Below are 115,343 nucleotides of genomic sequence, written 5' to 3'. Positions count from 1 at the left end.
GGAGTATGCAGACCAAAAAAAGTATTGTTCCTACATTAATGAAAAGCTTTGACTTGAACAAGCTTAAGGCTGAAGATGCTAAGAATGATAAAAATAAGTCACTTCCCTGGAGATTTGGATATGAGCTCAAAGTAGATCTGAATCTTAAGAATTCTGGAGTTTGGGATAAATTAGAAAACGGAGATAGAATTTGGAGACTTAATATTATATCTAAAGAAGCAAAATCAATAAGCTGTATTTTTGATACTTATAAAATACCAAGAGGTGCGACTTTATATATTTATAATAATGATAGAACAGATCTGTTAGGAGCTTATACTAATATTTTTAACAGGCCTGACCAAAAATTAGGTACTTGGCCTGTAATGGGAAGTAATGTTTGGTTAGAGTATTATGAGCCTTCTTCAGTTGTGGGACAAGGTGAATTGAGTATTTCCAAAATTATACATGGATATCGTACTATTGGCGATGCTAAAATTACACAAAAGTTAAATACATCGGGAGATTGTAATCAGGACGTTGATTGTACAGTCGGTAGTGATTTTGATCCGATAAAAGAAAGATTAAAACATTCTGTAGCATTTATCGTTATGCAAGGGTTTGTGTGTACAGGAACCTTAATCAACAATACTAGTAATGATAAAGCTCCATATTTTTTAACAGCGAATCATTGTAATGCAGGAGATGAGGCTACATGGGCGTTTCGTTTTAATTGGATTAGCCCGGATCCTTCTTGTGGGACTACTTTAAATAGTCCTGATGCTACTGTAGAACAAACAACTAGTGGGGCTACTCGAAGAGCGTCTAATCCAGAGTCAGATTTTAAATTATTAAGCTTGGACGGTGGTTTGGATCCATCCTGGGATTTAGAATGGGCTGGTTGGGATAGAAGAAATATAGCTTCAAGTTTTGCAGTAGGTATTCATCACCCTTCTGGGGATATTATGAAGGTGTGTAGAGAAGATAAAGTACTTACTGATATTAAGACAGATATTGGAGGTATCCCGGATCCGGTGGATTCTTGGAGAGTAGAGGATTGGGATATAGGTGTTACAGAAGGAGGGTCTTCTGGGTCAGCTCTTTTTAATCCAGAAGGAAGAATTGTAGGACAGCTTGCCGGTGGTGGAGCTGCTTGTGCAGGTACAGATGATAATGGTCTTTCAGATTTTTATGGTAGATTCAATATCTCTTGGGATTTTGGAAACTCTGATTCAAATAGACTTTCTAATTGGTTGGATCCAACAAATACAGGTAGAGAAACCCTGGATATGCTCTCGGTAGAAGGAGAGGGTACAGTTACTCCACCAGTTGTTACACCTCCGGAAGAGGGAGAAGAGGTAGTTGTCTTTTTTGATACAGAAAAAGCTGTAATTACAATTGCTAATGGTCCAGAAGACGTTTTAGAGTATATCATTTATAATATTTCTGGACAGCGTATCGGTTCAGGTCAATTATCTTTAGAAAAAGAAGATATTGATATGAATGATAGGTCATCTGGATTGTATTTTGTTTATGTTAAAAACGCAACGAATGGGACTTCATTTACAAGAAAAGTAATTGTAAGTCAGCGATTATAAACTCCAGGTGTTAATTCATCATATTATTTTTTAGGCTTTTTTATCCCAGAGAATAATATCTTTTTCGTTTCATCTTTTAAGAATAAAGAATCTTCAGTAATGATTCTAACCTTAGATTGAATTAATGTTTTGAAAAATTCTTGTTCTAATTTAGCATTTTCTTCGCAATACATCTTTGTGGCAATAGGATAGCCAAAGGAGATATTTTCTTTATCTATGGTGTATTTGGATGAAAAAGTATTGCATCCAGAATTTCCAGTAGCAGAATTACGTTTTTCATCAAACGTAATATATAATTTTTTGTTGGAAATATTATTTCCGTTAAGCGTGGCAATCAAAAAAGTGATTTCCTGATCAGTTTGGCTCTCTTCTTCTTCTTGATGATTAGCTATTTTCTTTTTTTCATTACAAGTGTTAGTGTTAGAAAATAGTAGAGAGAATAAAATAATTACTAGATATTTCATGAGAATCAGGTTTTTATGATTTCTATGACCAAAATTATGCCATTTAAAGCAGTAAATTAATGATAATCTTGGTTTTTAATCGTAAAAAGATATGTTATATGAGATTAAAATTTATTTTTGACAGGGAAAAATGTAAATATCTTCTAATGAAATGAATGTGATTTTCATCTATAGATAAAATAAATAAAAACAAATGAAACCCGAAAGTAGAAAGCAAGAAATTATTAATGCTGCATCAATCCTCTTTACAGAGAAAGGATATAGCGCTGTTACCATGAGAGATCTGGCAAAAGCTATGGGTATTAAAGCAGCAAGTTTGTATAACCATATACAATCAAAACAAGAGATTTTATCTACTATTATCATAGATCTTGCAGAAGAATTTACGACAGGAATGAATCAAATCATAAACTCTGATGTAGGCTCAATTCAAAAGTTAGAAAATATTATCAGTTTGCACGTAGATGTTACTTTGCGTAATGCAGATGGACTAGGTTCTCTTAATAGTGATTGGATGCATCTCGAAGAAGAAAATCTTATATATTTCGAGAAAATGCGACATGATTATGAAGAGAATTTTAGGAATATAGTCAAAAAGGGAGTTGAAAAAGGAGAGATTAAACCGTATAATATCGAGATTATGGTGTTTTCTACACTGTCTACTTTAAGAACATTGTATTTGTGGTATCCAAATCAAAAAAATATCGATTCTGATATATTAAAACGTGATATGATATCAGTACTCCTTAAAGGAGTTGTATAGTTTTTTTTTAGGATTTAAAATTAACATATAATTATTTGTGATTCAAACTAACAATCGTTAGTTTTGTTTAACTATAACGATATAGTTAAATTAGAGTATGACTGATTTTTATCCCATAAAAGTTTCTGAATTGAATAAAGAAACTAAGGACTGTACTTCGATAACTTTTGATGTACCAGAAGCGCTCAAAGATAAATTCGTTTATAAACAAGGACAACATCTTACGCTCAAGACAACCATAAATGGAGACGAGGTTAGACGTTCCTATTCTTTATGTTCTAGTCCAGTTGAAAATAAGTGGCAAGTGGCTGTTAAAAGGATTAATGGAGGTCTGTTTTCAAATTTTGCAAATAATGTTTTAAAAGTAGGAGATGTCATAGAGATTATGCCTCCTGTTGGAAATTTTTATGTAGAGGTTAACCCTTCTAGACCTAAAAATTATATTGTTTTTGCAGCAGGAAGTGGTATTACTCCAATATTGTCGATTATAAAGACGCATTTGATATCAGAACCAAATAGTACTTTCAAGCTGTTTTATTTGAATCAAAACGTTAAATCAATTATCTTTAAAGAAGAGATTGAAGCACTTAGAAATACATATTTTGGTCGGCTAGAGATATTTTACTTTTTGACCAAAGAGCAACGAGATATTCCGTTACTCAATGGACGGTTTACAGCAGAAAAAATACAAGAACTTGCAGATAAGATAATTGATATTTCTAGTGTTGATGAATGTTTTGTTTGTGGACCTGAGGAAATGATATTCTTGATTAGAGATGAATTGGTGGACGCAGGACTAAGTAAAGAAAAAATTCATTATGAGTTGTTCTTTTCTGGAGCTACTGATGAGGATAAGAAAAAAGTAGCAGAAGTGCTGGATCATAAGTTTGATGGAACCGAAGTTACAATCATAGATGGAGGAAAGGAATTTCACTTTGCTATGGATGATGATCACGATAATATTTTGGATGGAGCTTTGGCTTCTGGAGCAGATCTTCCTTTTGCTTGTAAAGGAGGTGTATGTAGTACATGTAAATGTAAAGTTATTGAAGGAGAGGTACAAATGAAAGTAAATTATGCATTAGAAGAAGACGAAGTCGCCAAAGGCTTGGTTTTATCTTGTCAGGCAGTACCTACTACAGAAAAAGTAGTTGTTGATTTTGATGTTTAGAATCCTTGTTTGTAAATAAAAACAAAGATGAAGAGTATAATTTGGAATTGTAATTCTGTTAAAGCAGGAGTCCATTTTTCATAATAAAAATAGAATTGTTATGAGCGAAAAAGAAGTAAAAAACACTGGGGCTGAGCAGAGTCGAAGCCTAGAGGAAATCTTTGATCAAAGAATTGCTAGGGATGAAAAGATTGAACCAAGAGATTGGATGCCAGAAAAGTACCGAAAAACACATATTAGGCAAATCTCTCAACATGCCCATTCAGAAATTGTAGGAATGTTACCAGAAGGAAATTGGATTTCCCGAGCACCTTCTATGCGCAGAAAAGTAGCGTTACTAGCCAAAGTACAGGATGAAGCTGGTCATGGTCTCTATCTTTATAGTGCTTGTGAAACACTTGGGATATCAAGAGATGAGTTATATGAACAATTGCATACAGGTAAAGCAAAATACTCCAGTATCTTTAATTATCCAACAATCACATGGGCAGATATTGGTGCTATTGGCTGGTTAGTAGATGGTGCGGCTATTATTAATCAGGTACCTTTATGTAGCACTTCTTATGGACCATATGCAAGAGCTATGGTACGTGTATGTAAAGAAGAAAGTTTTCATCAACGTCAGGGATATGAGATAATGATGACATTAGCAAAAGGAACACCAGAACAAAAAGAATTAGCGCAAGATGCTTTAAATCGATGGTGGTGGCCTTCATTAATGATGTTAGGGCCTACAGATGCAGAATCTGTGCACACAGAGCAATCTATGAAATGGAAATTAAAACGTAAAACTAATGACGAGCTACGTCAGCAATTTATAGACCAAACTGTTCCACAAGCAGATTTAATAGGACTTGCAATTCCAGATCCAGAATTGAAATGGAATGAAGAAACTGGCCATTATGACTTTGGAGAAATTGATTGGGATGAGTTTTGGCAGGTAGTAAAAGGTCATGGTCCATGTAACAAAGAACGTTTATCGGCTAGAGTAAATGCTTGGGAAGAAGGAGAATGGGTGCGTGATGCAGCAATGGCCTATGCAGAAAAACAAGACACTAAGAAACTTAAAAAAGTGATATAATAGTTTTTGCTTAAACAGTTGGATAAGTGAATTTAGCTAAAAAAATATAAACAGATGAAAAACAATTGGCCACTTTGGGAGGTGTTTGTAAGAAGTAAGAATGGCTTAGAACATCGCCATTTTGGAAGCCTACATGCTGCAGATGCAGAAATGGCTTTAGAAAATGCTAGAGATGTATATACACGTAGGAATGAAGGAGTAAGTATATGGGTTGTAGAATCCAAACATATTACAGCCTCAAACCCCGAAAATAGTGAAGAACTTTTTGATCCTGCTCAGGATAAAGTATACAGACATCCTACCTTTTATACATTACCAGATGAAGTAAAGCATATGTAAGAAGCAAGAATGAAGTCACCCTGATCGAAGTCGAAGGGTAATACATGCTTAACTAAAGCAAACTTAAAAATGAAAAACGAAAATAAAATACAATACATCTATGGGATCGCCGATAATGCTTTAATCCTTGGTCAGCGATTATCAGAATTATGTGGTCATGGACCAAATCTGGAAACTGATATAGCAATGACCAATATGGCATTAGATCTATTAGGGCAGACACGAAGTTATTATCAATATGTAGCACAACTGTCAGGAGATGATAAAACCGAAGATGATATTGCTTTTTTAAGAAGTGAAAGACAATATAAAAATGTACTCTTGGTTGAGCAACCTAATAGGCATTTTGGCTATGTGATTACAAGACAGTTCTTTTATGATGTTTTTCATTTACTTCTTTTACAGGAATTACAGAATAGTAGTGATGAAACCCTTTCAGCTATAGCCAAAAAAGGAATTAAAGAAGTTAGTTATCATCAACGATTTTCATCAGATTGGATAAAAAGATTGGGAGATGGTACAGAAGAAAGTCATCAAAAAGTTCAAGAGGCAATTGATGACCTTTGGAGATTTACAGATGAGTTATTCCATATGACAGATGATGATGATATGGCTTTGCAAGATAATATTGGGGTAAATACTATTGTTCTTAAAGAAAGATATGTACAAATGGTAAAAGAAGTGTTTGACGAAGCAACACTTACAATACCTGAAACAAAATGGTTTCAAAAAGGAGGTAAGCAAGGAGTACATAGCGAACATATGGGGTATTTACTTTCTGATTTGCAATATATGCAACGTGCATATCCAAATATGAAATGGTAATCAACTTGGATAGTATTGTCATCCTTAACTTGTTTTAAGATTAGTATTCGATAAAATAATGACTGTACAATTAGAACAACATATTGATCCAAAGTTAATTCCAATTCTGGAAGGAGTTCATGATCCAGAAATTCCGGTATTGTCCATTATGGATATGGGAGTTGTTCGTTATGCGCAAATGCAAGAGAATATTGCTAAGATTAAAATCACTCCAACATATAGTGGTTGTCCGGCAATGGATGTTATTGGAGATGATATTATTGATGCTTTTACAAAAGTAAATATCAAAGCAGAGGTTTCCTTGGTGTTATCACCAGCATGGACTACAGATTGGATTACGCCAAGAGGTAGAAAAGCATTAGAAGTATACGGAATTGCAGCACCTCTTTCTGAAGAAGCTGATAAAGAAGCATTATTGGGCAATAAGAAGATTGTAAAATGTACTCAATGTGGTTCAATACATACAAAATTAGTAAGTCAATTTGGCTCGACTGCCTGTAAAGCACTTTTTCAGTGTGAGGATTGCCTCGAACCTTTTGATTATTTCAAATGTTTAAAATGACAACTCCATTACCCCGATGATTGAAAGTAGAACAGTAGAGTCTCAAAAGTAAAATTAGAATAATGTTAGGATTAAGGACAACAATATATAAAGTTGATGATTTGGATAAGGCTAAGAAATGGTATTCTGAGGCTTTTAATAAAACACCATATTTTGATGAACCTTTTTATGTTGGATTTAATATCGCAGGATATGAACTAGGATTATTACCAGAACAAACTCTAGAAGACAAAAAAACTGGAGGAGTATTATCATATTGGGGTGTTGAGGATATACATTCAACATATCAAAAATTACTCCAATTGGGAGCTGCCGAACATGAAAAACCAACAAATGTTGGAGGAGAAATAATGGTGGCCTCTGTAAAGTGTCCTTGGAATAATATTATAGGAATTATTTATAACCCAGAATTTAAAATAGAGAATTAAAAATATGTCTTCAATCCAATTGCAAATTGAAAATGGAGTAGCACGGGTAACGTTAAACCGTCCAGAAACATTTAATAGTTTTAATAGAGAAATGGCTTTATTGTTGCAAAAAACATTAGACGAATGCAATACAAATGAAGAAGTAAGAGCAATAGTTCTTACCGGTAATGGAAAAGCATTTTGTGCAGGCCAGGATCTCAATGAAGTTACCTCACCCGAATTAAATCCGGGTTTTAGAAAAATACTTGAAGAACATTATAATCCAATTGTAGAAAAGATAAGAACAATAGAAAAACCAATTGTTGCTGCAGTAAATGGCGTGGCTGCTGGAGCAGGAGCAAATATAGCTTTGGCTTGTGATATTGTTGTCGCTTCTGAAACTGCTAGTTTTATTCAGGCCTTTAGTAAAATTGGATTAATTCCTGATAGTGCAGGAACTTTCTTCCTGCCTAGATTAATTGGCTTTCAAAAAGCATCAGCATTAATGATGTTAGGAGATAAAGTATCTGCAAACCAAGCTGAAGAATTAGGGATGCTGTATAAAGCGTTTTCTATTGAAACTTTTGAAGAAGAAGTGACCAAACTAGTTTCAAAACTGGCAAAAATGCCAACAAAGGCTCTGGGACTAACCAAAAGGTTATTAAATCAATCTATGGTCAATACGCTTAAAGAACAATTGGCAATGGAATCAGATTTACAGATAGAAGCTGCAGAAAGTGAAGATTATACAGAGGGTGTAAATTCATTTATAGAAAAAAGAAAACCAATATTTAAAGGCAAGTAAATTAAAAATATAAAACAGAAAAATGATAAAGGTAAAAGTGATTAGAAATAGAAGGAAACTTTAGACTTTTATATTTTACATTTAAAATTTATGATTTATAAAGTAGGAGTAATAGGATCAGGAACAATGGGAAGTGGTATTGCCCAAGTAGCTGCCACGGCTGATTGTAAGGTAAAAGTATTTGATGCAAAACAAGAAGCTTTAGATAAAAGTAAAGCAGCTCTGGAGAAAGTTCTTTCTCGTTTAATAGAAAAAGGAAGAATAGATGAAACTGAAAAAATTCGTATACAATCCAATATTTCATATGTAAATACTTTAAAAGAGCTTAAAGATGCAGATCTAACCATTGAGGCTATTATTGAAGATCTTGATATTAAAAAGAAAGTGTTTTCAGAATTAGAAAGTTATGTTTCAGAAGATACAATTATTGCTTCAAACACCTCTTCTTTATCCATTGCTTCCATAGCTTCTTCATTGCAAAGACCAGAACGATGTATAGGGATTCATTTTTTTAACCCGGCACCTTTAATGAAATTAGTTGAAGTAATACCAGCGGTACAGACTTCTACTAAAGTTATGGATAAGGTTGTGAGCATAATTAAGGATTGGAAGAAAGTAGTTGCAATAGCAAAAGACACCCCTGGATTTATTGTAAATAGAGTTGCAAGACCTTTTTATGGAGAATCTTTACGAATTTATGAAGAAGGGTTAGCTGATGTAGCGACTATAGATTGGAGTCTAAAAACTTTGGGAGGGTTTAGAATGGGACCTTTCGAATTGATGGATTTTATTGGTAATGATATTAATTATACAGTGACAGAAACCGTTTTTAAGGCCTTTTATTATGATGCTAGATATAAACCCTCTTTTACCCAAAAAAGATTATCTGAAGCAGGATATTTAGGAAGAAAATCAGGCAAAGGGTATTATGATTATGGTACTAATGCCGTAAAACCATTTCCAAAAGAAGATGCAGCACTAGCAAAATATATTTTTGATAGAGTATTAGTAATGTTGATAAATGAAGCTGCAGATGCACTTTTCTGGAATATTGCTTCTGCAGAAGATATTGATAATGCAATGACCAAAGGGGTGAATTATCCAAAAGGATTATTAACCTGGGCAGATGAAAAAGGAATTGACTGGTGTGTTAATACATTAGACAGTTTATACGATGAGTATCATGAGGATAGATATCGATGTAGCCCATTGTTAAGAAGAATGAATAGGGAGAAAAAAACTTTTTTCAGCAAGAAATTAGTTTCAGATAACTAGTATAATAAGAATGATAAAATCAGAAACTATTCCTCATAAGATGCTGTCTCAGGACGCTTTCAGTAAATGGTTAGGAATCGAGGTGCTCGAAGTTGTAAAAGGGAGGTGTAAAGTAGGAATGACGATACGAAAAGAAATGCTTAATAGCATGGGAAAAGCACATGGTGGAATTAGCTATTCATTAGCTGATACTGCTTTTGGCTTTTCGGCTAATACTCATGGAAAATATGCAGTCTCTATAGAGACTTCTATCAATCATATTGAAGCCTTAGAAGAAGGAGATTATTTAACCGCAGAAGCAGTAACAGATATTGCTAAAACCAAGGTTGGTTTCAATATTGTTGAAGTAAAGAGAGGAAATGATATTGTAGCGTTGTTTAAAGGAGTAGTATATAGAACCAGTAAAGACTGGGAAGAATAAATGTAAAACTGAAAAATATAAAACTAAAAAGGTGAAATTGTAAAAATTGAAGATGAAACTTTTGATTTTTCAATTTTACATTTAAAATTTAAAATTTTGAAAGAAGCATATATCATAGATGGAGTGCGAACTCCGATAGGGAGTTATAAAGGAACATTGTCGGCTGTGAGAACAGATGATTTAGGAGCCTTGGTAATTGAAAAATTAATAGAAAAGAATCCAAATATTCCAAAAGAAGCTTATGATGATGTAATTATGGGATGCGCTAATCAGGCAGGTGAAGATAATCGTAATGTTGCAAGAATGTCTGCATTATTAGCAGGTCTTCCTTTTAACGTTCCAGGAGAAACGATAAATCGTTTATGTAGTTCTGGGTTATCTGCAATAGTTCATGCAAATCGTGCAATTAAAACTGGAGACGGAGATCTTTTTATTTCTGGAGGAGTAGAAAATATGACACGTGGACCTTATGTAATAGCTAAGCCATCATCTGCTTTTGGTAATGATTCCAAAATGTATGATTCTAGCTTTGGATGGCGTTTTGTAAACCATAAAATGCATGAACTTTATGGAACAGATGGTATGGGAAATACTGCAGAAAACCTAGTAGAGAAATATAATATTTCTCGTGAAGATCAGGATGCATTTGCATATTGGAGTCAGATGAAAGCTGCCGCAGCACAAAAATCAGGAAGGTTAGCTAAAGAGATAGTGACAGTAGAAATCCCTCAACGTAAAAAAGAACCAATTCTTTTTTCCAATGATGAGTTTATAAAAGCAAACACCACTAAAGAAGTATTAGGTAAGCTTCGTGCAGCCTTCAAAAAAGATGGAAGCGTAACTGCAGGGAACTCCTCAGGACTTAATGATGGTGCAGCAGCAACTATAATTGCATCTGAAGATGCTGTAAAGAAATATGACCTAAACCCCATTGCAAGAATCGTAAGTTCTGCTGTGGTTGGAGTAGAACCAAGAATTATGGGAATAGGCCCCGTTCAAGCATCTAATAAGGCATTAGAAAAAGCAGGGATTACAATGGATGATGTAGATGTTATCGAACTTAATGAAGCTTTTGCTTCTCAGGCGTTAGCGTGTATAAGAGAATGGGGATTAGCAGATAATGACCCAAGAATAAACCCTAATGGCGGATCAATAGCAATAGGACATCCATTAGGAGTAACGGGCGCCAGAATAGCATATTCGGCCGCTTTAGAATTAAAAGAACAAAATAAACGATATGCTTTAATCACAATGTGTGTTGGAGTAGGTCAAGGATATGCTTGTGTAATAGAAAATACAAGTTTGTAAATTAAGTATAACCATAAAGGGAATTAGATTATAATTCCAGCGTAGGCTGAATCCATTTTAAAAAAGAATAAGATGAATCTGAGAAACGCAAGAATGAACTTAAGGAAGGCTAAGATTAACTTAAGTAATGCAAGAATTGATTTGAGGAATGCAAGAACGAATTTTAGAAATGTTAGAATAGACTCAAATAGTACAAAAATGAACTTAAGAAATGCAAGAATAGACCTTAGAAATGCACTTATAGGTCTTAGGAATGCAGGAGTAGAATTAGAAGACGCAAGAATTGGTATGAGGGATGTAAGAATGAAATTATAATATCAAAGTATAATAAAAAAAACACCCACCTAAGAATTCCCCTTTTGGGGTTAAAGGGTTGACTTATGAAAAAACTAGAAAGCTACATAAATGGGAAATGGGTTGCCGGTTCCGGAGACGGAATGGTAATGCACGATGCTGTTACAGGCGAAGTTATTGGTCATTCTACGACTGATGGATTAGATATTCCGGAAGTATTACAATATGGTAGAACTAAAGGAGGAGAAATTCTTAGAAAAATGACATTTCAAGAGCGTGGAAATATGCTTAAAACCTTAGCATTATTTCTTACCAAGCGAAAAGAAGAATTTTATGAATTAAGTTACCGTTCTGGAGCTACCCGAATTGATAGCTGGATAGATATCGAGGGAGGCTTTGGAAACCTGTTTGCCAATGCATCTCTAAGAAAACTTTTTCCAAATCAGTCTTATCATGTAGAAGGGGATCCAATAGATCTCTCCCGAGGAGGAAGGTTTATGGCACATCATATTTTAGTGCCTAAAAGAGGAGTAGCAGTGCATATTAATGCATTTAATTTCCCTATATGGGGAATGTTAGAAAAGTGTGCTACAAACTGGATGGCTGGAGTACCTGCGGTAGTTTTACCAGCACCACAAACCGCATATTTGACCGAAGCAGTAGTACGGGTAATTATAGATTCAGGAATATTACCAGAAGGCGCTTTGCAATTGCTTAGCGGAATGACAAAGTCAATATTGGATACGGTATCTTCTCAAGATGTAGTGACGTTTACAGGTTCTGCACATACAGGAAGAATACTCAAAGCACATCCAAGGTTAATAGAAGAATCCGTTCCTTTTACAATGGAAGCAGATTCTTTAAATGCTTCTGTGCTAGGAAAAGATGCAGTGCCGGGAACACCAGAATTTGACCTGTTTATTAAAGAAGTCAGAAAAGAAATGACAGTAAAATCTGGTCAGAAATGTACTGCTATTCGTAGGATTATTGTACCAGCTACTTTGGTTGAAGATGTACAAATAGCTTTAGGTCAACAGTTAGATAAAGTTACTATAGGAGATCCAAGGTTGAAAGAAGTACGAATGGGAGCCTTAGCTAGTAAAAAGCAGGTAGAAAGTTTTAGAAATAATGTTACAGAAATTGCTAAAACAGCACAGCTGGTATATGGTGATTTGGATAAAATAGAAACCATTGGAGCAGATGCTCAAAAGGGAGCTTTTGTCTCTCCGATTTTACTAAGAGAAGATGAGCCATTTAAAAATACCAATGTTCATGAAATTGAAGCTTTTGGACCAGTATCTACAATCATGCCTTATGATACTTTGGAGGATGCGATTACGTTATCTCAAATGGGTAAAGGATCATTAGTATCTTCTATTTTTACATATGATGATAAGATCGCAAGAGATTATATCGTAGGAGCGGCTTCGCATCATGGACGTATTTTGGTAGGAAACAGAGAAAATGCAAAGCAGAGCACAGGTCATGGATCTCCATTGCCGTTACTAACTCATGGAGGTCCGGGAAGAGCTGGAGGAGGAGAAGAAATGGGAGGAATGCGTGGTATCAAGCATTTTATGCAACGATGTGCTATACAAGGTACACCAACAACGCTAACAGAAGTAACAGGCATTTACCAGGCAAATTCTAAATATAAAGTGTGTGAAAAACATCCATTTTCATATCATTGGGAAGATATAGAGCCAGGAATGTCTATCAAAACTCATAAACGTACAGTAACCGATACTGATATTATTAATTTTGGAAACCTTACATGGGACCACTTCTATGCACATACCGATATTACATCCTTAGAAGGAAGTATCTTTGAAAAACGAACTGCTCATGGATATTTTATCCTTGCCGCTGCAGCTGGTTTATTTGTGTATCCTAATAAAGGCCCGGTAGCTGCGAACTATGGACTAGAAGAATGCAGGTTTCTAAGACCTATTTATCATAATGATACTGTTTACGTAAGATTAACATGTAAACAAAAGGTAGATCGGGATCATAGAGGCAAAGAACTCCCTAGCGGAATTGTAAAATGGTTTGTAGAAGTATTTGATCAGGAAGATGAATTAGCTGCAATAGCTACTATTCTAACGATGGTACAAAAGAAATCTCCATTTATACAAGTTGACAGATCAAATATCGAGGGATATTTAGCAAAATTAGCAGAAGATACTAAACCTAAGTGGGGCATATTATCACCACAGCACATGGTTGAACATATCGAGAAGACGATTAGAATTGGATCTGGCGAAATTCAGGATTTTGAGATTGCTACGCCAGAGAAATATCTCGAGAAAGTACAGGAGATGGTATATAATCATAAACCAATGCCAAAAGGACATCAACATCCTTTGATGAAAGAAGGTGAATTGGAAGAGTTAATGCATCCAGATTTGACCGCTGCAAAGTTAAAGCTGATAGAGGCTCTTAATGAGTTTGAAGTGTATTTTAAAGGAAATCCAAATGCTATAACCAAAAATGCAGTATTTGGAGAGATGAATAAATTTGAATGGGACTTATTAAACGTAAAACATTTGAATCATCACTTTGAACAATTTGGACTTTTTGATTAAATAAAAATAAATGTCATCCTGAGCCTGTCGAAGGAAATGTGATATATAAAGAATGTAAAACCGAAAAATGTAAAATGTTAAATAAAAAAGTAACATATCATTACTTAAGACTTTACACTTTTACATTTAAAATTTGATATTTAAATTGACACAACCATACGTAAATATAAATATAGAAAATCAAGTTGGGATTATAGAATTTTTTCATCCTGCTCATAATTCGTTACCCGGAGATATTCTGGCAAAACTAGCACAAACTATTACAGAAGCTGGAACTAATGATGAGATCAAAGTAATAGTATTAAAAAGTGGCAGAGATAGAACCTTTTGTGCCGGAGCGAGTTTTAAAGAATTGATCAATATTAATGATGCCGAAACTGGAAAAGTATTTTTCTCTGGTTTTGCTAATGTGATTAACGCTATGCGAAAATGCCCAAAATTCATTATTGGACGGGTACAGGGTAAAACTGTAGGTGGGGGAGTAGGACTTGCTTCAGCAACCGATTACTGTATGGCGACAAAATATGCATCAATAAAGCTAAGCGAACTTAATGTTGGGATAGGACCATTTGTTGTAGGACCAGCTGTAGAACGTAAAATAGGGTTATCTGCAATGACACAGATTGCAATTGATGCAAATTCATTTTATGATGCAGAATGGGCCAAAGATAAAGGATTGTTCACCAAGATTTTTGAAGATATAGAAACTTTAGATGCAGAAGTAAAAGTTTTTGCAGAACATTTATGTACATATAATCCAGAAGCAATGGCAGATATGAAAAAAGCATTCTGGACAGGAACAGAAGATTGGGATACACTATTGGCTGATAGAGCTGTAATTAGTGGACGATTAGTACTAAGCGATTTTACCAAAAAAACTTTAAAAAGGTTTAAATAGGGTTGAAAGTGTAAATTATAAAATGGGATGAATCAAAAATATGATTTACAAGAAAGGCTAGTGAAATTTTCAGCAAGTATTATTCTTAATGTAAGTGATTTTAAAATATAAAACCGAAAAATGTAAAATACTAAATGCAAAAGTTATTAAATATGATTACTGCTTACTTTAGACTTTTAGATTTCACATTTATAATTTGATGTTTAACAATGATTTATAGCTTCAAAGGATATATACCTGTAGTACACGAAAGTAGTTTTGTACATCCATTAGCAGCAGTAACGGGGAATGTAATTATAGGAAAAAATTGCTATATCGGTCCTGGAGCTGCAATACGTGGTGATTGGGGTGAAATTATCCTTGAAGATGGAGTTAATGTACAAGAAAACTGTACTGTACATATGTTTCCGGGGAAATCAATTGTACTCAAAGAAAGTGCACATATTGGACACGGAGCAGTGATTCACGGTGCAAATTTAGGCAGAAATTGTTTGATAGGAATGAATACGGTAATTATGGACGATGCAGAGATAGGAGATGAATGTATCGTGGGAGCAATGTCTTTTGTAAAAGCAAATACAATATTTCCAAAACGAAGTTTAATTATAGGAAATCCAGCCAAAGTGATCAAGGAGGTAAGTGATGATATGATCGCTTGGAAAACAAAAGGAACACGACTGTATCAGGAGTTACCTGGAGATTGTTTTGAATCATTACAGGAGGTCGAACCTTTGCGGGAAGTGCCAAAGGATCGACCAATGCAAGATGCGTTTTATAAAACATTAGAAGAATTTAAGAATAAATAGACCATAAAATTTGTCATCCCAGACTTGATCTGGGATCTATAATAACAGAAAATGAAGTGATGGATTCCAGCTTATGCTGGAATGATAAAAAAGTTAATGATAAATAACATAGTATAAACATTAAACTAACAAACATTAGTTAACCAAAATGGCAATAATTGAATTAAAAATGCCCAAAATGGGCGAGAGTATATCAGAAGCTACCATTCTTAATTGGTTAAAGAATGTAGGCGATACAGTAGAAGAAGATGAAACCATTTTAGAAGTAGCTACAGATAAGGTAGATTCTGAAGTTCCTTCTCCTTGTGCAGGAGTAATTACAGAAATATTGTTTCAATCTAACGAAGTAGTTGAAATAGGAAAAGTGATTGCTATTATTAATGAAGATACTATTCAAGGAACTAAGAAGACAATAACCAAAGAAAATGTTTCTGTTACTAAAGAGACTCTTTCGATAAAAAATAAAGAAATATCTGCCTCAAACCCAAAAAGAGAATATACAACTCAAAAACTGGTGTCTAATCCAGATGCATTTTTATCTCCATTAGTACTTAGCATAGCCCAAAAAGAAAACTTAACATTAGAAGAAGTACAAAACATTCAGGGAACAGGAACAGAGGGTCGAATTCGCAAAAGCGATGTGATGCACTATATAAAAAACAGAAAGTATCCTTTGCCAAGCAGACCGCAGTTAGAAGCTCCCAAATCGAGCTATAATGCTCCACCTGTTGCATTTGTAGAGGGTAAAGACCGTATTGTAGAAATGGATCGTATGCGTAAAATGATCGCAGATCATATGGTGTACTCTAAACATACATCTCCTCATGTGACGAGTTATATCGAAGTTGATGTAACCAATATTGTGAATTGGAGAAATAAAGTGAAAATAGCATTTCAGGAAAAACATGGAGAGAAACTAACGTTTACACCAATTTTTGTAGAAGCAGTTGCAAAAGCAATTCAAGAGTATCCAATGATTAATGTTTCTGTGGATGATAAAAATATTGTAGTCCATAGTGATATTAACATTGGTATGGCAACAGCATTACCCAATGGAAACCTCATTGTTCCTGTGGTGAAAAACGCAGACGAGAAGAATCTCCTTGGATTAGCTAAGAGAGTGAATCATCTGGCAAATAATGCAAGGAATAATGATTTAAAACCAGATGAGGTTAAAGGAAGTACGTTTACAATTTCTAATGTAGGAACATTTGGTAGCCTAATGGGAACACCAATTATAAACCAACCAGAAGTGGCAATTCTGGCTTTAGGAATCATAAAGAAAAGGCCTGAAGTAATTACCACAGAAAAAGGAGATGAAATTGCAATACGAAGTATGATGTATTTATCCTTATCCTTTGACCATAGAGTGGTAGATGGATTTCTAGGAGGGTCATTTCTACGTAAAGTTGGTGATGAATTAGAAGCTTTTGATAGTAATAGAGAGATTTAAAAAATTAGAGTTAACAAAATTCCCTTTTATGAAGGGATAGAGGATTGTTGGTATATACCCGAAGTCATTAAAAATATAAAAAAAATGGAAGAACAAATCAAAATTAGAAGGACCTCAAATTCGAAATTAAAGGATATTGATTTTGATAATATTCCTTTGGGAAGAACTTTTACTGATCATATGTTTGTATGTGAATATGAAGACGGAGCTTGGAAAAACCCTCGAATAGAGCCTCTGGAATTGATTCCAACACACCCGGCTGCGATGGCTTTACACTATGGTCAAGCAATTTTTGAAGGCATGAAAGCTACCGTTGGTAACAACAATACACCATTGTTGTTTAGGCCTGAAGAGAACGCAAAACGATTTAATCACAGTGCTGCCAGAATGGGAATGCCTGCTGTTCCTGAAACCCTTTTTGTAGAAGCTGTGAAACAAATTGTCGGTGTTGAGCAAAATTGGATTCCACCGCAAGAAGGTAGTGCATTATATTTACGTCCGTTCATGTATGCAGATGAGCCTTTTATAGGAATGCGTGCAGCGACAAGCTATAAATTCATTGTAATCTGTTCTCCCGCGGGACCATTTTTTACTAAAAAGATAAGACTATATGCAGAAACAGAATATATAAGAGCAGCTGACGGGGGAACAGGAGAAGCAAAAGCAGCAGGAAACTATGCTGCAGCCATCTTACCTACCGAAAAAGCAAAAGCAAAAGGATACGATCAAGTGTTATGGTTAGATGCCAATGAGCATAAATATATTCAGGAAGTGGGAACAATGAATATCTTTTTTAAAGTCGATGGTCGATTTATTACTCCAAGTACAAATGGATCCATTCTAAAAGGAATTACCAGAGATAGTGTAATTACTTTGTTAAATGATAAAGGTTTCGAAGTAGAGGAACGCCCGATTACTATAGATGAAGTGATTGCATTTTCAAAAGAAGGAAAACTAGAGGAAGCTTTTGGTACTGGTACAGCAGTTGCTATAGCAATGGTAGAAGCAATAGGATATATTGATGAAGTAATTACATTGCCAGAAAATAACCCGGTAAGTCAGGATATGAAAAATACTCTTGATGAAATAAAGATGCAGAAGAGAGAAGATAAACATGGCTGGATTATACCAGTAAATGTAGAAGAAAAAGTAGGATAAATGTTTAGATGCTTGAAAAAGCAATCTGTATTTCAAAAATTTGAAAATTATGTTAGCCCAAAAAACAATAGCAAAAGAAGTATTACAAAAAGCATTTTCTACGTTATGCACCGCAAAAAGTATGACCGAACTCTATGAAGAGAATTTTAAAACGGTTTCTAAATATGTACATGCCACGTCCAGAGGACATGAATCTATTCAGATTGCTACTGCGATGCAACTATTACCTCAGGATTATGCGTTTCCATATTATAGAGATGATTCGATGTTGTTAGGTATCGGAATGCGCCCATACGACCTGATGCTACAATTATTGGCTAAAAAAGATGATCCTTTTTCTGGAGGAAGAACTTATTATTCACACCCAAGTTTAAGGGATGATGATAAACCTAAAATACCACATCAATCCTCGGCGACAGGGATGCAGGCAATTCCAGCAACGGGAGTGGCTATGGGGATGCAGTATAAAGAATTAATAGGTATTGATCATAGTACAGAAAACGAGTCAAGTACGAGTGAGATATCCAAGAGACCTCTGGTCGTGTGTTCTTTGGGAGATGCTTCGGTTACTGAAGGAGAAATTGCAGAAGCATTTCAGATGGCTGCCCTAAAGCAATTACCGATTTTATATTTAGTGCAGGATAATGGGTGGGATATTTCGGCTAATGAAGCCGAAACCCGAGCGCAAAACGCTTTTGAATATGCAGCAGGATTTAATGGCCTTGAAGCCATTTCTATTGATGGAGCAAATTTTACAGAAAGCTATCTGGCGATACAAGAGGCGATTAAAACAATACGGGAAGAACGTAGACCAATACTTGTACATGCAAAAGTACCATTATTAAACCACCATACATCTGGAGTAAGAATGGAGTGGTATCGAGATGACTTAGAGGAGGCTCGTTCTCGTGATCCATATCCCGTATTGAGGAATCAATTGTTGGAAAATGGATTTACAGAAAAAGAAGTAGATACAATCGAAGCTGATGCAAAAGTTACTGTATCTAAGGATTTACAGGAAGCTATGAAAGCTGAAGATCCCAAACCAGAGGATCTGTTTACTCACGATTTTGCGCCAACACCTATTACAGAAGAAAAGGGAGAACGATCTCCTTCAGATAAGGAAGAAGTGGTGATGGTAGACTGTGCTTTATTTGCGGTTGAAGAATTAATGAAGGAACACAAAGAATGTTTATTGTATGGACAAGATGTAGGGGGACGATTAGGAGGAGTTTTTAGAGAAGCAGCAACATTAGCTCAAAAATTTGGAGACGAACGTGTATTTAACACACCAATCCAGGAGGCCTTTATCGTTGGATCAACAGTGGGGATGTCTGCCGTAGGTTTAAAACCGATTGTAGAGGTACAATTTGCAGATTATATATGGCCAGGATTAAATCAGTTGTTTACAGAGGTGAGTAGATCTTGTTACTTATCTAACGGAAAATGGCCTGTATCTATGATTTTAAGAGTGCCTATTGGAGCATATGGTAGTGGTGGACCCTATCATTCTTCTTCTGTAGAATCTGTGGTTACTAATATTCGTGGAATCAAGATTGCATATCCAAGTAATGGTGCTGATCTTAAAGGACTTATGAAAGCTGCATATTATGACCCTAATCCAGTAGTGATTTTAGAACATAAAGGATTGTATTGGTCTAAAGTTAAAGGAACGGAAGCAGCAAGAGCTATAGAGCCGTCAGAAGAGTATGTGTTGCCCTTTGGGAAAGCTAATATTGTACAACGTATTTGGCCACAGGATGAAAAAGAAACATTGACTGTGGTTACTTATGGTATGGGAGTTCATTGGGCATTGAATGCTACAAAAAGTATAAAAGATACTGTTGAAATTATTGATTTACGAACACTGTTTCCGTTAGACGAAGAAACGATTATAGAATCGGTTAAAAAGACTAAAAAATGTCTTGTGGTTACTGAAGAGCCGAGTAATAATTCGTTTGCCAGAGCTTTGGCAGGAAAAATTCAGGAAGAATGTTTTAAATCCTTAGATGCACCGGTTATGACAATAGGGTCAGAAAATATGCCTGCTATTCCATTGAATAGTACATTAGAACAAACAATGATTCCTTCTACAGCGAAAGTAAAAGCTAAAATTGATGAATTGTTGAAATATTAGGGCTTTATTTTTTCCTAAAAATACCAAAAAGCTCATTTCCTTGTCGTTCGGGAATAGAGTTATAACATTTTTCGAAAATAATGGTTTCAAAATGTGTTTCCAGGTATGATAAATACTCTTTTTTATCTCCACCAAAAGGGCGCTTTTCCATATCGTCTGTAAGCGGAATATCAAACCATAGGCCTACTAATTTCCCGTCGGGATTAAGAAGGTTTGACATTTGGAGAACATATGTTGATCGGTTTTCTGGAGTAGGAACAAAGGAACAAAAAAAGGTTTGTTCAATAATGAGATCATAACTCCCTTTTAAAGTAAAAAAATCACCTAATATCAACTGCGATTTGGGGAAATCAGGAACCCGTTGGGCAAATGTATCAAGAGGAGTTTGAGAAATATCTAAGACATACACATTATGAAACCCATTTTGAAATAAATACTCTGCTTCATAGGCGTTCCCGGCTCCAGGAATAAGGATGTTAATAGTTTTATCGGTTAATTGATCAATATAATTTTTTAGAGGAGTCGCAACATATCCAATATCCCAACCTGTACGATTTTCGGTATATCGTTGTGTCCAATATGCATTTTCTTGGGATTGATTTTGATTCATAGTAAAGTGCTATTTTCAGAATTAAAGATAGTCTATTTTAAAAATAAGTTATCGTTTTTTTCAACTCTAAAACTAAACTTATTTTGTAGAATATAACTATAAACAACAGTTAAGATTATGGTTATAAATCTGGAAGGAGTTGGATAGAATTTCAAGAAATCAACTAAAAACTTCATAGCACAATAACTAATTAAAATAGCGCCTATTCCAACAATAAGATATCTAAAAAATTGAACTCTACATGGTAAATTTGAATTTTGAAAAGTAATATATCTACTGAGCATGAAACCTGTTAAAAATGTAATGGGGAAAACAAAGAATAAAGATGCTATATGGGGGCTAAAAACAAAAACAATCATGTCTACATTTTGTTTTGAGAAAACAAAGTTGTAAAAAACAAAATATAAAATAGTGTCAAAAACTAAATTACTTCCTCCACAAAAGGCATATCTATATGTTTTCAAAGGGATTAATCTCTGAAATAAAAAATAGAAAGTGTCAATAAATCTAATTATAACTTTTCTCATAGTTAAAAGATGAAGTTACAAAAGAGAAGTAGATACGTTCTCTATGCAATACTTAATAATATGAATTTCTACATTACAATAATAGGGATTTGCAGAGTTACAATACACATCTATAGTACAACAATGAGTGTCTACAATATTGCAGTAGGTATCTACATTATAAAAATGAACATCACAGTACTGCAATATGTGTCTGCATTATAAAAATGAGTATCTACAGTACAATGAGTCATATCTGCAGTACAGTAATATAAACCTGCATTGCAACAATACGTATCTACAATACAACAATTTTAATTATATAGCCCTCTTAAACGAAACGTAAAACTATAATCATCAGTCTGGTAACGATATTTGTCCAAAGGATATGCTCCCCATGAATTAATACCACCAACACCCATTTGTAAATGATCCAGACAAATAGAAATGTCATCTTCTTTTTTTAGATCATATTGATGCATACTTCCTCGTTGTTTCTGTGTTAGTGCTTCAGGACTATAAGGTAAAACACTAAAGCTAAAAGAAGATTCTCCCAAGATTTGTAGCTGAACTTTGTTGATATTTTGTAATATTAATCTCTTTGTATCTTCTCTATTTCCAGTTTCTTGCGGACTGATATATTGATGTGCCATATCTGTTATTTTTTTCTCATATAGCCCGATATGAGCAGCATATTTACGATCTACATAATTTTCAAAAGGACCTCGACCATACCACTGTACATGATCAAAAGCCTGTGGTGCTTTAAAATACAACCCAAGTCGTGGCAATTCTGGTAATTTGAGATCCCTTGTTTTAAAATCACAATGTATTTGAATAGTACCTTCGGAATCTATAGTATATATCATTTCAAAATTACATTGTACATCTTGTAGGTAGAGCTCAGTTTTAATAATTATTTGTGTTGATGATTGATGTTGGATTTCAAGGTGTTTTAATATTGTGTGCATTCCTGCATATCTCCATATTTTAGTTCGTTCTGGCATCTGATTCCCAAAATCATTATCATTAGGAGCTCTCCAGAAATTAGGTCGTATTGCTTCAGTAATACATTCGGTTCCCTTGTAGTTATAAGAATTTATGAACCCCGTAAGAGTGTGTATAGAGGTCTTGAAATTATCTCCTGTGATTACATATTCTTGTTTGTTTTTTAGAACAGAAAGACCACCATAATTTGGTTTTTTCAGATGTTCTATTTTAAGATCATCAAATAATAAAAATTGCTCTTTTGCAATTTCGTGGCCTATGGAGATAGAGCTGTCATTACCATAGTACAATGCTGCTAAGTTTAGAAAACAGGTTGTATTTGTAGAGGCATTAATTGTATTGTACTCTACATGAAATTGTTTTGACTTTCCGGGGGGTATATCTAACTTTTCAAAAACACCAGATTTTAATATTTTGTCCTGAGTCCAAACCTCCCATCGAATTTTAATATCAGAAAGTGAAATAAAATTAAAATCATTACTGATTTGGATATTACCTTTTTCAAGATCAATAGCTTTAAAATTAATGGGTTGGTAACATTTTTTTACTTCCCAAATAGCAGGATGAGGTTGACGATCAGGAAATAGTAACCCATTAATACAAAAATTACCGTCACTCGGTGTATTAGAAGACCCAAAATCACCGCCAAATTTCCAATATTTTTGGCCATCATCAGTATACCCTTCAATTCCTTGATCTACCCAATCCCAGATGAAACCACCTTGTAGGGCTTTATATTTATTGATTAAATCCCAATACTCCTTTAGGTTGCCTACGCTATTTCCCATAGCATGAGCATATTCACACATGATATATGGTCTTTTTGGTTTTTTTTGAGCATATGTTTCGACCTGCTTAATAGATGGATACATCGGACAAACAATATCAGTATTTTCTTCTTCACCAGCCTGTTCGAATTGTGTTGGTCTGGAATCATCCTTTGATTTAAGCCATTGATATGCTGCTTTAAAATTTGAACCATTTCCAGCTTCATTACCCAAAGACCATATAATAATCGAGGGATGGTTTTTGGTACGTTCAAACATTCGACGTACTCTATCCATGTGTGCTGCTTTCCATTCTGGTAAATTGCAAGGATGTATGGATTCGTCATAAGGGGTAGAATAATTAGAACCCATACCATGAGTTTCTATATTAGCTTCATCTACAACATATAGTCCATATTCATCACATAATTCATACCATCGAGCATCATTGGGATAATGACTATTACGCACAGCATTGATGTTATATTGTTTCATTAGTTTGATATCCTGTATCATACTTTCTTCAGAAACGATACGACCAGTTACTTCATCATGCTCATGGCGATTAACTCCTCGTACTGTAATTGCTTTTCCGTTAATGAGTAGTTGTGCATTTTTAATTTCTATTTTTCGAAATCCTACTTTGCATCCTACAATCTCCAGTATTTCATTATCTTGATCTAGCAGGGTCAATGACAATTGATATAGATTAGGAGTTTCTGCAGTCCATTTTTTTGGACAATGAAGAAATTCCTGAATGGTAAAAGATGCGTTTTCTGATACCGAAGTACATGAAATATTTTTGGAAAGTACGATTTCTCTATTTTCAGAATATAACTCACATTGTATGGTTCCATTCCAAAGGTGTTGTGTCAAATTCTGAAGTGAAATCTTAAGATCCAAAACTCCATCATTATAATCTGAAGTAAGGTTTCCGATGGCAAAAAAATCCTGGATATAAACCTGATCTCTTGAAAACAGATATACGTCTCGCTGAATACCACTTAAACGCCAAAAGTCCTGACACTCCAGATATGAGCCATCACACCAACGATATACTTCTACAGCAATGTTATTTTCTCCTGCTTTAAGGTGCTTGGTGATATTAAATTCAATCGGAGTCATAGAATCTTGATTATATCCTAACCATTCTCCATTAATCCAAAAGTGAGCTGCTGATTTTACAGACCCAAAATGAATAAATACTTGTCTATCTTTCCATTCACTAGGTATTATAAATGTCTTTTTATAAGAACCTACAGGATTATTATTATGAGGAATATGAGGAGGGTTTTTAGGAAATGGATAGCGATCGTTAACATAAATAGGAACCCCATATCCTTCTAATTCCCAATTTGCAGGCACTTTAATCTCTGCCCATGCAGAGGTGTCATATGTTTCTTCATAAAAACCTATTGGACGATTATCGGGAGTATCCACATATTTAAATTTCCACGCTCCATTGAGAGATAAATAGCATGAGGATTGTTCTTTTATATTTTGAAATAAAAATTTTGGATCATGATAAGGTATAAAGTTGGTATGAGGTGTTTCCTGACCAATATTAAAAACTTCAGGGTTTTCCCAGAAATGGCTACTATCAAAATTAATTCCTATTTTCATTTTATATTGCAGATAAGGTTATCATTCCAGAAATGGGGACTTTTATTGATGCCATACCTTTTTTAAAAGTATTTGTAGCATTTCCAATAAGGTTTCCTAGACAATCAAAAATTTTAGCATCATATGTGATGTGATCATGAATATGTTGTAGTATAATATCTTCTGAGGTTTTCGCATTAATAATGTCAATCATATTATGTTCACCTGATATTTCTATGATCAAATTGGCATGTACAGTAATAATTTGTTTTTCTTTTGAAGAAGCTTTAATCAATGGATAATTCTCTGAAGGCCCATTTGCTGTGAGATAACTGTCCAGCAATGTATCTCTATTTTTGATCCAATACTCGGTGTAAAAGTTGACCATTTGTTGATGAGTTGCTGAAATTTCATTTAATCTAACAGATATTTGCGGAACTGAAAATAATATATTCAGAAATTGTAAGGCAGCCAGTTCTACAGATTCTTCATAGTTCCACATAAACATATCTGAATGTACGGCTGTATTACCTGATAATAATCGTAAATCAATGACTCGTCGTCTGTTGGTTACGGCATCATTAGGGCAATCATGTGCTCTAAACATGTTACCACATTTTCGTAATACCGGACCAATATAATGTTGTCTGTACTCTATTAAAATATCGGGTTTTATAGCTGTTAAGGCTTTCATTACATCTGTCATCAATCGGTCAACAGCTGGACCAATAGCTGCATAATCTCTTCCGTTTTCGGTAGTTAAAACAGTATCTTTATAGGGAATAAAATGGTCAATAAAGTCTAATTTAAAGCCGTCCAAATCCCAATTTTTAAGTGCTTGTGCATAAGTATTCACCAGATAGTCTCTAATTTCGGGATACCTGGGGTCAAGAATAGCAGCTTGAAATTCTTCAGAGAAATGAAGAAATTTACCTTTAAACTGCTGAAAAGCTGTGGAATGTTTACCGAAAAAAGGTACCGAATACCAAAGCATTATTTTCATATTCAAATCATGAACTTCCTTCACAAAATTGGACATATCGGGAAAACGTTCTGGTAACCAGTCCCCCGTAAATGCGTAACCACGATTACTATCATTAGTTTGCCATCCATCATCTACAATAATTGTTTTATATCCTAATAAAGATGCTGTCCTGCACTCTTCTAATAAACTTTTGGTTGTAATATCCTGATGATAAGAATACCAAGTAGAGTACATAGGTAATTTGGCAATATCTGGCACAAACATGGGGGTGTACTCGGTCATGGAAGCCCACCACGAGCTGACTTTTCTTAGTGAATTTTCATAACGTTGTTTTCTATAATCAAGTAAAATACTTAGTTCGTATATGTTGAAATCAGGAACGGGATCTTTGAATAGAATCACATTACAATATATCCAACCATCTTCTTCTCGAAGTCCAGCACCTAACGATAATGTATGTATAGCATCTGAACAGGCAAACGTGTGTAGGTTTTCGTCATTATGCCCAAAAAGAGAAATAACGGGAGCCTCATATGCTGTGCGAGAAACGAGCATACGCTCGGCATCAAATTCAGCATATATACGTCTGTCACTTTCATAATTAGATAGCCATGTTCCTTTTAAATTAATGGCAGGAATTTTCCAGACTAGTTTTACTGGTTTTGTATTTTTAAGAGTTGAAGCTTGTAATTTTATTGTGACTTTAAATAACCCCTTTTCTAATTTCTGAACTTGATTTGATAATTCAAAAACAAAGGGTGTTGTTTTGGTGTATATAGATATACCATTATATGGAAGTTGATCTTTACCAATGTCCTGGAGAAAATCCCATCCTTTTGTTGTTAAGTTAGCCATATAGGATTGTTATTATAAGTTTATGTATTGAGATTAAGAAGCAACACCTAAAGGGGAAAAGAAAATATACGCTGCGATTACAATCAATACCAAAATAAAAGAAACAATATGTCTGTATTTCCAAGGTCTGATGTCTACTAATTTTTTGTCAATAGGTTGGTATGGTACTTTCATAGGATAGAATTTCCCAAAGAGCAACATAATTATAGTGCTGGTTACAAAGAGAATTGCCATGATATGCAAGAAATGTAAACCAGTATCAAATATTAATTGAGTAAGGGCATAACAGGTAATAAAAAATATCAAAGCTACTTTTGCTCCGATAGGAGGTACTTTTTTAGTTATAAATCCTACAAAAAGAATAGTGAAAATAGGTACACTAAAAAAACCTGCAACTTTCTGGATATAATCGAAAAAACCACCATCAACAAAAGCAATAAAAGGAGCGATAAACATAGCTGTCATTGCTAAAAATACTTGTAAATATTTACTTTTTTTTATTAAACTGACATCGGCAATCTCTTTGTTTTTATGCTTTAAATAAGGTTTGTATATATTAAGCATAAATAATGTACTTGAACTATTAAGTCCAGAATTAAAAGTGGTTAATGCTGCCCCAAAAATAATAGCTGCCATAAATCCGGTTAAATATTCTGGCATAACATCGCCAATTAATCTGGGATATATTTCTGCGGTATTTTCTATGTTAAAATAGATATGTAGAGCGATTAATCCAGGGATATTAAGCAAAATAGGGGAGATTACTTTTAGTACACTGGCTAAGGCAATACCTTTTTGACCTGCAGCGAGGTTTTTTGCTCCCAAGACACGTTGCATGATATATTGTTCGGTACCCCAATAATTAAGGTTTACTAATAGCATTCCTGTAAATAATGTGCTAAAAGGAACAGGAGAATCTGGTTTTCCTATGGCATTAAGATGTTCTGTGTTTTGTGTTAAAATCATATCAAGCCCTACAGAAAAACTACCATCTCCAATATATAGTAAACCAAAAAAAGGTACGAGTAACCCCCCAATTACTAATCCTATTCCATTAATGGCATCTGAGACTGCAATTGCCTTCAATCCCCCAAAAATTGCATAAATACTTCCTACAATCCCAATAGACCATACCAAAATCCATATGGTAGCCCAATTGCTTAAACCAAAAACCCCGGATAGATCAAACATACCATTAAAAGCAACTGCTCCTGCATATAATACAGGAGGCATCATATTTATAACATATCCTACAAGAAATATAATGGATATCCATTTTTTTATACTTGGGTCAAATCGATCTTCTAAAAAATCTGGAGTGGTTACAGACCCATTACGAAGATAAATAGGTAAAATGAATTCAGAAACAATAATAAGTGATAGGATAGAAGTCATTCCCCATGCCATTACTGCTACACTATCAATATATACCTGCTCATTTTCACCAATAAAATTATTGGCACTCATGTTAGTTAGAAAAAGAGACCCCCCAATTACAAACCATCCTAGACTCCTCCCTCCCAGAAAGTATCCATCTGAGGTATTGAGTGCTTCACCTTTTGTTTTTCGATAAGAAACATAAGCAACGAGTAGTGTAAAAAGTATAAAGGTAGTAACAGCGAGCATGAAGATGAACTTATAAATTAGTTAGAATGATCAAAAAGATAATTTCTACTTAAAACAAAAATAGAGTAGAATAGCATAGACTATCAAATTTAACTAAAAAAACTATTAATGTGAAATATACATGTGGTGATTTTTATATGTATTTGACTTTTAGAGAATTGCTTTGGTCTATTTTTTTAACAATTTTCTGAACTCATCGGTCTTTCCTTGAAAAATATCGTAATCTACACTGCCTTTAATACCTTCTATTTTTTCACTATCCGTTCTTTGCCAAAAAGTCCATCCTTTATTTTTCCATGTTTCAGGAACCTTCGGGGATTTTTTAGTGTATTCTGCTACCCACAATTTATATTTGGCAAAATCAGGATGATTAAGATATGCATCTCCAAAAGAAGGGTCACAATATATAATAGGAATAACGCCTAATTTCTCTTCTACAATTGTTAACCATTTCAATGTGTTTTTTTGATACGTTTCTTTGGTTACCGAAGTTTTAATACCACCTTGCTCAAGATCTAAGACAGGAGGTAAGTCACCAGAAACTAGTTTATCGACAGCTGCTATGAAATTTTGAGCTTGCTGCTCTGGGTTAGTGCCAGTTTCATAAAAATGATATGCACCTCTATAGATACAGTTGTTAATTGCAGCAGCGTGATTTTTCTTAAATTTTGGATCTTTAAAGTGTGCGCCTTCAGAAGCTTTAATATACACAAAATTAACTCCATCTTCTTTAATGTCATCCCAATCTATATCATTTTGAAAATGAGAAATATCCATACCCAAAATAGATGGATCTTTTTCAAGCCTTTCATTTTCAGAGTTACAAGGGGTATTTTTATTGGTAGTCGTATAGGAAAAAAAGAATAGTATTAAGATACTGTTTATGATAGAGAGAGTTTTCATATGTGTTAGGTTAAGAGTGGTTTGTATTAAAAGCTATAAGGCAGAGCATCTTTGGTTAAAGTCCATGGTAAGGCTTTAGTAAAGTTGTTATTTTTTTGTGATTTTAAATTTATAAATTTTTTAAAAGAATGCCTATAAGTATCTCCACGTAATTGATACGCACTATAAAGTAATATCTACTCATCTTAATATCAGTATAAATTTTTATATTGGTTACTCAATAAGAACCGATACATTATGGATAGTATATCAACAATTGTTTTAGCATCATCACTGATTATTATAATGCTTGGAATGGGTTTATCTCTAGTGGTTGATGATTTTAAAAGAATTTTTACCTATCCTAAAGCTATTGCAGTAGGGCTAACGAATCAAATTATTCTTCTTCCTATCTTGGGGTTTGCTTTGGCATCTTTATTTCCTTTACAGCCAGAGGTTGCTATAGGAATTATGATTTTGGCAGCTTGTCCTGGCGGTCCTACATCAAATTTAATATCTCACTTAGCCAAAGGAGATATTGCATTATCAGTTACATTAACGGCAATAAGTAGTTTTGTTACTATTTTAACGATACCTTTTATTATAAATTTTGCATTACTACATTTTCTGGATGAAGGACAAATGATTAAACTGGATATTATTAATACTATCATTCAGATTTTGGTCATAACCATTATTCCGGTTAGTATTGGTATGATTATTAGAAAATACAATGAAGGGTTTGCTTTAAGGATGGCAAAACCTGTACGGATTGCTTCTGGCGTTGTATTAGCATTGGTTATTGTTGGAATTACTATTAAAGAAAAAGATAATTTCGTTTCTTATTTTGATCAAGCAGGTACTGTGGCATTATGTTTAAATGTTTTAACCATGGTAGTTGGGTATTATTCTGCCAGGCTATTTAAGATTACAAATAAAAGTGCCATTTCAATTTCAATTGAATCGGGAATTCAAAACGGAACTCTGGCAATTACTATAGCCATAGTTTTATTAGAGAATACTTCATTTGCCATTGCCCCTGCAGTATATAGTTTGTTAATGTTCTTCACAGGAGGTATTGCTGTTTATTTTGGAATTAAAAAAAGTAAAAGACAAGATGTTAATGAGTGAGATTCCTGAAAAAAGTATAAAAAAAAGCGTTCAATTTCTTGAACGCTTTTTTTAAATCTATATCTTATTGAATTGGAATTATTTACTTTTTGATACCTGGTATTCCTTTAGGTTTTTTGGTTTGCCAATGAAAAATTTCTGCTTTTTGTTCTTTTGGCCAAACTTCATCCAGAGTGTCAGCATTGTATACCCTACCATTTTTAATTACATGAGTAAGCGTATTCGTATTGCGTATGTTTTCTAATGGATTCTTTGAAAGAATCAGGATGTCAGCTAGTTTTCCTTTTTCCAGACTTCCTAAATCGGTATCTAATCCTAAAGCTTCGGCACCGAGTGCCGTGGCTACCTTAAGAGCATCATGATTTTTCATTCCTCCGCTCTGGACAGACCACAACTCCCAATGAAAACCTAGACCTTGGAGTTGTCCATGACTCCCTACACCAGCCAATCCACCAGCTTCGACCAGATCTTTCATGAATTCTGCATGTTTTTTAAAAATATGTTCTTCGTCCATGAACCAACCGGGTCTTCTTCTAGACTTTTGCGCTAATTCTTCGTATGGAGTAAAATATTGTATTTTTTGATCTCCCCAAACATTTTCACGAGAGTAATAATAATTTTCTGCCCAAGGTCCACCATAGGATACTAATAATGTTGGTGTGACTGCCATTTTTGAATCTGCAATTGTTTTTACTACATCTTTATAAATCGGATAAATGGGTAATGAGTGTTCATGGCCAGGATATCCATCTAATAATTGAGTCATATTTAACTTAAAGTCTAAACCTCCTTCGGTAGTTGGCATTAACTTTAATTCTTTGGCAGCCATCATAATCCATTGTCTTTGTTTGCGATTACCTACCAGGTACATTTTAATACTTTTGGTATTATAGTATTCACTATATTGTTTTAGTACCTCCTTGGCATGGTCCAAACTTTCTATTTTATATTTCCAATACCCAACACCGGGACCAGTGCTATATACTCGAGGGCCGTGAATCATCCCTGATTCTACCATGTCCGAATACGTGAGTACATCTGTTGTACCTGTCTGAGGGTCCCTTGTTGTAGTTACACCATAGGCTAGATTAGCAGAGTACATCCAGACTTGATTTTTATGTACACCCCAATATGGCCACATATGTGCATGGGTATCTATAAATCCTGGTATTAGTGTTTTGCCAGAAACATCAATGATTTTGGTATCCCCTGATACGGTTAAACTTCCAGACGTGCCAATAGCTTTAATTCTGTTGTTTTCTATAAGAATATCTCCGTTATCAATGACTTCATTTCCGTTCATAGTTATGATACGCCCTCCTTTTAAAAGTAAGGTGCCTTTTGGAATATCCTTCTCATAGTTTACTTTTATTTTAAATTCTTTTGCTTCAAATTTTGGATCCTTCTTTTTGTCTTTATCTTCTTTGCTATCATTTTTATCAGTTTTTGTAGAATCTGATTTTTTTTCGGCTTTTTTAAGTTCTTCTTCCTTTTTTTTGGCAGCCACCAAGCTATCATTGAACTTTTTTCCTGCTTCAACATCATATCTAAAATGACTAGCTCCTAAAGACCAGTGTACTTTTTTACTGTCTGAGGACCAAACAGGAAATTCTCCTCCTATTATTGTTAGTTTCATCGCAGGGAATGCAGCACCATCTGCTTTTGCTAATGAAATTGAAGGTGTTTTCCCATATCGAGGAATAAGCACAGTATAGATGTCGTTATTAATTAGTGCCAGTGCAGTTTTTCCGTCAGGCGAAATTTGTATTTCTGATGGTTTAGAAGCTTTACTTTTATCACGCCATCCTTCTTCTGATGAAGGTAATGCATTTGCACTCATAGCATCGTGATGATCTTTCCCAAAAATATCCTGAGAGCCATATGTGGTGATTCCGGTTAATTTTAAATGTTCTTTTTCATCAGATCCGTCCCAACGAATAGAGATTAACCCTTTTTCATTATGATTTAAATATATGCGGTTATCTATTTTGGTAAAATGAGGATCTTGCCTTCCTTTGGTTTTATCAATAAAATTAATGACACCTCCATTACTATCTATCCATACTAAATCTTCCTGAGCCCGACTTGAAAATGGATTAAATGCATCATCATAAGTTTGTGCTGATCCCCTGTGAAATGCAATTCGGTTTGCAGAATATGACCAGGAGGGGTTGGTATAAATACCAGGCTCTCTTGTCAATTGAGTAGGTTGCGCACGACCATCAACATTAATTTTGAATAAATGACCTCCTCCTTTTTTCCAAGTGGTGAAAACAATGTGTTTCCCGTCTGGAGACCATGTAGGCTGTGCCTCTGTATAATTATTTGTGGTCAAACGTCTGGGAGTACCATTGGGTAAATTCATTACATACAATCTATTTAAAGCAGTAAATGCAAGTCTGGAACCATCTGGAGAAGGCTTAGCGTCACGTATTTGAGTAACTAAGGCACTTTTGTTATCTTTAATAGGATATTTGAAAGCTAACTGAGGCCCTAAGTCAAGTTTGACATCAACTTGAAAAGGAATTTCTTTGGCTGTATTATTAGCCAAAGAGATAGAGTATATTTTTCCGCCATATGAAGTAACGAGATTTTTATTGTCAGGAGTAAAAGACATTGCAGGTAACACTCCTAATGGAGCTATGGATTCTTGTTCATCACGTTGAACGGGGTATGCTAACCAGCGTTCTTCTCCTGTTTTTAAATTGCGTAATACCAATCCAGTTTCCTGCTCAAAACGTGTACCATATACTAACCAATTTCCATCATTAGATAAAGTGGGAGTAAAAGCAGAACCATATCTGGAGGTTACCACCGCCATATCACCATCTTCCATGTCGTAAGTTCCAATTTGATATTGTGGTAACTGGGCATTATAGTTCCAGGAACCTTTACGTCTAGAAAAATAAAGCAATTTTCCATCTGCGCTAAAGGCAGGATCAATAGCTTTTATATCTTTTGGTTTTTCAAACAATTGACTTCCGGAGCCACCTTCTTTATGGTAAATATGAAGTTTAATATTTCTTCGCCCTTTACCGCCTACAATATACTCTCCATCTGGAGTCCATTCTGCAGAAAAGAAATTATGCTTTTCTTCTTTAGTGATCTGTTTATCTTCTTTGGACGTAAGATCTAAAGTCCAAATATTATCAGAACCACTTTTGTCAGAGATGAAAACTAATGATTTACCATCAGGACTATATCTGGGATGCACGTCATAGGACATCCCACTAGTAACTTGGTTTGCTTTACCACCGGTAATGGGAATGGTGTAAATATCACCCATAAGATCAAATACGATAGTTTTTCCATCGGGACTCACATCTAAAGAAATCCATGTTCCCTTGTTTGTGGTAAATGATATGGTACGGGTAGGCTCCAAAGGAAGTTCTTTAGTAGCCTTTTTTATAGTATCCTTTTCTTTTTTTTTGTTTTGAGAAATGCCGATAAAAGTGCTTAAAAATAGAAATAGAGAAGTAACTCTAAGAAAGATGTGCGATTTCATTGATTGAGAATGTTGAATTTATTTGAATAAGTAAATATAGATAATAAACTAATGCGCTGTATTTCTGCTTTAACGTTGACTATCATAAAGTTTTGTTATATATAATATCATGCTTTGTATTTTTCTTTGAGCTAAAATTTTAAAAATATCTAATTTACTGTAACAGTCATTTATGAGATGTGTCTAAACCAAAAAAACAAAGACACTATGTGTAAAACAAGATTAATTCTAACAATGGTCATAGCAATTTCTATGACTATAATTACTAAAGCTCAAAACAAAAATGACATGGAACAAACAAATTTTACTGTAGAACAAAAAAATGTATTAAATGCAATCAAAAACATGACAGCTGCATTTCATAATAAAGATATAGAAGGTGTGATGTCTAGTTATGAATCAGAAGCTCTAATTGTTTTTGAGCCAGAACAGCCTGTTTCGGATCCTTCGGTTATTAGACAGATGTTTCAGGGGGCATTTACATTGAATCCCAAATTTGAATATGATGGACATGAAGTATTTATTAATGGAGATACTGCGATTCATTTTTCTCCCTGGGAGATGAAGGGAAGAACACCTGATGGGAAAGAAGTTGTACAAACTGGTTTATCTGTAGCGGTATTAAGAAAACAACCTAATGGAGATTGGTTAATGGTTTTTGATAATCCTCATGGACAGTTTCTAATGAATAAAAAATAAAGTTTTAATGATTATATTATAGCCTAAGTGATTCATCTTAGGCTATATCCCTTTATTGAAAAACAAATATTATGAATGATAACAAAAAGCATGATCAAGATTACTTCCTTATTGAAAAATCTATCAATGGAGATAAAGTGGCTTTAGAAAAACTCATCAAGAAGCATCAGGATTGGATTTACAATGTTGCTTTGACTTTTATTGGAGATAGAGAAGAAGCTTTAGATATAATGCAGGAAGTTTTGATAAAAGTAATTACAAATCTTTCATCTTTTCAGAGAAAAAGTGCGTTTAGAACTTGGCTTTTTAGAATAACTAAGAATCATTTTCTTAATATAAAAAGAGGAAAACATGAGAGAAATACATTGACTTTTGAACAATTCGGACAAGGGATTGACAATTTACCTGATGAATCATTAAATAATTACTCTTATGCTACAGAAAATAAACTACTAATAAAAGAAGCAAAAATAAGCTGTATGAAAGGCATGCTTCTCTGTCTGGACCGCGAACAACGAATGATTTTTATTATAGGAGAGTTGTTTGAATTTTCAGATAGAGTTGGAAGTGAAATTATGGAAATATCTAAAGTAAATTTTAGAGTGAAGTTACATCGCGCAAAAGAACAATTATATAATTTTATGAATAATAAATGCGGATTGATCAATAAAAATAACCCTTGCCGATGTGCAAGAAAAACAGCAGGGTTTATAAAAATGGGATTTGTTGATCCGGTTAACCTACATTTTCAGAAAAATACAATTAACAGTATCAACAAAATAGTCGAAAAAAAAGTCGAACGTTATAAAGATGAAGTTGTCTCTGAATATCAAAAAATATATCAAGAACACCCTTTTTTGAAAACACCAACAGATGTACTAAGTGTAAAAAAACTATTATCAACTAAAGCGGTTAGGCAAACTTTTAATTTTGAATAAATGTTAAATAAGTGTAACACCTTGATGAATTTATCATCTTTACATCTGTAGATGTAATAAAAAATATTTCTATGAGGTTATTAACAACGATTATTCTAAGTTTTGGTTTTGTATTTATTTCCTATTCACAAAAAGCTAATGTTAAAGAATGGATAGAAGATATTGATTTCTATCAAAAAACATTGCAGGAAAAACATATTGATATATATCATACAATAAGCAAAAAAGATTTTGATATCGAAATACAAAAAATCAAAGATCAAATTTCTGATTTGACACATTTTCAAGTAATTGTTGAACTTATGAAATTGACTCGAAGAATTGGAAATGGTCAAAGTGATGGGCATACGGCTATGCCACTTTGGGATACTAAACGACATAAATACCCTCTAGAATTATTTGACTTTGGAAATGAATTAAGAGTGCTAAAGACAAGCAAAAAATATCAACATTTATTGGGAAAGAAACTCATACGCATAAATAAAACTGATATAGAAGAGGTTGTAAAGAAAACTTCTGCAATAGCTCCATTTGTAGAAAACAAACAATCCTTAATGCAGAGAACCTGTAGTTATATTATGGTTTCAGAAATTCTTCATGCATTTAACGTCACAAAAGATCTTAAAAAAGCATCATTTGTGTTTGCTGATGATATTGATAAACTTGAAACAATAGATATAGAAGCTATTCCTAGTGAAAAGATGACAGAAGCACTTACAGAGGTAATATCTTTTAAGAATCCTAAGGTGAATCGACCTACTTCTGCCAAAATGGAAAATCTTTGGTTTACTCTTTTGGAAGATAAAAAAACAGTGTATATAAAATTCAGAAGATATCCACCTTATGATGAAATGCAGGCATTTTCAGAAAATATATTGGACTTTATAAATAGTAGTTCTGCTGAAAATTTAATTATTGATGTAAGAGAGAATTATGGCGGAAATACTTTTCTTGGATTAAAACTTGCAGAGTATTTAATCATAGCAGAATCTATTAATTGGACATCTGGTGTTTATACTTTGACTGATCGATTTACATATTCTGCAGCAATGGCCAATGCAGTGCAGTTTAGACAAATTCTGAATGCCAAAATTGTAGGAGAACCTACTGGAGGTAACCCATATAGTTATCAGGATTTGGGTCAATTTAAACTTCCTAATTCTAATTTGATAGTTACATATTCAAAGCATCTATTTCGTTTTCAGGAAAAAAATACTGCTGGAGTACAACCAGATGTGTTATTCACTCCTAAATGGAACAACTATAAAAATGGAGTAGATGAGGTTATGGATTGGGTACTTAAGGATATAAATAAAAGAAACACAACCAACAAAAAGTAACAATTAGGAATTTATAATATTTTAAAATAAAGAATACTATGGAATTTGTAAAAAAATAGTCTTGTTGTTTTAGTATGTGAAAAAGCAGCCTAAAAATAATTTCAGACCGTTTTTATATAAGCCATTTGCTTTATTCTTTAAATGAAGATATTAAAGCAGATTTTATAGAGCAGTTTGAGGTTTTTTTCTATAATGTATCATCTTTAGGTATTTAAAAAAACGCGAATTAGGTCGATCTACTACGATTACAAACAATGGAATTAATGCATGAGGTAGCCTGATAATCACTTCCCATGTCCATTGACTAAAAGTATTCCCTAGAAAATCAACATGAAAATGTCCGGTCAAACGAGCTATAGCGGTTAACCCTCCCCATATAAAAGCATACAACAATGAAGGATAGGATAATCTTGGGATGAAAATTGTAATAGCAATTAGAAAGTCAATAATACCAGCAATTTTAAGCATTGCATGAGCACTGGGTTCACTAATAGGTAATGTATTAATTGTCATATCAACAAAACTCCCTGGTCTGGGGTAATATCCTATGGCATACAATCCATGACAACTAAATGTAAGTGCTATTGCGATAAGTGCGATCATACGTATTTTTTTAACCTCTATAGAAGTAAACACTGCCATATAAAGTAATACCGGACTCAAAAATTGAATTGTATATTCAAACAATTGGCCAACATGAAAAAATTTCTCTTTACAATACAATACAGCCAAAATAAAAAGACCTATACTACCTCCTAATAAAAAAAGTTTACCAACTTTTTTCATGCCTGGCTTTATTAGTAGGGTAACGACAGCACATAGGAGGTAAAAGACTCCTATGATCTTTATGGATAAAGAAATAGAACTTGCCGCCGAAAGACTGGTAACATACTCATTCCATGATACTCCAAAAACACTTTCGACAAAGCCTTTTAAGATGGCTTCATCCCACAAAAATGTTCGATAAGGAGGATCCCATACCATATGTTGATATGCTCTTCCTAAGAAAATTAAGAAAGTAGATGCTTTTAAAATCGTAATTATTTTTTGTTGTAGGTTAGATGATTGTGTCATTGGTTTGTGTGCTGGTTAATAAAATTAAATATAAAAAAAATCTGAATATTTTTGCTGGATTTGATATTAACTAATCTTAATTTTAGAAGTGTATCATAGTTAATCTCAAACAAGATTTTTTTAGTTCTTAAATACTATGTTTTAATGTTTAGGAGTTGTAGAAGTGTGTCAATGCGAAGAGGCTATAATTTAGGATGGTTAGTTTGCTCAAAGATATTTACTTATTATGATCTGATATCCTAAATTAATCAATAGACTAGTTGATAAATATCAATTGTTAAATTGATTGTTTTAAAGGGTGATATTAAAGAAAAGTTAATTGTTTAAGTTAATTTATCATAATAATTCCTTAATTTTAAGAGAACATTAAAATTTATTTAAATATAGTACGTTAACGTACAGACATGTTTTAATTGCTTTACCCCATGATCAATATCCTTTTCCCCCATAAGCGATATTCTTTTGTTAATGAATCTTTTTTACAAAATTTTCCAGACGAAGTGATGGCTAAGTTTGAAGAAAGTAAAACTGTTCTTAATCTTAAAAAGGGGCAGGTTTTATTCCACGAGGCCTCAATTCCTACAGGAGTATATATTCTAAAAACAGGTAAAGTAAAAAAATATGCTACAGGATTAAATGGAAAAGAACATATTTTTCATTTGGTTAAAGAAAATGGAATTTTAGGTCATCATAATTTGTTATGTGAAGAGATGTATTCTCATTCTGCAGGTTGTTTGACAGATTGTTCCTTCTTTTTGATTCCTAAAAACATTTTTCTTTCTATCATAAAGGATAATCGTCATATGATGGATTGTTTATTAAAAAATATTAGCCATGAGTTTGGAGTATTTGTAAATAATTCTAAAATTATGGCTCAGTATAATGTTAGAGAAAGAACAGCATTGTCCATTATAAAGTTGGAAGAATTCTTTGATGATAATAATAGCTTTAAATTATCTAGAAGAGATCATAGTAATATTGTAGGAACATCGATCGAATCTTTAGTTAGAGTTTTACATGACTTAAAAGAAGAAGAAGCGATTGAAATTAAGGAAAGTACAATAACGGTTAAAGACATGAAAAAATTAATTGCAATAATTAATGTTATATAAACACAATAAGAGTGTAATAAAAGTTACTCAAAATATTCTTCAAAAAAAGGAAGCGATTTGGATAATTTTCTTTCAAATCCTTTGATTCGTCTTTATCAATGTTTAGCTCCTGACCAAGAATTTTGTTTTTTTATCCTTTCTTCTTTTTTGACTCATTTTTGTATGACTTAAATTCCTGATATTGTTTCCAATTGTGCTCTGTGATTTGTAGATGAAGTTACATAATTGTTCTTCTGATCTTGATCTATAATTCTAGCTTTTATTGTATCATCCAATTGAAACTGAATCATTTTTCTTATTCTTGAATATACATCTTTATCGAGTATTGGTGTTATGACTTCGATTCTGTGATCCAAATTGCGAGTCATCCAATCGGCAGAACCCATATACATTTTCTCATTCCCTTCATTTGCAAATATGCATACTCTTCCATGTTCCAGAAAACGATCTACAATACTGGTAATATATATATGTTCACTTTGTCCTTCAATCCCAGGAACCAGACAGCAAATTCCTCGTACAATAAGTCTTATCCTAACTCCAGCGTTATTAGCTTCATACAATAAGTCTATCATTTTATGATCCTGAAGACTGTTTAGCTTTAATATGATATAAGCTTCTTTCCCTTCCTTTGCATTTTTTATTTCGGTTTCTATTAATTTTTCAAATGTACTTCTTGTTGTAAAAGGAGAAACTAGTAGTTTTTTTGTCTTAGGAATGATAACTTTACCTTCCAATAATTGAAATACCTGATTTAATTCTAAGGTTAAACTTGGATTTGCAGTCATTAACCCAAAATCGGTATATATTTTGGCAGTTTTTTCATTAAAATTACCTGTGCTAATATAGCCATAAGTTTTTTGAACCTTATTTTCTAAGCGTTCTATCAATAGTATTTTTGAATGGACTTTAATTCCCGGATAGCTATACATTACTTTTGCTCCGTGATCTTCTAAAACTTGTCCCCAACGTATGTTATTTTCTTCATCAAACCGCGCTTTTGTTTCTATAAAAACAAAAACATCTTTTCCATTTTTTGCTGCAGTAAGTAAAGCATCAGCGAGTCCGGATTGTTTGGCAATTCTGTATAAAGTCACCTTGATTTTAGTAACATTTTCATCGAGAGAAGCTTGTTGTGCTAAACGTAGAACATCATCAAAAGATTCATAAGGGTAATAAAATACCCTATCTTTTTTTGTGATAGCATCAAATATATTTGGAATTTTTTGAAGCTCATGATTCTGTACCGGAATTAATTCATTTTCTGAAAGATTTTTTTGAGTAGGGTTAGGAAAACCAAAAAAATCTTTGAAATTATGATATCTTCCTCCATATAGAATATCAGTTTCATTAACATCCAAAACATCCTTGATGAGATTTAATAGTTCTATAGGCATGGTATCATCTATTAAAAGTCTAGTGACTTGCCCCGTATCTCTGTTGCCAAGGGAATCTTTAATTTTAGTTAATAAATTTCCAGAGTATTCGTTGTCAATATATAACTCTGCGTCGCGAGAGATTTTTATTAAATGAAAAGCAGAAATTTCTTTTTGGATATAAAATTTGGCAAGACTATACTTTAAAATATCATCCACAAAAGCGATGTAATGAGTATTATTCTGATTTGGAAACGTAACAAATCTTGAAGTGTCTGAAGGAATTTTGACAATGATTAGTTCTTTATTCTCTAATAACGCAGTTAAGTACAGTTGTTCGTTTTCAATAAAAACCTTTTTATCTTCTCGTTCTGTATTGATATTCAGAGTAAGTTTATTCTTAAGATTCTCTTGATAATAGTGCTCAGCAAATTCTTTCTGGGATGATGTGAAATCTTCGTAGCGTATTAATTCAATTCCTTCTTTTTTGAGTTCAGGAAGAATATGATTGGTAAATAGGTTTCCAAATTCTTCTTGCTGAATGTGAACCTGTTTTTTGATTTGCTTTAAAAGTTTATTGGGTTTTGTAATTAGTTTTTTACGTAATGATTTATCGAGTTTTTTTATTTTTCTAATGTCTGAAACTCGTACTTTAAAGAATTCATCCAGGTTTGAAGAAAAAATAGCAAGGAATTTAATACGTTCATATAAAGGATTATTCTTGTCTTCTGCTTCTTGTAATACCCTATGATTAAAACGCAACCAGGAAAGATCCCTATTGTAGTATTTCTTTGATATTAATGACATTTTTTATATTTAAAATTTTAAACCGACCCTACACTTGAAAAAAAGAAGTAATTGAATTCTATTTTCGAAACAATGTAACATCATACTTTCATAAATGATGAAACCCAAAATTAGATTTAAGTTATTTTTAGGTAAAGAAATATGTTTTTTAAGTATAAATTTTCTTAACCAATTTTCCTATACTAAGTCCTTGTATAATTATAGAAAACAAAACAACAACATAGGTAATATACAGAATTACTTCTGAAGATGCATTATCTGTTAGACTTAATGCTAATGCTATAGAAATTCCTCCTCGTAATCCTCCCCAAGTTAATATTGTAACTGTCTTTAATGGGCTACTCTCAACATGCTTTAATAAAGAATAAGGGACAAAAACAGATATAAATCTCGAAATTAGTACAATTAAGATTGCCAGAACACCAAGAATCAAATGATTAGCATCAAATTTTAAAAGATGTATGGCTAGCCCTATTAGTACAAACAAAATACCATTAAAAACATCATCGAGCACCTCCCAAATTTCATTAATCATTTTTCTTGTAGCACCTTTGTTGGTAGCAATATTTAATTTGTTTCCGATGATCATACCGGCAATGACCATTGCCAAAGGTCCAGAAACATGAATTAGGGATGCAAATGCATATCCTCCTAACACAATCGCTAAACTTATCATTACGGCTAGCTGGGGATTTTCTTTTACTGATTTGATGGAATGATATCCAATAAAACCGAGTAATCCTCCATAAAGAATTCCACCTATAGCTTCTTCAAGAAACAATTTCCCAATTTCAAGACCAACCGAACCTTCTTCATGATGTCCTTCCATTCCTGTTAGAATTAAAATCCCTGAGAAAACAACAACTCCGATTCCATCATTAAATAATGATTCTCCTTCAATTTTAATACTTAGGCTTTTGGCAATATTTGCTTTTTTAAGAATCGCCATTACTGCAATTGGATCGGTTGGGGAAATCAATGCTCCAAAAAGTAAAGCATGTAAAAAAGGTAAATCTACGCTAATTAGTTGTGCAATGCCGTACGTTAAGCCTCCAACAATAAAAGTAGATATTAATACTCCAAGTGTAGCAAATAAAAGAATAGGCCATTTTTCTTTAGTTAGTTCATCAATATTAACATGTAGTGCTCCTGCAAAAAGAAGGAAACTCAAAATTCCATCAAGGAGTAATGACCTAAAATCAGAGTTTGTTACAATATCACAAAAGAACATATAAAACCCAGGAACAATACTTTTGCTTAACGTTATAATTACAACTGTTGCCAGACTCATCAACATTAAACCAATTGTAGTTGGTAGTTTAAGCCATTTATAATTCACAAAATTAAAGAAAGCGGCTATGGCAAAAATAATGCTAAAGGATTGTAACATGTTTTCTAAGGTTTTACATTAGTATATTTTTGAATGGATATTTAGATCTTTGATGTTTTTAGTATCAATTCGTAATTGATACCAATCTTCTAATTTGACAATCGTTCTTTTTTTAATAGAATATTTTTTAATGGGTTTTGCTTAGATATAGTTAATTATATTATGGTTATCGGGATATACCAATTTACTTTTTGAATGCGTTAATAGCTTCATCAAAAAATGTAGAAACTGTTATTTCATCAACACCAGTTATGGGTAAGATAGCTCCTTTAAAACCATCATTTCTCCACTCGCCATGGGTTAATGTTTTTAAGCCTAAAGTATTCACTCCATCATGACCTTTGTATGCACTGATATAGAAATAATAGTCATCAATCATTGTGTCAGGAATTGCTAAGCCTATACCTATGGCAAATCCTGTTTTATCTTTTAATGAAGCAAAGGCGCCAATATCAAAATGATGAGGCCAAATCCTAATGTCTGATTGCAATTGCTGATTTTCTAAGAATGTTTCTAAAGTAAGTTGTGCTAATACTCGAAAGCCTGTCAATTCTCTTAGCCTACTTACATTGGTTAATTTGAAAGTAAAATCATTGGTAATAGTGGGGTAGGGTAATTCATAATGGAGATCATACTTAAATGGTTGTTTAATGTTCGCTTCTACAGCTTTTTGTGTAATCCATTGTACAATTTCGTCATGAGTAGTGCCATCTAATTTTAATGAAGTTTTTGAAATATTAGAATTCCAATCCAAACTAAAATTTTGATAACTAAGAGATAAAGAGTCGCCTTCTGAGTTTAAAGGATGTGTAAACATACTCCCTTCTTCTGCAGAAAACCCTAGATTTGTATGGCTATCATCATCTTTCTTTTCTAAAAAACTTATTCCGGCGGCGGCTAAATATTGAGCAGCCAAATGCATTTGAGTAGTCATATCTTGTTTTTTTTAAGTCAGTATTTTGTTTTTGGATTGATTTAAAGAACACCTGCATAATTAATCCCTGTTAACCTGTACATATCGTAATCAAAAGTAGAAAGGTCATCAGGATTAAATTTTGAAATATCATCATATCCGCAAGCTCTAGCAATTACCTTTATAAGGTCATTGGTCGCATCAAAATAATTATGTAATTGTTTAGCAGATGACTCTATGATTAACCTACTTCTCAAAGATTCTTTTTGCGTAGCAATACCTACCGGACAATTATTACTACCACAGGCTCTCATTCCTAAACAACCGATAGCTTGTAAAGCAGAATTAGATACTGCAATTGCATCTGCACCTAACATCATTGCTTTTGCAAAATCTTCTGCAATTCGTAAACCACCTGTTATGATTAGGGTAATATTTGTAGCTCCTACTTTATCTAGATATTTTCTTGCTCTTGCTAAGGCAGGAATGGTGGGAACATTTATATTGTCCCTTAGAATGGTAGGGGCAGAACCTGTTCCACCACCACGACCATCCAGAATAATGTAATCGACACCAACATCTAAAGCAAATTGAATGTCTTTTTCGATATGGCTGGCAGCAATCTTAAAACCAATAGGGATACCACCAGTCCGTTCGCGTACTTCATCTGCAAAAGCTTTAAAATCTTTTACTCCATGAAAATTGGGAAAGGTAGCAGGAGAAATTGCGGTTTCTCCTTGCTGTAATCCTCTAACTTCTGCAATTTCTTTACTTACTTTGTTTCCTGGTAAATGTCCACCTGTTCCGGTTTTTGCTCCTTGTCCCCCTTTAAAATGAAATGCTTGTACTTTATCGAGTTTATCCCATGAAAAACCAAATTGGGCAGAGGCGAGTTCATAGAAGTATTTAGTGTTGTTTTCTTGTTCCTGGGGTAACATTCCACCTTCTCCAGAACAAATGCCTGTACCTGCCATTTCAGCACCTCTGGATAGTGCAATTTTTGCTTCTCGAGAAAGTGCTCCAAAGCTCATATCACTTACAAACAAGGGTATGTCAATAGAAAGTGGTTTTTTAGCATTAGGACCAATCACTACTTTTGTATCAACATCTTCATGGTCTAATAAAGGTCTGCTCGCTAATTGTGCTGGTAAAAATTGAATATCATTCCATTTGGGTAACGTATTTCGGTCTACTCCCATAGATGCCGAAAAACCATGATGTCCTAAGTTTTTTAGACCATTTTTGGCTAATTCTTTAATATAACCTGTATATGGTTCTGTTTCTTCTGGGTGAGTATCAGCATAAGCACCAAGGTATTCATCTCTATTAAAAGGTTGTGGCGCATCTTTAAGATAAGCGTCAATTTCTACTTCATCTACATAAAGTGTATCACCTTCTATTTTAGTATTGAATTTATATAAAACTTCATTATTATTATACTCAGAAACACCAGTATCGTAACGATAATCCCAGCCGTGAACTCCACAGATAAGGTTATGTCCATCCACATGTCCATCTGCCATTAATGCGCCACGGTGTAAGCACCTCCCGTATAATACAGAAATTTCTTTGTCAAATTTCACAATAACTAGATCTAATCCATTTACCAGGGCATGAGCTGGTTTTTTGTTTTCTAAATTGCTTAGTTGTGCAATTGCGACAGGTTTTTTCATAAGTATATTTTTATTGTTTTATGATCATGTTTAAAAAGCGAATCCAAGTGTAAAAACTAACCTGCCTCCATCGGTACTGCCAAAATAACCTAGGTTTGCAGTAAAAGTATCTAGGCCACTTATCCATAAAGTACCACCAACACTATTGTGCCATTTATCTGAGTCATCATCTTCTATCCATACTCTTCCATAATCAAACCCTCCGGAAAGACCATATTTAAGAGGGATAAAACTAGTTTTGAATTTTCCCATTTGTAAACGTAAATCTGTATTGTGATATGCAGCGTATTTACCAATAAAACGTTCATTTCTAAATCCTCTTAAACTATGGTTTCCACCTAATTGTGCCGCATGATAAAATTCGAAATCATCTCCCAAAATAGCCTCTCCGCCAATCTTTGTTGCGAGAACTAGTTTTCCACTTTTAATTAGTTTATGATCTATAGCAATATGTGGCTCTACATAAGCAAAGTTGTTATCACCTCCATCGATATTAGTTTTATATCCGGCAGTTATTCCTATTCTCATACCCAGAGTAGGAAAACCAAGGTCATTCATGTTTTTAAATTGATAGGTAACTTCTGCACCTGCATATGTTTGTTTATCAAAAACAGTACTGTTTGGATCAAAGAATGTATTTACAAAACGATCTTCTGTATTTTCTACTTCAAAAGATTCGATAAGAGGTTTAAACTGAAAATATCCTCCATCCCTTCCTCTCCAAATTAAGGAAACTGCAGTATTCCATTTTCTAATTCTTGTTCTATTAAAATCTAAATCTACTTCATCTTTGTCATATTCAGTTTCATTTCCAGCACCAAAGAAGTTAATAGCAAAATTAGGACTAGTATATAATCCTTCTACACCAAAATTCCAGTTGTGGAAGATATTAGAAAACTCTCCTTTGTATGATATGTCAAAGCCAGAAGATCCAGTATAATAAGATGCGCTTATTGAATGTTTTTGGGTAAAAGGATTACGCTGTAAACCATAATGAGTAAAATGCTCAAGAACACCTATACGTAATCCGTCGTCGGGATTAAAAGCGATTAAAGGTAGTAATTGATTGAAATTGTATTTACGTTTCTTATGATCATAATTATTTATTTTATAGTTATCAACCAACCATTTTTTTGACCGTTTATTTATAATTGTATTGTTTTTGCCTTTATAATCATAAAGTTTAACTTTCTGGGTATTTTGAAAATCGTAAGTGTCATTTTTCTTACCTCCCATGATTTTGATACTAATGGGATTGTCACCATTACCGTATATCTTAAAAGTGTCATTTCCATCAAGGCCATAGATCCAAATTTCTTTAGTTTCCTGTTTAGTATAGATCCTATTAAAAATATCCAGATCTTTTCGTTGGATACTTATTTTTGTTTTTCCGTTAGGTAATCTTGTAATTTCGAAAAGATCGTCTTTTTGAGTACCGGCAAGTACTACGAATTTATTTAGGAATTTATAATATTTGCGAGCGATATCTACTATGTTCTTTCTCCTTCCTTTGAGTTTTGTTTTTATTTCATCAATAGATCTTCCTTTGATTTCATTAGGAATTTTATCAAATGCTTGATCGATAACGAGATCGGTTAATTTTTCTTGAATATATTTTGCTTGTTTATCCCATTCATTCCAATCTGATTGATTGAGAAAAGTCAAATCCATAGAATATGGGGAAAGGGCAAACCATTTAGGACTTTTCAATTCCTCATCAAAAGATTGCATTTTCCGTAAACTAGGTATGGCCCAAGTTAAAAATGAAACAATACTACCATCAAATACAGAAAATGCCTGATCACGATCCCTGGGGATGGGTTTACAAACTTCGGAGCCATCTTCATTTTGAAATACGGCCCATCTCCATTGATCTTCATGTCGGTCCCAATCACCAATTAGCATATCAAACAATCGGGCCCTTATATAAGAAGGTTCGTCTACAATAGATTTTCCTGTTTTATGAATTTCTTTTAATACATCATTGGTACTTAGAATATCTTTAGGTTTTCCAAAACTGGATAGATCTGTATGACTAGAATTTACGGCTTCCTCAACGAGATATAATTCATCACCATATTCATCATTATATTGCCCTAATGCTCTTTGTTTAGGAATATAATACAGTATAGGATTACTATGAAAAATATCTACAGCATCTGATAACTTGTCAATTGCAAAAGGGGTATAAGGGTGTGCAGTGGTATAAAAATCTAATAAAAACCTATCTGCATAGCTGTTTTCTAGATCGTCTTCTACATATTTATCCTGAAATGCTGTTGATTGAATAAATTTAACTGCACTTTTCCTTAGAGCTCTCATTACATATTGTTTCCCATTTTTGTCTTCAAGACGTAGGGATAAAGATTGGTGACCTCCACCACGTCTTATGGGAGTTAACCCTCCCTTCAATGTATCAAGAAAAGCGACTGGAGCATCGACAGGTTTGCTGTAAAATTCTCTATAGTGATTTCCCCATAAGCCTTTGTATATTTTACTTTTTCTGGTTTCTTCTTTAGAATATACTGAAGCACTTTGAGTCGCATTAAAACTACTTTCTGGTTTAAAAGTGTAGTTTATTCCTTTTCTTTCTCCACTAAAAACTGAGGTTGAAAAAATAGAAGTATTGATTTGATTTGCAGTATAAAAATCTATGTTTACTTTTCCATTTTTATAAATATCAAGTTTAGCATATCCTTTTTGTGTGGAAGCAAAATTTTCTTCAGTACTATTTCTCAGATTTTTAGTTTTTCCAACGGCGCCACTAATGATTTGTGGGATTCCATATTTATTAATGTACTGAAGGTTTTTATCATGACCAGATACAAAAATTATATTTTCTGATCGTCTTGCGGTCGTTAATAATCGATTTCTTAAACTTCTATATTGTCTGTTTTCAAAATCATGTAGAGATGTCCCCGCAGTATTTGCAAGTAGACCGTGAGCAGAATTAGAATGTATGGGATGGTGAATAGCCACAATCTTTATCTTATCCTGAGATTTTTTAAGCATGCTTTCGAACTCAAGAAAAAATAAAGTTCTGTTCTTGATATCACAGTCTTCATTTAAATAAATATGATTATTCCAGTTTTCTAGATACCACTGTGAGTCTATAGTAATTAGAACTACATTTTCACTTAAATCTTTTTTCTTTATTGGGCATCCTTCATCCGGATAGAACTTTGCTTTACTATTTTTTTGTATAAATTTCTCTAATTTGCGAACCCCTCTATGTCCGTTAGAAACCCATTCATAATATCCCGGAGTAAATATCACATCTCCTTTAAAAGAAGAAAGAATATCAAGTTGGGCATTTATATTATTCTCTACATTTGAGCCATCAAACCCATTTTTTCCTGTTGTATTACCAAGGATTAAAAGTGCTGTTGCATCATGCTGTTGAGCATGTTTTGTTATCTGGCTTAACATACTTTCTTTTTTCGCGTCTCCGAGGTTTGCAGTGATAAAAATAGACTTCTCTATTGCTTGAGTATATCCTTGAATGGCAAGAAAGAGTAAACAAAGAAAATATAGATATTTTGTGTGACTAAATATTTTCATTTAAAATGGTTTAATTATTTTCTGTCAATTTTTAGTTGATAAATCTTTAACACTGTTAAGCTAAAAAAAACTCTAAGACTAAGCTTTCTAATGGGGGCAAATTTGATAAACTCATCGTTCTAAGTATGACCTGAAATTTCAGTAAAATAATATAAAAAGTATTCACCTAAACCAACCAAGAAGAAAGCGATAAGACTAAAATAATCTAAGATTTTGAATGTTTTTATGGTTGCACTCATTAGTTAGTTGCTATGGTGATTGATTTGACGAAAAATTTGCGTAAAGCTTTCAATACGGTATGTAGTGATATAGTAACAGGGGGTATTAGTGGTTATTCTCTGTTTAACAACAAGCTTTCTATATATGTTCTTAAAAAAAATCATTGTATTTCTTTAGGTAATGAAATAAATTGAGCATCATAATCAATAATTTCTTGCTTTCTGAACATGCTCATTGTGTTACTTACGGTTTGTCTGGATGTATTAGTAAGATGAGATATGTCTTTATGAGACAAGAGGTTTTTTGCTATAACTCTATCGTTCTCAAGTTCACCAAATTCTTTAATATAGTCGATTATAAATTCTTTAATTCTAGCAGCACTATCTTTATAAAGTAAATCTCTTAATCTACGTTCTAATTTCTTTATTCGTAAGCCGTATACTTTAAGAACTCCGTTTTTTAAGGATGTATGCTGCTCCATAATTTTTTCCATTCTATCTGCTTCTATATAACATATAATGCAATCTTCTAGTGCTATAGCTTTTTCTTCGTTTGCAGCTTGACGATCAAATAGAGAGAGTTCACCAAAAATATTTCCTTTCTTTACAATATACTTTACCGTATCACTAGAAGTATCAACAATTTTGATAGTTCCTCTTTTTAGAAAAAAAACACTTTTTTCTTCACTATTAAGTAATTGAATTGTAGTGCCTTTGTCGATATTTTCCATTTCAAGAATTTCGCACATACGCATCATTGTAATTCTACCAAGTTTATTAAAAAGATTAAATCCTTCTAGAAACCAATATTTGGTATATGTATTCAAGAGGGTGAGGTTTATGAATTGGTATTGTTAAAAGTACAGAATTTTGACTATATCAATACAGAATTAATTTTGGAAAGTTACTTTGTACGACAATCTTGTGATTTTGTTGGTTTTCAGTGTTTTAAATTTAGGGCTGTAAGAGGGCTTGAAAATGAATGTTTTGAAATCGTCTTTTGTTTTTTTGAAACAACTACACTTCTTTTTCAAAATTAAAAAAAGCCCTCATTTGAGGACTTTTTTGTGTAAATATGAAAATGAATTTATTTTCCTAGCATCAATAATTCATTACAAACAATCTCTGTGATATAACGTTTTTGACCTTCATTATCATCATAACTTCTGGAAGTAAGTTTACCTTCAATAGCAATTTCCTGCCCTTTATTTACATACTTTTCTATGATATCGGCAATTTTACCCCATGCTATTACATTATGCCATTGGGTATCGGTAACTTTGTCCCCTTGTTTATTGTAGTAATAGTCATTTGTTGCAATAGAAAATTTTGCTAGTTTTCTATCAGAATCGAGGTTTACGATTTCTGGTTCTTGTCCTAAGTTTCCAATCAACTGTACTTTGTTTTTTAGCGTGTTCATAAATTTAAATTTTTCGTGTTAAACAGTTAATACTATATCCTGAATTGATTTTCAGGAAATTTTAATTCGTATCGAAAATGAGACATACATTGTTTTGTAATAATTCAATTCGACAATGCAAACCTAAATCAGATGGCAAATAGGATTCGGTTAGGAAGTGTTTAGTTTCGTTTGTAATCGTTTGTAGTCGTTTGAAATTGATTAAAAACGCTGATATGTAGTGGTTTATGTTATTTTTTTGGATTTTGTTTTTTCTATTAAAAATAAAATTTTAAATCTAAAGATAGCTAATAACGTATATAGGCGAATGTTTTATAAGTATATTAGGGTAGCAAAAACAAGTGTAGAATTATTGGATTGATTAAGACAAATTTACTTTACCCAAATATATATAGCGCTTTATTTGATTTAGAAAAGTAACAACATTGATTCAAAGAAACATGTTCTTTAAAGTATTTTATTGGTGTAATATTGAATTTTGAGTTGAATAAATTGCATCGCTCCATTATCATAATTTGAGAAAGTTTTAAATTTACTAAATGTTGACAACAGGTCTCATTCTTATTCTTGCATCTCTTGGTTTGGCTCAAGGGTTATTTTTAAGTTTCTATTTATTAAGGCTTAAAAAGGGCAACAATAAATCTAATATTTTTTTAGCGCTTTTTATACTAGGGCTAACCATAAGGGTCGGTAAATCTGTGCTAAACTATTATATGTCTTTAGAGAATTGGCAGAACAATATTGGTATTTCAGGAATTTTGTTTGCAGCCCCGTCTTTATGGTTTTATGGAATTACACTTTTTGAGAAGAGTAAATCATTCTCAATAAAAGAGTGTCTCCATTTTGTTCCCTTTATTTCGTTTCTTTTTTTAATTCCTCTTGTGCCTAGAAATGGAAATTTCGAATCTTTTTGGAACTACGGAATTGTAGTTTTTCATTTACTTTTATATTTAATATTATCCTGGTCTAATCTATATAGAAATCGTTTAAAAATTCCCAAAAATGTAGTGCACTGGTATCGAAATATCTTGATTGGAGCCACACTCATTTGGCTTCATTATGTTGTAAACCTTTTTGATTTTACGATGTACTACATTCGAGGACCTATATTTTATTCTTTTTTGATTTATGTTTTTAGCTACTTATTCCTTAGTCATCATAAGTTTAACCTACAGAAGTATAACAGTTCTAACTTAAATAAAAAGCTTTCAAAGATGCTGTTTCTAGAAGTTAAAGAACTCTTTGAAACCGAACATATTTTTTTGGATAATAATCTTACGTTAAATATGGTCTCTAAAAAATTAAAAATCAAAGCTCGAGAAGTCTCACAGGTTATTAATGAAAACGCACAACAAAATTTTTATGATTTTGTAAATCAATATCGTATTGAAAAAGCCGAGGTTTTATTAAAGGATTCAAAATATGCAAATGAGAAAATTGCTACAATTGCTTATGATTCTGGTTTTGGTAACGTCACTTCTTTTAATACTGCCTTTAAGAAAAAAAATGGCGTAACACCTTCTGCTTATAAAAAAGGATAAAAACACATGTTTTTTGTCAAAGGAAACATGTTTTCTAAAGTGTTTTAATCCTTTATTACTGAATATTGTCTCATATCATTATTACATACTTCTATATATACAATAGAAGAACAAGCAGTAATATGAACAAAAAACTCAAAGAATTAAAACACCAAAATGATGAGAAAAATAACACTTATATGTTTAATGCTATTTGCAATAGCGTGCACAGAACAACATGAGATGACCAAAAATAAGGTTTCAGGATTATCAAAACAAACCTCCGATTTAACGCCTCTAGAAATAGTGAATAAAAGAATGAATTTCTTTAATCAACACGATTACGATAATTTTATAAAACTATATCATGAAGATTTAAAAGTGTATACATATCCAGATAAGTTACTGGGAAAAGGGTCAGATAGGTTGGCTCCCATTTTTAAATCTGATTTCGAAAATAAATTGGTAACAGTTAAGATTGTTAATCAAATGAATAATGGTCCCTATGTCATCAATCATGAATTGGTCACTAATGATGGTAAAGAGACTACATATGTTTCTATTTATAAAGTTGAAAATGGACTAATTACTAATGTTCGTTTTGTGAGAGATTTTTAAACTTGAAAAAAGTGTAACAAAGATGAGATACGAAATACTTATTGGATTAATTTTTGGAAACTTTAGATCCACATATTCAAATTAAAATCACATTAGGTTTTACTTTTTCAAATCAGGGAAACAAAAAAATACCTGATAATTTTTTTATATAAAAAACTCTTGTCAACAATGATTATCGGTCAGTTGTGATGTGAATCGCTAACAGGATGCTACTAGTGATACAATCTTAGATATATAATCAGAATCACAATTGTGCGACATTTTACAAAAACCATAGCTGCGACTTTATCATTAACTGAACCTTTTTTTTAAAATCTCCCAATTAAAATATATTTCCACAATCATTTAGGGTGTCCTTTTTGCTATTCTTCAAGTTTTTATTTTAAGATTCATTGCTACTAAGGTAAAACGGTTTCAATATTAAAAAAGAGGGTAAGAAAAGAGAAAAAGGATGTTGGTTTGTGCGCGTATCTTTGATCGATTTTATTTTAAATTTAGTACATTGTATACCCTAAAAAGCAGCAAATTTAATGCGCTATTCGTATTGCCTTAGTAGGGTAATCAACAGCTTTCTTATTCAAAAAAAACAAAATAATATATGAAACGAACAAAAGAAATTGCGAATCGATTTAGAGAAGTTATTTTGAATGGGGTATGGGTTGCTAACACAAATTATAAAGATCAATTATCAGATGTAACCTGGGAGCAAGCTTCAAAAAAAATAGGGTCTTTAAATACAATATTCATGCTTACGTTTCATATCAATTATTATATAGCTGGAGTATTAAAAGTATTAGAAGGGGGAGCGCTCGAAATAAGAGATAAGTATAGTTTTGATTGCTCTGGTATCGAATCACAAAAGGATTGGGAAGAATTATTAAATACGATGTGGAGTAATGCAGAAAAATTTGCGAATGCGATCGAATTAATGCCAGATCAAAAACTGGATGAGGTATTTGTAGATAAAAAATATGGAACTTATCAGAGAAATATAGATGGAATGATAGAGCATAGTTATTATCATTTGGGTCAGATTACTTTGATAAAGAAAATGTTATAAGAATTAGTTAACCACCTAATGAGTTCAACAAAAAGAAATATTGTATTAGTCTCACCATTTTTGATCATTGCCATCAATTTTGCGGTTGCATATTCATTTGGACAGCTTATCGGTAAATGGGCATTTATTCCAATAATATTGATCGAATGGTGTCTTTTTCTCTATGTAATATTCAGATATGCCGAGAAAGAGTCGATAAAAAAATGGATGATAAAATCAAGGGGAGCTATTGGGTGGAATATCTTAGCTTTATTTATAGGATTGCTTCCTCTTCCATTATTTGTTTTGCATTATGATACGTTATCTTCTTGGCAAGTATGGATTCCCTGGATTTTACTTGCATTAATCAATCCCTGGATAGAAGAGTTTTATTGGCGTGGACTCCTTTTGGATTATACCAAAAGATGGCCGAATGCTCTGGCTATACTTTTTACAAGTTTTGTGTTTGCTATAAACCATGCAATTTTTGGTATAAATTCTGAACTTAATAGCGGATTGACAATTGTGATTTCAACTTTTATTATGGGTTTAATTTGGGGAATAGTCTATAAGAAAACAGGAAGTTTGAGATGGGTTATATTAGCGCATTTTTTAGTTGATTTTTTCAGCCTATCGGCTGCATCGTTTTTAGATTTATATGAAAAAGGAAGATGGTAAAACGAATGTGACTAGATTTTATTATCAAAAATTCAAAGACATTAATTACCTTTAGTAGTATTAGAAAGTGACATCATATTTCCTGTAATTGATCATATCAAATCAAAGTAGCTTATCAAAAGTATGGATAAGAAAAAAGAACATGCTCTGGATCGAATTTTATTAAGTTTGAAAACGGTCATAAGAACTAAGAATTTTGAAGATTCAAAATTATTTTATACTCAAATTCTTAACCTAAAAATAACTGAAGAATACAATGATGGTGATGGTTCAAAAGGAGTAATACTACAATTTGGTCATGAGGATAGTAATGCATTTTTAGAGATTTCAGAAATAGCAAGCAACCATTATTACCATCAGAACTCATTCGATAAATCCATCGAAAATGATAAAATTGATATACAAATAAAAACTAACAATATAGAATATTGGGCAACTCGCTTAAGAGATAAATGGAAGGTGAAAGGTCCCGTACTTCGACCTTGGGGATCATATTATCTCTATTTAAGAGATCCAGACGGATTACAAATTATTATTTATCAGGAAAAAATTAAATAAATTGTTAATATTAGATCTACATCACATATGCAATTACAAAAGGCCACAGTAAAAGATATTTCGACATTACAAACAGTTTGTTTTGATTCTTATACTCAGGTTTTTGCCAGTCATTGGAACGAAAATGGCTTAGAGTTATATCTCGAGGAACAATTTGGGAATGCTAGGTTAACAATTGAGCTGCAGGATACATCTGTTGAGTATTATTTTGTTACATACAATAATGAAAATATTGGGTTCCTTAAAATCAATTATAACTCATCATCTAAACTATCAAAATTAGATAATTGTGAGTTAGAGAAAATTTATATTCTTCCAAAGTTTAGCGGAATGGGAATTGGGAAAAAGGCGATGAGCGAAGTGATAAAAAAAGCAGTTGAAAAAGATAAAAAATTATTATTCTTGTGTGTGATTGATACGAATGTAGATGCCATAGCTTTTTATAAAAAACTAGGATTTCAATTTCATAGCAAAACACGATTAGAAATTACCCACTTTAAAGAAGAGTTGAAAGGTATGGAAAGAATGTGTTTTCCCCTTTCTTAAATACATTAATCAAATAAAAAAGTATTAAAATATTATGTTTGGATTAGTTAAAAACATAGAGAAATAGAGTTAGTAATATGAAACTATTTGAAACCAAAAGATTGTCTATTCGATATCTTAAAAAAGAAGATTTAATTCCTTTTTTTGATATGCAAAGTAATCTTAATGTGATGCGTTATATCAAAAAACATATGAGTTTTGAAGAAAGTAAACAGGAGCTAGAACGTTTTATGAAGTATTATCAAGATGATGAGATATTCTATAATATATGGGCGGTAGTAGATAATAATAGTAATGAGTTTGTGGGTTTATGTGGTGTGTATAAAAATGAAACGTTTGAATATGAAATTGCATATCGATTAAGAGAATGTTTTTGGGGTAAAGGGTTTGGAAGAGAAATCGCAAAAGGATTGATAGCGTATTGTTTTAATAAAATGAAACTAGAACAATTAACAGCGTATGTTAGTAAAGATAATATAGGTTCAGTACATATTTTAGAAAAAGAAATGAAGTATGTAAAAGAATTCTATTCAGAAGAGAATGGTGTTGAACTGAAATATATACTTAATCAAGAAAATAGTATCCTTAATCAATAAATTGTTTTTTAGTGTAAAACAATGTTCAATTCTAAAAAATCGATATTGAAATGAGAAAAATTAAATTATATATAGCTATGAGTATAAATGGAAAAATAGCTAAAGCAGATGGTAATGTAGATTGGTTAGATTCTATCCCCAACCCTGATCAACTAGATTATGGTTATTATGATTTTTATGAAACTATTGATACAACAATTCAAGGCAATAAGACATATGAACAGATCATAGATTGGGGTATTGATTTTCCATATTCAGAGAAAAAAAATTATGTATTAACCAGAAAAAAGGGAGCAGAATCTACTAAAGATGTAGAGTTTATATCTGAGAACCATATCGAATATATTAAAGAATTAAAAAAGCAAAAAGGAAAAGATATATGGCTTGTTGGTGGAGGTCAGATAAATACAATGTTGCTTAATGAAAAATTGATTGATGAAATTCTGGTTTTTATAATGCCTATTGTTCTTTCTGACGGGATAGAACTTTTTGAATCCATTCCTAATGAAACGTTTTTGACTTTGATAGAAACAAAAAAGCATGCTACAGGTGTTGTAGAGTTAAGGTATACAATTACTTAAATAAACTCTTCTTTTAGGTGTATTTAAAAGCTTCCGCACTTCTATATTGATTTGTTACTATTACAAATTAAAATTATGAATTGTATTTTTTAAAAAAAAAAGGTAGGGTATTTATATTCTATTTTGTTTTAGGTATATAAATAGGTTAATCAATGCTTCATAATAGAGTTTGGGGGCAGGCATTTTTTATGGACATAGATTTAACAATAAAATGGGAAGAGTTTTTCTTCCCATTTTTTTATACATGAACAGATATTTTATAAACTAAAAAAATAAATAAATAGGGGGTGGGGTAATGTTTATGTAAAACGTTTTATATACGTAAACAATTTATAAATCTGTATAACACTAGAGTTTAAGGGACAAAACGAATTCTGTGATCAAGATTTTTTAAATTCAAAGATGGGAAGAGATATAATCTCTTTCCATCTTTTTTTTCAAAATTAGCATAAAACTATAGAGCAATTAATTCTTCAAAACTAATTTGACTATCAATAGCAGTATCTTTATATTTTAATGTCCAACCAAGTGAATTAGTGAGGATGTATATTTTTTGTAATTCGCTAATAAGGCGATTTTGAGAATTAGTAACCAGTGAAGATTTTTGCACTCTTCTGTTTAATTTTTCAACCACTATTTTTCGTATAACATTATGATCTTCTGCTTCGAATTTGTTGATAAGTCCTTCATTGATATCGTGGTATTTTATTTCGGGATTAATATTAATCTCGGCTTTAGGAATATTGGTAATAGTAAGGGTCTTTGTTTCCTGATCTATAGTATGCTCAATTTTTCTTAAATCGTATGATACCTGAACATTTGCATTTACCATAACAATTATTTTTTTCTTTGAAGAAAGTACTTTAAAGTAAGTTTTGTCATCCTTGTAAGTAATTATATCAGAAAAATGCCCTTCTGTAACAACAAGTTTACCTACATTTTTAATTTGATCCAAAATAAGACCAGAAGATTCTATTTCTATTTTTTGTGTATTAGATTGATCAATAAAATGTTTGATTGCAAAGGCTATTAATGCTGCTAAAAGTGCACCAAGTAGAAAGTTACGCATACATTTATAGGTTCAAGTTTGGTATAAATGTACATAAAAAATAGCCTTTCTATGTAGAAAGGCTATATCGATATAAGCTTAATATACAGTTCTTAATTATTCTGGGGAGGGTATTTTTCTAAAATCGCTGCAACGATTTCATTCATTTTACCTTGTTTTTTATCCACATCCTTAGTTAATGCAGATGATCCCATTCCTTGCCAAACTAATTCTTTTTTAGAAGCGTCTATTAGATCTATATATAACGTGCCTTCTGTAGTTGTGGTAACGGTATTATAACCATTCCCCCAGAACCAAGGATTCCATCCCCAGCCATAACCCCATCCAAAGTTATTTTGATAGATATTTACATTTTCTTTGGTCTTCGTAAAAATACTAACCAGCATATCAGGATTGTTAGATTTCAAAAATCCTTTTGAAGTCATATCAGCTTCGATAGCACGTAATATTCGTTTCTTGTCAAGGTCACTAATTTCTGCCTTATCAATTCCTGGCTTGTAAAAAGCAAAACTTCTATAAGATTCAAAGTTTGCCTCCTTATCATAATCCGAAGCAACACGTACCGTAGAGCAAGAACTTAGAGTTATGATAAGGATTAATGATAAAAGTGAAAAATATTTCATAATCCCTGTGTTTTAAAGATTTAACAATAGCTTTTTATATTTATTTAGCCACAACAATCGTACCATGAAACAGGTAGCTTAGTTATTTTTTAAAATAACTATTTGTTTTTTTATCGTAGCCATAGGGGCAATGTCTGCAACCACTCTCACAACAATATCCTCTCCTTAGATGATATTGTTCTGTAAAACATCGATACCCTTCCGGGGTGATATAATAATCTCCTTCTTTTGGAGTTAATACCTTTTTAGGATTGTTCATAATTTACAAAAATAGTATCTTGCATTGATATGCCCATTGTTGTTAACAAATATTTGATAGGTCGTCATTTTGTAGGCATCGCCCTTTGGCCTTTTATTGTGGTAAATAATTCTTTCCTTAAAGAGGATGAGGTTTTTATTAATCACGAGAAGATTCATCTTAGACAACAGGCAGAACTTTTGGTTTTACCTTTTTATATTTTTTATTTTACAGAATATCTTATTCGACTACTACAGTATCGAAATTCACAACAGGCATATCGAAATATTTCTTTTGAACGAGAAGCGTATAGAAATGAAGATGATCTCCAGTATCTAAAAAAGAGAAAACCTTGGAGTTTTATTAAATATTGGTAAATGCATATTTTTTCTTCAGAAACAGTACATTCAGAAAATCAATCGATAATACATCCCATTTTAGATGAAGCAGAAGTTTTTCTAGATATAAAAAGGGAAGATGAAATTCATAAAGAAGTATCTGGAAATAAATTCAGAAAATTAAAATATAACCTTATTGAAGCCCAAAGAAACGGTTTTACAACGGTCCTTACTTTTGGAGGAGCTTATAGTAATCATATAGCAGCTACTGCAGCTGCAGGAAAAATAGTAGGATTACAAACTATCGGAATTATTAGAGGGGAAGAATTGATGAAGGATTTAGAAAAAACCTTATTCGAAAATGATACCCTGCGTTTAGCTTCTGATTCAGGAATGCATCTTAAATTCGTTAGCAGAGGGGTATATAGAGATAAAACGAATCCTGCGTTTTTACAGGAGTTAAAAAATGAGTTCGGTTCTTGTTATGTTATACCTGAAGGAGGCACCAACTCATTGGCGATTAAAGGATGTGAAGAAATTCTCACCCCAGAAGATGCAATGTATGATATCATTTCTTGTGCTGTGGGAACAGGAGGAACGATCTCAGGTATCATTAATAGTTCAGAGAGTCACCAAAAGATATTAGGTTTCCCTGCTTTGAAAGGAGGTTTTCTTTCAGATGAAATCAAAAAATATACCTCAAAAACCAATTGGGAGCTAATTCATAATTATCATTTTGGGGGGTATGGAAAAATAAATCAAGAAGGGGTTGAGTTTATAAATACATTTAGGGAACAGCAACATATTCTCTTAGATCCAGTCTATACAATGAAGATGATTTTTGGGATTTTTGACATGGCAGAAAGAAGTGTTTTTAAGAAAAATACTCGTATTTTAGCGATTCATACAGGAGGGCTACAAGGTATTGCTGGGATGAATAAAAAATTGAATAAAAAGAAACTACCCCTTATTACAATTGGATCTTAAAATGAGGAAATTAATTGCGTTGTTATGTATTACAGGATTCTTAATCTCCTGTGGAGGAAGTAAAAAAGTGACTTCTACAAGAACAGAAAGAACTGTTCCTAGACGTACTACTGTTACTAAGATTGAGCGAACTACAAAAGAGACCATTCCCAAAGAACCTTCTAGAGAAGTAAGAAAACCACTTCCAGCGGCATCATATAATGATAAAGTAAAGCGATATATCTTCGAATTTTCTGATATCGCAAAAAATGAAATGAAAACCTATGGAGTCCCGGCCAGTATTACTTTAGCACAAGGGATTTTAGAATCTGGAGCAGGACATGGTGAATTGACTCAAAAAGCAAAAAACCATTTCGGAATTAAGTGTCACGATTGGGAAGGAGATCGAGTATATCACGATGATGATCGTTCTCAGGAATGTTTTAGAAAATATGATCAGGCAAGTGATTCTTTTAGAGATCATTCTCTGTTTCTAAAAGACAGAAAACGATACTCAAAATTATTTACATTTAATCAAAAAGACTATAAATCCTGGGCAAGAGGTTTAAGAGAAGCAGGATATGCTACAGATAAAAAATATCCACAAAAACTTATCTCTATTATAGAACGTTATCATTTATATGAATATGATAATGATGTATTGGGTAGAACAGACCGTCGAAGAGAAAACAAAGCAGAAGCTGTTGTGGTAATGACACCTGCGCCAGTATCAACTCCAACCCCGAATCCAAGTGGAGGACATATTGTACGAAAAGGAGATACATTATACTCAATTTCTCGCAGATACAAGATTTCTGTGCAGGAACTTAAGTCATATAATAATCTAGCAAGTAATAATATCAAAATCGGACAGATTCTTAAAATAACTGCCGAAGAAGAGGAAGAAGATTTCAACTAAACATGATATATAAAAGAAGCAGCGCATTATTTGCAGAAGCGCAAAAAGTGATTCCGGGAGGAGTAAATTCACCTGTACGAGCTTTTAAAGCTGTAGGAGGTGATCCAATATTTGTTAAAGAGGCTAAAGGCGCATATTTATATGATGAAGATGGTAATCGTTTAATAGACTATATAAATTCTTGGGGACCCATGATTTTAGGGCATGCGCATCCTCGGGTTGTAGAAGCCGTTATTGATAAAGCAAAAAAAGGAACTAGTTTTGGAATGCCAACAGAGATCGAAACTCAAATAGCAGAGTTAGCGGTTGCAATGGTTCCTAATGTAGATAAGATACGATTTGTAAACTCTGGTACAGAGGCTTGTATGAGTGCAGTGCGACTAGCGCGTGGATATACTGGTAAAGACAAAATCATCAAATTTGCAGGATGTTATCATGGACATAGCGATTCCTTCCTGATTCAGGCAGGAAGTGGAGCTGTTACTTTTGGAAGTCCAAATAGCCCGGGTGTCACCAAAGGTACAGCACAAGATACATTATTAGCGAGATATAATGATCTTGATCATGTAGAGCATATTATTACTTCAAATAAAGGAGAGATTGCCTGTATTATCATTGAGCCTGTTGCAGGGAATATGGGATGTATTCCTCCTGTAAAAGGGTTTTTAGAAGGCCTTAGGGCACTTTGCAGTGCCCATGATATCCTTTTGATCTTTGATGAAGTTATGACTGGCTTTAGACTAGCAAAAGGAGGAGCACAAGAACTTCTTGGGATAGATGCAGATATTATCACTTTTGGGAAAGTAATAGGGGGAGGACTCCCTGTTGGAGCTTTCGCAGCTCGAGAAGAAATTATGAATTACCTCGCTCCGCTTGGACCCGTATATCAAGCAGGAACATTAAGTGGTAACCCACTAGCTATGGCAGCTGGTTTAGCTATGCTTACTGAATTAAATTCTAATTCTGAAATTTTTAAGAGCCTGGCGGATAAAACAGAATACCTTCATAAAGGCATTGCCAAGGAACTTAAAGCACATAATATAATACATACCATTAATAGATTGGGATCAATGATTTCGGTGCATTTTACAGAAGATGCCATCCTAGATTTTGAATCTGCAGCCCAAGGTAATAATGAAACATTTAAAAAATTCTTTCATGGGATGTTGGACAACGGAATCTATATCGCTCCAAGTGCTTTTGAAACATGGTTTATTACCGATGCACTTACCTATAAGGATTTGGATGAAACAATAGAAGCAGTTGGTAAGGTAGCAAAAACATTATAAAGAAATTAGTACAGGTATAAAACCTCTATACTAATCGTTGGTGTGATGTGTTTAGAGTACTTAACGAAGTAGAGCAGAAATAACCTCTGGAGTAGCAATACTTTGAAATTGAATTCCTCCTGTTCCCTTAATTTTAATTTTTCTAAAATTAAGGTTTTCGTGATTTGAGTTTAGTTGAATACTCAAAATGTTTTCTCCCTTTTTTAAAGGGACCCGTGTGTAAAATACCTTGTTTGGTAAACTTTGCCAATTACGCGTATCGGCACCTTCTGTAAAGGCATTAAATATACCTAATAACGCACCTAAATCTTTGTTTTGATTTTTTACAATATATTCAGAAACTTTCTTTGTTCCTAGTCGTAAAGCGGTTTTTCCTATCTCTCGTAATGTTCGGTCTCGTAATGTTTTAAAAGCAATTTCTTCATAATTCTGAGCTAGTTGAAATTGATAAGAAGTACTGTCAATATAAACTTCTGCACTGTGGTATAAAGAAGGTTGACTTACATACTTAGGGTAGGCAATATTAAATATATCTAAATCAGAAAAATCAGCATGATTGTCTCCTCCAGTAGGTATGGGTAGAGGTAGGTTTAAAGAAAGATCTTCATTTATAATGGTTAAAAAACCAATATCATTACCTGGTAAAATTGTAAATGTATAGTAGGTTTCTTCTTTATAAGGTGAAAGCCCATTTTCCCAAAATAGTATTGCTTCTCCTCCTTCAGGAATTTTTTGAGGAACGAATGTAATACCTAATAATTGCTCATAATGTTTTACCTGATCCATAAACCCCATGGCATTTGCTGTTCTTAGTAAATCTTTGCCAAGTTGATCAGGAATATGCACTCCAATATAGATCCCTTCATTTTCCAGATATAAATCAACAGCGTTACGATACGCGATAAATGCATTATTTATATCTCCAGACGCTTCATATAGTAAACCTTGTACTATATGAGAAAAAGCATCGTCTTTGTAACGATTTTTCTTTCCAGAAGGATATTTGTCATTTAATTTTTGTAGTTGTAGTCTAACCCGTTTGGCTTCTACGAGAGCATCATCATACTTGCCCAAAAAAGTATAGTTTAATGCTTTGTAATAGTGAATAGCTACTTTTTCTGAGTCTTCTCCTGTATAGGTTTCTTTTTCAGGATTTAGAACCACCCCTAATAATTGGTTGCCAATAGCTTTTTTATTAGATTCTATAATTAGATCAGCTTTATTAAATAATTCATTGCTTAGTTCATAGTCACCAGCCAAATAAGCTAATTTTCCTTTTTCGAATAGATATAAGAGTTGATTCCTGGGCTTTGCCAAAAATTTATTATTATCAATAATAGATAGTGCACCTTGCATATCTCCCTGTTGCACTTTTGCTTGAAAAAGTATACTCTTGGTATGATAGCTTCCACAATTGCAAAATGCTATTAGAAAAGCATATAGAATTGTTATACGTAAGGTCTTTTTTATATTGATCATGGCAATTGTCAAACAAGCTTTCCTGGGAAAGCTTGTTACTTTTTTTGATTCAGAGATGAGAAATTATCAGTTTTTAACGAATTTTTTTATTTTTTTATCTCCTATCCATACTTTCTCGTTAGTTTCAAGATTTGTGAGTTCAAGATCAATCTGATAATACACAACTTTTTGATTTTTATGTGCGTCTACTATAGAATTGATATTACCCTGTAGCATATAATCTGCTCCCATCTCTAATCCAAATTTTTTGACTGTAGATAAAGATGAATTGTTTTGTTGTTCAGCACGTTCTGCTCTCAATTCTTCACGCATTTTACCACCTTGTACAACGCTAACTTTTTGTTGCTTAATGAATGCTTTTTCCATATCCTTAATAAAAGTTTCACTTTCTATATGTTCGTGAGATTTGTTACGAACCAAACCAACGATGACTACAGGCTTTTTACCTTTTTTCTGAATATGATCTGTTATCCAATTTGATGTAATTGCCTCGTCAGTTAGTTCTTCTGCCGCATAACGAGAATCTGTATCATTCCATCTACCACTAATATCAATTTGTGTATCAGGAGCTACTCGTGTAATCTTTCTTGCACATGAAAAGGTTAAAAATATTGACATTATTGCAACTATTGCTATTGTTGTTTTTTTCATTTTATGATGTTATTATATGTATTCTAAATTTTATTTTTTTGTTATAAGATTACCACACAGTACATGCTCCCCAAAGTCCTAATGATAACCAAGTATTTCTGTAGTAAGATCTATCATAATACCCATAATCATAATATTGAGTGTTCTCAATACGTTTTAACTTTCTTTGGTGTCTCCAATATGCTCGTTGTGATCGATATTGCTTTTTTCTCGAACGTAATTCTCTTTTTTCCTCCAAGGGGTCAATGGCTTTATATGTTTGTTGTACAGTCGTTCCCTGCTGTAATGTGTATTTATGATTATTGTTTATCACTTTATTCATAGCTATTTTGTAATTAGGATTTTGACCTGTTACAAGAGGTGCTATTGCTTGTGCATGACTCATAAAGCCTAACATGATTAAAACGAGTATTAAATATTCCTTTTTCATATGTGTAAAAATTAATTTTTTAAGTTTTGTCTCATTGATCACATCAAAAAATATCGAATCAATGTTAGTATCTAATTCTAATGTATTGTAGAAATAAATGACAAATTAAAAACCAAAAGGTTGCTTCACATTAGAAAATATTTCCAAATGATTCTATGTATAAAAACAAATGAGAAATAGAATCCCCTACTTTTTTATTGAATCTTTTTTGGATGAAGAGTAAAAACTATATATAAGGATAAATTTGTCTAATAAGGTTGATAGGACAAATAAAATTGGTTAAAGTATTTTATATGAGGTTTTGAAATTATGATGCCAGCCATATTCCTAAGGGAATAGCATCTCCGTTTGGGTATTTTACATCATATCCATCTGGATCGGTATCACTTTTTTGAATATATGGATATTTCTGTAGATATTCTTCACCGCCATAGTCAGTAAAATCCTCTCTTATAGGCAAGATAGCAATCTGATCTAGTTTTTTTTGAGTATTAGCATACCGTAATTCCCATTTACAACGTTTTGAGTTGATTGCATTTTCGGTTGCCAGAAAAATAAATTTTGTATTCTGTTTTATTTTTTCTTCTGTTTCTTGTTGTATACGCTTGGCATGGATATCGTCGTTATCTTCTTCATTTTCTTCCTCGGTAATATGATCGGCATAAATGAGTACTCCAAATCCTTTTAAAAAATTAATTGCACTATCTAGTTCTTCTAGTTCATCATGCTTGTGAGAAAAAAATAGAGTGACTTTTAAAAACTTTGTTTCTTCTTTAAAAAGTTTCAGGCTTTCAATGATAGGTTTACTATATATCCTTGCAGCGTTTCTAAATTGTAACAACCCGTATTTAGGTAATATATTCATTAATTCTAGAGCATGATGTGTGTGAACATTTAACGTATTACATATAGATTTTGTTGTAAGTAGTTTTGTTAAAAATGTCTTATAGTAATTCTTTTAGCTTTATACAAATTGATTTGAAATCGAACCTAAATTGTTTTTTCGATGCTTAAGTTTGTGTGCCAATGCGCAACCTTTTATTTGTTTTTTCATCTTATTCAAAAATAAACTTCAATCATGAAATCAAAGGGAAAAGGGATACAGGTTTTAATAATATTGTTTTTAACAATTTTAGTCGGATGCGGTAATGATGATGATTCATCATTGTCTCAGGAGCAGGATAATACTAACTTAAAAACAATGCTTGAAGAAATTACTAAAATAGCAGAAAGTGTTGACTGTACAAATCCAGATGATTGGTCTTTTACCTCAATAGGAAGTAAAGCTTGTGGTGGCCCGTCTGGATTTATAGCCTACCCTCTTACTATAGATACTGATGATTTTTTAAAGAAGGTTGAAACACATAAGACGGCAATGAAAGCATTTAATAAAAAATGGGGGATAGTGTCTGATTGTTTTGTTCCAGCAACCCCAATAGATGTTGAATGTGTTGATGGAAAAGCTGTACTTGTATTTCAATAATAGAGTTTTTCAAGGAGCTATTTTTTAGGGATGTATACTCGTACCCAATCTACATACATTGTATTTTGTGAAGGGTTTTTTAATTCCTCATCTGTAGCTATAATACCTTTGTCAGAGCGCCATTGGTGATCTTCGGTATCTAAAATCATAAGCAGGGATTGATTAAAACCAACACTTGGTGTACGAGGATCCTTGATGTTCATTTCACGAACTAATTTACCGTCAAGATAAAAATAAAAGGTAAATGGGTCTTTCCAGTAACAACCAAAACGATGGTAATCATCTTTTAACATAGGTCCTCCTTCTGCTTCAAAATGTTTTGGCTCTTTAGAAAGATCTTTAAAAGGTTCTCGTTGAAAAATATGATAATTTGTCCCCATGGTTTTACCTCCTTTAGGTTCGGCGCCATAAGTTTCATTAATATCAATTTCATTTACCTGATCTTTACTAATGTACCAAAAGTTAGAAGAAAGTTTAAGGCCGCTAATCTTCATACGAACTTCTGTGAAAATAGGATAAATTATTGGAGTTTTAGCACTTATAACTCCGCAATACACGTTGCCAGGGTCTTTTCTTTCAGCCTTTATTTCTAGATTTCCATTCTTGATTACACTATGATCAGAAGAAAAATAAGTCAAGCCAGGGCCTTTCCAATCATTAACATAACTGTCTTTCCAGATTTTGTAAAATTGAGCATTCTTTCCTTCATAATTAAAATCATCAGAATGTTGAGTGTCTAATATCCACAGATGAGCATTCTTCACATCTTCGGGAATTGGAGTTGTTTTCCAGTCTTGCGCTCTGCTATTGGTTAAAAAAAAGAGTACAGTCACGAGGCAAGTTATTATTTTTTTCATCTAGATGTATAAATAGTAATGTAATTTTTACGAATTGATAGCAAGCAATTATTCAGTTTTTATCGGTGAGCTTTAAAAGCACGGTGAAGTTCGATAATCATCATTTTGTATGGATAGCTCATGATTAATAGTGAAATTAAATTTTTTACCGTCTTTATTTCGGGTGTATTCAGCGTAGTCCCATAAACCTGCATGGGTTAATTTATAAACACCATTTTCTTTTCCATTATATAATTCGGTATAATATGTTCTTGTAGTGGGATAAGCTCCGCCTTTATCAAAATCTTCTTTTATATAGGACAAAGTCATAGATTCTTTTTGCCCTTTATATTGTACTTGTAATGCATTAGCATTTTCATCAAAGCTAATAGAAATGGCAAGGTCTGGATTATCGTCACTAGTATAGCATATAAAATGATGCATTATGCCGTTGCTTGTTTCATCTTTAGTTGATGCTGTGTTGGTATCCTCATTTTCTTGTAATACTGCATTATTATCTTGTTCTGTTAGAGAAGGAGGTTTCTTTGTTACATTCTCAGTATTCGAATCAACTTGGTTTTTATCATTAGACTTGCAGGAAATCAAAAAAATGGAAATAATAATTGACGATATGATGTAGATTTTGTAGATCATTATGTGAATTTATTTTATAGCCTATAATTGTGGTTATGGTAACAAGATACTTTTATTCTAGAAATAGTCTTAAAAAATTGAATTAATGTTTGTGAAAAAAAATGCAAGAATTAGGTTTGAACATAATTCATACAGTTTGTCTTTAGATAGTTGTTTTTAAGTATTGAATTCTAGTTTTTGTTCATAGTTTTTGTTGTTTCTGTATTATAGTAAGTTCTGAAAATTTTATCCCAAATAGTAGTGTAAAAACCAAAATTATACTTCGGATATTGATGATGGTTTTTATGAAAGATATTATTTCCAAATAATGACATTCTTTGATCAGAAGAGGTGTTTAAGTGTGATATCACACCTGCTATCCAGTTAAAAAATAGAAAAAATATGAAACTATATAAGTTAAGTGTAATAAACAGAGGAATTATGGTTAATATAAAACCAAAAAGAAGTGCTTCTGCAGGATGCATTACATATAAACTGATCTCATTAAAATTGTAATGTTCATGATGCTCTTTATGTATAAGAGAAAATGGTCGAACATAATGAGAAATGTAGTGAAATACATACATCATAAAGTCAACAATAAAGAATAGTAATAGGAAATCTCTTATAAAATTGATATCACTAAAAACAATCTTCGAATAGGTAAAAAGAATATATCCAGGTACAGCTACAATTGTGTTGATTATCATAATAAATACTGATAACCTAATGTCCTTTTTTGTTAGCGGTAATTTTTCATGACGATAGAACGAGGACCAACAATAACTTATCAAGACTGTACCCAAAAACATAATTACGTTCGAACCCAATAACAGTCCCCAAAAAAGAAAAGGATCTTGTAAAGCGATAATGATATCTGAAACAGATATAAGCATGATAAAAGTTTTACTACAATATAAAAAGTATGTGTTTGCTAAAGTAATTTTATTTTGAATAAATAATATGTTTTTTTGATGTTGATGGAATATAGTTATTGCTATTTCACTGAAAACAGTGTGTTGTGAATAGTACTTTGGGTCTAAATTTGTTTTGGGATATAATTATACTTGTCATCTGATCTTTATCAAAAAGAGGTATGTATTTCTTTATTTAAGAAATGATATAGATCATTTGTGAGATAATAAGAAAAAAAGGAAAAAGAAATAAAATACTCTTATGCAGGTATTGCTGCATATACTTATTTATGAAGAGAGCTATTGTAATACTATTGACTTTGGTATTTTACAGTTGTATGGATACTAAGGCGAAGGAAAACTCAGGAATGAACGTAAAATCACCTACTCAATTGACAGAAGAATTTATTGTAGATTATAAAGAATGGAATGATCTTGCGTATATATTAAGTAATAGTGATGATGAAAGTGCTGATGAAAAGATTGAGAAGGCGTATCACGATTTAATTTTAAAATATTGTAGTCCTGATAAAAAATATCAAGGTATTGTTTATGGTAGCGAGGCGGATCATTGTGGTGAACAAGAAAAAATTACGGAAGAAATAATTGATGATGAAGTAGCCATTGTCAAAACTACATTTAAAGACAGGGAGTTTGATTTTATGGAATATAATTATGAATATAGATATATAAAAACTGATTCGAAATGGATTTTGGACGAAGTGTATTTGGTGGATGAAGACGGAAAATATGAGGGATTGTAAAACCATGCCTAATATCTAATTCTCAATATCTTTTCAAAAGAATAGTCCCATACCTACAGATGAAGTCTAAGAATAATCTTATTTAAAAATTGTAGCTTTATGCTATGATTAAAGATGATTCCTTTGTTAAAGAAACAACAACAATAGTTTTCTTTGCACTTTTTCTATTTGGCTACTTAGGGTTTGGACAAAAACAATGGATCGTGTCTCCTACAGAACTTTACACGGCATATGATACCAATAAAAAAGCAATTGGAGTATTGCTCAGAGGAGCAGGAGTAGAAGTGTTGTCTGAAGAACAACAGCCATGGATTAAAGTAAAGGTCGATAATGGTATGATTGGTTTTGTAGATAGTGCATTGATAAAAGAAGGACTACATATAAGTGATTTATATTCTTTATCACCCCCGCCTGTCATAGAAAATGATGGACATTATGGTTCACCGCATATGTTTGTGCAAGTGGCATCATTAAGAATAAGAGAACTCCCTAATCCTGATGCTAAAATAGTGTCATATTTCACAATGGGAGAAGTAACAGGAATAGATTTTTACCCATATGATCCTAATGCATGGGTTAAGGTGAATAAAGGATTTGTACAGCAAAAATTTCTTGGGGCAAGACCCAAATTAGAAAATTTATATCATCAATTTGATACTATACCTATTGCCAATATAAAAGGTAGAAAAAAAATTGCAGAGCGGCTGGTAGAATTTGCCTGGAACACATCGGGTTCTAAGGTTCCTGCATTAGAACGATTCCTGAGCGTGGCAGAACAATTCGGAGACAAAAAAAAGATTGAATATACCAAATTACAAATACAAATTGCAAAAGGTTTAACTCAGACATTGGATTATAAAGAACTAGAAGCAATAGGTAGATCAGAAGAGACGTACATAAAAATTAATGGTATACAATTCCCGAATTACACAGAGGTTACATATTCTGAAATGCTTGAAGTATTAGGCAAACCTATAAAGATAATAGAAGAAGAAATTGATTGTTGCTATAGTGGTAATCTAAGGTATTATTATGATAGTGCTGAGTTTGTAGTGGATAAAAAAAAGAACTTAGCAGAAGTAGTCTGGATAGATTTTAAAGGAAAAGGAAATACTTTTGTCATTAATGGTACTTCGATTGATAAGGATACTACAGAAGAAGAATTTGTAAATCTGGCTTCGCGATGGGTATATTATAATGGCAGATATCCTAATAAATATGATTTGCCGTTTTTCGATTATTACAATATCATACTTTCTTTTAAGAACGGAAAAGCGGAAAAATTAAGTTTTATTGTTATTCCATAATTATGTGGCGTTTTTAACCATTGATATCATGGGCTATATGTCTCTTTTAAGCTTATAATTAGTATGTTTTTTTAGTGTTATTTGTGATTGATATTATCTGGTAACAATTAGAAGTGTTAGAAAGAGAATGTAATTTGAAAGATTGTGAATATCTATTATTCATATTTATAGAAATCCCTTTTTTTAAAATTTATATTTGGCACCCTAAAAAAGAAAAATATGAGTGCAACTTGGTATGAATGTAAAGTAAAGTATAGAAAGATAAATGAATCTGGAGTGCAGAAAATGGTCACTGAACCTTATTTGGTCGATGCTATCTCCTATACAGAAGCAGAAACCAGAATTAACGAAGAAATGTCTGCATATGTTAGTGAAGAGTTTAAAATCATGAATATAAAAGTGGCCAATTTTGCAGAGATTCACCCATTTGAAAATTCTGATCGTTGGTTTAAATCTAAAGTTTCTTTAATCGCTTATGATGAAGAGAGTGGTAAAGAAAGGAAATCAAATATGTATTTGTTGATACAGGCAAATGATGTAAAGGAAGCATTTGATAATACAAATACTGCAATGAAAGATACTATGGGGGATTATACAATACCTGCAATTGCAGAATCTCCTATTATGGATGTTTTTCCGTATTTTTCGGGTGAAGAAGGAGAATTGTCACAGGTAGAACGTTTCAAGGCTATAAAAGACTCGGGTGCTCCTGTAGAAGAAATAGTAGAGGAAGTAGAAGAAGAGAGACCTGTAGCAGAAGAAACACTAACAGAAGAAATTGTAAAAGAAACGGAAGAAGAAGTATTACAGGAGGAGGAGATCGAAGAGGAAGGAATGCCAATAGATGAGTCGCCCGAAAAGGAATATAAGTTCTAAAAAAAATAAAAGAATTGAACATATAAAAAAACCGCCAAGTTTAGTTTTACTTGGCGGTTTTTAAGTTGAGGGTGAGTGTTAAAAATGATTATTGTTTTAAGAGTCTTATTTTATTTTTTCCTGCAATCGAAATGATATAAACTCCCGAAGGCAAGGCAGACATCTCAATTGATTCTCGTTCTGAACTTGCATGTATATTAAGAACTTCTTTTCCTAAAGAACTATATACTTGAATATGATCTCCTTTTTTAAGACCATTTATAGTCGTAATATCTATAGAAGGATTAGGGTAAACGGTTATCGAATTTTCTATAGTCTCTTCGCTATTAATACTAAATGATCTTGCATTAGCATTCCCCATTAACCAATTAAAGATATTAAGAGCATATTTTTTATTATCAAATCGATTAATATTAGTTCCCGCTCCATTTTGATTAAAGAAAGTGTTTCTGTCATAATGTCCAACAACTCTTCCGCTTCCTGCCGAAGCAACAACTAGGACAGCGTCTTTATTTCCTGATCCTCTTGATGTTCCCTGACAATTACCTCCTGTACGATTATTCTGCCTAAGATTACCTTTTACTTTTACTAATCGTTGAACTGTTACTCCCGTAGGTATAGTATTTTCAACTGTAAAAGGAGAAACTCCTTCTCCGTCAAAAACATTAACTCCATTAAGAATAGGATGACTACCATTTACAAAATCTCCACTCGTTCTCCTTAGAGCATATGTTCCTTGATCTTGATTAACGATGATCCCATATCGAGAAAGAAAGTTTTGATCAGAATTAGGAGCATCACACCAGGAAGAACCAAAATTTGCATCACTAATAGTAAGAAGTCCTCCACCGTTCCGTACCCAGTTATCTATAGCATTCACTTGGGTATTGTTATAAAAAGCATTGTTAGAGCCTAATACTATGATATCGTATTGTGCTAGGTTCATATTAGCAAAGTTTACCGCAGCATTTCCTCCGCCACCTTCGGTAACTTGAGTTAGAGTATATCCATTGTTACGTAATACTTCTGCAAAAGTACCCCAGCCATGGTTACCGTTAAAAGTTTGGAAGTTAGTGATATCGGCTAATTGTTCATTAGAACCTCCTTCTAGAAAGCCTCCGCTTCCATTTCCTCCTCTAACAAATAGTACATTTTTTCTACTTGGATTTGGACCTGGATTATTAGCCGAAAGAGTTATATTGTTCTTAGAGCATGATTTGATGTTTTGTTGCCACCCTGCACCAACTGGTCTAACACTAGCTTTTAATAAGTAATTAGAACCTGCTGCTGGAGCATTATTTAAGTTGATGGTTACTGTAGTAGTCCCTGAACCTACACCAACAGTTTTCCTACCTTGTCCTAACCATCCAGAATTCCATAATTCTATTACCACATCTCTATTTTGATCGGCACTATACTTAACCGGAACCTCAATAGAAGTACCTGTATTTAATGAAGAAGGTAAACTACTACAATCTATAGATACAATAACTGGATCAGGATCTGGAGTAGTAGTCGAAAGTGTGATATTATTTTTAGAACATGATTTGATGTTTTGTTGCCATCCTGCACCTACTGGTCTAACACTAGCTTTCAATAAATAATTAGAACCTGTTGCCGGAGCATTATTTAGGTTAATAGTTACTATAGTTGTTCCTGAGCCTGCCTCTACAGTCTTCCTACCTTGTCCTAACCACCCAGAGTTCCATAATTCTACCACCACATCTCTATTTTGATCAGCAGTATAGGTAACAGGAACCTCAATAGAAGTGCCTGTGGTTAAAGAAGAGGGTAAACTATTACAATCTACAGATACCGCACTAGGATCCTGATTGGGGTTTGGATCTGATGAAGGATTATATGTAATTGTTAATACTGGTTTACCATTTTGACTTTCATCTGAAGCAAAACTTACATCATTACCCCCAGTTTGAGTGACTACAAGTGTTAAGAAGTTACCGTTTAGAACAACGTTACTTAATGTGAAATTTTGTGTTTGATTTAAGCTATAGGTTTTGTTTAAATTACCTAATAATAAGCCAACTCCAGGAGCATTAGAAGTGCTTAGGTTATTTTCGGTCCAGGTATTACTATTACCAGCATTAACATTAATATTACCACTACCAGCGTCATTGCTGACCGTCAATTTTAGGTTTGCATCAGTAATAGTACCCTTAATGTCTGAGACATTAAATTTAAGATAGGAAACTCTTCTTCCATTTTCTGTTCGTAAAGAAGTAGTGTTAAATCGAGTGCTTCCTTGTAAATAAGCATCATCAATAGCTGATAATGAAACTGTTTGTGGATTAGTGGGGTTAGGATCAGGGTCGGGATCTGGTGTTACAACCGAAAGTGTTACATCATTTTTAGAACACGCTTTAATATTCTGTTGCCATGTTCCTCCAACCGGTCTAACACTAGCTTTCAGTACATAATTAGTGCCCGAAGCAGGGGCGTTATTTAAGTTGATTGTAACTGTTGTAGTGCCAGATCCTGCACTAACGGTCTTTTTACCTTGTCCTAACCATCCAGAATTCCATAACTCTACGACTACATCTCTATTTTGATCGGCGGTATACTTAACCGGTACCTCAATAGAAGTACTTGAAGTTAAAGAAGAAGGTAAACTATTACAATCTATAGATACTGTATTAGGAGTTGGATCAGGGTCTGGATTACCACAGTTAGAATTACAATCTACTAATTTGTAGGATCTTACCCAATCGTAAAAGGTGGTTCTGTTAGCTTGAGAATCATTCATTCCATCTTTTCCTGCTTTTGGAGGATTCCAATCATAAGTTTCTACGACCATTCGTAAATACATCCCAAGATTAAAATTGGCAACCGGAGTTATCTGATGAACTAATTTACCATCTAGATAAAATAAAAGCTCTTTTGGACCTTTCCACCAAACACCATAGGTATGATAATCTGCATAAGCAGGTTCGCCAATATCTGATTTAGCACCTTTAATACCAACAGGTGTACTATTACAAGTAGTCCCTCTACTATGAGTATTGGAATTGATGGTGACAATATTTCTATTAATCCAGGATTGCCCTCCCGTATTAAGACCTACATTTTCGGTAACATCAAGTTCAGTTGTTCTTACATCACAACCTGTATGTTCATTTCTTTTGTTAAATAACCAAAACGTTGAAGACATAAAAGTTTTGTTCGCTTTCATTCGGGCTTCATAGTACCCATAAGTGTTTTTGGTTTTAGATCTTACCAGACCTCCGTTATGTGTCCATCCATTAGAAGGACTTGATTTTTTTGAGGCAGTAACCTGCAGATTTCCGTTTCCTACTTTTACAGAAGATTTTTCGAACCTGGCGGGCCGTCTTCCTTGCCATTGAGGATCTTGATCATCCCATTTAGTAGTGTTAAGTGAATTGCCATTAAATTCATCAGACATGGCTTCAATTTTTTCCCACTTTTTTCCATTAGGAGGAGCGGGCTGTGCGAATGACTTTTGAAATACAAGGCAGAATAGCAATGTACATAAAAGATAAGTGAATTTTTTCATGATTAGTGTTTGTGTTTGTTGTTGATCTGAGTTTAGGTTTTAGTTGAATTAAAATTCATAAATGAATCATAAAATTAGTCACGACCAATAGAATTCTATAAATGAGTTTAGTATTCGTAGGATATTAAAAGTATTCGTAGTGATTGGGTTAGAATTCGAAATAAAATAAAATGTATTATTTACAATTAAAAGAAGTGTTTGTGATTGTTTTTTATTTGATTTACAAGGGTTTGTGGTTTATTGGTAAGGTAGAACCTTCCTTTGTAAGTAGAAAATATTGTAAACTATCAGGAAATTTTAGTTAATAAGAAAGAAGAGGGTATTAATAAAAAAAGAAAACCTCCTATTTGAAATATCAAATAAGAGGTTTAACACTATATATAACCGAGATTTTATTTTTTAGGATCCAAAATTGTTGTGATACGTTCTACAATATCTTGCAAATGATATCTTGTCATTGTGTTGGAACTTCTACCGATAGCATTTCTAACATTTCTACGTAGCGTGTTTAGTTCTGCACGTACAACTGCTCTAATGTCACTCTGTGATGCATTGACATTGGTGCGTTTTACAAAACGTCTGATATTCTCAGGAATTTTAGGTTGTTCTTTTGTCATTAAAAACTCCATTCTATCAATATATGCTCGCTGTAGATTACGACGATATACATCAATAGTTCTACCATTACGTAGCTCTGTCCATAATCCCGTTCGTAGTTCGGTCATCATATCCAGTAGGGTATAAGCTTCTCTATTATTTAAGGCTTCATTCTCGATTAATCGAGCCATTCTACCATGATCTAATAGGTTGTTTAAAGTTCTCACCTGGAAATTACGAATACGCTCGACATTACCAGCAGATTCAATTTTATCAAAGATATTTTTATCCAGTAACCAACTTGGAGTAGTAAAGAGTTGCTCATGTAAAAATTTCATAGCACGTTTCTGATTTGTTTTTGTTACATGAGAATATACAGCACCTTCTTGATCATAAGTTTTGAAATACTCATAAACTCCTCCAATATTAGAAGATACATGTCCCATATAACGATTGTACTGCCCTAATACTTGTCTGTACATAGTCCCAAGATCATCATAGTTTTTACCATCTTTTGCAGTCCATTTGATAAGATTAGGAACAATGCGTTTTAAATTTTTGATTCCATAAGTACTTGCGTTTACAGCATCATCACCAAGATCTTCAGTTTGTGAACTTGGATCAATTACACCAAATTGCTGTCTTCCAAATCGATACATTGGATCGTTTTGATGTTTGAGGATCCAGCTGTCTAGTGTTTTCTTTTCTCCTTCTGCAGTTTGATCATGTATTGGTCTGTACCCCCATCGTATGGCATGTTTATCATATATTCCGATATTTGGCATTAAAGCCACATCACCATCTCCTGGTTGTGCTACATAGTTAAAACGAGCATAGTCCATAATAGAAGGTGCAGTACCATATTTCTTGGTGAATTCAGGATTTCTTAAGGATTCCACGGGATAAGCTACACTACTACCCATATTATGAGGTAATCCCAAAGTATGACCCACTTCATGAGCAGATACAAATCGAATTAATCTCCCCATCACTTCATCCTTAAAAGCGACATCTTGCGCTTCTGGATTAATTGCAGCGGTTTGTACAAAAAACCAATTACGTAATAAGCTCATCACATTGTGATACCAATTAATATCACTTTCTAGTATTTCACCAGATCTTGGATCACTTACATGCGGCCCATTTGCATTTGGAATAGGAGAAGCGAGATAACGCACAACAGAATAGCGCACATCTTCCGGACTCCAATCAGGATCTTCTTCTTCTGTAGGAGGATCTTTGGCGATAATTGCATCTTTAAACCCAGCTTCTTCAAAAGCTACTTGCCAGTCTTCGATCCCCTGTTTGATATACGTTCTCCATTTTTTTGGTGTAGCACGGTCAATATAATATACGATTTGTTTTTTCGGAACTACCAATTCTCCGCGTTTAAACTTATCCATATCTTCATCACGCACCTCAAGCCTCCATCGATCCAGATAGCGCAACGTCTTACTTTCTTGTGCTTCTAACCCATAATCTACTTGTCCACGAGCAAACCATCCTACACGCTGATCAAAATATCTACGCTTCATAGGGGTTTTAGGTAGTAGAATCATAGAATTACTCATTTCTAAAGAGATAGAACCTGTACTTGTATTAGATGGCGGGTTAGCGGCATTATATGTTTTTACATGACGTGCCTCTATATTTAATGGGTAACTTCTAAGCGTATCAATATATGATCTGCTATCATCTAATTTTGAGATTTTAAATTGTTTGCGTCGACTGTCAGGAAGTCCAAGAGCTTTTACATCTTTTTTGTATAGATTAGTGACATCGATAACGGTAGCATTTTTTGATGTATCCAAAGAATCTTTATGAAAGGCCTTAATCGGGAAAGCATATAATACAGGTTCAAAATTAGAATTCTCAACGGCTTCGTGAATCGGCAAAGAGTCAGAAGCAAAGATTTGATGAGAAACTACTCTTAATAATATTTGCTTATTTTTTCGTTGCCATCGTAATACCTGTGTATTTTGTTTTCCACCACCAAATCCAATTCCGGTAGCTGTTTTGGCAATACGAGTGACCATAAGCATCTCCCGGTTTAGCAAAGAATCAGGAATTTCATAATAGTATTTATCATCTAAACTATGTACAGCAAATAGACCTTCATCGGTCTTAGCTTTTTTGGTAATGACCTCATTATAAGGTTTAATAGATTCTTTGCTTTTAGAGGGCTTTTTGGTTTCGGTAGAAGCCGTTTTTCCTTTTTGAGGTTGAAGAACAGAACAACCTGTAGTAATAATAGCTACTATACAAAATAGTAGCCTGAGTGTATTTTTGCGCATTGTGTCAATTTTTTTAATCCGCGGAAGGTAGTAAAATAACCATAACAGGTATGTGAAAGTATGGTTAAAGCTTTATTTTGATGAGGTTAGAGGTTTGAATTAGAAATTGTAAGTTTGATTAATGACTTATTTGGTATTATTGATTCATGAGAGTTCTTGCCCATAAATTGTTTTTATATTCTTTTATAGCAAGCTCAAAGAATTGTTGAGCTTTAGTGGTGTTTTTTAGTCCTTTATTTCCTAAAGCTTTAAGATAGTAAGCAGAAGATCGTAATTTGTTATTTCTTGAAGAAGCATCTTCGATTGCAACACCTGTAATGTGCGTTCCTTTTTCTATAAGTTCTTCACCTTTGTCTAACAAGCTATTAAATAATTCGTTTGCTTTATCAATGTTGCCAAGTTTTTCAAAAGATTTAGCCTGAAAATAAAGTAAATCATACATGTACCTCGCATTTTTGGATTCGGTGCTTTTTTGATAATTCACCATTGCCTTTTCATTCATTGATAATTTATCATACGCTAAGCCCATATAATAATAAATGAGCGCATTTTTTTCATCAGTAGAAGATTTTCCCACTTCTAAGTTTTTGGGGTATACCAAAGCAGTTTCTAAATGAGTAATAGCTTCTTTAAATTTTTGATTATTAGCGAGCTGAATAGCTTTTAGTGTATATGTGTCTACATAGTGATGATAAATGCCTCGACCGCCTTCCCATGTTCTAAAATGATGGTTTTTAAGTAATTGTATGGCCTCATCATAATTCCCATTTAAGTTGTAGAGTTTGATAAGTGTTTTAGAACCAGAAACATCTTTTTTAACGATGTCTAAATGCTTTTGAAGAATATCGAGACATTCTCTAGAATCGATATTAGAGACATCATAATATTTTGCTAGTTCTGTAAACCAAAGAGGAATATCACTCTCTGCCTTGATAGCTTTGGTTATATAAGAAATTGCATTATCAGTACTATGTTGATGATAAAATGCTGCAAATGCCAAGTTACGCCATACCATAGGGATTTTATTTTCTATTTTGCTTGCCTTTTGCCAAGCCAAAATTGCATCATCTGGTCGATTGTCATAGAGTAGATTTCCCAGTAAATAATGAGCAGAAGCATTAAGTGGATCAATTTTAATTGCATTTTTAAGTACAATTTCAGTTTCTCGTCGGTAGGGAAAACAGTATGATAAAGAGGTGTTTTTGGCAAGTTTCAACATGGTATTTGCCTCTGATAGTTTATCAGCTTGAGTATAAAACCATGCCAGATAGTAATAAATTAATGGATTTTGTGGTTTCTTTAATGAGGATAAAAGGGTTATACCATCATCGATTAAGCCAGCATTCATATAATTTGTAGCAACTTCTAAATAGTTGTTGTTTACATCTTGCATGTTTTTATGCCATTTTGCCAATGAAGGAGCACCTTGTAAATGACTTTTTTCATAATAAGCAGAAAAGTTAAGGGGATCATATGCGATTAATTTATCTATCAATTCGGAAGCTTTTTCAGGAGCATTGAGTTTTCGTAGTAAAGCACTATATAGTACAACTATTCTCCCGTCCATAATATTGGTAGTGTATGCATTATGAATATATTCAAGTGCTTTTTTATAGTTTTTTTTAGTACTCTCCATCAAGGCTAATTGATAATATCCTGCTGAATACCATTGATAGTACCAAGTCGCCTGAGAGAAATTACGATAGGCTTCATCAGTTTTGCCAAGCTCTTTTTGAGCAATAGCCATATAATAGTAAAGTTCACCTTCTTTGGGTTGATAATATTGTATTTGTAGTTTATTAGCTGCTTTTTGTAAATATTGCAAGGCTTCTTGATATCTATACTGATGTAGTCGGCGTATACCCATAGCAATATTTATCCTATAATTCTCAGGATCTTTTTTTAATCCTTTTAGGTAATAATCATCAGGGTTATGACCAGGACGAAAAAATTGTTCAACGAACCTACCTGTTAAATATAAATCTTCAACAGATTCTATGTCTTCTGGTCTTTTAGTTTTTTCTTGTGGCTTGGGTAATTTAGTTTTTTTTGATTTGTATGGTGCGTAAGAAACCAGAATATTCCCATCCTTATCTTTTAATTCTACATATAATTTATGTTCATCTATTTCTTTTTGGGGTGTGTAGCTTGTTGTAAAAGGAGTAGCAGGATCTATATCAATATCCTTTTTGATAATAATCTCATCATTATATTTTAAGGTTACTAAAGCTTGTTGAAAAGCTTTGGTGGTATTAAAACCATAAAATACTGTCTTTGGGCCTTTTAATTGAAGGGTTACAGAAGCATCAACTGTTGAGTTTTTTGAAATTTCGATATCTCGTAAAGGATACCAGTAATTTTTGGCGTCTTTTACTGAGTGCGGAGCAATCCAACTATAATCAGGTTGATTGTTAGAGAATGTTCCTGTCATAAGTTCTACATACGCTTTGTTATCATCGGTCAATTTGCGCCTAGCATTTTGACCAGCAAGACCAGGTCCGAATTGCCATAATTTTGAAGTTTTATTCTCATAAGGATCTCCAACATGCACTGTTCCTGCTTTTTGACTATAATCATAACCACCAATAAAACCTTCTGTACCATTCCAGAAAAAGAACGATTCTGGATTGGGATGGTTTTTCCACCAGGTAAGGTCAACACCAGCGGTATAATCTGTGTGATGATATTTTTCGTTAGATATAGGCCATCTTGTAAAACTTGTATTGTTGTGATACACGCCTATTTCCTGACTAGGAGGCCAGAATGTGCGAAAATCTTCATTAGCCGTTATTGCAACATTAGCCCAGAAAAGAAATGTCTTTGTTAATGTATTGGTATTATTTATTCGATAATCGGTTTCTATAAAAGAGCGCCCTGGACGAAGAGTAATCCCAACAATGCCCCTAAGACGCATGGTTTTTTCAGTTTCTCCAATCCAAACGGTAACGCTGCCATCTTTATTTTTGACTATTGTATAATCACTGGGCAGCATAGAGGTAGTTCTGTGGTGATGAGGAAAACACCACTCAATACCACCAGAAACCCAGGCGCCAAGAGTACCAATGAGACTTGGCTTTATAACGCTGTTAGTATGAAATAATTCATGCCCGTTCGTTTTGTCTATTGCAGAAAACAACCTTCCTCCAAATTCAGGTAATATCTTTACTTTGATATATTCATTTTCTAAATACACCATATTGTAATCCATATCTACAAGAGAATCTCCCAAATTTGATTGTGAAGGATAAGGATACATTCGTCCTTCTGCACCTTGTACGCTTCTCCCTGTAAAAAAAATTGGACTACGTTCTTTTTCATGAATTTTATATGTAGGAATAATTTCTGTTCCTTCATACACTTTTACTTGCGAAAATGTACATAGAGATATTAGCCCTGCAAAAATGAAGATACACTTATTTTTCATGATGCTTTATAATATATTTAATTGTTGGTTTACACTAAATGTGTGATCAATCAAGATACTTTTATTTTGTCAAAAAAGAAGTGCCATATTATCTAGTTTAGAGAGTAATTGTTCTAAAGTGTATAACAAATTACCTAATTGCCTTAGGGATATGAAAAACTATAAAAATCATGACATCTTTATTAGTTTCTATATAATCAATGTTTGATTAATAGTTCATATTAAAAAAAGATGAAGAGAATATTACTATCTTAATAGATTCAATGTCGTTTCATAAAGGTTAGTATGGTTTACCTTTGATTTTATCCAGGCATAAAAACTCATATCAAAAATATCTTCCTGTTCTGGGTTAGTGGATGAAATTAGAGAATTTTGAACTTTATATTTAAACTCTTCATTAGTCAATACCTCTGGAGTATGATAACATAGTGTTGCAAGTTTTAAAAACTCTAGAACTTGATTTTCATTATTTTTTTTAAGATGTGCCCCATGTTTCTTCTTAAAACTATTTACTCGAGATTCTACTACATCTATATGATCAAGTTCTATGTGTAATAGGATTTCGATAAGGTTTTTTTTGATTACCCACGAAATACCCCCTTTTTCGGTATACCAATGATCACTATGATAAAAATCATTAAGAGTACTCAATGCTTCTTTGAATCGTTGCTGTTGGAAGTAGCATACAATAAGACTCAATTTTAAGTCTAAAAGATATGTGATTTGATCTTTGTGCTTTTCATAATCAAAGGTTTCAAGGATTTGAATTGCGCGTTCTGCTTGATTTAAATAATTAAGATTAAAGGTTTCTAGTAAAGTATACTGGGGGAAAAATCGTCTGAAATATTTTTTTTGATGCTTTTCCATTTGAAGATGCATTAAAGAAAGATACTCCTGAGAAGTTTTAAAGTTTTTATTCCGAAAGTATGAATTGGCTACATAATATAAAATCTGAATATGGTAGAAGGAGTGTTTATCTATTAAATTTTCTTTGGCATCAATCTGATTATAAGTTTCTTCTACAAAAGGAAGTATAGAATAATAATCTCGGGTGATATGAGCAGTTTGATTCGTAATCTCAAGAATCTTAAATAAGGATCTAAAAGTAAGATCTTGTGTTATAGATAGCCCAAATTTGGTTAATGTATTTTTTATAATAGGAACGGCATCTCTTCGGTTTTTTAGAAGTTCATGCTGCACAGTAGCATAGAATAGATTTAAATTTTCTTCTTGTTGAAGTGATTTTTTGTTATTTCTAAACTTAGAGAATAAGTCTTCTATTACTATTCCAGAATTGAGATGAGCATATTGAACCTGTGTATAATATATTTCATTTAAGATACTGAAAAGGTCATAAGTTTTTGCCTTTTGTTCTGCTTTATGAATAGTCTTAAATGCAATTTTGTATTGTTTTTGTTCGAAGAAAATTCTACTTACGGTAAGTAACTTTAGAATTTCCATTTCTTCAGAGGTTTCTCCTTCAAAGCTCTTGGAAGCAATAAAATCAATAAGTGTATCATGTAACCTTTTACTTAATGCATGATAAGCACCTTTAGCTCTTTTTCCATAAATCTGAATATCAAGATCCTGATGAGGCGATGTATTATCTAATAGTTTAAATAACTTAATGTTTTTGGTATCATTTCTCTTATTCTTTTGCCGGAGTAATGAGATAAAACTTCGCTTTTCTTCATTAGATAAAGTACGAATTATAGAAGAAATAGTATTCATTATATAGTAAGTATATTTTTAATAAAAGTACTGTAAATAATAATAAAATTGAATTTTAATATAATATATATCGTAAGTTTTTATTGAAAATTGAATTTTATTCTAGATCGAATCATCGCACATTTGTCCTGTTCGAATAAACAATTGAACATTAAATTAATCATCAAAATCAATAATCATGGAGTATAAATTTAGTAATGACGTATCTGAGGATACTGTAAATGAAAAAGTTGAAAAGAAAGAAACAAAAGTATATGATCAAAAGCCGACTCCGGCATTTATTTCGGCATCTTGGTCTGCAGTATTTATAGGAATGGTTTCCTACTGCATTGGATTATGGAATGCAACAAGCATGGCGCTTAATGAAAAGGGGTACTATTTTACAATTCTATTATTTGGATTGTTTTCTGCAGTATCAGTGCAAAAAAGTGTTAGGGATAGATTAGAGGGAATTCCTGTAACTGATATGTATTATGGGATCAGTTGGTTTACGACAATAACCTCTATTCTGCTATTGGTTATCGGATTATGGAACGCTGACTTGGAACTTAGTGAAAAAGGATTTTATGGAATGTCTTTTACCTTGAGTTTATTTGCGGCCATTGCAGTGCAAAAGAATACTCGAGATAAGAAATTTATCGAAACCAGCGGGAAGTAATCAAAAAAGAGGAATCAAAAGAAGGAGCCTTAGGGGGGCTTGGGGCTTCTTGTTTTGATGATTAGAAAGGGCAGCCGTGCAGGCACGGTTGCCTTTTTGTAATAATTTTTAAAGATTAAGGTCTATTATAATAATTTTTTAATGCCACAAAGATGAAAAAAGTAGTATTTATAATTAACATATTAGCTTTTGCAATTACTTTAATTGGACATATGTTGTCCGGTTTTGGAACAATGAAATATGAGTTGTATGGATTAATATCTCAGTTTGGTTTGGGGTTAATTCAAGTTGTAATGGGATTAGGTTTCTTCATAAGATGGGAAAAACATAGTCTTAGAGTCAGAAGAGGATTACTTATATATTGGGGAATCGTTGTAGCATACTTTTTTATAGGCATACAAGGATCTATAGATGATGTAATTCTTTTTGGAGTTATGCCTATGAGTATTGCGGCATATTTTACAGCGATTACATTTTTTAATATTAAAAATAAAATAGCTGATATTCTATCTATTAATTCCTGAGAGAATGAGACAAAAAAGAGTGTGACATGGCTAAAGAATTAATCCATACAATAATTTATGAGTATTCCTATATATGGCTTTACGGACTTACGTTTTTGTATTTCTTTTTTCTTTATTTTGGGATTGCTCCCATATTTGAAAAGGCATGTCTATGGTTAGAAAGTAAAAAAGTTGTCCATAGAATTCTAAAAAAAGAAGCCACAAAAAGACAAAAGAATGTCGAGAAGTTGCATGCTCTGAAATCAATTTTTGTTTTTGGATTTTCTGTACTTCCTGTGGTGTATTGTATAAGAACAAATACGATAGTCTTACTACCTGATACATTTTTGAATATTATATTAGGTGTTGCATTGCTCACGATATGGAATGAGATTCATTTTTTTGTGATTCATCGTATAATGCACATTCCTTTTTTTATGAAACATGTGCATAAAGTGCATCATAAATCTATAATACCAACTGTGTATTCTGTGTATAGCTTTCATTGGTTTGAAGCTTTGTTGCTAAGTACAGTTCCTATTACATTGCTTCCATTCATTCCATTTTCTCCAGTTGCTGTTTTTCTATATCCTTTAGCCAGTATATTATTAAATTATTCTGGGCATTGTAATTACAGATTCGGAACAGGAAAAGGAACTGGTTGGAAATTGTTTGGAACCAGACACAATGCACATCACAGTGAATTCAGGAAAAACTACGGATTTGCATCTAATATCTTAGATCAATTAAATCATAAAATAAGCCGGTTAAGGCAATCAAAAAAATAAAAAGATTTAAACGTATGAAAAATGTATATATAACAAGTTCTGGTGTCTATTTACCAAATAAGCCTATTTCAAATGATGAAATAGAACATTATTTAGGTGAAATTAATGGAGAAAAGAGCGCAGTAAAAGACCGTATATTAAAGCAAAACGGAATTAAACAACGATATTTTGCACTAAATACAAAACAAGAAAGTACACATTCTAATGCTCAACTGGCAGTAAACGCAATAGAACAAGCCATTGCGAAAAGTAGTTTGAGTCAAAAAGAAATAGAGCTTTTGTCAACCGGAACAACACAAGGAGATTTACCTGTTCCTGGATTTGCAAGTATGGTGCATGGAGGATTAAATTCAGCTGCTTGTGAGGTAGCAAGTTTTCAAAGTGTATGTGCAAGTAGCATGATGGCTTTAAAGAATGCTTATGTGCAAATAAAAAGTGAAGAGAAACAAAATGCAGTTTGTGTGGGAAGTGAATTTGCAAGCAGACTTTTTAAAGCTTCCAGATTTGAAGCTCAAAAAATGAAATCAGTTCCTTTTGATACAGAATTTTTAAGATGGATGCTTTCAGACGGAGCTGGCGCATTGGTGTTAGAGAATAAGAAAAGTATAAAAGGAATATCCTTAAAGATCGAATGGATAGATTTAAAATCACACGCACATACCTTTCCTGTATGCATGTATACCGGGAAAAATAGTAACCAAAACGAAGCAGAGAAAACATGGTTGGATTATGCTGACTATGAATCGGCATCAAAAGATGGAGCAATAAATCTTAAACAGGATGTTCGACTACTTAATAAAGTAGTACAAACAGGAGTGAGTCACTATTTTGAACTTATAGATAAAGGGATGATTACTCCCAAAGATATAGATTGGTTATGCTGTCATTATTCATCAGAATATTTTAAAAAACCGATAAAGGATCTTATGGAAAAAGGCGGAGGGGAGATTGCAGAAGAGAAATGGTTTAGTAACCTGGTAAGTAAAGGAAATACCGGGGCAGCATCAATATTTATTATGTTAGAAGAGTTGATGTATTCTGGTAAGTTAAAAGAAGGACAATCTATATTGTGTATGGTGCCCGAAAGCGGTCGCTTTATCACCTCATTTATGAAACTTACGGTTGTAGGGCATAATGATGTGACACAGAAAAGTTACCCGATTAGAGAAATAGAAGCGCCAGAGTTAAACCTTAATTCTGATGATGTATCACAATGGTTGGTGAGAAACCTTTCTCGGATTTGGATTGATTTTGAAGCTAATTTATTAAAAGTGCCAATTGTTCAAAAAATACATAACAAAACGTTGAGTATAGACGATTATAAGTTGTTGTTAATGGATTTAAGACAGCAAGTGATAGATGGTTCGCAATGGATATCTAGAGCAGCTTCTAATATTGGTATCGAATTATTTGATCTTCGTTCTGCTTTTATAAAACATACCGCTGCAGAGCATAAGGATTATCAAATGTTAGAACTAAATTTTGAAAACCTGGGAGAATCTGTTACCAAAATTCATTCTGGAGAAAAAAATATTGGGAGTATAGGACTATCTTCTTTTATGTTTCAGCAAGCCAGTAAACCTAATCCGATAGATCTTTTAGGAGCTATGTTTATCATAGAAGGTATTGGCAAAAGATTGGCAGCGCATTGGGGTACAATGATAAAAGATCAACTTGACCTTAAAGACAATCAAGTTTCTTTTTTTACCTACCACGGTGTGGCAGACGAAAAACATTTTGAAAATTTAGAAAAAGCTTTAAACCATCCTTTGATGCATATGGACCTAGCTAAAAAAATTGTAAAGACCGCTAAGACAACGGCACTTTTGTATGAAATGCAATTAAACGAATTAGGTAATTATTAATTAATAATACAAACCGATGAAAAAAGATATATTCGAAATCGCAGAACACGATAGCAGAGATCCTAACCCATGGTTAGCACTATATCTGGATAATAGTATCCCCATAAATGATACAACAAAAAGAGCATTGATGTCTGATAATGACTCTAGATCGGCGAGATACTTAAGGCCCTTGCTTGTATTTTGGTCAAAAATCACCATGTTTTTTATCCATGTCTTAAAGTTTTTCTTTCCAAAATTGTTTAACTCATCAAGGTTTTTACATATTATTTTGGCTTGGGGACTTAAGCGTTTTGTGAGCCCAAATGCTAATTTGTTGATATTTAGACATTTTCATGTAGGGAGTGAGATTTTAGAGTTTATAGCAGGTAACATTGAAGGTGTGGAAGTGAAAACAAGTCCGTTAAAACCAAAAGATTTTAATGATGTGAAAGATGATCTGTTTCTTAATCATGATTTAAACTTATTCAACTTTGTTATTAATTTAAATAGTGAATTAAAAGATAAGAATGTAACTATTGGTTTTGTAGAAAAGTTGAATACCTCAATGATTTCTGAAGATCAATTTGATCATATTAAGTTTCCGAATAAATGGACAAATATTTTGGATTTAAGATCTGCTATAGAACTTTTTACCCCATTTTATCAACTTTTTCTAACAGCAAATGATTTTGTAAGAGCTTCTAATTCTTTACAATTAGATGAAACTATTGCGGTTTATGTTTCTCAAATATTAGGTACTCCAGGACATTTGGGATTAGTGAATAACAAACATCCAATGGTGCCTAGAAGTACATATTCTGCTGCGTATAACTTAGTGTTACATGGCTTGGCAGCAGAGACGTTACATGAAATTCTGGTGAATATTAAAAAGGAAAATGTAAGTGATGGTATTATGATGCCAAAAAAGAAATAGTAATAATATGTCGTAGATAAAACACAATTTAAAACTATAGGTTATTTTCATAACTAAATGATATTATATTATGAGTTCAAAATTTAATAAAGAGCTGCAAATTTTAGTCAGGGATAATGTAATTTCTCCTGAGATTTCAAGTAAGATTGAAAAATATTATGCAAATAAAGCTGAGGGGAAACCGAATTCTTTATTTATGATTTTTGGAGTTTTTGGGGCATTACTGATAGGTTCTGGTATTATTTTAATGTTGGCACACAATTGGGATGATTTCTCTAGATTAACAAAAACCATTCTGGCGTTTGTTCCTCTGGTTATAGGGCAGGCTATGGCAGGTTTTTCTATCCTTAAAAATAAAAGTAACACCTGGAAAGAGGCTTCAGGGACATTTCTATTTTTCTCTGTGGGAGCAAGTATCTCCTTGGTAAGTCAAATTTATAACATCCCAGGAGAATTAGGATCTTTCCTGCTTACCTGGGTTGTACTTTGCTTACCCTTAATATATCTTTTACGGTCACATGCAGTGACACTATTAGTGATAGTGACAAGTACATATTATGCTGTACAAGTTGGAGTATGGGATTTCAGAAGTCATAAAACGCCTTGGTTGTATTTAATCTTCCTTTTGGGGGTAATTCCTCATTATTGGAATATTTTAAAAAGAAACGTGTCGGGTAATGCTGTAACTATTTTTAATTGGATATTACCGATAAGTGTAGTTGTAGCATTGAGTGCATTTGTAGGTAATGGAGATGTTTTGGGATTTGTGATGTATATTATTATGTTCGGACTGCTGTATAATATTGGAAGACTTTCAGTATTTAAAGAATTAAGAACCCTTAGAAACGGATTTCTAATTATTGGTTCATTAGGATCGGTTATATGTCTTATGATCTTTACATTCCGTTGGATATGGGAAGACGTTCCTGATCAATTTAATTATGATGCACAAGAAGTTTATACAACGATCGTTTTGGCAATAGTAACGTTATCGGTTTTGGGATATGCTACTTTTAAAAAAGGAATACGCTCAATTAATCTTTTTCAGATAGCTTTTATCATCTTTGGGTTGGTATATTTTTTACTTTCTTCTACAGGGATTATACCTGTCATACTCATGAATCTATTGGTATTTGCTTTAGGAATGTCTGCAATTAGAATTGGAGCAAATAAATTTAATTTCGGAATTCTTAATTACGGACTTCTTATTATCTCTATACTTATCATTTGCAGATTTTTTGATACAGGAATGAGTTTTGTGATTAGAGGGATTTTGTTCGTTTTGGTAGGAGCAGGATTCTTTTTAACGAATTATATCATGTTAAAAAAACAAAAGGTTAAAAAACAGTAAACAAAAACAAATGAAAACAACATATATATTTATAGGGTTTATAGCATTGGCATTAGTGCAGGTTTTTGCTCCGCTAAAGATGATTTATGATAACGAAGATATTTTGACTTCTGGCACAGTATACAAGTTCAAGACTCGTCCGATTGATCCTACAGATCCATTTAGAGGGAAATATGTCACACTTCAATTCCAAATAAATTCTTTTGCAACCTCAGATTCTACTTATGTAAAAGGGGATAAAATACGAGTATATATTGAGAATGATGAAGATGGTTTTGCCAAAATTTATCAAATAAGTAAAGAACCTCTAGATATCAAGAATGATTATGTTAAGGCTCAGGTTACCTATGTATATCCAGACCGTGTAACTTTCGAATTACCTTTTAATAGATTTTATATGGAGGAGACCAAAGCTTATGATGCAGAAAAAGCATATGCCAAGGCGAATAGGGATGGTGTAATCGATAATGTGTATGCCTTAGTATATATTAAAAATGGTCAATCGGTTCTTGATAATTTGATTATTGATAATATGCCAATACAGGAATATGTAGAATAATTTTATACTTTTTTTGGATTTTTAATTAAACCTTTTTTTAATAATAAAGTCTTAAGTAGTAAGAAACCAAAATACTATGAATATGAAAAGGATATTAAAAATTATTGTACCTGTTTTATTATTTGGATTTTTAATGACATCATGTGCTACTACTGCAGCAACTCGTCCAACACGTGGAGTTGTAGTTACGAAGGTGCACAATCCAAAAATTATAATGCATAAAAATGTACGTTATTATAGAAGTAATGGTGTGTGGTATGTTAAAAAGAACAGATCATATAGAAGGGTTACAGCTCCCGTTGGAGTTAGAGTAACTACGTTACCAAGAGGGTATAGAGTAGTAAGAGTAAGAGGAGTACAGTATTATAAGTGTGGTGGAGTATACTATAAGAGATCTGGTAAAAGGTATATTGTTGTTAACGTTTAGTTGAATTGAGTTGGTTAGTTAATTGATTGATAAATCTCAGGGTTCAATGGAGTCCTGAGATTTTTGTTTTGAGATACAGGTTAAAAGTATAGTGAAGTTTTATTCTGAAGGTTGAGAATCGTAAACAATTACTTTCTTCCATAGATTTGAAGATTCCTTGATAAATAATAAATGAGCTTCTTCTTTTTGATATTGCTCTTGTGCCTCTGCCGAAGAGAATGTCACAAGTAAAGAATATGTAAAAGAACCGTCTACAACATCTCTGGATGCACTTGGAGGAGTGCCAATAAAATTGGTTTTGGCATATTTAGAAGTATTCAGGAATTTTTTTAATGACGTTTCAAAAGCCATTCGATCCTCTTTACTGTCAGGATTATTTAACCAGAAATAGACAGTATGCACAAAATTCTTATCAAAATCATTTTTATCTTGACAAGCAGAGGTAATTGTCATTAATGTAATCATGAAAAATAGACTTCGTATCATTATTTCTTTTTTTAGAAGATGCCAAAAACGATAGTTTACCAAGCCTCCTCTATCTTTATACGCTCTCCGTTTCGATAGGAAGCTATAAAAGCATTTCTAAACCCTAATCCAACCAATTCTCTTCTAAATTTTTTGGCTTCATTAAGAGTTTCAAAGTTCCCTAAAGCGTATTTGTTAAACCCTCCACTCTTGATTTCTCTAAAATTCACAAAATTATCAGAATACAAAGAAAGATCTTTACTCTCAAAAGCACCAATCTGGACAGCATAGATTAATTCACCGGATATAGAACCCTGACTAGCATTTTCACCATCAGAACCATTCAATTCCTGGTTCATAGAAAGATTTTGAATCGTTTCTTGTAACTCAGCAATTTTGGTCTCCTGAAGAGCAATTTTTGATTTATGCTCTTTTTGAGATACCATATTTGCAGGAGTATTAAACTTCATAAAATATACGGTTCCGGCGACGCCGAGTAATGCAATAATACCAAGTATGATTGTTGCAATTTTAAATTTTTGAGATTTTTCCTGCTCGTCTTTTACAGCTTTATTACGCGTATAGTCAGCAGAGCGTTTAGCTTCTTCAGCATTTTCTATCTGATCTTTATACTGTTGTAGTTCTTCGTCGGTTATAAAAGGCATCTGATTCGTATTTAGAGACTCAAATATAGTGGATTCTTATAAAACTTTAAGATTTTATAAATCTTAGATAACCTTTTATTCCTATTTCAAGAAAACCATAAGTACTTAAACATAATAAAAGTAAGGTTTATTTAATCCAAGGATAACGTTTACATATGAAAGCAAAAATATCTTTGAAAAGCAAAAAAGGTAAAAATGAATAGAAGAAAATTTTTTGAAAAATCACTTTTGGCAACTGGAGGTTTGATGCTGGCATCAATATATATTAGTTGCAATGATGATGATGATCAACCCAATATTGAAATACCAGATTTAACTACAGATAATTTCTTTGAAGGAGTGGCGAGTTTTGATCCCAAAAGTACTAGTGTTATTATTTGGTCTAGATTTACACCCACAGCTTCTCAATCAACAGAGATTAAGATTAATTGGCAAGTGGCTACTAATGCAAATTTTGAAAACGTAATACGAAGTGGTGAATTTTCGACTTCTGCAGATCGGGATTATACCATTGCTATTGACGTACAGGAGTTAACATCAAACAGTAAGTTTTATTATAGATTCTTTGATTTGTCCACAGAAACAGTATCAGTTACAGGAGAAACAATAACATTACCAGCAAAAGGAGATGCTGTTTCAGATGTTAAACTGGCAGTATGTTCATGCGCGAATTATGCAGCAGGACTTTTTAATGTTTACGAAGCCATGGCAAATTCTGATGTTGATGTGATTGTACACCTTGGAGATTATATTTATGAATATGGAGAAGGAGAATACGGAACAAATGAAAATACAATAGCATTAGATAGAGTACATAGTCCGAAAAATGAAATTATAACCTTAGAGGATTATAGAAATCGATACAAGCAATATAGGGGAGATAAGCAATTACAGTTAGCACATCAGAAGAAACCTTTTATTTGTGTATGGGATGATCATGAAATCACAAATGATGCATATAAAGATGGAGCAGAAAATCATCAGGATAATGAAGGGGTATATGAAACAAGAAAACAGACTGCAATAAAGGTTTATAGTGAATATTTACCTATAATATCTACAGACCCGGCAAAAATATATAGGTCTTTTGATTTTGGATCTATAGTGAGTCTTCATATGTTGGATACAAGGATTATAGGAAGAGATAAACAATTATCATATAATGACTTTTTTGATGCTACTACAGGACAATTAGATGGTTTGGCTTTTCAAGCTGCATTACAAGATCCAACCAGAAGTTTATTAGGATCTGATCAGTTAACCTGGTTATCGGGAGTGATATCTGGTAGTAGTGCTACCTGGCAAGTATTGGGTCAACAAGTGTTAATGGGCAAAATGTTTATGCCTGCAGAATTACTAATTCTATTAGGTAGGATTATTGGAGAAGTAAGCGCTACAGGAACTGTATCTAGTGCAACATCAGTAGCGTTTCAGACAGCATTAACAGAACTAACAACAATTAAGGGAAGGGTATTAGCTGGAGATACTACGGTTACGACAGCAGAAATGGCTAGAGTAAATACTGTTGTTCCGTATAACCTTGATGCATGGGATGGATACTCTGTAGAAAGAGAGCAGCTTTTTGCTGCACTTGGAGGAAAGAAAACGGTATGTCTGGCGGGAGATACACATAATGCCTGGTACAGTGTTTTAAAAGATATAAATGGAGATGAGGTTGGTGTTGAGTTTGCAACATCCTCTGTAACTTCTCCTGGATTAGAACAATATATAGGATTGGATACAGCAGCAGTGGCTGGTTTTGAACAGTCTTTGGAAGTGTTAATTAATGATCTACAATATACAGATGTATCTAGTAGAGGGTATCTAAAAGTGACATTTACAGCAGGAGAGGCTAATGCACAATGGAATATTATTAGCACAGTTGCTCAAGAAGGATATAACGAAACTGTAGGGAATACAGCTTCGTATATTTAGAATTTGTTTTTAATAAGGGGAAAAACGCAACCGGTAAGGTTGCGTTTTTTTATCACTTTAATTAGTTGTTTTTGTTTATTCTGTCACTTCTATAATTAGGCTGTCATCAGTTTTTGTGACTTTTGTTAAGCCTAATTTAGAAAGTCCTTTTAAGCCTTTATCCCAGCCTTTATTACTTAAACCTGCAGCATTTTTAAGGTCTGTTAAGGCCATGCGTTGTTCTTTTTTAAGAATATCAAAGATTGCCTTTTCATTATCATTAAGTTCTACCTGCTTTTTCTCTGGACGCATCTGCGGGAAGAATAGTACTTCCTGAATAGATTGATTATTAGTCATAAACATAGCCAATCGATCAATACCTATACCTATACCAGAGGTAGGAGGCATACCATATTCTAAGGCACGTAAGAAATCCTGATCTATAAACATAGCTTCATCATCTCCTTTTTCTGAGAGTTGAAGTTGATCTTCAAAACGCTCACGTTGATCAATAGGATCATTAAGCTCTGTATATGCATTTGCCAATTCCTTACCATTAACCATTAATTCGAAACGCTCAGTAAGTCCTTCTTTAGACCTATGCTTTTTGGTTAGAGGACTCATCTCTACAGGATAGTCAATAATAAATGTAGGTTGGATATAATTTCCTTCACATTTTTCACCAAAAATTTCGTCTATCATTTTTCCAATCCCCATAGTTTCATCAACCTCAAGACCTAAAGCTTTTGCTGCTTCGCGAATTTCGGTTTCGCTTTTTTGATAAAGATCATATCCAGTATGCTCTTTTATGGCATCCAAAATACCAATACGCTTATAAGGAGCTTTATAATTAATTACATTTTCTCCAAACTGTACTTCAGTAGTTCCGTGCAGTTTGATGGCTACTTTTTCCAGTAATTTTTCTGTGGTATCCATCATCCAATGGTAGTCTTTGTAAGCTGCATACATTTCCATAACCGTAAATTCTGGATTGTGTGTACGATCCATACCTTCATTACGAAAATCTTTTGCAAACTCATATACTCCATCAAATCCTCCTACAATAAGACGTTTTAAGTATAGTTCATTAGCGATACGCAAGTAAAGCGGTATATCCAATGCATTGTGATGCGTCATAAAGGGCCGAGCAGCTGCTCCTCCAGGGATAGGCTGAAGAATAGGGGTTTCAACTTCCAAAAACCCCATTTCATTATAAAAATCCCGAATAGTATTTACAATCTGTGTACGCTTTACAAAAGTATCTCTAACCTTAGGGTTAACAACCAAATCAGCATAACGTTGACGATATCGTAACTCAGGATCATTAAATTCATCGAATATATTTCCGTCTTTATCAGTTTTAGGCAGAGGAAGAGGTTTTAAAGATTTACTTAATAACGTAAAATCTTTAACCAATACAGTTTTCTCTCCTACCTGAGTAGTAAAAAGTTCTCCTTCGATACCGATAAAATCACCTATATCCAATAACTTTTTATAGACTTCATTGTATTTGGTTTTATCATCACCTGTGCAAATCTCATCTCTGTTAAAATAGACCTGAATTCGTCCATCTGTATCTTGTAATTCTGCAAAAGAAGCTTTTCCCTGAATCCTTCTGGACATTAATCTACCTGCAATAATTACCTTTTTACCCTCTTCGAACTTGTTCTTTATCTGTTTAGAGGTATGGTCTACCGGGTATAATGGCGCCGGATAAGGATCAATACCTAGATTACGCAATGCGTTTAATTTCTCTCTTCTTACAAGTTCTTGTTCTGATAATTGCATGGATTCTTCATTTTAAAGGCACAAAAGTAGCCTATTTGAAGAATTTAAAGAAAAGTCTGCTTAAAAACTTTTACCCCTGATTCACAGTCGTTCTTAATTCTTTAATTTTGTTTTGTATTTCTTCGTTATTATCAAACTCTAATGATTTTTCATAATACTTGATTGCACTGGCTTTATTCTTCATTTGAACATGCTTATTTGCAAGACTAACATAAACATAACTCTCTTTTGGAAACAATATGGTATTAATGCTTAATATTGTTATGGCCTCATTTTTTTTATTAGCAAAGAATAAAACATTAGCATAGGTGTTTAATTCATATAGATTCTCGACGTTGTCTTTAAATTGTTTTGCTATCTTTTTTCCATTTTTGGATATGTATAAAGCTCCCTTTTTTTCAAGAATATCATTTAATAATAGGACAGATTTGTATTTTGAAATGTAGTTGCCTGATACTATGGCTAGCATATCTTCTTCCAAAGTGTCTATGGGAGATTCTACAATTCGGTTAATTTCTTTACCATCTTTATAAAAAATAAAGGTAGGTACTCTATGTATATTAAGACCTTCGTGTTCTCCGCCAGGACTCTGTTTGTAGGCTTCTCGACTTCGGTCAACAGCAATAGTAGTAAGACGATCAAGAGGGAAATTGCTGTTTTCTAATATTTTATAAAAACGAGGTACCTCACGCTTACTATCTCCGCACCAGGTACCCATAAAAAGTTTGATGGTATACTGTTGAAGCTCTGTTTTTAATGAATCTATGCTATTCTGATTAGGTGTGTATGCAGTATAGTTTTTTGAAAACCAGTGGTTATATGGATTTTGATTAAGCCCATGATTGCTGATTTTACCAAGGAGCATTGGGGAATTTTCTTCTATGTTAACTTCACGATTAAAAGATTGTGCTGTGAGTGTTTTTGCGGATAAGATTAAGAATATAATAAAATATACTAATGCTTTCATTTATAGTAAGTTTAAGTGGTTGTAAACTATGGTTGTTAATCTAAAGAAACCCTTTCCATTCAGAAGGGTTTCTTTGTATAAGATTCTAAATCCTTTATTTGCTTAAAGGAATACCACTGGCGACTGATTTCTTCTTAGGAGTAACCATGGCTTTAATTTTTAGAGTTTCTTTACCAGTTGTGGTATTAGCAGTTATGGTAACTTTCTTATTCTGTAGATTAGGTTTACCATTAGAATTGAAGGTTACCAGCATATCTCCTGTTGCTCCCGGAGCAATAGGTTCTTTTGACCATTTAGAAACAGTACATCCACAGCTACCTTTTGCACTTATGATTACCAAAGGAGCATTACCGGTATTAGTAAAAGTAAACTTATGTTCTACAATATCACCTTCATCAATAATTCCAAAATCATGATTGGTTTTATCAAAAGTCATTACCGGTAACAGTTTGGCTTTTGCATCTCTAACATTAGCCACAGCCACATTTTCAGGTTTTACTTTACTAGAGGCATTATTGGTACAGGATGTAAGTACACTAATAGAAATTACAGATAAAATTAAAAGGACTCTTTTCATTATTCTTGTTTTTAATTCATAAATAGATATGTGATCAAAAATCAAGATAAGGGAGAGTAAAATCAATAAAACTGGGTTTGAAATGGGGACTAGATCCCGGGTGGAATTTTAATTATTTGTTGATATACAGTGATTTAACTTCTTCTCTGGAGCGAACATCTAGTTTTTTGTATAAATTATTGATATGGGTTTTTATTGTACTTATGCTTACAAACATAGAGGCGGCAATTTCCTTATTGGTCTTATCTTCAAGAATGAAATCTAATACTTTTTGCTCCTGCTGTGTAAGATTTTTTCCAAAGCTTGGATATACATTATTTTTCCTTCGAGATTTTACAAATTGAAAAATATTAAGTGTTACCGAAGAAATTAATAGAATCAATACTAACCATAGCCAATAGTTTTTAGGAGCAGTTTTTCCAGAACTAATTAAGAACTTATCCGAAGCTAATTCTGCTTTATATTGAGTTGTATATGTATTATTGGAGTATTTTTCCTCAAGTCGCTCTAACAATTGATCATAGTACAAATTATGCTTTAGGTCATCAAGATAGTAAGCGTGTAAATTATTTGCCTTATCAGATAGAAAAGCATATATATAAAGTTCTGTAAGTGGTTCGCCTTGATCTCGTGCATAACGTTGTAAAGTAGAGAACCATTTTTTTGTATTTATTTTTCGATTAGTTTCACTTCTATAGGAAGCAAAGGCAAAACGCATTTCACCAATAATCGAATCTACTTTTATAAAAGCATTGCTCTTTTGATTATTCGAAATAATTTTACAAAACATTTCTTTGTCAAAAGAAAAAGGTAGTGTGAGCGTATCATTATTGTTAGCAATGAATAGGATTTCTTTACTATCAGAGCAAAATCCATTAAAATGCACTGCTTTTTTTTCATGCTCAGAGCAATTTTCCATGTGTATTCTATACATACGATTTTCTGATGGGAGATTGTCACCAGAAAAGCTAAAATACCCCAAAGAGTCACTAGTTACTTTTTGAATAATTTGCTCAGGATATATTCCTGATAATTGTCGGTAATCTTCGATTAATGATAGATAGATATCTCCAGACCAATTTTGCTTATCAACATATCCAGAAAATTCGTATTGTGCGAATAGCATTTTGGGACTCGCGAATAGAATAAAGTAGAGAATAAGGTATTGAAATTTCATGTTAATCATAAAACTAGTTGAAAATATAGAGATTAATTTTACAATAATATTGTAACATAATAAAATTCTTGAATACATATAATTATAACATTTAATTTATTTAGACTACTAATTATGAGTATTTGGAGAGTTTTGTTGGCTATTTTTTTTCCTCCTTTAGCAATATTGGATAAAGGTTGTGGGTCAGTTTTAATAGTTTTATTATTAACCATTTGCGGTTGGGTTCCTGGTGTAATTGCCGCATTGGTAATACTTAATAATCCAAAATAATCCATAAATCTTTCATAGCTTTGGATGACCAGTGGCAGTTAAGTTGATTGACTTAAAATGTGGCACACATTTCGCTGAATAAAATAAAAAACCAAAGATTTATGATAAAAAAAGTACTTATATGTTTGCTAATTGTGCTATTGGCAAGTTGTTCTTCAGTAAAAAAATACAATCAACAGATTAGTACATTACATAGCCCAGAACAAGTACGTAGCGATATTGATTTTGCATATCATAAGTTGCAAAGGTTACATCCTGATTTATATTGGTATATTAGTAAAGATTCATTAGATCAAAAAATAAATGAATTAAAAGCTAGTGTACAACAACCTATATCCAGTTTAGAGTTTTATAAGCAATTTGCACCGGTAGTGGCTAGTATTAGGCAAGGGCATACGGCTATTTATTCTCCAAGAACTAAGCAAACCAGAAAAGAAAAAAAAGTTAGAGGAAAAAGAAGTTCTCCTTTTAGATCTTTAGCATTTCGTGGGATTGATAATAAACTATTTGTAAATAAGATTTATGGCAAAGACAGCACTGTTGTGGTAGGTTCTGAGCTATTGAGTGTGGATAATGAAAAAACAAGTGATTTATTAGATTCTTTTCAGAAGTTACATACAGGAGATGGGTATAATACTACTTTTATTCCTCAATATACGAGTAGAGGGTTTGGCTTTCTTTATACCCGAACACATCAACAAAAAGACAGTGTGTTAATGAGATTAAAAACTAATGATAGTGTTTATTCGCGTTATTTGTATGCCAATTATAGTAAAGAGAAAAAGGTTTTAAACAAGGATACAGTGGTAGTCCCAGCTGTAAAAATTAGTAAATCAGAAAAAAAAATAATTAAAAAAGAGAATAAGAGATTACGGAAGCATTATAATAAATATGGTTTTGATAAGTATAAAAAAGAATACAATAGAAATTTTAGGTTTATAGTTTCTGATACTGCTCCTAGCATTGCGTATATGAAAATCAGACGCTTTACCAAAGGCAATTATAAAGATTTTTACAAGGAAAGTTTTTCAAAAATTGATTCAGCAAATTGTAAGAACTTAGTTATTGACTTAAGAGGGAATTTAGGCGGAAGGCTTGCAGAGATAGATGAGCTTTATTCGTATTTGACCAATAAAAAATATGTGTTTATCGAAAAAGCAAAAATGACACAACGTATGAGCTTTCTATATCCATTATTTCATAGTAAATCATGGTTGCAAAAAACAGGGACAACGTTGTTGTTACCTGTACTGTCTGTGTATCAAATGTTTAAAGTTAAAAAAGAAAATGGAGATCCATATTTTAATTTTAAATATAGTAGACTTAGAGAACCAAAACCTAATTCTTTTGATGGTAAAGTTTATGTTTTAATTGATGGAGAAAGTTTTTCAGCAAGTAGTATATTATCGACTCATTTAAAAGCTACAAAACGTGCTACTTTTGTAGGAAAAGAAACCGGTGGAGCCTATAACGGTACTATTGCAGGTTTTTTTGCGATAATTGAACTTCCAAATTCAAAAATAAATATGAGAGTAGGGCTGATGAAAATAAATGCTCCTCATACTATCCAACCCGATGGTTTTGGAATTAAGCCTGATGTTTACATTGAAAAAATCTCAAAGGAAAAAGATAATAAAATGGATTGGGTAATTAGAGATATACAAGAATCAAACTAGTGTTTTTTTAAGTTTTTGTATCGTATTACCTAAGAATAAAATAAGGTTCGTTGTTCACTTTTTTTAATCGTTGTATATTAGTTGAGCTTTTGTAAGTATAAACAAACTACTCATAAACAAAGAAAATGGCTAAAGGTTTTAAGAAATCTCTTGACAAGGATGATCATAATTTTGATACGATTTAGAAACCTGAATAAATATGAATATAATATGAAAAGATTTTATTACGGTATTTTAACTATGGTTTCTGCCTTACTTTTGGTAGGATGTCATTTTTCTGAGAATTTAGATTTAAATGAAGACGGAACCGGAAAAATTTCGATAAATTTTGATGGTTCAGAATTGATGAAAATGGGAGGAGATAAAGTTTCTGAAGGAAAAAAGGAGGAAATAGATTCGATATTAGTTTTTAAAGACTTTTTAGAAAAAAATAAAGATAGTATTTCTAAATTACCAACAGATCAACAAGAAAAACTACACAGATTAAAAGACTTTGAAATGCATATGGTGGTGAACTCTGAGTTAGGGAAGATGAATATGGATATGTATAAAGATTTTGGGGATGTTTCAGAATTAGGAGATGTACTCAGGGATCTTAAAATTGCAATGACAATGAGTGGTAAAAAGTTGGGGAAAAATAATGCTCAAACTCCTGCAGGAATGACAATATCAGAAGATGATGGTACTAGAGTAAAATATAACTTCAAGAATAATAAGTTTAGTAGAATTACTGAGATTATTGATGCCGAGAAGGTGAAAAAAAATGTTGATAGTTTAGAACAAATGAGAATGTTTTTGGCAAGTTCTAAATATAAATTGAAATATAGTTTTCCGAGAAAAATAATAAAAATGTCATCAGACAAAGCTACTTTTAGTCTAGATGCAAAGAGCTTTACTCTCGAAGTTGGATTTATTGAATTTATGGAAAATCCTAAAATACTAGACGTAGAAGTAGAGTTAGAAAAGTAGTCGATTCTCTTTTCACTCTTTTTTATCGTCGTATCTTTGCTTTTCTTTTATAGCTATGAATAAAAAAGTTAAAATACAGGATATCGGAAGCAGAGATTTTAAAGCAACCTGGGAATATCAGGAAAATCTTTTTAAAGGAATTTTAGATATCAAAGTAAAAAACCGAAGAGAAGATGCTGGATTAGATACGCCGAATTACTTCATTTTTGTAGAGCATCCGCATGTATACACTTTAGGTAAAAGCGGAGATATAAGTAACCTACTCTTATCAGAACAGCAGCTTAAAGAAAAAGGAGCTACATTTTATAAAATTAATCGAGGAGGGGATATAACATATCACGGGCCTGGTCAAATCGTAGGATACCCTATTCTTGATCTTGATAATTTCTTTACTGATATTCATAAATACCTTCGTTTTCTTGAAGAAATGGTCATCCTTACGCTAAAAGAATATGACATTAATGCAACTCGCAGTGAAGGGGAAACAGGAGTATGGTTAGATGTAGGAACGCCATTTGCACGTAAGATTTGCGCAATGGGAGTTCGAGCTAGTCGTTGGGTTACCATGCATGGTTTTGCGCTTAATGTGAATGCTGATCTTGGATATTTTGATAATATTATTCCGTGTGGGATAAAAGGTAAAGCAGTTACATCCCTTAATGTTGAACTTGGACAGGAAAAAGTAAACGAAGAAGAAGTAAAAGAAAAACTACTAAAACATTTTGCCATTTTGTTTGAAGCGCAATTCATATCACAAAATACAGAAGTCTAGGGAGTGTCGCATAACATAGTTTCTATAAAGTAAAAGGTGAAGCTAAAAAAAGCGATGCATTTTTCAATACATCGCTTAATTCGTTTTTTTACTAAACCTATCCTATTCCTGTACAAATTGAATCGATTTATATTTACCTTCTCCTCCTGGATTGAGCTTTAAGATATATACTCCAGACGGTAATGATTTTGTGTTAATTGTCTTTTTAATTAATGCGCCTCTCATTACAATTTTTCCAAGAATATTAACAATCTCATATTTTGTATCTTTCTTAGAAACGATAACATTTAATACGCTCTGGTCTCCTACGGGATTAGGAAATACAAAAACTTCTAAAGGATCTGTAGTTGTTGTATTATCAATAGTAACTAGTGTTCTGGCAGAAGGATTACCAATGGTAAATGTAGTTGATTCAGAAGTTCCAAAAGATCCGCCCGAGGCTATTGTTGTTCCTTGTGATGTAAGGGTGTATGAACCACTACCGTAAGCACAACAAATTCCGTCTCCATAACTATCATTAAGTGTAAAAGTATATGTTCCAGGATCTAAGCATTCAGTAATTGTTAGTGTAGAACCATCAGGCTGAGAAGCGTATGTTCCTCCAGAAGCGACAACTTGATTATTACTATCGGTGATTTGCCAACTTGTTTCCTGAGGATAATCGTCAAAATTAAGAGTGATAAGTACGTCAGTACAAGTTGTTTGCCCACCTCCTTCAGTAAGGTTTATATTATCTATTGCCATATCTCCCTGCCATGTGTTACCTGTAATACCATTAAATCTTAATTGTACTGTAGAGCCTAGATATGATGTTAAATCAATATTCTCAGATTGCCATGAGTTTCCTTGATTCCCTGATTTAGACCAAACCGAATTCCAGGTAATACCATTATCAGAACTAGCCTCTAATGTTAAGCTTCCCATACCAGAAGCACCATACATATGATATTGAAATGTAAAGTTTGCTGCTGTAAGAGCGCTCAAATCAAAACAAGGAGAGTTAAGAATAGATCTTTTGTTTGGATAATTAGGAGAAGATGACTCCATATATATATAATTTGTTCCTTGCACTGCACTAGAAGGTCCAGTATTTCTTGATGGGGTTCCTCCAGCATTTGTAACCCAATTAAAATCATTTCCTGTCCCTTGTGTCCAAGCTCCTAAGGTGTTTTCGAATCCTTCAGTGTATGGGAATGATGAAATTCCACCTGTACAAGAAGTAGTACCTCCAGATGGCAGTGTAGTAATATTTGTACTATTACTTGCATTGGATTCATTACCTGCAGCATCTTTTGCTTTAACACTAAAACTATATGTTGTATTTGGAGATAATCCTGTGGCTTGATATGATGTTGTAGTTACTGTTGAAATCACAGTAGTTCCTCTATATACGTCATAACCACTAACAGCAATATTATCTGTAGCTGCATTCCAGTTTAGATCAGTAGTGGTTTGTGTAGTGTTAGAAGCAGTTAAATTAGTAGGAGCTGTTGGTGCTTGAGTATCTGGTTGAGAAAGTGTTGTAGCATTGGCTGTAGCACTAAAATCAGATATATTACCTGCTGCATCCTTAGCTTTTATTCTAAAGCTATATGAAGTATTGGCAGTTAGTCCGGTTACTTGATATGAGGTAGTTGACACTGTTGTGATTACAGTATTTCCTTGATATATATCGTATCCTGTAACTCCAACATTATCTGTAGCGGCATTCCAATTAAGATCAACAGAATTTTGTGTGATATTAGAAGTGTTGAGTCCGTCAGGTATTGTTGGAGCTTGAGTATCTCCACCACTACCCGGAGTTATTTCAAAGTTTGCGTTAGAAATATCATAAAAAATATGTCCTGATCCTCTAACCATAATTCTGTTTTGCGTTCCTACTGCATTTGGGACCGTAATACTTTGAGAACCATCATTAGCTACAGCAGTAGCAATAGTGATTGGGTATGTGTTTCCACCATCAGTGGATAGTAGGATATCAACATTAGCAGCGTTTACGCCATTGGTTGTTGTTCCTGCTACATTCCATGTCACAGTTTGTGTTGATCCTGAAGCCCAGCTAACATTTGTATTAGGAGTACTTACAACAAATGGCCCGGCAGCGTCAGTAACAGTGATTCGAGTATCATCACTTGCAGTACTACCTCCACCAGAAGCATTATCTCTTACAGTAAGCCTAAAATTCATTGTTCTGCTTACAGAAGGAACAACTTCCCATGTGGATGAAGTTTGTCCTGCAATTACTGTCGATATTGCAGGCATATATCGATCGGGAGAAGATGTAGGATTCAATGATCTAAAAGCTGGCCCACCAGTTGAATTAGCTGATGGGGGCATAGTTGCAGGTTGTGAATCCATTTGCTCCCAACAATATGTAAGACTATTTCCAGTGTTAGAATCTGATCCATTACCTTTTAATACAAATGGTGTTGATGCTGGTATAGTATAGTTTTGTCCTGCATTGGCAGTAGGAGCAGCATTTCCTGTATTACTTTGTGAGCCACATCTACTATTTCCTTGAGAAATATTTTGCCACATTTCCTGGATACTGATAGCATGAAAATACGCATCACTATTATTCTGTACATTTGGAGAACAAATACCGGCGTAGCCCATAATTGTAGAAGCACTTCCTGGCTCTACAGAAGCATTCGATCTCTGGCAACTATTATTTTGAGTATGATTACCACCATATTGATGCCCCATTTCATGTGCTACATAATCTACATCATATGGATCTCCTATTGGACGTTGACTTCCCGTAATACCTCTGGCTTTAGAATTGGTGCATGGAGATCTAAGTTGTGCTAATCCTCCTCCTCCTGTACTAAAGGCGTGTCCAATATCATAATTGTTAAAACCGATAAAATTGTCACAAACGGTTTGACTTTCATTTATTAATGCATTAGCATTGCTGTTACTAAGATTGTCTGTGCTTGCATTTAGAAAGATAATATCTTCATTGTTATTTACGAGTACCATGGTCAAGGCCAAGTCTCTTTCAAAAATACCATTAACTCTGGTCATGGTAGTGTTTATAGCAGAAAGAACAGCTTGTTTTTTTACCTGATCAGAAGCACTTGCAGGTATTCCTTGATTATTGAGATGAAATTGAGAGTATTCCCCGGTACATGCAACAGCAAGCCTAAATGTTCTTAATTTACTGTCATTAGCATTTTTTATACTATTGATTTTTTGGTTAGAGAAATTAGATTTGACATTGTCTTCTACCAAACATTTAAAACTGTTGGGGTTTGAGGGTAAATCTGCTTTAGCATAGCAGATATAATTTTCTTTGTCTTTACTATATGGATCAATATATATAGTGCCATGATTTCCAGAAGTTATCATAGCGTGGAGTCCGATTTTTGAAAAACTAAATCTCGCTACAGATGTAGGATCATCTATTCCATAGCCGATAAAGGATCGTATGTTGGGGAACTTTTTAGCAAGACCATCTTCAAAAATGGAAGCTTCAAGGATTCTGAATTTTTTCAATATACCGTCTTTAGTAGGAAGTTCCATTATGATATTTGAACTTTTTTGCTGTACTCTGGAAGGTGTGTTTTTAAGAATAGAAGTTAAAGCAGTAGTGTTTAGGTTAAATAGTTGATATTGATTAGGGGTTGTTTTTCTAAGCTCTTGAGATTTGGCTTGTACGGTGCTGGGAGATATGGGGTTCCATAATTGAGCATTAACACTAATATTCACTAATAAAAAAGTGAATATCAGTATTTTGTGTAAAATACTGGATTTCATGATTTAGTTGATTTGTGTTAGTTGATTTGTACAACTCAAAATCTTAAAATTTAGTACTTAGGAGCCTGTTTTTAACGCAACGAGCCTAAAATCTAAATGAAATATTAACGTAGTGTTAATTTTTGTTAGTAATTGTTTTGAGGTTTTTGACAAAGGAAAGTGTTAGTCAACAGAAAGTAACAAGGATTTTATTAAAGTTAAAAACCGAAGTTTTACCTTCGGTTTTTAGTAATAATTTTAGGTATGATCTAATTTATCTGATAGATCAAAATACTGTTTTCTTCACCTTGCACTGCAAACTCCAGATTAGGATCTTTATCCATATTGCCAAGACTTAGTACCGAATTTCCATATACAGGGAAATTAGGAAACAATTCTGCATTACTATCATAGAGATATACTTTTTTTGCTTGTATATCTGTTATAGTTATATAGATCTTGTTATTGATAAAATAGAGTTTAGGTTCGGTATATACTCCAAAATCTAATTCTAGAGTTTTTCCTTTTATGGTTAATTTATTTTCTGAAAATGTTACCAGCGTTTTGTTGGTAGACACCATTCTGTTATCTTCCTGCAAACCTAAATTTTGCTCTACAGCGTTTCCGTCATTTTGTATCTGAATCAGTTTTCCGTTCTTCGTAGTTGTGGTGAATTTATCCAGATATTGATACCATTCATTTTTAGAAAAATCAACTTTCTCCTTTACATTGACTCTTGGTTTACCTAATCGATCAAGAATAGTTAATTTTCCATTCTTTTCAGAAAGTAAGATATAATCTTTTGTTCCAATTCTAATATGCTTTGGTTTCATGATAAGATTCGTTTCGGTGTTTTTGAATCCAAATCCTGTGACCACTTCAGCTTCGGCATTAAACATTTTTATCTGATTGCCTTGAGTTATAATAATACGATAGCGTTTGCTTTTGTCGTAATCAAATAAGGCTAGAGGTTGTGTGATTTCATCATCAAATTTTTTAGGGTATGGTTTGACATCTTTACCATCACGATCAACCAGGTATAATGTGTTAGCAGTGTTGAATAGTAATTGATATCTGCCATTTTTAAAAATATCGATTTGCTGAATATCACCAAGGATTTCACCATCAATTTGTTTTTTCCAGAATATAGAACCTTTGTCAGAGATGAGATAAAGATTATTTTGAATATCCTGTACGGCAACATCCATACCTTTTGTTCTATGGTTTTTGACAAGAATAGGCTTGTTAAGAAGATTATGTTCTAAGGATGTAGAGGCCGTTTGTGTAACCGATGTTGCTGCACCTTTAACCATATTCTTTTGCAAGATACTATGGATATGAGCAAAATCATTTTCTTTTATAACCTGTATTAAACCAATCTGATATCCCTTGTCTTTTATCTCTTTTAATTGCGTACTATATTCTTCTTCTGCATTTTCTGAAATGTATTGTTTTATATTTTTGACAGTTCCAGCGATTAGTATTGATGCATGATCAGATAAATCTTTAATAGTTTTTTTGTAATAATTTTGATCATGAAGTAATGTTTGATTCAAAATATTAGAAATAACATCTCTAAGAGAATTGATAGAAGAACTAAAAATGACAAAATTTCCGTGAATGGTATAAAATTTAGCCTCAAAATCTTTAACTAAAGGGGTAAGGATTTGAGAAAAAGAAGCACTGTTTTTATAGCTATATATCGTAGTGTTTCTATAAGTCTCTACTCGGTCACCAGCCAAACTCTCTTTAGCAGTTTCTCCATTTAAAGAATTTAAGACTAGTACTTTTTCTTTCTCTAGAAAAATAGTGCCTATTTCGGTAACTCCAGATAATAATTCATCAAGATCTTCAGGAATATCTTCCAATGCCCTGTCCTGAGCCATAGAGAGGTTTTTTTTCAGGATATCAAAATCATCATAAGTAAAAGATACAAAACCTTTTGCAGTCACCGGGGTAACTCTTGAGATTCTGTTTTCTTGTGCTATTGTATTGTCAAAGATGCCAATAGTACTTGATAAAGAATCTTTTTCTATGGCAATACCATCAAGACGTATGGCATTTTGATCTACAGAAGCATCTACAGATATCCAACCACTAAAATTCTGTAAGCTTTCTAAAGTTGCACTCGGAAGAAAAGAGTTGTGAATATTTTGTAATTTCTTACCATTTATAAGTATAGACATAGTATTGTCTGTACTCGAGACTTCATATACTTTTTGTAAATCTTTATCAATAGGAATTGGAGTGGCCTTCATTCGAATTGCATTCTCTATAAATAACTGAGAAGAAGAAGCAATTAACAGGCTATCTTGTCTGGTAGCAAAGAATGGTTGTCCTTTTGATGTAATTTTGTAAATAGTATTTTCAGCATAATTTATAGTCTCAATCGTTTTGGTTTTTAATGAATCTTGATTGATAGCTGCAGGATTAAATTTTGAAATATAAGTATATTCAAAATCATTTTTACCCAGAGGAGAAAAACATAAGAGCCCTTCTGACTGATTAGTTTCATCTAGAATAGAGAGTTTTTTGAAATACTCAAAAAAAGCTATTTGATTGTTGTTTTTAATAAAATTATTATCTCTTAACTTGCTCGTAGCTCCTTCTAAATCATTAATCTTTATAATAACCTGAGCATCTCTGGGAATGTGATCGATTAAAGAATTTGATGTTTTTGAAATATCATCACAAGAAATAGCCATAAAAACTAAAAGAACGACAACTATTCTTTTCATTATATGTGTGAGTTTTGTGTTCCTAAATTCATTGATCAAAATAAAATTTTTTAGTTTTCTGATGTGTTAAATATAAAGTCCAAATTTAATAATTGAAATATAATCCAAATATATTTTAGTTTCCTTATTGTTTAGATCTCAAATATATAATTATTTGAGATCTAGTGTGAGTTGTTCTGGTAATAACCTAAAACTGGTTCTGTGATATTTGGTAATTCCATACTTACGAATTGCATTTCTATGTTCTACCGTAGGATATCCTTTGTTCTTTTTCCAGTTATACATTGGGAATTCCTCATGTATTTTTTCCATAAACTCATCACGATATGTTTTTGCGAGTACCGAGGCAGCCGCAATATTTAAATATTTTCCGTCTCCTTTAATAACGCAAGTATGAGGTATATTATGATATGGTTTAAATCTATTTCCATCTACGATGATATGTTCTGGCTGAGGTTGTAATTGTTCTATAGCCTGTTGCATTGCAAGGATAGAAGCATTTAGAATATTGATCTCATCAATCTTTTCCATAAAAATATGTGTCACACCATAGGTCAAAGCGCAGTCTTCTAATAGCGGTTTTAATTGTTTTCTTTTGGACTCACTAAGTTGTTTGGAGTCATTTAGAATGGTATTGTTAAAATCGTCAGGTAATATAATTGCAGCTGCAGTAACAGGCCCTGCCAGGCACCCGCGTCCGGCTTCATCTGTTCCGCACTCGAGTATATCAGGATTTAGTTTTAAAGTAAGCATAACGCGAAGATACAGTATGAATAGAATACCTAAAAACTATTTTTGGAAATGAATTAATATAAAGTATTTATGAATAATCAAAATGATTATTAGCGAATTCTGTCTGATACATAAAAACAATAAATGCAAACAGATAAAATTGAAGAAAAAGTTAACTTAAACAAACAATGAGTATGATTTACTTTCGTTAAAAAAGTATATTTTTGCCACAGTTCAGCATTCTAATGAGAAAAAACATACTACTTATATTTTTAGTACTATCAGTTTCAGTGATTTGGGCACAGGATAGGAATCAAGAAGAAGATCCAAATCAAAATTCTAATGGGCTTGAGAGGAAATTCGCACCAAAGAAGGAAAAGGAGAAACCGCCTATAACATCATACAAAATCATTACAATAGATAATGATACCACCTTAGTGGATACTACTTTAACGATACAAAAGGATTATAAATTTAATTACCTTAGAAGAGATGATTTTGGATTGTTACCCATTCATAATATTGGCCAATCTTATAATAGTCTTATAAAACGAGAAGAGAGAGATCATTTACTGCCACTCTTTGGAGCCAGATCAAGACATTTTAATTTTATGGAAGCTGATGATATAAAATATTATCAGGTTGCTACGCCACTTACAGAACTATATTTTAATACTACTTTTGAACAAGGACAACAATTAGATGCTTTTTTTACGGTAAATACTTCACCTAGGTTAAATCTTTCTATTGCTTATAAAGGAGTGCGTTCGTTAGGGAAATACCAACATGCGTTAACCAGCACAGGTAATTTTAGGGCAACGGCAAGTTATGTCACAAAGAATGATAGATATAAAGTGCGTACACATTTTGTAACTCAGGATTTACTGAATGAAGAAAATGGAGGATTGTCTGAAGAAGGGCTAGATCAATATTTAGCTCGAGGAGAATTTGTAGGTGAGGAAAGTGAATTTGCAGACCGAGGCTCAATAAGTGTCAATTATGAAGATGCAGAAAATATCCTTCTTGGTAAAAGATTTTACTTAAATCATGAGTATGCAATAATTAAAAAAACAGATAGTACATCTACGGGATTGTCTTTTGGTCATATTTTAGATATTACAGATAAAAGGTTTCGTTTTGATCAGGCTGCAATTGCACCTAATAACCTCCTAGGAGAGGCATATGTGTCAGGAGCTATTGCAGATAATGTAGCTTTAGAAGATTTTACAAATAATGTGTTTGTTGATTTTACAAACGATTGGTTGGGTAATTTGCGTGTACTGGGAGGAAACTCTAATTACAATTATGGATATAATACGATTTTAAATCAGGTAGATGACGCGAATAATCAAATTAATATTACCAATCGTATAAAAGGAGATATATTCACTGTTGGTGGTGAGTATCATAATACATATAAAGGTTTTCAAATATTTGCAGACGGAAAAACAATTGTATCTCAAAATGCCGAAGGACATAATAACGAAGGTTTTAAAGGGAACTATTTTAATGCAGGTGCAGGATATGAGCTGAACGAAAAATATGGTATTCAGGCAAAGATAAGCGCTAGTGAGGTTGCTCCAAATTATAACTTTCTTCTTTATCAAAGTGATTATGTAAATTACAACTGGCAAAATGATAATTTTTCTAATATAGAAACGAAGAAAATACAGGTAAATATTAAAGCAAAAAAAATTGCAGAAGTAGAAGGGAGTTTCTCTACGATAGATAACTATACATATTTTGCTAAAAATGCAGATGGGGCAACTATTCCGTTGCAAGCTTCAGAAACTCTTGATATCCTAAAAGTAAAAGTTACTCAAGGGATTAAATTATGGAAACTTGGTCTGGACAATACTGTGGTGTATCAGAATGTAGGAGGCGGAAACCAGGTATATAACATCCCAAGGGTCGTTACAAGAAATAGTTTATACTATCAAGATCATTGGTTCAAGAAAAATGCACTTTTCTTGCAGGCAGGAGTCACTTTTAAATATTTCACCAGTTATACAGCAGATGCTTACGATCCTGTTCTGGCAGAATTTTATGTTCAAAATGATCAGGAAATAGGAGATTTTCCACAGGTTGACTTATTCTTTAATGCTAAAGTGAGACAGACGCGCATTTTTTTCAAGGTTGAAAATTTTGGAGAAGCCTTTAGTCAAAATAAAGAGTTTTCTACACCAGGATATGCAACTCGTGATGCTGTACTTCGTTTTGGTATTGTTTGGAATTTCTTTCTTTAATCAATTTTTAATCAAATCATTTTGACAATACTATTATATTTCCAATTTGGATAAGAATATAGAATACGATAATTTCAGGTTTTGAAATTATACCAATTCTTATATAAAATTACTGAAATACGAAATTGAACTATTTTGATTTTAGGTAAGGAAGAAAATTTATGGATAGCCATAGCTATCGATCAATTTTGTAACACAACATGAGATCTAAAGAGACAATTTATACGGTAACTTCATGTGAGAAATGGTATTAACTAGTATTTAAGATTATGAAGATTAAAAAAATTACTACAACATTTCTTCTTGTTACTATACTTTATTCTTGTGTGAAATTAAAAAAAGAAGATCAAAGCTCTTTGGTTGAAAATGGAATAGAAAAAACCTGGAAAAATTTTTTGACAATAGTTCAGGAAAAAGATAAAGCAGCATTTAAAGAGGTATCAAGTAAAACAATACGGTGTTATTTATGCTTAGAAAATACTTTAGCAGAGCAAAAAGAATTAGATGCTAAAAGAGAGTCAGATCCAGATTGGTATAATCAACTATATGATAAAGATATATATATTCCAATAGATAGATTTATAAATGAAGATTTTGATTTGATTTTTAATCCAGAGTTTGTTTCAATTCTCAAAGAGAAAAAGACAATATTCTATAAAAATGACAATGAAGAAGTAGAATTGTATGAAGTTTTAGTGACTACTACAGAACCCAGTGCTGAGCATGAAGGAGGGCAGCATAGTTTTCAATTTATAAAGAAAAAAGGAGACTGGAAGTTAAGAGAGATAGGAACAATTCCTTAGAAAATTAAAAGACATTCTATTCATGGTATTAAGTAATTCATTATTTAATTTTTAATGTTGCAATGTCTTTTTAAAACTCAGAAATTAACCATCGACTTCTAGGATTTGTTATATTAGTAATGTAATATGTGCTAATATTTAGGTAATTGTATAATTAGTCAATTAAAATACTAATTGTGTTGAAATTAATTTTTGAATTATGATTCTTATTTGGAAAGGACGAGGGATTTTAACGGTTTTGGTTTTAGCCGCTACTTTTTTTATTTTGCTTTTTGCATTGTCAAGTGATTATGCTCAGTATGGCTTTGCTTTGCCTCTAATCGTGTCAGGTTTGTTTAGTATAGTGTTAGGTCATAAATGGAATAGTTCTCCAAAACCTTCTATAGACCCGAAAACTGGAGAACAAATAGTTTTACGAAATCAGCATACTATATTTTGGATGAATATGGAGTATTGGGGATTTCTTTTGCTTATTCTTGGAATTACTTTTTTTACCCAGGAAGCAGTGTTTACATGGTCTATTGGAGGAGGTGTATTGCTGTGCTATATAATTTATAGATTTAAAAAGAAGAAGGAAATGTTGTTGTTTAAAGAAGAGCAAAGCAATATCAAAGAAACCTTACTGCAGAAAAAAGAACCAGAATATAGAAGAAACTATTCCACAGAAGAAGAAAAAGTTAAGGAAGATCCTTCAAGGTTTATGCCTAAATAAATAAAATCAATATAGTTGCAACCTAATTTTCAGGAAACTCTTTCATTAAGGAAGGCTATATACTTTTATAGCCACTACCCTTTGTATAACATATAGCTAAAAATCTAATCCAAAATCGTAATTTAGAGTGTAGAACGCATTCTTATTGATAAGGATTATACATTTTGATGTATCTTTGATAGTGATCAGCATTACCCAATATTGCTGACTTTAAAATATACCAATGAGCACCATCAAAAGGAGAAATATTTCTATACTCGGACCCACAGAATTCACCGGGATTAAGCTTAAAGAACCTGCAGAATATGCAGCAGGAATACCAGCAGTCAAAGTCGCTCTTCAACACGCATTCAAAGAGATGGGGGTGGTAAAATCACTGCATACTCTGGCGCATATGAATCAAAAAGACGGATTTGATTGTCCTGGGTGTGCTTGGCCGGATCCAGATGCACCTTCAAAATTGGGAGAATATTGCGAAAATGGAGCAAAAGCAATTGCAGAAGAAGCAACAAACAAAAGAGTAGATAAAAGTTTCTTTGAAAAATATTCAGTAGAAGAATTATCGCATTGGTCAGACTACCAAATTGGTAAAAGTGGAAGGTTAACAGAACCAATGATTCTAAAACCAGGTAGTGTATATTATGAACCCTTTTCCTGGGAAGAAGCATATCGATTAATAGCAGATGAATTACATAAACTAGATTCGCCAGACGAAGGTGTATTTTATACTTCGGGTAGATCTAGCAACGAAGCGGCTTTTTTATATGGACTTTTTATTAGAGCATTCGGAACGAATAATATGCCAGACTGTTCAAATATGTGTCATGAATCAAGTGGAGTAGGCTTGAGTGAAACATTAGGTATAGGAAAAGGATCAGTCAAGCTCGAGGATTTTGATAAGGCAGAAGTAATCCTCGTTATAGGCCAGAATCCAGGGACAAACCATCCCAGAATGTTGTCTGCTTTACAGAAATGTAAAGAAAATAAAGGGAAGGTTGTTAGTATTAATCCATTAGAAGAAGCCGGTCTGATTCGATTTAAAAACCCTCAAGAAATTAAAGGAGTTTTATCTTCAGGAACTAGATTGACAGATATCCATCTACAGGTAAAAATAAATCAGGATGTTTCTCTTTTAAAACTAATCATTAAAAAACTTAAAGTATTAGATGAAGAAAGAGGTGATGTGTTTGATCATAAATTTATAGACACCTATACTCAGGGATATGAAAACTTGATAAAAGATGTAGAGAAATATTCTGAGGAAGAGCTTTTAGCATTATGCGGAGTAGAAGAAAGTAAAATAGATGAAGTAGTGGAGTTGTTGGCTAATAATAATAAGATTATTATATGTTGGGCTATGGGATTAACGCAACACAAAAATGGTGTTGATAATATAAAAGAATGTGTAAATCTATTATTGCTTAAAGGAAGCTTAGGAAAGCCAGGGGCCGGAACATGTCCGGTAAGAGGGCATAGTAATGTACAAGGAGATAGAACAGTTGGTATTATGCACCATGTTTCACCGACATTAAATACGGCGATAGAAAATACCTTTGGTTTTACGCCTCCAGATAAAGAAGGGTTAGATACGGTACATGCTATAGAGGCTATGTATGAAGGGAGAGCTAAGGTGTTTATTGCGTTAGGAGGTAACTTCTTGTCTGCAGCCGCAGATACAGAATATACAGCAGAAGCGCTTCAGAATTGTGATCTTACAGTGTCTGTAAGTACAAAATTAAATAGAACACATTTAGTTACTGGTAAAACAGGGGTGATACTACCAACACTTGGGCGATCAGAGTTAGATAGTAAAGATGGAAAACCAAGATACTTCACTGTAGAGAACAGTATGGGAAAGGTACATCAATCAAAAGGATTGTTGCAGCCAGCTTCTGGAAGTCTAAAAAGCGAACCCGAAATCATTGGAGGGATTGCAGATGCCTATTTTCATAAAGGACATGTGGTAGATTGGAAAAAATTAAGCGAACATTATGAACTGATCAGGGAGAAAATTGAAGCAGTTCTTAATGGATTTGATGATATAAATAACCGATCCAAAGGGTCTGGGTTTTATCTTCCTAATAATGTAAGAGATTTAGATTTTAGTAAATTACCCAATGGTAAAGCACAATTTAGTGTTTGTACCATGCCAAAACATAAGATTGATGAAAACGAGTTTATATTAATGACTATTCGTTCTCATGATCAGTTTAATACTACAATTTATGGTTTAGATGATCGGTACAGAGGAATATATAATGAAAGAAGAATTGTACTTATGAATGAAGAGGATATGAAAAAGTATGGATTGAAGAAACTTGATATAGTTAATTTGATAAGTAATTATAATGATAAAGAAAGAAAAGCAATTAATTTTTTGGTAATACCTTATAATATTCCTCAAGGAAACTTAGCTTCATATTTTCCAGAAACCAATGTTCTGGTTCCGTATAATCATTTTGCAGATAAAAGTCATACGCCAATAAGTAAATCTATTGTGGTTAAAATAGAAAAGATATAGCCAGTAATTATTTAATAAAGACTCTTTTTTGTTTTTGGCGTCCCCTTCGTTACACTTCGGTCGGGCTATTTGTTTCAATTCCTCGCACTTCGTAAACTCAGGCTGTGGGATTTTACGACTATCCCTCACGCGAGAAGGATAAAAATAAAACGTAAAAATTATAGGGTTATTTAAAGAAAGTAGCAATGTATTTATGTGAGTGAGGATTTTTTTTGCTTCGTAACGTCAATGTTTCTAGAATATTATATTTTTTTTAAAAAATAGTTGATTTTTTTTGTTGTCATAAAGAAAAAGGGTTCTATATTTGCACCCGCAAAACGGGGTATTGTTTTGTTTAGTTCATTGAGATTTGGTTTATTTTTTTAGGGAGGTTTAAGATGTTTTAAATTTTCTTAATAAATTTCATGATATAATAAAAAAGGGTTGTATGTTTGCGCCCGCTCAGAGCGGTTATGTTTTTGGGATTTTATATTGGATTTAGGGTTTGGAAAAACTTTTCAAAAATAAATTAAAAAAAGCTTTGTGGAATAAAAAAGGGTTGTATATTTGCACCCGCTTACAGAAATAGAGCGAAGTTCATAAGTTTAGAGATAGTACAGGAGTAGGGTGTTTTTTACGACATTTATAAGGTTCGATTCCTTATGTATCCACAGGAATTACTAGCGATGAAGATTGCTTTAGTGATTACAAAAA

At 32.9% G+C, this 115,343-nt stretch carries 96 protein-coding genes (1 of these 96 running past the window's edge); 57 read left to right on the top strand and 39 right to left on the bottom strand.

Features of this window, described 5'->3' with window-relative positions; all coding sequences use genetic code 11:
* Window positions 1-1,577, top strand: the 3' portion of a protein-coding gene (locus DK442_RS00475) for a T9SS type A sorting domain-containing protein (RefSeq protein WP_109433880.1). Its footprint begins 88 nt before the window's first position; the window shows 1,577 of its 1,665 coding nt (coding positions 89-1,665); its start codon lies beyond the left edge, outside the window; it ends in the stop codon at window positions 1,575-1,577.
* 23 nt (window positions 1,578-1,600) lie between these two features.
* Here the strand turns inward: DK442_RS00475 and DK442_RS00470 are convergent, their stop codons facing one another.
* Window positions 1,601-2,041: an META domain-containing protein gene (locus tag DK442_RS00470; RefSeq protein ID WP_109433879.1), complete on the bottom strand. Its 441-nt coding sequence runs from the start codon at window positions 2,039-2,041 to the stop codon at window positions 1,601-1,603.
* A gap of 193 nt (window positions 2,042-2,234) precedes the next feature.
* Here DK442_RS00470 and DK442_RS00465 point away from each other — a divergent pair, with 193 nt between their 5' ends.
* From DK442_RS00465 to DK442_RS00380, 18 genes are all read left to right on the top strand, one after another.
* Entirely contained in the window at window positions 2,235-2,804 is a 570-nt protein-coding gene (locus DK442_RS00465) for a TetR/AcrR family transcriptional regulator (RefSeq protein WP_109433878.1), read from the top strand.
* A 97-nt stretch (window positions 2,805-2,901) separates the two neighbouring features.
* Window positions 2,902-3,975 carry a 1,2-phenylacetyl-CoA epoxidase subunit PaaE gene (gene paaE / locus DK442_RS00460; protein WP_109433877.1) on the top strand — a complete coding sequence of 358 codons (1,074 nt, stop codon included), beginning with the start codon at window positions 2,902-2,904 and terminating at the stop codon, window positions 3,973-3,975.
* 100 nt (window positions 3,976-4,075) lie between these two features.
* Complete coding sequence (gene paaA / locus DK442_RS00455) at window positions 4,076-5,056, top strand: 1,2-phenylacetyl-CoA epoxidase subunit PaaA (protein WP_109433876.1); 981 nt, start codon at window positions 4,076-4,078, stop codon at window positions 5,054-5,056.
* Between the two features lie 54 nt (window positions 5,057-5,110).
* A complete protein-coding gene (gene paaB, locus DK442_RS00450; RefSeq protein WP_109433875.1) occupies window positions 5,111-5,395 on the top strand; it encodes a 1,2-phenylacetyl-CoA epoxidase subunit PaaB in 285 nt (94 codons plus the stop codon).
* 69 nt (window positions 5,396-5,464) lie between these two features.
* A complete protein-coding gene (paaC, locus tag DK442_RS00445; protein WP_109433874.1) occupies window positions 5,465-6,220 on the top strand; it encodes a 1,2-phenylacetyl-CoA epoxidase subunit PaaC in 756 nt (251 codons plus the stop codon).
* A gap of 58 nt (window positions 6,221-6,278) precedes the next feature.
* Window positions 6,279-6,782 (top strand): 1,2-phenylacetyl-CoA epoxidase subunit PaaD, encoded by a 504-nt coding sequence (paaD, locus tag DK442_RS00440; protein WP_109433873.1) that lies wholly within the window; start codon window positions 6,279-6,281, stop codon window positions 6,780-6,782.
* A gap of 62 nt (window positions 6,783-6,844) precedes the next feature.
* The gene (locus tag DK442_RS00435) at window positions 6,845-7,210 is read left to right on the top strand and encodes a VOC family protein (protein ID WP_109433872.1); all 366 of its coding nucleotides are present in this window, start codon (window positions 6,845-6,847) and stop codon (window positions 7,208-7,210) included.
* A 4-nt stretch (window positions 7,211-7,214) separates the two neighbouring features.
* A complete protein-coding gene (locus DK442_RS00430) occupies window positions 7,215-7,994 on the top strand; it encodes an enoyl-CoA hydratase-related protein (protein ID WP_109433871.1) in 780 nt (259 codons plus the stop codon).
* A gap of 90 nt (window positions 7,995-8,084) precedes the next feature.
* Window positions 8,085-9,269: a 3-hydroxyacyl-CoA dehydrogenase NAD-binding domain-containing protein gene (locus tag DK442_RS00425; protein WP_109433870.1), complete on the top strand. Its 1,185-nt coding sequence runs from the start codon at window positions 8,085-8,087 to the stop codon at window positions 9,267-9,269.
* 10 nt (window positions 9,270-9,279) lie between these two features.
* Window positions 9,280-9,690, top strand: a complete 411-nt coding sequence (locus tag DK442_RS00420) for a PaaI family thioesterase (RefSeq protein WP_200825068.1) — start codon at window positions 9,280-9,282, stop codon at window positions 9,688-9,690.
* 96 nt (window positions 9,691-9,786) lie between these two features.
* The gene (gene pcaF, locus DK442_RS00415) at window positions 9,787-10,998 is read left to right on the top strand and encodes a 3-oxoadipyl-CoA thiolase (RefSeq protein WP_109433869.1); all 1,212 of its coding nucleotides are present in this window, start codon (window positions 9,787-9,789) and stop codon (window positions 10,996-10,998) included.
* A 93-nt stretch (window positions 10,999-11,091) separates the two neighbouring features.
* Window positions 11,092-11,313: a hypothetical protein gene (locus tag DK442_RS00410; RefSeq protein ID WP_143915720.1), complete on the top strand. Its 222-nt coding sequence runs from the start codon at window positions 11,092-11,094 to the stop codon at window positions 11,311-11,313.
* 65 nt (window positions 11,314-11,378) lie between these two features.
* Complete coding sequence (gene paaZ / locus DK442_RS00405) at window positions 11,379-13,877, top strand: phenylacetic acid degradation bifunctional protein PaaZ (protein ID WP_109433867.1); 2,499 nt, start codon at window positions 11,379-11,381, stop codon at window positions 13,875-13,877.
* A gap of 145 nt (window positions 13,878-14,022) precedes the next feature.
* Complete coding sequence (locus DK442_RS00400; protein WP_109433866.1) at window positions 14,023-14,775, top strand: enoyl-CoA hydratase/isomerase family protein; 753 nt, start codon at window positions 14,023-14,025, stop codon at window positions 14,773-14,775.
* 209 nt (window positions 14,776-14,984) lie between these two features.
* A complete protein-coding gene (locus DK442_RS00395) occupies window positions 14,985-15,581 on the top strand; it encodes a transferase hexapeptide repeat family protein (RefSeq protein ID WP_109433865.1) in 597 nt (198 codons plus the stop codon).
* A 178-nt stretch (window positions 15,582-15,759) separates the two neighbouring features.
* A complete protein-coding gene (locus DK442_RS00390; RefSeq protein ID WP_235010874.1) occupies window positions 15,760-17,034 on the top strand; it encodes a dihydrolipoamide acetyltransferase family protein in 1,275 nt (424 codons plus the stop codon).
* Between the two features lie 84 nt (window positions 17,035-17,118).
* Window positions 17,119-18,192: a branched-chain amino acid aminotransferase gene (locus DK442_RS00385; protein WP_109433863.1), complete on the top strand. Its 1,074-nt coding sequence runs from the start codon at window positions 17,119-17,121 to the stop codon at window positions 18,190-18,192.
* A gap of 49 nt (window positions 18,193-18,241) precedes the next feature.
* Window positions 18,242-20,329 carry a thiamine pyrophosphate-dependent enzyme gene (locus tag DK442_RS00380; protein ID WP_109433862.1) on the top strand — a complete coding sequence of 696 codons (2,088 nt, stop codon included), beginning with the start codon at window positions 18,242-18,244 and terminating at the stop codon, window positions 20,327-20,329.
* Between the two features lie 4 nt (window positions 20,330-20,333).
* Here the strand turns inward: DK442_RS00380 and DK442_RS00375 are convergent, their stop codons facing one another.
* The 6 genes from DK442_RS00375 to DK442_RS00350 all read right to left on the bottom strand — a co-directional run bounded on the left by DK442_RS00375 (window position 20,334) and on the right by DK442_RS00350 (window position 29,191).
* Window positions 20,334-20,939: a methyltransferase domain-containing protein gene (locus DK442_RS00375; protein ID WP_109433861.1), complete on the bottom strand. Its 606-nt coding sequence runs from the start codon at window positions 20,937-20,939 to the stop codon at window positions 20,334-20,336.
* Between the two features lie 32 nt (window positions 20,940-20,971).
* Window positions 20,972-21,466 (bottom strand): GtrA family protein, encoded by a 495-nt coding sequence (locus tag DK442_RS28835; RefSeq protein ID WP_109433860.1) that lies wholly within the window; start codon window positions 21,464-21,466, stop codon window positions 20,972-20,974.
* A gap of 293 nt (window positions 21,467-21,759) precedes the next feature.
* Window positions 21,760-24,843, bottom strand: a complete 3,084-nt coding sequence (locus tag DK442_RS00365) for a glycoside hydrolase family 2 TIM barrel-domain containing protein (RefSeq protein WP_109433859.1) — start codon at window positions 24,841-24,843, stop codon at window positions 21,760-21,762.
* Between the two features lies 1 nt (window position 24,844).
* Window positions 24,845-26,662 carry a glycoside hydrolase family 36 protein gene (locus tag DK442_RS00360; RefSeq protein WP_109433858.1) on the bottom strand — a complete coding sequence of 606 codons (1,818 nt, stop codon included), beginning with the start codon at window positions 26,660-26,662 and terminating at the stop codon, window positions 24,845-24,847.
* Window positions 26,663-26,695: 33 nt separating this feature from the next.
* Window positions 26,696-28,288 carry a solute:sodium symporter family transporter gene (locus DK442_RS00355; RefSeq protein WP_109433857.1) on the bottom strand — a complete coding sequence of 531 codons (1,593 nt, stop codon included), beginning with the start codon at window positions 28,286-28,288 and terminating at the stop codon, window positions 26,696-26,698.
* Between the two features lie 168 nt (window positions 28,289-28,456).
* Window positions 28,457-29,191, bottom strand: a complete 735-nt coding sequence (locus tag DK442_RS00350) for a glycoside hydrolase family 25 protein (protein WP_109433856.1) — start codon at window positions 29,189-29,191, stop codon at window positions 28,457-28,459.
* A 237-nt stretch (window positions 29,192-29,428) separates the two neighbouring features.
* Between DK442_RS00350 and DK442_RS00345 the strand changes: the two genes are divergently transcribed.
* Window positions 29,429-30,301 (top strand): bile acid:sodium symporter family protein, encoded by an 873-nt coding sequence (locus tag DK442_RS00345; RefSeq protein ID WP_109433855.1) that lies wholly within the window; start codon window positions 29,429-29,431, stop codon window positions 30,299-30,301.
* Window positions 30,302-30,383: 82 nt separating this feature from the next.
* Here the strand turns inward: DK442_RS00345 and DK442_RS00340 are convergent, their stop codons facing one another.
* Window positions 30,384-33,806, bottom strand: coding sequence for an amidohydrolase family protein (locus DK442_RS00340; protein ID WP_109433854.1), 3,423 nt, complete (start codon window positions 33,804-33,806; stop codon window positions 30,384-30,386).
* A gap of 207 nt (window positions 33,807-34,013) precedes the next feature.
* On the opposite strand from DK442_RS00340, the gene DK442_RS00335 reads away from it, so the two are divergent.
* From DK442_RS00335 to DK442_RS00325, 3 genes are all read left to right on the top strand, one after another.
* A complete protein-coding gene (locus tag DK442_RS00335) occupies window positions 34,014-34,505 on the top strand; it encodes a DUF4440 domain-containing protein (RefSeq protein ID WP_160113993.1) in 492 nt (163 codons plus the stop codon).
* A gap of 71 nt (window positions 34,506-34,576) precedes the next feature.
* On the top strand, window positions 34,577-35,443 hold the full coding sequence (locus tag DK442_RS00330) for an RNA polymerase sigma factor (RefSeq protein ID WP_109433852.1): 867 nt from the start codon (window positions 34,577-34,579) through the stop codon (window positions 35,441-35,443).
* Between the two features lie 71 nt (window positions 35,444-35,514).
* On the top strand, window positions 35,515-36,783 hold the full coding sequence (locus DK442_RS00325; protein ID WP_109433851.1) for a S41 family peptidase: 1,269 nt from the start codon (window positions 35,515-35,517) through the stop codon (window positions 36,781-36,783).
* 162 nt (window positions 36,784-36,945) lie between these two features.
* On the opposite strand, the gene DK442_RS00320 is transcribed toward DK442_RS00325, so the two are convergent.
* The gene (locus DK442_RS00320; protein ID WP_109433850.1) at window positions 36,946-37,857 is read right to left on the bottom strand and encodes a hypothetical protein; all 912 of its coding nucleotides are present in this window, start codon (window positions 37,855-37,857) and stop codon (window positions 36,946-36,948) included.
* A gap of 425 nt (window positions 37,858-38,282) precedes the next feature.
* On the opposite strand from DK442_RS00320, the gene DK442_RS00315 reads away from it, so the two are divergent.
* Window positions 38,283-38,969, top strand: a complete 687-nt coding sequence (locus tag DK442_RS00315) for a Crp/Fnr family transcriptional regulator (protein WP_109433849.1) — start codon at window positions 38,283-38,285, stop codon at window positions 38,967-38,969.
* 167 nt (window positions 38,970-39,136) lie between these two features.
* Here DK442_RS00315 and ppk1 read toward each other — a convergent pair whose 3' ends face one another.
* The 7 genes from ppk1 to DK442_RS00280 all read right to left on the bottom strand — a co-directional run bounded on the left by ppk1 (window position 39,137) and on the right by DK442_RS00280 (window position 50,327).
* Window positions 39,137-41,152 (bottom strand): polyphosphate kinase 1, encoded by a 2,016-nt coding sequence (ppk1, locus tag DK442_RS00310; protein WP_109433848.1) that lies wholly within the window; start codon window positions 41,150-41,152, stop codon window positions 39,137-39,139.
* A gap of 148 nt (window positions 41,153-41,300) precedes the next feature.
* Window positions 41,301-42,542, bottom strand: a complete 1,242-nt coding sequence (locus DK442_RS00305; protein WP_109433847.1) for a sodium:proton antiporter — start codon at window positions 42,540-42,542, stop codon at window positions 41,301-41,303.
* Window positions 42,543-42,726: 184 nt separating this feature from the next.
* The gene (locus tag DK442_RS00300; RefSeq protein ID WP_109433846.1) at window positions 42,727-43,476 is read right to left on the bottom strand and encodes a hypothetical protein; all 750 of its coding nucleotides are present in this window, start codon (window positions 43,474-43,476) and stop codon (window positions 42,727-42,729) included.
* 41 nt (window positions 43,477-43,517) lie between these two features.
* The gene (locus DK442_RS00295; protein ID WP_109433845.1) at window positions 43,518-45,128 is read right to left on the bottom strand and encodes a glutamate synthase-related protein; all 1,611 of its coding nucleotides are present in this window, start codon (window positions 45,126-45,128) and stop codon (window positions 43,518-43,520) included.
* 30 nt (window positions 45,129-45,158) lie between these two features.
* Entirely contained in the window at window positions 45,159-48,689 is a 3,531-nt protein-coding gene (locus tag DK442_RS00290) for a metallophosphatase (RefSeq protein WP_109433844.1), read from the bottom strand.
* Window positions 48,690-49,068: 379 nt separating this feature from the next.
* The gene (locus DK442_RS00285) at window positions 49,069-49,734 is read right to left on the bottom strand and encodes a Crp/Fnr family transcriptional regulator (protein WP_109433843.1); all 666 of its coding nucleotides are present in this window, start codon (window positions 49,732-49,734) and stop codon (window positions 49,069-49,071) included.
* 260 nt (window positions 49,735-49,994) lie between these two features.
* Window positions 49,995-50,327, bottom strand: coding sequence for a single-stranded DNA-binding protein (locus tag DK442_RS00280; RefSeq protein WP_109433842.1), 333 nt, complete (start codon window positions 50,325-50,327; stop codon window positions 49,995-49,997).
* Between the two features lie 539 nt (window positions 50,328-50,866).
* Here DK442_RS00280 and DK442_RS00275 point away from each other — a divergent pair.
* From DK442_RS00275 to DK442_RS00240, 8 genes are all read left to right on the top strand, one after another.
* A complete protein-coding gene (locus DK442_RS00275; protein WP_109433841.1) occupies window positions 50,867-51,868 on the top strand; it encodes an AraC family transcriptional regulator in 1,002 nt (333 codons plus the stop codon).
* 156 nt (window positions 51,869-52,024) lie between these two features.
* Complete coding sequence (locus DK442_RS00270; protein WP_109433840.1) at window positions 52,025-52,465, top strand: nuclear transport factor 2 family protein; 441 nt, start codon at window positions 52,025-52,027, stop codon at window positions 52,463-52,465.
* 598 nt (window positions 52,466-53,063) lie between these two features.
* Window positions 53,064-53,525 carry a DUF1572 domain-containing protein gene (locus tag DK442_RS00265; protein WP_109433839.1) on the top strand — a complete coding sequence of 154 codons (462 nt, stop codon included), beginning with the start codon at window positions 53,064-53,066 and terminating at the stop codon, window positions 53,523-53,525.
* A gap of 18 nt (window positions 53,526-53,543) precedes the next feature.
* A complete protein-coding gene (locus DK442_RS00260; protein ID WP_109433838.1) occupies window positions 53,544-54,182 on the top strand; it encodes a CPBP family intramembrane glutamic endopeptidase in 639 nt (212 codons plus the stop codon).
* A gap of 123 nt (window positions 54,183-54,305) precedes the next feature.
* Window positions 54,306-54,740, top strand: coding sequence for a VOC family protein (locus DK442_RS00255; protein WP_109433837.1), 435 nt, complete (start codon window positions 54,306-54,308; stop codon window positions 54,738-54,740).
* A gap of 27 nt (window positions 54,741-54,767) precedes the next feature.
* Window positions 54,768-55,286: a GNAT family N-acetyltransferase gene (locus DK442_RS00250; protein WP_109433836.1), complete on the top strand. Its 519-nt coding sequence runs from the start codon at window positions 54,768-54,770 to the stop codon at window positions 55,284-55,286.
* Between the two features lie 77 nt (window positions 55,287-55,363).
* Entirely contained in the window at window positions 55,364-55,882 is a 519-nt protein-coding gene (locus tag DK442_RS00245) for a GNAT family N-acetyltransferase (protein WP_109433835.1), read from the top strand.
* Window positions 55,883-55,932: 50 nt separating this feature from the next.
* Entirely contained in the window at window positions 55,933-56,463 is a 531-nt protein-coding gene (locus DK442_RS00240; protein WP_109433834.1) for a dihydrofolate reductase family protein, read from the top strand.
* Between the two features lie 454 nt (window positions 56,464-56,917).
* Here DK442_RS00240 and DK442_RS00235 read toward each other — a convergent pair whose 3' ends face one another.
* From DK442_RS00235 to DK442_RS28025, 3 genes are all read right to left on the bottom strand, one after another.
* The gene (locus tag DK442_RS00235) at window positions 56,918-57,532 is read right to left on the bottom strand and encodes a DUF4230 domain-containing protein (RefSeq protein WP_109433833.1); all 615 of its coding nucleotides are present in this window, start codon (window positions 57,530-57,532) and stop codon (window positions 56,918-56,920) included.
* Between the two features lie 92 nt (window positions 57,533-57,624).
* Window positions 57,625-58,155 carry a DUF4136 domain-containing protein gene (locus DK442_RS00230; RefSeq protein WP_109433832.1) on the bottom strand — a complete coding sequence of 177 codons (531 nt, stop codon included), beginning with the start codon at window positions 58,153-58,155 and terminating at the stop codon, window positions 57,625-57,627.
* A gap of 82 nt (window positions 58,156-58,237) precedes the next feature.
* Complete coding sequence (locus DK442_RS28025; protein WP_160113992.1) at window positions 58,238-58,414, bottom strand: DUF5522 domain-containing protein; 177 nt, start codon at window positions 58,412-58,414, stop codon at window positions 58,238-58,240.
* A gap of 29 nt (window positions 58,415-58,443) precedes the next feature.
* On the opposite strand from DK442_RS28025, the gene DK442_RS00225 reads away from it, so the two are divergent.
* The 4 genes from DK442_RS00225 to hemL are packed head-to-tail and all read left to right on the top strand — an operon-like array spanning window position 58,444 to window position 61,905.
* On the top strand, window positions 58,444-58,770 hold the full coding sequence (locus DK442_RS00225) for a hypothetical protein (protein WP_109433831.1): 327 nt from the start codon (window positions 58,444-58,446) through the stop codon (window positions 58,768-58,770).
* Entirely contained in the window at window positions 58,771-59,718 is a 948-nt protein-coding gene (locus DK442_RS00220; RefSeq protein WP_109433830.1) for a 1-aminocyclopropane-1-carboxylate deaminase/D-cysteine desulfhydrase, read from the top strand. It abuts the gene before it with no gap.
* A 1-nt stretch (window position 59,719) separates the two neighbouring features.
* Window positions 59,720-60,616, top strand: coding sequence for a glucosaminidase domain-containing protein (locus DK442_RS00215; RefSeq protein ID WP_109433829.1), 897 nt, complete (start codon window positions 59,720-59,722; stop codon window positions 60,614-60,616).
* Between the two features lie 2 nt (window positions 60,617-60,618).
* The gene (hemL, locus tag DK442_RS00210; protein ID WP_109433828.1) at window positions 60,619-61,905 is read left to right on the top strand and encodes a glutamate-1-semialdehyde 2,1-aminomutase; all 1,287 of its coding nucleotides are present in this window, start codon (window positions 60,619-60,621) and stop codon (window positions 61,903-61,905) included.
* A gap of 60 nt (window positions 61,906-61,965) precedes the next feature.
* Here the strand turns inward: hemL and DK442_RS00205 are convergent, their stop codons facing one another.
* The 4 genes from DK442_RS00205 to DK442_RS00190 form a co-directional block, all read right to left on the bottom strand.
* On the bottom strand, window positions 61,966-63,384 hold the full coding sequence (locus DK442_RS00205; RefSeq protein WP_109433827.1) for a COG3014 family protein: 1,419 nt from the start codon (window positions 63,382-63,384) through the stop codon (window positions 61,966-61,968).
* Window positions 63,385-63,450: 66 nt separating this feature from the next.
* Complete coding sequence (locus DK442_RS00200; protein ID WP_109433826.1) at window positions 63,451-64,035, bottom strand: penicillin-binding protein activator LpoB; 585 nt, start codon at window positions 64,033-64,035, stop codon at window positions 63,451-63,453.
* 49 nt (window positions 64,036-64,084) lie between these two features.
* Window positions 64,085-64,465: a hypothetical protein gene (locus DK442_RS00195; protein ID WP_160113991.1), complete on the bottom strand. Its 381-nt coding sequence runs from the start codon at window positions 64,463-64,465 to the stop codon at window positions 64,085-64,087.
* Between the two features lie 307 nt (window positions 64,466-64,772).
* Window positions 64,773-65,330: a TIR domain-containing protein gene (locus tag DK442_RS00190; RefSeq protein ID WP_109433824.1), complete on the bottom strand. Its 558-nt coding sequence runs from the start codon at window positions 65,328-65,330 to the stop codon at window positions 64,773-64,775.
* 213 nt (window positions 65,331-65,543) lie between these two features.
* On the opposite strand from DK442_RS00190, the gene DK442_RS00185 reads away from it, so the two are divergent.
* The gene (locus DK442_RS00185) at window positions 65,544-65,948 is read left to right on the top strand and encodes a hypothetical protein (RefSeq protein ID WP_109433823.1); all 405 of its coding nucleotides are present in this window, start codon (window positions 65,544-65,546) and stop codon (window positions 65,946-65,948) included.
* Between the two features lie 17 nt (window positions 65,949-65,965).
* Here DK442_RS00185 and DK442_RS00180 read toward each other — a convergent pair whose 3' ends face one another.
* The 3 genes from DK442_RS00180 to DK442_RS00170 form a co-directional block, all read right to left on the bottom strand.
* The gene (locus DK442_RS00180; RefSeq protein ID WP_160113990.1) at window positions 65,966-66,805 is read right to left on the bottom strand and encodes a family 16 glycosylhydrolase; all 840 of its coding nucleotides are present in this window, start codon (window positions 66,803-66,805) and stop codon (window positions 65,966-65,968) included.
* A gap of 72 nt (window positions 66,806-66,877) precedes the next feature.
* Window positions 66,878-67,438, bottom strand: a complete 561-nt coding sequence (locus DK442_RS00175; RefSeq protein WP_160113989.1) for a hypothetical protein — start codon at window positions 67,436-67,438, stop codon at window positions 66,878-66,880.
* A 170-nt stretch (window positions 67,439-67,608) separates the two neighbouring features.
* Window positions 67,609-68,313 carry a sterol desaturase family protein gene (locus tag DK442_RS00170; RefSeq protein ID WP_109433820.1) on the bottom strand — a complete coding sequence of 235 codons (705 nt, stop codon included), beginning with the start codon at window positions 68,311-68,313 and terminating at the stop codon, window positions 67,609-67,611.
* A gap of 308 nt (window positions 68,314-68,621) precedes the next feature.
* On the opposite strand from DK442_RS00170, the gene DK442_RS00165 reads away from it, so the two are divergent.
* The 3 genes from DK442_RS00165 (at window position 68,622) to DK442_RS00155 (ending at window position 71,278) form a co-directional block, all read left to right on the top strand.
* The gene (locus DK442_RS00165) at window positions 68,622-69,095 is read left to right on the top strand and encodes an NTF2 fold immunity protein (RefSeq protein WP_109433819.1); all 474 of its coding nucleotides are present in this window, start codon (window positions 68,622-68,624) and stop codon (window positions 69,093-69,095) included.
* Window positions 69,096-69,199: 104 nt separating this feature from the next.
* On the top strand, window positions 69,200-70,402 hold the full coding sequence (locus DK442_RS00160) for an SH3 domain-containing protein (protein WP_109433818.1): 1,203 nt from the start codon (window positions 69,200-69,202) through the stop codon (window positions 70,400-70,402).
* A gap of 219 nt (window positions 70,403-70,621) precedes the next feature.
* A complete protein-coding gene (locus DK442_RS00155) occupies window positions 70,622-71,278 on the top strand; it encodes a DUF4494 domain-containing protein (protein ID WP_109433817.1) in 657 nt (218 codons plus the stop codon).
* Between the two features lie 88 nt (window positions 71,279-71,366).
* Here DK442_RS00155 and DK442_RS00150 read toward each other — a convergent pair whose 3' ends face one another.
* From DK442_RS00150 to DK442_RS00135, 4 genes are all read right to left on the bottom strand, one after another.
* Window positions 71,367-74,807 (bottom strand): family 16 glycosylhydrolase, encoded by a 3,441-nt coding sequence (locus DK442_RS00150; RefSeq protein WP_109433816.1) that lies wholly within the window; start codon window positions 74,805-74,807, stop codon window positions 71,367-71,369.
* Between the two features lie 392 nt (window positions 74,808-75,199).
* Window positions 75,200-77,698 (bottom strand): zinc-dependent metalloprotease, encoded by a 2,499-nt coding sequence (locus DK442_RS00145; RefSeq protein WP_109433815.1) that lies wholly within the window; start codon window positions 77,696-77,698, stop codon window positions 75,200-75,202.
* Window positions 77,699-77,834: 136 nt separating this feature from the next.
* Window positions 77,835-81,122: a DUF5107 domain-containing protein gene (locus DK442_RS00140; RefSeq protein WP_109433814.1), complete on the bottom strand. Its 3,288-nt coding sequence runs from the start codon at window positions 81,120-81,122 to the stop codon at window positions 77,835-77,837.
* A gap of 246 nt (window positions 81,123-81,368) precedes the next feature.
* A complete protein-coding gene (locus DK442_RS00135) occupies window positions 81,369-82,853 on the bottom strand; it encodes a hypothetical protein (protein ID WP_109433813.1) in 1,485 nt (494 codons plus the stop codon).
* A gap of 178 nt (window positions 82,854-83,031) precedes the next feature.
* On the opposite strand from DK442_RS00135, the gene yiaA reads away from it, so the two are divergent.
* The 8 genes from yiaA to DK442_RS00095 all read left to right on the top strand — a co-directional run bounded on the left by yiaA (window position 83,032) and on the right by DK442_RS00095 (window position 89,920).
* Entirely contained in the window at window positions 83,032-83,511 is a 480-nt protein-coding gene (yiaA, locus tag DK442_RS00130; RefSeq protein WP_109433812.1) for an inner membrane protein YiaA, read from the top strand.
* A gap of 152 nt (window positions 83,512-83,663) precedes the next feature.
* Window positions 83,664-84,035, top strand: a complete 372-nt coding sequence (locus DK442_RS00125; protein ID WP_109433811.1) for a hypothetical protein — start codon at window positions 83,664-83,666, stop codon at window positions 84,033-84,035.
* Between the two features lie 26 nt (window positions 84,036-84,061).
* On the top strand, window positions 84,062-84,802 hold the full coding sequence (locus DK442_RS00120) for a sterol desaturase family protein (protein ID WP_109433810.1): 741 nt from the start codon (window positions 84,062-84,064) through the stop codon (window positions 84,800-84,802).
* A gap of 14 nt (window positions 84,803-84,816) precedes the next feature.
* The gene (locus DK442_RS00115) at window positions 84,817-86,667 is read left to right on the top strand and encodes a beta-ketoacyl-ACP synthase III (RefSeq protein ID WP_109433809.1); all 1,851 of its coding nucleotides are present in this window, start codon (window positions 84,817-84,819) and stop codon (window positions 86,665-86,667) included.
* A gap of 16 nt (window positions 86,668-86,683) precedes the next feature.
* Window positions 86,684-87,583 carry a hypothetical protein gene (locus tag DK442_RS00110; protein ID WP_109433808.1) on the top strand — a complete coding sequence of 300 codons (900 nt, stop codon included), beginning with the start codon at window positions 86,684-86,686 and terminating at the stop codon, window positions 87,581-87,583.
* Window positions 87,584-87,653: 70 nt separating this feature from the next.
* The gene (locus DK442_RS00105) at window positions 87,654-88,934 is read left to right on the top strand and encodes a DUF2157 domain-containing protein (protein WP_109433807.1); all 1,281 of its coding nucleotides are present in this window, start codon (window positions 87,654-87,656) and stop codon (window positions 88,932-88,934) included.
* Between the two features lie 10 nt (window positions 88,935-88,944).
* A complete protein-coding gene (locus DK442_RS00100; protein WP_109433806.1) occupies window positions 88,945-89,493 on the top strand; it encodes a GDYXXLXY domain-containing protein in 549 nt (182 codons plus the stop codon).
* An 82-nt stretch (window positions 89,494-89,575) separates the two neighbouring features.
* Window positions 89,576-89,920: a DUF6515 family protein gene (locus DK442_RS00095; protein WP_143918479.1), complete on the top strand. Its 345-nt coding sequence runs from the start codon at window positions 89,576-89,578 to the stop codon at window positions 89,918-89,920.
* A gap of 99 nt (window positions 89,921-90,019) precedes the next feature.
* On the opposite strand, the gene DK442_RS00090 is transcribed toward DK442_RS00095, so the two are convergent.
* Window positions 90,020-90,385 (bottom strand): Dabb family protein, encoded by a 366-nt coding sequence (locus tag DK442_RS00090; RefSeq protein WP_235010897.1) that lies wholly within the window; start codon window positions 90,383-90,385, stop codon window positions 90,020-90,022.
* A 56-nt stretch (window positions 90,386-90,441) separates the two neighbouring features.
* Window positions 90,442-91,050, bottom strand: coding sequence for an SPOR domain-containing protein (locus DK442_RS00085; RefSeq protein WP_109433803.1), 609 nt, complete (start codon window positions 91,048-91,050; stop codon window positions 90,442-90,444).
* A 195-nt stretch (window positions 91,051-91,245) separates the two neighbouring features.
* Between DK442_RS00085 and DK442_RS00080 the strand changes: the two genes are divergently transcribed.
* Window positions 91,246-92,985, top strand: a complete 1,740-nt coding sequence (locus tag DK442_RS00080) for an alkaline phosphatase (protein ID WP_109433802.1) — start codon at window positions 91,246-91,248, stop codon at window positions 92,983-92,985.
* A gap of 75 nt (window positions 92,986-93,060) precedes the next feature.
* Here DK442_RS00080 and lysS read toward each other — a convergent pair whose 3' ends face one another.
* The 4 genes from lysS to DK442_RS00060 all read right to left on the bottom strand — a co-directional run bounded on the left by lysS (window position 93,061) and on the right by DK442_RS00060 (window position 97,482).
* A complete protein-coding gene (gene lysS / locus DK442_RS00075; protein WP_109433801.1) occupies window positions 93,061-94,752 on the bottom strand; it encodes a lysine--tRNA ligase in 1,692 nt (563 codons plus the stop codon).
* Window positions 94,753-94,822: 70 nt separating this feature from the next.
* Window positions 94,823-95,719 carry a hypothetical protein gene (locus DK442_RS28430; protein WP_200825067.1) on the bottom strand — a complete coding sequence of 299 codons (897 nt, stop codon included), beginning with the start codon at window positions 95,717-95,719 and terminating at the stop codon, window positions 94,823-94,825.
* Between the two features lie 94 nt (window positions 95,720-95,813).
* The gene (locus tag DK442_RS00065) at window positions 95,814-96,296 is read right to left on the bottom strand and encodes a DUF1573 domain-containing protein (RefSeq protein WP_109433800.1); all 483 of its coding nucleotides are present in this window, start codon (window positions 96,294-96,296) and stop codon (window positions 95,814-95,816) included.
* A gap of 112 nt (window positions 96,297-96,408) precedes the next feature.
* On the bottom strand, window positions 96,409-97,482 hold the full coding sequence (locus tag DK442_RS00060; protein ID WP_109433799.1) for a helix-turn-helix transcriptional regulator: 1,074 nt from the start codon (window positions 97,480-97,482) through the stop codon (window positions 96,409-96,411).
* Between the two features lie 105 nt (window positions 97,483-97,587).
* Here DK442_RS00060 and DK442_RS00055 point away from each other — a divergent pair, with 105 nt between their 5' ends.
* From DK442_RS00055 to lipB, 4 genes are all read left to right on the top strand, one after another.
* Window positions 97,588-97,743, top strand: a complete 156-nt coding sequence (locus DK442_RS00055; protein ID WP_109433798.1) for a YqaE/Pmp3 family membrane protein — start codon at window positions 97,588-97,590, stop codon at window positions 97,741-97,743.
* 101 nt (window positions 97,744-97,844) lie between these two features.
* Window positions 97,845-99,419, top strand: a complete 1,575-nt coding sequence (locus tag DK442_RS00050; RefSeq protein ID WP_109433797.1) for a S41 family peptidase — start codon at window positions 97,845-97,847, stop codon at window positions 99,417-99,419.
* Window positions 99,420-99,629: 210 nt separating this feature from the next.
* Window positions 99,630-100,388: a hypothetical protein gene (locus DK442_RS00045; protein ID WP_109433796.1), complete on the top strand. Its 759-nt coding sequence runs from the start codon at window positions 99,630-99,632 to the stop codon at window positions 100,386-100,388.
* A 55-nt stretch (window positions 100,389-100,443) separates the two neighbouring features.
* Window positions 100,444-101,160, top strand: coding sequence for a lipoyl(octanoyl) transferase LipB (lipB, locus tag DK442_RS00040; RefSeq protein WP_109433795.1), 717 nt, complete (start codon window positions 100,444-100,446; stop codon window positions 101,158-101,160).
* A gap of 102 nt (window positions 101,161-101,262) precedes the next feature.
* Here lipB and DK442_RS00035 read toward each other — a convergent pair whose 3' ends face one another.
* The 3 genes from DK442_RS00035 to DK442_RS00025 form a co-directional block, all read right to left on the bottom strand.
* Window positions 101,263-104,919, bottom strand: coding sequence for a reprolysin-like metallopeptidase (locus DK442_RS00035; protein ID WP_109433794.1), 3,657 nt, complete (start codon window positions 104,917-104,919; stop codon window positions 101,263-101,265).
* 248 nt (window positions 104,920-105,167) lie between these two features.
* Window positions 105,168-107,636: a hypothetical protein gene (locus DK442_RS00030; protein ID WP_160113988.1), complete on the bottom strand. Its 2,469-nt coding sequence runs from the start codon at window positions 107,634-107,636 to the stop codon at window positions 105,168-105,170.
* A gap of 150 nt (window positions 107,637-107,786) precedes the next feature.
* A complete protein-coding gene (locus tag DK442_RS00025; RefSeq protein ID WP_109433792.1) occupies window positions 107,787-108,389 on the bottom strand; it encodes a ribonuclease HII in 603 nt (200 codons plus the stop codon).
* A gap of 224 nt (window positions 108,390-108,613) precedes the next feature.
* On the opposite strand from DK442_RS00025, the gene DK442_RS00020 reads away from it, so the two are divergent.
* From DK442_RS00020 to DK442_RS00005, 4 genes are all read left to right on the top strand, one after another.
* On the top strand, window positions 108,614-110,614 hold the full coding sequence (locus DK442_RS00020; protein ID WP_109433791.1) for a putative porin: 2,001 nt from the start codon (window positions 108,614-108,616) through the stop codon (window positions 110,612-110,614).
* A gap of 269 nt (window positions 110,615-110,883) precedes the next feature.
* Window positions 110,884-111,417, top strand: coding sequence for a hypothetical protein (locus DK442_RS00015; protein ID WP_109433790.1), 534 nt, complete (start codon window positions 110,884-110,886; stop codon window positions 111,415-111,417).
* A gap of 199 nt (window positions 111,418-111,616) precedes the next feature.
* A complete protein-coding gene (locus tag DK442_RS00010) occupies window positions 111,617-112,129 on the top strand; it encodes a hypothetical protein (protein ID WP_109433789.1) in 513 nt (170 codons plus the stop codon).
* 223 nt (window positions 112,130-112,352) lie between these two features.
* Entirely contained in the window at window positions 112,353-114,650 is a 2,298-nt protein-coding gene (locus DK442_RS00005; protein WP_109433788.1) for an FdhF/YdeP family oxidoreductase, read from the top strand.
* The last annotated feature ends 693 nt before the right edge of the window (window positions 114,651-115,343 follow it).

Source organism: Aquimarina sp. AU119 (genome assembly GCF_900312735.1).
GTDB lineage: Bacteria > Bacteroidota > Bacteroidia > Flavobacteriales > Flavobacteriaceae > Aquimarina > Aquimarina algiphila.
The sequence above is the reverse complement of the archived record's forward strand: the minus strand, read 5'-3'. Positions and strand labels throughout refer to the sequence as shown.

Bases quoted from the DNA above. Each gene is read 5' to 3' on its own strand.
- DK442_RS00470 (WP_109433879.1), bottom strand. From the start codon at position 2,041: ATGAAATATCTAGTAATTATTTTATTCTCTCTACTATTTTCTAACACT.
- DK442_RS00465 (WP_109433878.1), top strand. From the start codon at position 2,235: ATGAAACCCGAAAGTAGAAAGCAAGAAATTATTAATGCTGCATCAATC.
- paaE (WP_109433877.1), top strand. From the start codon at position 2,902: ATGACTGATTTTTATCCCATAAAAGTTTCTGAATTGAATAAAGAAACT.
- paaA (WP_109433876.1), top strand. From the start codon at position 4,076: ATGAGCGAAAAAGAAGTAAAAAACACTGGGGCTGAGCAGAGTCGAAGC.
- paaB (WP_109433875.1), top strand. From the start codon at position 5,111: ATGAAAAACAATTGGCCACTTTGGGAGGTGTTTGTAAGAAGTAAGAAT.
- paaC (WP_109433874.1), top strand. From the start codon at position 5,465: ATGAAAAACGAAAATAAAATACAATACATCTATGGGATCGCCGATAAT.
- paaD (WP_109433873.1), top strand. From the start codon at position 6,279: ATGACTGTACAATTAGAACAACATATTGATCCAAAGTTAATTCCAATT.
- DK442_RS00435 (WP_109433872.1), top strand. From the start codon at position 6,845: ATGTTAGGATTAAGGACAACAATATATAAAGTTGATGATTTGGATAAG.
- DK442_RS00430 (WP_109433871.1), top strand. From the start codon at position 7,215: ATGTCTTCAATCCAATTGCAAATTGAAAATGGAGTAGCACGGGTAACG.
- DK442_RS00425 (WP_109433870.1), top strand. From the start codon at position 8,085: ATGATTTATAAAGTAGGAGTAATAGGATCAGGAACAATGGGAAGTGGT.
- DK442_RS00420 (WP_200825068.1), top strand. From the start codon at position 9,280: ATGATAAAATCAGAAACTATTCCTCATAAGATGCTGTCTCAGGACGCT.
- DK442_RS00410 (WP_143915720.1), top strand. From the start codon at position 11,092: ATGAACTTAAGGAAGGCTAAGATTAACTTAAGTAATGCAAGAATTGAT.
- paaZ (WP_109433867.1), top strand. From the start codon at position 11,379: ATGAAAAAACTAGAAAGCTACATAAATGGGAAATGGGTTGCCGGTTCC.
- DK442_RS00395 (WP_109433865.1), top strand. From the start codon at position 14,985: ATGATTTATAGCTTCAAAGGATATATACCTGTAGTACACGAAAGTAGT.
- DK442_RS00390 (WP_235010874.1), top strand. From the start codon at position 15,760: ATGGGCGAGAGTATATCAGAAGCTACCATTCTTAATTGGTTAAAGAAT.
- DK442_RS00385 (WP_109433863.1), top strand. From the start codon at position 17,119: ATGGAAGAACAAATCAAAATTAGAAGGACCTCAAATTCGAAATTAAAG.
- DK442_RS00380 (WP_109433862.1), top strand. From the start codon at position 18,242: ATGTTAGCCCAAAAAACAATAGCAAAAGAAGTATTACAAAAAGCATTT.
- DK442_RS00375 (WP_109433861.1), bottom strand. From the start codon at position 20,939: ATGAATCAAAATCAATCCCAAGAAAATGCATATTGGACACAACGATAT.
- DK442_RS28835 (WP_109433860.1), bottom strand. From the start codon at position 21,466: ATGAGAAAAGTTATAATTAGATTTATTGACACTTTCTATTTTTTATTT.
- DK442_RS00365 (WP_109433859.1), bottom strand. From the start codon at position 24,843: ATGAAAATAGGAATTAATTTTGATAGTAGCCATTTCTGGGAAAACCCT.
- DK442_RS00360 (WP_109433858.1), bottom strand. From the start codon at position 26,662: ATGGCTAACTTAACAACAAAAGGATGGGATTTTCTCCAGGACATTGGT.
- DK442_RS00355 (WP_109433857.1), bottom strand. From the start codon at position 28,288: ATGCTCGCTGTTACTACCTTTATACTTTTTACACTACTCGTTGCTTAT.
- DK442_RS00350 (WP_109433856.1), bottom strand. From the start codon at position 29,191: ATGAAAACTCTCTCTATCATAAACAGTATCTTAATACTATTCTTTTTT.
- DK442_RS00345 (WP_109433855.1), top strand. From the start codon at position 29,429: ATGGATAGTATATCAACAATTGTTTTAGCATCATCACTGATTATTATA.
- DK442_RS00340 (WP_109433854.1), bottom strand. From the start codon at position 33,806: ATGAAATCGCACATCTTTCTTAGAGTTACTTCTCTATTTCTATTTTTA.
- DK442_RS00335 (WP_160113993.1), top strand. From the start codon at position 34,014: ATGTGTAAAACAAGATTAATTCTAACAATGGTCATAGCAATTTCTATG.
- DK442_RS00330 (WP_109433852.1), top strand. From the start codon at position 34,577: ATGAATGATAACAAAAAGCATGATCAAGATTACTTCCTTATTGAAAAA.
- DK442_RS00325 (WP_109433851.1), top strand. From the start codon at position 35,515: ATGAGGTTATTAACAACGATTATTCTAAGTTTTGGTTTTGTATTTATT.
- DK442_RS00320 (WP_109433850.1), bottom strand. From the start codon at position 37,857: ATGACACAATCATCTAACCTACAACAAAAAATAATTACGATTTTAAAA.
- DK442_RS00315 (WP_109433849.1), top strand. From the start codon at position 38,283: ATGATCAATATCCTTTTCCCCCATAAGCGATATTCTTTTGTTAATGAA.
- ppk1 (WP_109433848.1), bottom strand. From the start codon at position 41,152: ATGTCATTAATATCAAAGAAATACTACAATAGGGATCTTTCCTGGTTG.
- DK442_RS00305 (WP_109433847.1), bottom strand. From the start codon at position 42,542: ATGTTACAATCCTTTAGCATTATTTTTGCCATAGCCGCTTTCTTTAAT.
- DK442_RS00300 (WP_109433846.1), bottom strand. From the start codon at position 43,476: ATGACTACTCAAATGCATTTGGCTGCTCAATATTTAGCCGCCGCCGGA.
- DK442_RS00295 (WP_109433845.1), bottom strand. From the start codon at position 45,128: ATGAAAAAACCTGTCGCAATTGCACAACTAAGCAATTTAGAAAACAAA.
- DK442_RS00290 (WP_109433844.1), bottom strand. From the start codon at position 48,689: ATGAAAATATTTAGTCACACAAAATATCTATATTTTCTTTGTTTACTC.
- DK442_RS00280 (WP_109433842.1), bottom strand. From the start codon at position 50,327: ATGAACACGCTAAAAAACAAAGTACAGTTGATTGGAAACTTAGGACAA.
- DK442_RS00275 (WP_109433841.1), top strand. From the start codon at position 50,867: ATGTTGACAACAGGTCTCATTCTTATTCTTGCATCTCTTGGTTTGGCT.
- DK442_RS00270 (WP_109433840.1), top strand. From the start codon at position 52,025: ATGATGAGAAAAATAACACTTATATGTTTAATGCTATTTGCAATAGCG.
- DK442_RS00265 (WP_109433839.1), top strand. From the start codon at position 53,064: ATGAAACGAACAAAAGAAATTGCGAATCGATTTAGAGAAGTTATTTTG.
- DK442_RS00260 (WP_109433838.1), top strand. From the start codon at position 53,544: ATGAGTTCAACAAAAAGAAATATTGTATTAGTCTCACCATTTTTGATC.
- DK442_RS00255 (WP_109433837.1), top strand. From the start codon at position 54,306: ATGGATAAGAAAAAAGAACATGCTCTGGATCGAATTTTATTAAGTTTG.
- DK442_RS00250 (WP_109433836.1), top strand. From the start codon at position 54,768: ATGCAATTACAAAAGGCCACAGTAAAAGATATTTCGACATTACAAACA.
- DK442_RS00245 (WP_109433835.1), top strand. From the start codon at position 55,364: ATGAAACTATTTGAAACCAAAAGATTGTCTATTCGATATCTTAAAAAA.
- DK442_RS00240 (WP_109433834.1), top strand. From the start codon at position 55,933: ATGAGAAAAATTAAATTATATATAGCTATGAGTATAAATGGAAAAATA.
- DK442_RS00235 (WP_109433833.1), bottom strand. From the start codon at position 57,532: ATGCGTAACTTTCTACTTGGTGCACTTTTAGCAGCATTAATAGCCTTT.
- DK442_RS00230 (WP_109433832.1), bottom strand. From the start codon at position 58,155: ATGAAATATTTTTCACTTTTATCATTAATCCTTATCATAACTCTAAGT.
- DK442_RS28025 (WP_160113992.1), bottom strand. From the start codon at position 58,414: ATGAACAATCCTAAAAAGGTATTAACTCCAAAAGAAGGAGATTATTAT.
- DK442_RS00225 (WP_109433831.1), top strand. From the start codon at position 58,444: ATGCCCATTGTTGTTAACAAATATTTGATAGGTCGTCATTTTGTAGGC.
- DK442_RS00220 (WP_109433830.1), top strand. From the start codon at position 58,771: ATGCATATTTTTTCTTCAGAAACAGTACATTCAGAAAATCAATCGATA.
- DK442_RS00215 (WP_109433829.1), top strand. From the start codon at position 59,720: ATGAGGAAATTAATTGCGTTGTTATGTATTACAGGATTCTTAATCTCC.
- hemL (WP_109433828.1), top strand. From the start codon at position 60,619: ATGATATATAAAAGAAGCAGCGCATTATTTGCAGAAGCGCAAAAAGTG.
- DK442_RS00205 (WP_109433827.1), bottom strand. From the start codon at position 63,384: ATGATCAATATAAAAAAGACCTTACGTATAACAATTCTATATGCTTTT.
- DK442_RS00200 (WP_109433826.1), bottom strand. From the start codon at position 64,035: ATGAAAAAAACAACAATAGCAATAGTTGCAATAATGTCAATATTTTTA.
- DK442_RS00195 (WP_160113991.1), bottom strand. From the start codon at position 64,465: ATGAAAAAGGAATATTTAATACTCGTTTTAATCATGTTAGGCTTTATG.
- DK442_RS00190 (WP_109433824.1), bottom strand. From the start codon at position 65,330: ATGAATATATTACCTAAATACGGGTTGTTACAATTTAGAAACGCTGCA.
- DK442_RS00185 (WP_109433823.1), top strand. From the start codon at position 65,544: ATGAAATCAAAGGGAAAAGGGATACAGGTTTTAATAATATTGTTTTTA.
- DK442_RS00180 (WP_160113990.1), bottom strand. From the start codon at position 66,805: ATGAAAAAAATAATAACTTGCCTCGTGACTGTACTCTTTTTTTTAACC.
- DK442_RS00175 (WP_160113989.1), bottom strand. From the start codon at position 67,438: ATGATCTACAAAATCTACATCATATCGTCAATTATTATTTCCATTTTT.
- DK442_RS00170 (WP_109433820.1), bottom strand. From the start codon at position 68,313: ATGCTTATATCTGTTTCAGATATCATTATCGCTTTACAAGATCCTTTT.
- DK442_RS00165 (WP_109433819.1), top strand. From the start codon at position 68,622: ATGAAGAGAGCTATTGTAATACTATTGACTTTGGTATTTTACAGTTGT.
- DK442_RS00160 (WP_109433818.1), top strand. From the start codon at position 69,200: ATGATTAAAGATGATTCCTTTGTTAAAGAAACAACAACAATAGTTTTC.
- DK442_RS00155 (WP_109433817.1), top strand. From the start codon at position 70,622: ATGAGTGCAACTTGGTATGAATGTAAAGTAAAGTATAGAAAGATAAAT.
- DK442_RS00150 (WP_109433816.1), bottom strand. From the start codon at position 74,807: ATGAAAAAATTCACTTATCTTTTATGTACATTGCTATTCTGCCTTGTA.
- DK442_RS00145 (WP_109433815.1), bottom strand. From the start codon at position 77,698: ATGCGCAAAAATACACTCAGGCTACTATTTTGTATAGTAGCTATTATT.
- DK442_RS00140 (WP_109433814.1), bottom strand. From the start codon at position 81,122: ATGAAAAATAAGTGTATCTTCATTTTTGCAGGGCTAATATCTCTATGT.
- DK442_RS00135 (WP_109433813.1), bottom strand. From the start codon at position 82,853: ATGAATACTATTTCTTCTATAATTCGTACTTTATCTAATGAAGAAAAG.
- yiaA (WP_109433812.1), top strand. From the start codon at position 83,032: ATGGAGTATAAATTTAGTAATGACGTATCTGAGGATACTGTAAATGAA.
- DK442_RS00125 (WP_109433811.1), top strand. From the start codon at position 83,664: ATGAAAAAAGTAGTATTTATAATTAACATATTAGCTTTTGCAATTACT.
- DK442_RS00120 (WP_109433810.1), top strand. From the start codon at position 84,062: ATGGCTAAAGAATTAATCCATACAATAATTTATGAGTATTCCTATATA.
- DK442_RS00115 (WP_109433809.1), top strand. From the start codon at position 84,817: ATGAAAAATGTATATATAACAAGTTCTGGTGTCTATTTACCAAATAAG.
- DK442_RS00110 (WP_109433808.1), top strand. From the start codon at position 86,684: ATGAAAAAAGATATATTCGAAATCGCAGAACACGATAGCAGAGATCCT.
- DK442_RS00105 (WP_109433807.1), top strand. From the start codon at position 87,654: ATGAGTTCAAAATTTAATAAAGAGCTGCAAATTTTAGTCAGGGATAAT.
- DK442_RS00100 (WP_109433806.1), top strand. From the start codon at position 88,945: ATGAAAACAACATATATATTTATAGGGTTTATAGCATTGGCATTAGTG.
- DK442_RS00095 (WP_143918479.1), top strand. From the start codon at position 89,576: ATGAAAAGGATATTAAAAATTATTGTACCTGTTTTATTATTTGGATTT.
- DK442_RS00090 (WP_235010897.1), bottom strand. From the start codon at position 90,385: ATGATTACATTAATGACAATTACCTCTGCTTGTCAAGATAAAAATGAT.
- DK442_RS00085 (WP_109433803.1), bottom strand. From the start codon at position 91,050: ATGCCTTTTATAACCGACGAAGAACTACAACAGTATAAAGATCAGATA.
- DK442_RS00080 (WP_109433802.1), top strand. From the start codon at position 91,246: ATGAATAGAAGAAAATTTTTTGAAAAATCACTTTTGGCAACTGGAGGT.
- lysS (WP_109433801.1), bottom strand. From the start codon at position 94,752: ATGCAATTATCAGAACAAGAACTTGTAAGAAGAGAGAAATTAAACGCA.
- DK442_RS28430 (WP_200825067.1), bottom strand. From the start codon at position 95,719: ATGAAAGCATTAGTATATTTTATTATATTCTTAATCTTATCCGCAAAA.
- DK442_RS00065 (WP_109433800.1), bottom strand. From the start codon at position 96,296: ATGAAAAGAGTCCTTTTAATTTTATCTGTAATTTCTATTAGTGTACTT.
- DK442_RS00060 (WP_109433799.1), bottom strand. From the start codon at position 97,482: ATGATTAACATGAAATTTCAATACCTTATTCTCTACTTTATTCTATTC.
- DK442_RS00055 (WP_109433798.1), top strand. From the start codon at position 97,588: ATGAGTATTTGGAGAGTTTTGTTGGCTATTTTTTTTCCTCCTTTAGCA.
- DK442_RS00050 (WP_109433797.1), top strand. From the start codon at position 97,845: ATGATAAAAAAAGTACTTATATGTTTGCTAATTGTGCTATTGGCAAGT.
- DK442_RS00045 (WP_109433796.1), top strand. From the start codon at position 99,630: ATGAAAAGATTTTATTACGGTATTTTAACTATGGTTTCTGCCTTACTT.
- lipB (WP_109433795.1), top strand. From the start codon at position 100,444: ATGAATAAAAAAGTTAAAATACAGGATATCGGAAGCAGAGATTTTAAA.
- DK442_RS00035 (WP_109433794.1), bottom strand. From the start codon at position 104,919: ATGAAATCCAGTATTTTACACAAAATACTGATATTCACTTTTTTATTA.
- DK442_RS00030 (WP_160113988.1), bottom strand. From the start codon at position 107,636: ATGAAAAGAATAGTTGTCGTTCTTTTAGTTTTTATGGCTATTTCTTGT.
- DK442_RS00025 (WP_109433792.1), bottom strand. From the start codon at position 108,389: ATGCTTACTTTAAAACTAAATCCTGATATACTCGAGTGCGGAACAGAT.
- DK442_RS00020 (WP_109433791.1), top strand. From the start codon at position 108,614: ATGAGAAAAAACATACTACTTATATTTTTAGTACTATCAGTTTCAGTG.
- DK442_RS00015 (WP_109433790.1), top strand. From the start codon at position 110,884: ATGAAGATTAAAAAAATTACTACAACATTTCTTCTTGTTACTATACTT.
- DK442_RS00010 (WP_109433789.1), top strand. From the start codon at position 111,617: ATGATTCTTATTTGGAAAGGACGAGGGATTTTAACGGTTTTGGTTTTA.
- DK442_RS00005 (WP_109433788.1), top strand. From the start codon at position 112,353: ATGAGCACCATCAAAAGGAGAAATATTTCTATACTCGGACCCACAGAA.